The organism is Nonomuraea insulae, assembly GCF_042656245.1.
Genome location: NZ_JBHSPA010000094.1, coordinates 57,672 through 173,014 on the forward strand (window position 1 = coordinate 57,672; position 115,343 = coordinate 173,014).

The 115,343-nt window shown below is 66.8% G+C and carries 100 protein-coding genes and 6 pseudogenes (2 of these 106 cut by a window edge); 50 read left to right on the top strand and 56 right to left on the bottom strand.

The features are described 5' to 3' along the window. The 4 genes in view from ACFPZ3_RS57385 to ACFPZ3_RS57400 are tightly spaced (each overlapping or abutting the next) and all read left to right on the top strand, a layout consistent with a single transcriptional unit that may run on beyond the window. A protein-coding gene (locus ACFPZ3_RS57385; RefSeq protein ID WP_379522909.1) for a sugar phosphate isomerase/epimerase family protein crosses the window boundary here: on the top strand, nt 1-786 show its 3' portion. It extends 141 nt beyond the left edge of the window; only the last 786 of its 927 coding nucleotides appear in the window; its start codon lies beyond the left edge, outside the window; the stop codon is at nt 784-786. Beyond that, nucleotides 783-1,838 (top strand): Gfo/Idh/MocA family protein, encoded by a 1,056-nt coding sequence (locus tag ACFPZ3_RS57390; protein WP_379522910.1) that lies wholly within the window; start codon nt 783-785, stop codon nt 1,836-1,838. The genes ACFPZ3_RS57385 and ACFPZ3_RS57390 overlap by 4 nt, the downstream gene beginning before the upstream one ends. Next, nucleotides 1,838-2,293: a cupin domain-containing protein gene (locus ACFPZ3_RS57395; RefSeq protein ID WP_379522911.1), complete on the top strand. Its 456-nt coding sequence runs from the start codon at nt 1,838-1,840 to the stop codon at nt 2,291-2,293. The genes ACFPZ3_RS57390 and ACFPZ3_RS57395 overlap by 1 nt, the downstream gene beginning before the upstream one ends. Continuing rightward, nucleotides 2,274-3,608, top strand: coding sequence for an MFS transporter (locus tag ACFPZ3_RS57400; RefSeq protein WP_379522912.1), 1,335 nt, complete (start codon nt 2,274-2,276; stop codon nt 3,606-3,608). Before ACFPZ3_RS57395 ends, ACFPZ3_RS57400 begins: the two co-directional genes overlap by 20 nt. A 292-nt stretch (nt 3,609-3,900) precedes the next feature. Here ACFPZ3_RS57400 and ACFPZ3_RS57405 read toward each other — a convergent pair whose 3' ends face one another. The 3 genes and pseudogenes from ACFPZ3_RS57405 to ACFPZ3_RS57410 form a co-directional block, all read right to left on the bottom strand. Then, nucleotides 3,901-4,878 (bottom strand): hypothetical protein, encoded by a 978-nt coding sequence (locus ACFPZ3_RS57405; RefSeq protein ID WP_379522913.1) that lies wholly within the window; start codon nt 4,876-4,878, stop codon nt 3,901-3,903. A gap of 281 nt (nt 4,879-5,159) precedes the next feature. Next, nucleotides 5,160-5,374: pseudogene (locus ACFPZ3_RS70370) on the bottom strand (IS1634 family transposase); the annotation flags it as partial. Between the two features lie 9 nt (nt 5,375-5,383). Continuing rightward, the gene (locus ACFPZ3_RS57410; protein WP_379522914.1) at nt 5,384-5,686 is read right to left on the bottom strand and encodes a hypothetical protein; all 303 of its coding nucleotides are present in this window, start codon (nt 5,684-5,686) and stop codon (nt 5,384-5,386) included. Between ACFPZ3_RS57410 and ACFPZ3_RS57415 the strand changes: the two are divergent. The 4 genes and pseudogenes from ACFPZ3_RS57415 to ACFPZ3_RS57430 all read left to right on the top strand — a co-directional run. After that, nucleotides 5,673-5,825 (top strand): annotated as a pseudogene (locus ACFPZ3_RS57415) (hypothetical protein); the annotation flags it as partial. The gene ACFPZ3_RS57410 and the pseudogene ACFPZ3_RS57415 sit on opposite strands and share 14 nt — an antisense overlap. Nucleotides 5,826-6,141: 316 nt before the next feature. Next, nucleotides 6,142-6,345, top strand: a pseudogene (locus ACFPZ3_RS57420) (transposase); the annotation flags it as partial. A 184-nt stretch (nt 6,346-6,529) separates the two neighbouring features. Continuing rightward, nucleotides 6,530-6,979 (top strand): profilin, encoded by a 450-nt coding sequence (locus ACFPZ3_RS57425; RefSeq protein ID WP_379522915.1) that lies wholly within the window; start codon nt 6,530-6,532, stop codon nt 6,977-6,979. An 889-nt stretch (nt 6,980-7,868) separates the two neighbouring features. Beyond that, on the top strand, nt 7,869-8,249 hold the full coding sequence (locus ACFPZ3_RS57430) for a hypothetical protein (protein WP_379522916.1): 381 nt from the start codon (nt 7,869-7,871) through the stop codon (nt 8,247-8,249). A 239-nt stretch (nt 8,250-8,488) separates the two neighbouring features. Here the strand turns inward: ACFPZ3_RS57430 and ACFPZ3_RS57435 are convergent, their stop codons facing one another. The 3 genes from ACFPZ3_RS57435 to ACFPZ3_RS57445 form a co-directional block, all read right to left on the bottom strand. Continuing rightward, nucleotides 8,489-9,052 (bottom strand): dihydrofolate reductase family protein, encoded by a 564-nt coding sequence (locus ACFPZ3_RS57435; RefSeq protein ID WP_379522917.1) that lies wholly within the window; start codon nt 9,050-9,052, stop codon nt 8,489-8,491. A gap of 130 nt (nt 9,053-9,182) precedes the next feature. Then, a complete protein-coding gene (locus ACFPZ3_RS57440) occupies nt 9,183-9,707 on the bottom strand; it encodes a hypothetical protein (protein WP_379522918.1) in 525 nt (174 codons plus the stop codon). Between the two features lie 253 nt (nt 9,708-9,960). Then, a complete protein-coding gene (locus tag ACFPZ3_RS57445; RefSeq protein ID WP_379522919.1) occupies nt 9,961-10,431 on the bottom strand; it encodes a MarR family winged helix-turn-helix transcriptional regulator in 471 nt (156 codons plus the stop codon). Nucleotides 10,432-10,581: 150 nt separating this feature from the next. Between ACFPZ3_RS57445 and ACFPZ3_RS57450 the strand changes: the two genes are divergently transcribed. The 3 genes from ACFPZ3_RS57450 (at nt 10,582) to ACFPZ3_RS57460 (ending at nt 12,817) form a co-directional block, all read left to right on the top strand. After that, on the top strand, nt 10,582-11,205 hold the full coding sequence (locus tag ACFPZ3_RS57450) for an NADPH-dependent F420 reductase (RefSeq protein ID WP_379522920.1): 624 nt from the start codon (nt 10,582-10,584) through the stop codon (nt 11,203-11,205). 59 nt (nt 11,206-11,264) lie between these two features. Continuing rightward, nucleotides 11,265-12,098: a CPBP family intramembrane glutamic endopeptidase gene (locus ACFPZ3_RS57455; protein WP_379522921.1), complete on the top strand. Its 834-nt coding sequence runs from the start codon at nt 11,265-11,267 to the stop codon at nt 12,096-12,098. A 230-nt stretch (nt 12,099-12,328) separates the two neighbouring features. Beyond that, nucleotides 12,329-12,817, top strand: coding sequence for a cupin domain-containing protein (locus ACFPZ3_RS57460; RefSeq protein WP_379522922.1), 489 nt, complete (start codon nt 12,329-12,331; stop codon nt 12,815-12,817). Nucleotides 12,818-13,036: 219 nt separating this feature from the next. On the opposite strand, the gene ACFPZ3_RS57465 is transcribed toward ACFPZ3_RS57460, so the two are convergent. The 3 genes from ACFPZ3_RS57465 to ACFPZ3_RS57475 form a co-directional block, all read right to left on the bottom strand. After that, nucleotides 13,037-13,504, bottom strand: coding sequence for a transposase (locus tag ACFPZ3_RS57465; RefSeq protein ID WP_379522923.1), 468 nt, complete (start codon nt 13,502-13,504; stop codon nt 13,037-13,039). 122 nt (nt 13,505-13,626) lie between these two features. After that, entirely contained in the window at nt 13,627-14,133 is a 507-nt protein-coding gene (locus ACFPZ3_RS57470; protein ID WP_379522924.1) for an integrase core domain-containing protein, read from the bottom strand. Then, entirely contained in the window at nt 14,130-14,348 is a 219-nt protein-coding gene (locus ACFPZ3_RS57475; protein ID WP_379522925.1) for a hypothetical protein, read from the bottom strand. Before ACFPZ3_RS57475 ends, ACFPZ3_RS57470 begins: the two co-directional genes overlap by 4 nt. Before the next feature lie 170 nt (nt 14,349-14,518). Between ACFPZ3_RS57475 and ACFPZ3_RS57480 the strand changes: the two genes are divergently transcribed. The 4 genes from ACFPZ3_RS57480 to ACFPZ3_RS57495 all read left to right on the top strand — a co-directional run bounded on the left by ACFPZ3_RS57480 (nt 14,519) and on the right by ACFPZ3_RS57495 (nt 18,933). Beyond that, the gene (locus ACFPZ3_RS57480) at nt 14,519-14,821 is read left to right on the top strand and encodes a hypothetical protein (RefSeq protein ID WP_379522926.1); all 303 of its coding nucleotides are present in this window, start codon (nt 14,519-14,521) and stop codon (nt 14,819-14,821) included. Nucleotides 14,822-15,248: 427 nt separating this feature from the next. After that, nucleotides 15,249-15,500 carry a hypothetical protein gene (locus tag ACFPZ3_RS57485; protein ID WP_379522927.1) on the top strand — a complete coding sequence of 84 codons (252 nt, stop codon included), beginning with the start codon at nt 15,249-15,251 and terminating at the stop codon, nt 15,498-15,500. 422 nt (nt 15,501-15,922) lie between these two features. Beyond that, nucleotides 15,923-17,581, top strand: coding sequence for a Zn-dependent hydrolase (locus ACFPZ3_RS57490; protein ID WP_379522928.1), 1,659 nt, complete (start codon nt 15,923-15,925; stop codon nt 17,579-17,581). Between the two features lie 59 nt (nt 17,582-17,640). Then, nucleotides 17,641-18,933 (top strand): AAA family ATPase, encoded by a 1,293-nt coding sequence (locus ACFPZ3_RS57495; RefSeq protein WP_379522929.1) that lies wholly within the window; start codon nt 17,641-17,643, stop codon nt 18,931-18,933. Between the two features lie 157 nt (nt 18,934-19,090). Here ACFPZ3_RS57495 and ACFPZ3_RS57500 read toward each other — a convergent pair whose 3' ends face one another. Continuing rightward, the gene (locus ACFPZ3_RS57500; RefSeq protein WP_379522930.1) at nt 19,091-20,353 is read right to left on the bottom strand and encodes an MFS transporter; all 1,263 of its coding nucleotides are present in this window, start codon (nt 20,351-20,353) and stop codon (nt 19,091-19,093) included. Nucleotides 20,354-20,616: 263 nt separating this feature from the next. Between ACFPZ3_RS57500 and ACFPZ3_RS57505 the strand changes: the two genes are divergently transcribed. From ACFPZ3_RS57505 to ACFPZ3_RS57560, 12 genes are all read left to right on the top strand, one after another. Further along, the gene (locus ACFPZ3_RS57505) at nt 20,617-24,585 is read left to right on the top strand and encodes a non-ribosomal peptide synthetase (protein ID WP_379522931.1); all 3,969 of its coding nucleotides are present in this window, start codon (nt 20,617-20,619) and stop codon (nt 24,583-24,585) included. Continuing rightward, nucleotides 24,582-25,562: a GHMP family kinase ATP-binding protein gene (locus ACFPZ3_RS57510; protein ID WP_379522932.1), complete on the top strand. Its 981-nt coding sequence runs from the start codon at nt 24,582-24,584 to the stop codon at nt 25,560-25,562. Before ACFPZ3_RS57505 ends, ACFPZ3_RS57510 begins: the two co-directional genes overlap by 4 nt. A 23-nt stretch (nt 25,563-25,585) precedes the next feature. Then, a complete protein-coding gene (locus ACFPZ3_RS57515; RefSeq protein ID WP_379522933.1) occupies nt 25,586-26,503 on the top strand; it encodes an ornithine carbamoyltransferase in 918 nt (305 codons plus the stop codon). Then, on the top strand, nt 26,500-29,688 hold the full coding sequence (locus tag ACFPZ3_RS57520) for a non-ribosomal peptide synthetase (RefSeq protein ID WP_379522934.1): 3,189 nt from the start codon (nt 26,500-26,502) through the stop codon (nt 29,686-29,688). Before ACFPZ3_RS57515 ends, ACFPZ3_RS57520 begins: the two co-directional genes overlap by 4 nt. Further along, on the top strand, nt 29,685-30,269 hold the full coding sequence (locus tag ACFPZ3_RS57525; protein WP_379522935.1) for an LOG family protein: 585 nt from the start codon (nt 29,685-29,687) through the stop codon (nt 30,267-30,269). The genes ACFPZ3_RS57520 and ACFPZ3_RS57525 overlap by 4 nt, the downstream gene beginning before the upstream one ends. A gap of 310 nt (nt 30,270-30,579) precedes the next feature. Beyond that, on the top strand, nt 30,580-34,968 hold the full coding sequence (locus tag ACFPZ3_RS57530) for an amino acid adenylation domain-containing protein (protein ID WP_379522936.1): 4,389 nt from the start codon (nt 30,580-30,582) through the stop codon (nt 34,966-34,968). Nucleotides 34,969-34,973: 5 nt separating this feature from the next. Then, on the top strand, nt 34,974-44,405 hold the full coding sequence (locus ACFPZ3_RS57535) for an amino acid adenylation domain-containing protein (protein ID WP_379522937.1): 9,432 nt from the start codon (nt 34,974-34,976) through the stop codon (nt 44,403-44,405). Nucleotides 44,406-44,428: 23 nt separating this feature from the next. Next, nucleotides 44,429-44,665: an MbtH family protein gene (locus tag ACFPZ3_RS57540; protein ID WP_379522938.1), complete on the top strand. Its 237-nt coding sequence runs from the start codon at nt 44,429-44,431 to the stop codon at nt 44,663-44,665. Further along, complete coding sequence (locus ACFPZ3_RS57545; protein WP_379522939.1) at nt 44,662-45,459, top strand: thioesterase II family protein; 798 nt, start codon at nt 44,662-44,664, stop codon at nt 45,457-45,459. The genes ACFPZ3_RS57540 and ACFPZ3_RS57545 overlap by 4 nt, the downstream gene beginning before the upstream one ends. After that, nucleotides 45,459-46,979 (top strand): argininosuccinate lyase, encoded by a 1,521-nt coding sequence (locus ACFPZ3_RS57550; protein ID WP_379522940.1) that lies wholly within the window; start codon nt 45,459-45,461, stop codon nt 46,977-46,979. The genes ACFPZ3_RS57545 and ACFPZ3_RS57550 overlap by 1 nt, the downstream gene beginning before the upstream one ends. Then, the gene (locus ACFPZ3_RS57555) at nt 46,976-49,210 is read left to right on the top strand and encodes a pyridoxal-phosphate dependent enzyme (protein WP_379522941.1); all 2,235 of its coding nucleotides are present in this window, start codon (nt 46,976-46,978) and stop codon (nt 49,208-49,210) included. Before ACFPZ3_RS57550 ends, ACFPZ3_RS57555 begins: the two co-directional genes overlap by 4 nt. Beyond that, complete coding sequence (locus tag ACFPZ3_RS57560) at nt 49,197-49,361, top strand: hypothetical protein (protein ID WP_379522942.1); 165 nt, start codon at nt 49,197-49,199, stop codon at nt 49,359-49,361. The genes ACFPZ3_RS57555 and ACFPZ3_RS57560 overlap by 14 nt, the downstream gene beginning before the upstream one ends. Before the next feature lie 66 nt (nt 49,362-49,427). Here the strand turns inward: ACFPZ3_RS57560 and ACFPZ3_RS57565 are convergent, their stop codons facing one another. From ACFPZ3_RS57565 to ACFPZ3_RS57590, 6 genes are read right to left on the bottom strand one after another with little or no spacing between them, the layout of a single operon-like run. Next, nucleotides 49,428-50,648, bottom strand: a complete 1,221-nt coding sequence (locus tag ACFPZ3_RS57565) for a cytochrome P450 family protein (RefSeq protein ID WP_379522943.1) — start codon at nt 50,646-50,648, stop codon at nt 49,428-49,430. After that, nucleotides 50,552-51,877 carry a cytochrome P450 family protein gene (locus ACFPZ3_RS57570; RefSeq protein ID WP_379522944.1) on the bottom strand — a complete coding sequence of 442 codons (1,326 nt, stop codon included), beginning with the start codon at nt 51,875-51,877 and terminating at the stop codon, nt 50,552-50,554. Before ACFPZ3_RS57570 ends, ACFPZ3_RS57565 begins: the two co-directional genes overlap by 97 nt. Further along, nucleotides 51,874-52,452, bottom strand: a complete 579-nt coding sequence (locus tag ACFPZ3_RS57575; RefSeq protein ID WP_379522945.1) for a GTP-binding protein — start codon at nt 52,450-52,452, stop codon at nt 51,874-51,876. The genes ACFPZ3_RS57570 and ACFPZ3_RS57575 overlap by 4 nt, the downstream gene beginning before the upstream one ends. Further along, nucleotides 52,433-52,783, bottom strand: coding sequence for a DUF742 domain-containing protein (locus ACFPZ3_RS57580; RefSeq protein WP_379522946.1), 351 nt, complete (start codon nt 52,781-52,783; stop codon nt 52,433-52,435). Before ACFPZ3_RS57580 ends, ACFPZ3_RS57575 begins: the two co-directional genes overlap by 20 nt. Further along, nucleotides 52,780-53,235, bottom strand: a complete 456-nt coding sequence (locus tag ACFPZ3_RS57585; RefSeq protein ID WP_379522947.1) for a roadblock/LC7 domain-containing protein — start codon at nt 53,233-53,235, stop codon at nt 52,780-52,782. Before ACFPZ3_RS57585 ends, ACFPZ3_RS57580 begins: the two co-directional genes overlap by 4 nt. A 7-nt stretch (nt 53,236-53,242) precedes the next feature. Further along, nucleotides 53,243-54,823, bottom strand: coding sequence for an ATP-binding protein (locus ACFPZ3_RS57590; protein WP_379522948.1), 1,581 nt, complete (start codon nt 54,821-54,823; stop codon nt 53,243-53,245). A 468-nt stretch (nt 54,824-55,291) separates the two neighbouring features. Between ACFPZ3_RS57590 and ACFPZ3_RS57595 the strand changes: the two are divergent. The 5 genes and pseudogenes from ACFPZ3_RS57595 to ACFPZ3_RS57615 form a co-directional block, all read left to right on the top strand. After that, nucleotides 55,292-55,477, top strand: a pseudogene (locus ACFPZ3_RS57595) (IS256 family transposase); the annotation flags it as partial. Between the two features lie 34 nt (nt 55,478-55,511). After that, nucleotides 55,512-55,760, top strand: coding sequence for an NUDIX hydrolase (locus ACFPZ3_RS57600; protein WP_379522949.1), 249 nt, complete (start codon nt 55,512-55,514; stop codon nt 55,758-55,760). A gap of 301 nt (nt 55,761-56,061) precedes the next feature. Beyond that, entirely contained in the window at nt 56,062-56,502 is a 441-nt protein-coding gene (locus ACFPZ3_RS57605; RefSeq protein WP_379522950.1) for a hypothetical protein, read from the top strand. Nucleotides 56,503-56,510: 8 nt separating this feature from the next. Then, nucleotides 56,511-56,996 (top strand): hypothetical protein, encoded by a 486-nt coding sequence (locus ACFPZ3_RS57610; RefSeq protein ID WP_379522951.1) that lies wholly within the window; start codon nt 56,511-56,513, stop codon nt 56,994-56,996. Then, on the top strand, nt 56,950-60,012 hold the full coding sequence (locus ACFPZ3_RS57615; RefSeq protein ID WP_379522952.1) for an AfsR/SARP family transcriptional regulator: 3,063 nt from the start codon (nt 56,950-56,952) through the stop codon (nt 60,010-60,012). The genes ACFPZ3_RS57610 and ACFPZ3_RS57615 overlap by 47 nt, the downstream gene beginning before the upstream one ends. 23 nt (nt 60,013-60,035) lie before the next feature. Here ACFPZ3_RS57615 and ACFPZ3_RS57620 read toward each other — a convergent pair whose 3' ends face one another. From ACFPZ3_RS57620 to ACFPZ3_RS57635, 4 genes are read right to left on the bottom strand one after another with little or no spacing between them, the layout of a single operon-like run. Continuing rightward, nucleotides 60,036-60,167 carry a hypothetical protein gene (locus ACFPZ3_RS57620; RefSeq protein WP_379522953.1) on the bottom strand — a complete coding sequence of 44 codons (132 nt, stop codon included), beginning with the start codon at nt 60,165-60,167 and terminating at the stop codon, nt 60,036-60,038. Next, nucleotides 60,164-60,385 (bottom strand): hypothetical protein, encoded by a 222-nt coding sequence (locus tag ACFPZ3_RS57625; protein ID WP_379522954.1) that lies wholly within the window; start codon nt 60,383-60,385, stop codon nt 60,164-60,166. Before ACFPZ3_RS57625 ends, ACFPZ3_RS57620 begins: the two co-directional genes overlap by 4 nt. Before the next feature lie 4 nt (nt 60,386-60,389). Continuing rightward, nucleotides 60,390-60,575, bottom strand: a complete 186-nt coding sequence (locus ACFPZ3_RS57630) for a hypothetical protein (RefSeq protein WP_379522955.1) — start codon at nt 60,573-60,575, stop codon at nt 60,390-60,392. 29 nt (nt 60,576-60,604) lie between these two features. Continuing rightward, nucleotides 60,605-60,856 (bottom strand): enolase C-terminal domain-like protein, encoded by a 252-nt coding sequence (locus ACFPZ3_RS57635; protein ID WP_379522956.1) that lies wholly within the window; start codon nt 60,854-60,856, stop codon nt 60,605-60,607. 412 nt (nt 60,857-61,268) lie between these two features. On the opposite strand from ACFPZ3_RS57635, the gene ACFPZ3_RS57640 reads away from it, so the two are divergent. Next, on the top strand, nt 61,269-62,237 hold the full coding sequence (locus ACFPZ3_RS57640) for an AraC-like ligand-binding domain-containing protein (protein WP_379522957.1): 969 nt from the start codon (nt 61,269-61,271) through the stop codon (nt 62,235-62,237). Nucleotides 62,238-62,570: 333 nt separating this feature from the next. Here ACFPZ3_RS57640 and ACFPZ3_RS57645 read toward each other — a convergent pair. The 3 genes and pseudogenes from ACFPZ3_RS57645 to ACFPZ3_RS57655 form a co-directional block, all read right to left on the bottom strand. Next, a pseudogene (locus ACFPZ3_RS57645) lies at nt 62,571-63,020 on the bottom strand (AraC-like ligand-binding domain-containing protein); the annotation flags it as partial. A gap of 322 nt (nt 63,021-63,342) precedes the next feature. After that, a pseudogene (locus tag ACFPZ3_RS57650) lies at nt 63,343-63,811 on the bottom strand (ISAs1 family transposase); the annotation flags it as partial. Nucleotides 63,812-63,819: 8 nt separating this feature from the next. Further along, nucleotides 63,820-63,963, bottom strand: coding sequence for a hypothetical protein (locus tag ACFPZ3_RS57655; RefSeq protein ID WP_379522958.1), 144 nt, complete (start codon nt 63,961-63,963; stop codon nt 63,820-63,822). A gap of 251 nt (nt 63,964-64,214) precedes the next feature. Here ACFPZ3_RS57655 and ACFPZ3_RS57660 point away from each other — a divergent pair, with 251 nt between their 5' ends. Beyond that, a complete protein-coding gene (locus tag ACFPZ3_RS57660; protein WP_379522959.1) occupies nt 64,215-64,736 on the top strand; it encodes a DUF4333 domain-containing protein in 522 nt (173 codons plus the stop codon). 284 nt (nt 64,737-65,020) lie between these two features. Here ACFPZ3_RS57660 and ACFPZ3_RS57665 read toward each other — a convergent pair whose 3' ends face one another. The 4 genes from ACFPZ3_RS57665 to ACFPZ3_RS57680 form a co-directional block, all read right to left on the bottom strand. Next, entirely contained in the window at nt 65,021-65,152 is a 132-nt protein-coding gene (locus tag ACFPZ3_RS57665; protein ID WP_379522960.1) for a hypothetical protein, read from the bottom strand. Beyond that, entirely contained in the window at nt 65,149-66,213 is a 1,065-nt protein-coding gene (locus tag ACFPZ3_RS57670) for a glycosyltransferase family 2 protein (protein WP_379522961.1), read from the bottom strand. The genes ACFPZ3_RS57665 and ACFPZ3_RS57670 overlap by 4 nt, the downstream gene beginning before the upstream one ends. Nucleotides 66,214-66,258: 45 nt before the next feature. Next, complete coding sequence (locus ACFPZ3_RS57675) at nt 66,259-67,308, bottom strand: glycosyltransferase family 9 protein (protein WP_379522962.1); 1,050 nt, start codon at nt 67,306-67,308, stop codon at nt 66,259-66,261. Nucleotides 67,309-67,408: 100 nt separating this feature from the next. After that, a complete protein-coding gene (locus ACFPZ3_RS57680; RefSeq protein WP_379522963.1) occupies nt 67,409-69,058 on the bottom strand; it encodes a carbamoyltransferase family protein in 1,650 nt (549 codons plus the stop codon). Nucleotides 69,059-70,004: 946 nt separating this feature from the next. On the opposite strand from ACFPZ3_RS57680, the gene ACFPZ3_RS57685 reads away from it, so the two are divergent. The 3 genes from ACFPZ3_RS57685 to ACFPZ3_RS57695 all read left to right on the top strand — a co-directional run bounded on the left by ACFPZ3_RS57685 (nt 70,005) and on the right by ACFPZ3_RS57695 (nt 73,084). After that, nucleotides 70,005-70,886, top strand: a complete 882-nt coding sequence (locus ACFPZ3_RS57685; protein WP_379522964.1) for a glycosyltransferase — start codon at nt 70,005-70,007, stop codon at nt 70,884-70,886. Nucleotides 70,887-71,029: 143 nt separating this feature from the next. Then, complete coding sequence (locus tag ACFPZ3_RS57690; RefSeq protein WP_379522965.1) at nt 71,030-72,043, top strand: SPASM domain-containing protein; 1,014 nt, start codon at nt 71,030-71,032, stop codon at nt 72,041-72,043. A 21-nt stretch (nt 72,044-72,064) separates the two neighbouring features. After that, nucleotides 72,065-73,084, top strand: a complete 1,020-nt coding sequence (locus ACFPZ3_RS57695) for an NAD-dependent epimerase/dehydratase family protein (protein WP_379522966.1) — start codon at nt 72,065-72,067, stop codon at nt 73,082-73,084. 158 nt (nt 73,085-73,242) lie between these two features. Here the strand turns inward: ACFPZ3_RS57695 and ACFPZ3_RS57700 are convergent, their stop codons facing one another. The 4 genes from ACFPZ3_RS57700 to ACFPZ3_RS57715 form a co-directional block, all read right to left on the bottom strand. Then, a complete protein-coding gene (locus ACFPZ3_RS57700) occupies nt 73,243-74,445 on the bottom strand; it encodes a glycosyltransferase (protein WP_379522967.1) in 1,203 nt (400 codons plus the stop codon). 55 nt (nt 74,446-74,500) lie between these two features. After that, a complete protein-coding gene (locus ACFPZ3_RS57705) occupies nt 74,501-75,487 on the bottom strand; it encodes a glycosyltransferase family 9 protein (protein WP_379522968.1) in 987 nt (328 codons plus the stop codon). Nucleotides 75,488-75,547: 60 nt separating this feature from the next. Next, complete coding sequence (locus ACFPZ3_RS57710; protein WP_379522969.1) at nt 75,548-76,153, bottom strand: D-glycero-alpha-D-manno-heptose-1,7-bisphosphate 7-phosphatase; 606 nt, start codon at nt 76,151-76,153, stop codon at nt 75,548-75,550. A 230-nt stretch (nt 76,154-76,383) separates the two neighbouring features. Beyond that, nucleotides 76,384-77,448 (bottom strand): glycosyltransferase family 9 protein, encoded by a 1,065-nt coding sequence (locus ACFPZ3_RS57715; protein ID WP_379522970.1) that lies wholly within the window; start codon nt 77,446-77,448, stop codon nt 76,384-76,386. 469 nt (nt 77,449-77,917) lie between these two features. Here ACFPZ3_RS57715 and ACFPZ3_RS57720 point away from each other — a divergent pair, with 469 nt between their 5' ends. The 4 genes from ACFPZ3_RS57720 to ACFPZ3_RS57735 all read left to right on the top strand — a co-directional run bounded on the left by ACFPZ3_RS57720 (nt 77,918) and on the right by ACFPZ3_RS57735 (nt 82,418). Further along, nucleotides 77,918-78,469: a D-sedoheptulose-7-phosphate isomerase gene (locus ACFPZ3_RS57720; protein ID WP_379522971.1), complete on the top strand. Its 552-nt coding sequence runs from the start codon at nt 77,918-77,920 to the stop codon at nt 78,467-78,469. A gap of 14 nt (nt 78,470-78,483) precedes the next feature. Then, entirely contained in the window at nt 78,484-79,797 is a 1,314-nt protein-coding gene (locus tag ACFPZ3_RS57725) for a PfkB family carbohydrate kinase (RefSeq protein WP_379522972.1), read from the top strand. Beyond that, a complete protein-coding gene (locus ACFPZ3_RS57730) occupies nt 79,794-81,008 on the top strand; it encodes an MFS transporter (RefSeq protein ID WP_379522973.1) in 1,215 nt (404 codons plus the stop codon). The genes ACFPZ3_RS57725 and ACFPZ3_RS57730 overlap by 4 nt, the downstream gene beginning before the upstream one ends. Nucleotides 81,009-81,614: 606 nt before the next feature. Continuing rightward, complete coding sequence (locus ACFPZ3_RS57735; protein ID WP_379522974.1) at nt 81,615-82,418, top strand: substrate-binding domain-containing protein; 804 nt, start codon at nt 81,615-81,617, stop codon at nt 82,416-82,418. Nucleotides 82,419-82,540: 122 nt separating this feature from the next. Here ACFPZ3_RS57735 and ACFPZ3_RS57740 read toward each other — a convergent pair whose 3' ends face one another. From ACFPZ3_RS57740 to ACFPZ3_RS57795, 12 genes are all read right to left on the bottom strand, one after another. Next, a complete protein-coding gene (locus ACFPZ3_RS57740) occupies nt 82,541-83,842 on the bottom strand; it encodes an ATP-binding protein (RefSeq protein WP_379522975.1) in 1,302 nt (433 codons plus the stop codon). Between the two features lie 17 nt (nt 83,843-83,859). Further along, nucleotides 83,860-84,663, bottom strand: coding sequence for an ABC transporter permease (locus tag ACFPZ3_RS57745; protein WP_379522976.1), 804 nt, complete (start codon nt 84,661-84,663; stop codon nt 83,860-83,862). Between the two features lie 12 nt (nt 84,664-84,675). After that, the gene (locus ACFPZ3_RS57750) at nt 84,676-85,434 is read right to left on the bottom strand and encodes an ABC transporter permease (protein WP_379522977.1); all 759 of its coding nucleotides are present in this window, start codon (nt 85,432-85,434) and stop codon (nt 84,676-84,678) included. Then, a complete protein-coding gene (locus ACFPZ3_RS57755; RefSeq protein ID WP_379522978.1) occupies nt 85,434-86,363 on the bottom strand; it encodes an ABC transporter ATP-binding protein in 930 nt (309 codons plus the stop codon). Before ACFPZ3_RS57755 ends, ACFPZ3_RS57750 begins: the two co-directional genes overlap by 1 nt. A gap of 79 nt (nt 86,364-86,442) precedes the next feature. Then, nucleotides 86,443-87,534 carry an alcohol dehydrogenase catalytic domain-containing protein gene (locus ACFPZ3_RS57760; RefSeq protein WP_379522979.1) on the bottom strand — a complete coding sequence of 364 codons (1,092 nt, stop codon included), beginning with the start codon at nt 87,532-87,534 and terminating at the stop codon, nt 86,443-86,445. A gap of 13 nt (nt 87,535-87,547) precedes the next feature. Beyond that, entirely contained in the window at nt 87,548-89,341 is a 1,794-nt protein-coding gene (locus ACFPZ3_RS57765; protein WP_379522980.1) for a hypothetical protein, read from the bottom strand. 16 nt (nt 89,342-89,357) lie between these two features. After that, nucleotides 89,358-90,467: a DegT/DnrJ/EryC1/StrS family aminotransferase gene (locus ACFPZ3_RS57770; protein ID WP_379522981.1), complete on the bottom strand. Its 1,110-nt coding sequence runs from the start codon at nt 90,465-90,467 to the stop codon at nt 89,358-89,360. Beyond that, entirely contained in the window at nt 90,464-91,525 is a 1,062-nt protein-coding gene (locus ACFPZ3_RS57775; RefSeq protein ID WP_379522982.1) for a glycosyltransferase family 4 protein, read from the bottom strand. Before ACFPZ3_RS57775 ends, ACFPZ3_RS57770 begins: the two co-directional genes overlap by 4 nt. Next, on the bottom strand, nt 91,522-92,484 hold the full coding sequence (locus ACFPZ3_RS57780; RefSeq protein WP_379522983.1) for an NAD-dependent epimerase/dehydratase family protein: 963 nt from the start codon (nt 92,482-92,484) through the stop codon (nt 91,522-91,524). Before ACFPZ3_RS57780 ends, ACFPZ3_RS57775 begins: the two co-directional genes overlap by 4 nt. Beyond that, a complete protein-coding gene (locus ACFPZ3_RS57785) occupies nt 92,477-93,760 on the bottom strand; it encodes a nucleotide sugar dehydrogenase (RefSeq protein ID WP_379522984.1) in 1,284 nt (427 codons plus the stop codon). Before ACFPZ3_RS57785 ends, ACFPZ3_RS57780 begins: the two co-directional genes overlap by 8 nt. A gap of 1 nt (nt 93,761) precedes the next feature. Then, nucleotides 93,762-95,102 carry a class I adenylate-forming enzyme family protein gene (locus ACFPZ3_RS57790; RefSeq protein WP_379522985.1) on the bottom strand — a complete coding sequence of 447 codons (1,341 nt, stop codon included), beginning with the start codon at nt 95,100-95,102 and terminating at the stop codon, nt 93,762-93,764. Then, entirely contained in the window at nt 95,095-95,817 is a 723-nt protein-coding gene (locus tag ACFPZ3_RS57795) for a sugar phosphate nucleotidyltransferase (protein WP_379522986.1), read from the bottom strand. The genes ACFPZ3_RS57790 and ACFPZ3_RS57795 overlap by 8 nt, the downstream gene beginning before the upstream one ends. A 5-nt stretch (nt 95,818-95,822) precedes the next feature. Between ACFPZ3_RS57795 and ACFPZ3_RS57800 the strand changes: the two genes are divergently transcribed. Then, a complete protein-coding gene (locus tag ACFPZ3_RS57800) occupies nt 95,823-96,716 on the top strand; it encodes a TylF/MycF/NovP-related O-methyltransferase (RefSeq protein ID WP_379522987.1) in 894 nt (297 codons plus the stop codon). Between the two features lie 133 nt (nt 96,717-96,849). Here ACFPZ3_RS57800 and ACFPZ3_RS57805 read toward each other — a convergent pair whose 3' ends face one another. Genes ACFPZ3_RS57805 through ACFPZ3_RS57815 form a run of 3 tightly spaced genes read right to left on the bottom strand, consistent with a single transcriptional unit; the run spans nt 96,850 to nt 98,519 of the window. Next, nucleotides 96,850-97,305 (bottom strand): MaoC family dehydratase, encoded by a 456-nt coding sequence (locus tag ACFPZ3_RS57805; protein WP_379522988.1) that lies wholly within the window; start codon nt 97,303-97,305, stop codon nt 96,850-96,852. Beyond that, nucleotides 97,295-97,561 carry a phosphopantetheine-binding protein gene (locus tag ACFPZ3_RS57810; protein ID WP_379522989.1) on the bottom strand — a complete coding sequence of 89 codons (267 nt, stop codon included), beginning with the start codon at nt 97,559-97,561 and terminating at the stop codon, nt 97,295-97,297. Before ACFPZ3_RS57810 ends, ACFPZ3_RS57805 begins: the two co-directional genes overlap by 11 nt. A gap of 55 nt (nt 97,562-97,616) precedes the next feature. Continuing rightward, nucleotides 97,617-98,519, bottom strand: coding sequence for a transglutaminase domain-containing protein (locus ACFPZ3_RS57815; protein ID WP_379522990.1), 903 nt, complete (start codon nt 98,517-98,519; stop codon nt 97,617-97,619). 686 nt (nt 98,520-99,205) lie between these two features. Here ACFPZ3_RS57815 and ACFPZ3_RS57820 point away from each other — a divergent pair. Continuing rightward, nucleotides 99,206-99,883 carry a helix-turn-helix transcriptional regulator gene (locus tag ACFPZ3_RS57820; RefSeq protein WP_379522991.1) on the top strand — a complete coding sequence of 226 codons (678 nt, stop codon included), beginning with the start codon at nt 99,206-99,208 and terminating at the stop codon, nt 99,881-99,883. Here ACFPZ3_RS57820 and ACFPZ3_RS57825 read toward each other — a convergent pair. Both ACFPZ3_RS57825 and ACFPZ3_RS57830 read right to left on the bottom strand, forming a co-directional pair. Beyond that, on the bottom strand, nt 99,830-101,119 hold the full coding sequence (locus ACFPZ3_RS57825; protein ID WP_379522992.1) for a type III PLP-dependent enzyme: 1,290 nt from the start codon (nt 101,117-101,119) through the stop codon (nt 99,830-99,832). The two genes, ACFPZ3_RS57820 and ACFPZ3_RS57825, sit on opposite strands and share 54 nt — an antisense overlap. A gap of 14 nt (nt 101,120-101,133) precedes the next feature. Further along, nucleotides 101,134-101,400 (bottom strand): acyl carrier protein, encoded by a 267-nt coding sequence (locus ACFPZ3_RS57830; RefSeq protein ID WP_379522993.1) that lies wholly within the window; start codon nt 101,398-101,400, stop codon nt 101,134-101,136. 67 nt (nt 101,401-101,467) lie between these two features. On the opposite strand from ACFPZ3_RS57830, the gene ACFPZ3_RS57835 reads away from it, so the two are divergent. The 3 genes from ACFPZ3_RS57835 to ACFPZ3_RS57845 all read left to right on the top strand — a co-directional run bounded on the left by ACFPZ3_RS57835 (nt 101,468) and on the right by ACFPZ3_RS57845 (nt 105,047). Further along, complete coding sequence (locus tag ACFPZ3_RS57835; RefSeq protein WP_379522994.1) at nt 101,468-102,385, top strand: SAM-dependent methyltransferase; 918 nt, start codon at nt 101,468-101,470, stop codon at nt 102,383-102,385. 266 nt (nt 102,386-102,651) lie between these two features. Continuing rightward, nucleotides 102,652-103,626 carry a methyltransferase gene (locus ACFPZ3_RS57840; protein WP_379522995.1) on the top strand — a complete coding sequence of 325 codons (975 nt, stop codon included), beginning with the start codon at nt 102,652-102,654 and terminating at the stop codon, nt 103,624-103,626. After that, a complete protein-coding gene (locus ACFPZ3_RS57845) occupies nt 103,623-105,047 on the top strand; it encodes an amidase family protein (protein WP_379522996.1) in 1,425 nt (474 codons plus the stop codon). Before ACFPZ3_RS57840 ends, ACFPZ3_RS57845 begins: the two co-directional genes overlap by 4 nt. Here ACFPZ3_RS57845 and ACFPZ3_RS57850 read toward each other — a convergent pair. From ACFPZ3_RS57850 to ACFPZ3_RS57880, 7 genes are read right to left on the bottom strand one after another with little or no spacing between them, the layout of a single operon-like run. Continuing rightward, entirely contained in the window at nt 104,998-105,663 is a 666-nt protein-coding gene (locus tag ACFPZ3_RS57850; RefSeq protein ID WP_379522997.1) for a 4'-phosphopantetheinyl transferase family protein, read from the bottom strand. The genes ACFPZ3_RS57845 and ACFPZ3_RS57850 overlap by 50 nt on opposite strands. Further along, nucleotides 105,660-106,826, bottom strand: a complete 1,167-nt coding sequence (locus tag ACFPZ3_RS57855) for an acyl-CoA dehydrogenase family protein (RefSeq protein WP_379522998.1) — start codon at nt 106,824-106,826, stop codon at nt 105,660-105,662. Before ACFPZ3_RS57855 ends, ACFPZ3_RS57850 begins: the two co-directional genes overlap by 4 nt. Next, nucleotides 106,823-107,404 carry a hypothetical protein gene (locus ACFPZ3_RS57860; RefSeq protein WP_379522999.1) on the bottom strand — a complete coding sequence of 194 codons (582 nt, stop codon included), beginning with the start codon at nt 107,402-107,404 and terminating at the stop codon, nt 106,823-106,825. The genes ACFPZ3_RS57855 and ACFPZ3_RS57860 overlap by 4 nt, the downstream gene beginning before the upstream one ends. Before the next feature lie 31 nt (nt 107,405-107,435). Further along, on the bottom strand, nt 107,436-108,272 hold the full coding sequence (locus ACFPZ3_RS57865) for a hypothetical protein (RefSeq protein ID WP_379523000.1): 837 nt from the start codon (nt 108,270-108,272) through the stop codon (nt 107,436-107,438). A 44-nt stretch (nt 108,273-108,316) separates the two neighbouring features. Next, nucleotides 108,317-108,583 (bottom strand): acyl carrier protein, encoded by a 267-nt coding sequence (locus tag ACFPZ3_RS57870; protein ID WP_379523001.1) that lies wholly within the window; start codon nt 108,581-108,583, stop codon nt 108,317-108,319. Between the two features lie 26 nt (nt 108,584-108,609). Beyond that, nucleotides 108,610-109,947, bottom strand: coding sequence for a preATP grasp domain-containing protein (locus ACFPZ3_RS57875; RefSeq protein WP_379523002.1), 1,338 nt, complete (start codon nt 109,945-109,947; stop codon nt 108,610-108,612). Continuing rightward, a complete protein-coding gene (locus ACFPZ3_RS57880; RefSeq protein WP_379523003.1) occupies nt 109,944-110,873 on the bottom strand; it encodes a 3-oxoacyl-[acyl-carrier-protein] synthase III C-terminal domain-containing protein in 930 nt (309 codons plus the stop codon). The genes ACFPZ3_RS57875 and ACFPZ3_RS57880 overlap by 4 nt, the downstream gene beginning before the upstream one ends. A gap of 187 nt (nt 110,874-111,060) precedes the next feature. Here ACFPZ3_RS57880 and ACFPZ3_RS57885 point away from each other — a divergent pair, with 187 nt between their 5' ends. Together ACFPZ3_RS57885 and ACFPZ3_RS57890 are read left to right on the top strand one after the other, a co-directional pair. Continuing rightward, nucleotides 111,061-112,446: an aldehyde dehydrogenase family protein gene (locus ACFPZ3_RS57885; protein WP_379523004.1), complete on the top strand. Its 1,386-nt coding sequence runs from the start codon at nt 111,061-111,063 to the stop codon at nt 112,444-112,446. Nucleotides 112,447-112,458: 12 nt separating this feature from the next. Further along, a complete protein-coding gene (locus ACFPZ3_RS57890; RefSeq protein WP_379523005.1) occupies nt 112,459-113,577 on the top strand; it encodes a hypothetical protein in 1,119 nt (372 codons plus the stop codon). Here the strand turns inward: ACFPZ3_RS57890 and ACFPZ3_RS57895 are convergent. Continuing rightward, the gene (locus ACFPZ3_RS57895; protein ID WP_379523006.1) at nt 113,574-114,401 is read right to left on the bottom strand and encodes a phytanoyl-CoA dioxygenase family protein; all 828 of its coding nucleotides are present in this window, start codon (nt 114,399-114,401) and stop codon (nt 113,574-113,576) included. The two genes, ACFPZ3_RS57890 and ACFPZ3_RS57895, sit on opposite strands and share 4 nt — an antisense overlap. Before the next feature lie 195 nt (nt 114,402-114,596). On the opposite strand from ACFPZ3_RS57895, the gene ACFPZ3_RS57900 reads away from it, so the two are divergent. Both ACFPZ3_RS57900 and ACFPZ3_RS57905 read left to right on the top strand, forming a co-directional pair. Further along, nucleotides 114,597-114,971 carry an ectoine synthase gene (locus tag ACFPZ3_RS57900; protein ID WP_379523007.1) on the top strand — a complete coding sequence of 125 codons (375 nt, stop codon included), beginning with the start codon at nt 114,597-114,599 and terminating at the stop codon, nt 114,969-114,971. A 134-nt stretch (nt 114,972-115,105) separates the two neighbouring features. Then, nucleotides 115,106-115,343, top strand: the beginning of a protein-coding gene (locus ACFPZ3_RS57905) for a condensation domain-containing protein (RefSeq protein WP_379523008.1). It continues 1,610 nt past the right edge of the window; 238 of the gene's 1,848 nt are visible here — the first part of the coding sequence; the start codon lies at nt 115,106-115,108; the stop codon falls past the right edge of the window.

The following is a 115,343-nucleotide window of genomic DNA, read 5'->3' on the forward strand; positions in this document are numbered from 1 at the left end:
AGCCCGGGTACGGCGGCGCGGATCGCCACGGCGCTGGCGGACAGGGGCCTTGGCGCGTACTGTCTGTCGTCCCGAATCTTCGACGACACCGTGGAACAGGACCCGCAGGCGTTTCGCGAGAAGCACCTGCGGACCCTGCGCACGACGCTCGCCGCCGCCGCGACGGTGCGGCCGAAGTACGTCCGCCTCATAGCCGGATCGATGGCCGGCGCGGCCGCTATGGAGAACTGCGTCGCCGTCCTGAAGGAGCGCAGCCCCTGGGTCAGGGACGTCTATCGCGAGGCGGTCGACCTGATCCTCGAGGCCGGGTTCACCCCAACCCTTGAGAACGAACACAGCGACTGTTTCCTGTCCACCCCGGAGGAGTTCCGCGACTTCTTCGACTGGCTCGACGCGCCCCCGGAGTTCCGGCTCACGTGGGATATCGGGAACTCCTGGCAGATGGGCTCCTACCCGACGGTCGAGATGTACGAGGCGCTCCGCCCGCTGCTGGGCTACGTCCATGTGAAGGGCGGCCAGGCCGCACCCGAAGAGCCCGCGCGGGCGCACTGGAACGTCGGTCTCGACGCGACCAGCTGGCCGGTGCGCGAGATCATCAGCGCCGTCGTCGCCGGCGGAAAGTCGCCGGTCATCTGCCTTAACCCGGCGCACGGCGAGTGGAAGCCGGATTACGACTACGGAGACGGTCGAGTCGCGGACACCCCGTTCAGTCAGCGCGACCTCGCCCCGGTCACGGCGCGCGACATCGCGTTCCTGCGGGCGAACGTAGAAGGGATCGAGCAGTGAGTTATCAGCGAGCTTTCGAAGATCGGGTCAGGGTCGGCATCGTCGGTGTCGGGGATCACGCGTACCGCAATTTGCTGCCGTTGCTCACGTTCCTGCCGGTCGACCTCGTCGCCATCGCCGACACCGACGCCGAGTTGGGTGCGCGGACGGCACAGCAGTACGGGCGGGTCCCGCATTACGAGACCGCGACGACGATGTACGAGAACGAGGAACTCGACGCCGTCCTGATCTGCGTCTCGCCCAGGTTGCACCCCCAGCTGACCCTGGAGGCGCTCGACGCCGGCCTGCACGTGTGGATGGAGAAGCCGGCATCGATCACCGTGCGCGGGGTCGACGACATGATCCGCGCTCGCGCCGGCCGGGTAGTGGTCGTTGGCTACAAGAAAGCGTTCATGCCGGCCACGGCCAAGGTGGTGGAGCTTGCCGAGAGCAGTGCCCTGGGCGATGTCCGGTCGATCTCCGCAACCTACCCGCTGGTCATCCCGCACGGCGATCGGGCGCTGATCGAACGCGGCGAGCCGAGCATGTGGCTGGCCAACGGGTGCCATCCGACGGCGTTCGCGCTCGCCGTAGCCGGTGCCGCGCAGAGCGTGGTCGTCCACCGGGGCCGGGAGGGCGCCAACGTCGTGGTCATCCGGCACACGAGTGGTGCGCTCACCAGCATCCACTCGGCACTGGGGATCTCGCCTGCCCACCCATTCGAGCGCTACACGGTGTACGGCATGCACGGCGCCGTTGAGGTCGAGAACGGCAGGCGAGTCGTATTCTGGCGGGCTACCGCGTTCAACTACTCCACGACCAGCAACTTCGCCCCGCCCGGCTTGGATTCGGCCGCGCTGGTCTGGGAGCCGCAGGACAGCCTGGGGACGCTCGAGACGAAAGCCGAGTTCACCCAGGGAATGCACGGCGAGCTGGCCTATTTCCTGGACTGCGTCCGCACCGGCACGGAGCCCACGATGGGGAACCTCGAATTCGCCCGTCAGCTTGCCGGCATATACGAGGCCGGAATCCTCTCCGACGGCGACGAGGTCGCACTGGAGGACCTGAACTGATGGCAGACAACCCGATGGCAGTCAACATTGACAGCCGGCTTGGCCGCAGCGCGGACCACGTCATCGTACCCATGCCGTGGGGACGCCTAGAGTGGCGTGTCTCGGCTGAGATCGGCAACTCGGCCACAATGACGGTCGGCACGTGCTTCATCGATGTCGGCATGGCGAACGGGCGGCATTTCCACCCGAACTGCGACGAGGTGCTCACCGTCGTACGCGGACAGATCGTCCACAGTTGGAACGGTGAGGAACGAGTCATGAACGTCGGTGACGTCATCTCGATTCCCCAGGGTGTGGTGCACAACGCCCGGAACACGGGGGACACCGTCGCCGAACTGGCCATCTGTTTCTCCAGCGCCTACCGCACGACATGCGACGAACCGGCCCAGGGCAGCCTCGCGACGTCCGCCAACTCCCCGAACGGGGAGGACCACGATGGCCAAGCTGACCTCTGAGCAGCAGCTCAAGCAGACGAGGCGATCAGCACTCGGCGGCTTTCTCGGTACGGCCCTGGAATACCTCGACTTCACGATGTACGGCATCGTCGCCTCCGTGGTGCTCGGCCGGGTGTTCTTTCCAGGAGCTGACACCTTCGCCGCGCAGGCGGGCGCGATGGCGACCTTCGGGGCCGCCTACATCGCCCGGCCGATCGGCGCGCTTATCCTCGGGCACCTCGGCGACCGGGTGGGGCGGCAGAAGATACTGCTCTTTACGATCGTCCTGATGGGTACGGCGACGTTCCTGATCGGCTGCCTGCCCAGCTATCAGTCGATTGGCACCTTCGCCCCGATCGCGCTGGTGGTTCTCCGCCTGGCTCAGGGCTTCTCCGCGGCCGGCGAGCAGGCAGGCTCGAGCACCCTGACGATGGAGCACGCCCCGCCCAGGAAGCGGACGTTCTATGTCAGCTTCACCAACGCCGGCACCATTCTCGGAAACCTTCTCGGACAGGTGGCCTTCATACCGGTGCTGGCGCTTCCTGAGCAGGACCTGCTCGCGTGGGGCTGGCGCCTGCCCTTCCTGATCAGCGCGGTCGGCATGGCCATTGTCATCTACATCCGCAGAGGGCTGCACGACGCCGAGGTGTTCGAAGCGGTCAAGGGAGAGAAACGGCGGTCCATGCCGCTTCCCGAGCTGTTCCGCGGCAACTGGAAGAACCTGATCCGGGTCGTGCTCTGCTGCCTTATGGCCGCCCCGGCGTCGATCGCCGGCGTGTTCGGTCTCTCGTACTCCACGCAAGTCATCGGTCTCGACGCGGGAGTCCTGGTGGCTCTCGGGACGATCAGCCAGGCGATCGGTCTGGTGTCGATTCCCCTCTGGGGCCTGCTGGCCGACCGGATCGGCCGCAGGCCGGTGTTCATCGGTGGCGTGCTCATCGCGGGCGTGATGTTGTTCGTCAAGTTCCACTTCGCGGTGGAGAAGAACCTCTTCATGCTCACGGTCGCGCAATGCCTCTTCACGATCTTCCTCATGGCCGGTCAAGCCATGCAGCTGTCGATCTACACGGAGATGTTCGAGACGAAGGTGCGCTTCTCCGGGGTCGCCGTGGGCACACAGTTCGGGTACCTGCTGGCCGGATTCGCACCCACGCTGTCCTACGCCATCCTCCAGCCCGGGCCGACCGGATGGCTGCCCGTGGCGATCTTTGGAGCGCTGTGCTGCCTGGTGGCCTCGGCAGCGGCATTCAGCGCGCGGGAGACGCGCGGCGCGAGCCTCGAGCGCCTGGAAAGGGAGGTGATGGAACAAACGTCTGCAAGCGATGCCAAAACGTGAGCGCAGGCGGTTGTGCTGACCCTCAGTGAGCAGCAGTATCAGCAGCGCGACGGCGCGCGCGATCAGCCGGGACCGGAGTCTCCCCGCAGAACTGATCGTCCGCTGTCGCGCGGCTCGGGACGCAGAACGCGATAATCCGCGCTGGCCAGGGCGGCGGTGAACACGTCGAAGTCCGCACCGCTTTCGGCGGGATGGCAGGATCACCGCGACGGATCCGGTGCCGTCGACGGGGATGCGATCGACACCCCACCGATGGTGACGATTCCGCTGTGCCGGGTCACGATTCCTCTCTTCACACGGTGCGCGGGTGCAGTTCGACGCGCAGCAGCGCGGCGTTGCGGACGATCTCATCGGGTGGGGCTGTGGTACCGCCGTCTGTGGTCACGTAGATCACCCGGCCGTGGTCGCCGGGGCAGCGACTCCAAGCGGCGCTGGACGGTCCGACCAGGACCTCGTCGAACGGGTCGCCCGCGAGGTGGCGGACCTCGCTGCCGTGCCGTGGCAGCAGTGGCACCCGGTCAAGCGTGTTGGCGCGATGCCGGGTGACATAAGCGAATCCGGCGTCCTCATCGACGCAGAAATCGTCGGCGTTGTCGATCGCGGCGACGAACTCGGCGCCGCCGACCGGGGCGAGCGTGACCAGGTCGATCGGGACACGCATGAACACCTTCTGCGCGGTCGAGGTGTAGTAGAGGTGTCCGGTCCGCGCGCCGTAGTGGACGCCGTTGACGCCCGGCTGCGGCGGCGGCGCGACCTCACTGTCCGGGTCGTCGGCCATGGTGTCGTGGGCCAGCCAGACCTGGGCCGTCGCGCTCCGCGCGTCCGTGCCCAGGTCAACCCGCCAGATCAACCCGGCGAAGCAGTCGGCGATGGCTATCACTCCCGGGCCGAGCAGGCAACTTCCGTTGAGGGCCCGGACCCGGTCGTCGAAGGTGAAGATGACCTCCGGGGACACTGGCTCACCAGGTGTCCAGCCGTTGAGGTCGATCCGCACCAGATGCGATTCGTGGGTGGTGTAACCCTCGGTCAGGTTGACGACGAAGACATCGGGCTCGGCTTCGACGATGCCGGTGATCGGGTGGTCGAAACGGTGCACCAGAATCGGGCTGACCATCGAATCCGATGGTGCGTCCGGCACAATCCAGAGTTCCTTCTGGAGTACCGCCGTGATCAGCACTGAACCGTCGGCACGGACGGCAAGGTTCTCCAGGAAGTACTTTTCCGGGAAATACGCGACCGGGATCATGGTGACTTCCGGGATCGGGGTCATCGGCATGACAATCGTCCGTTTCTTGAATGTGGTTACTGCTTCAGGCCGACTGCGTTCGAGGGCACATCGAGGGCGGCAAGTGTCAGCGAGACACTGGTGAACCAGCCCATCAGCACGGTGACCTCGATGATGCCCTCCACTCCGATCGTCTCCTTGGCTTGGTGGTACCCGCGTTCCGCAGATGTGTAGCGAGGAAAGCACCCAGATATGCGGTCTGAGCTGTGGAAACGCTTGCGGGCACGCTGATGCGGCGTGTCACTGGGCATGAGCGTTGTGCCTGGTCAGGCGTCTGCGGCGGGAACGGCTCCGACGATCTTCTTCGGGGTCTCGGGATGTCGAGTTCGGCCAGGATGTCGCAATGGGGCTTGGTCGGCTCGGCGCGCTGACGGAAAGTGCCTGTCGGGCCGGTGAAGGTGGCGACCGTCAGGAGGTCGAACTCGGTGCGGATGCGGTTCCAGGTGGCGCCGGTGCTGGTCTCGATGATGCGGATCAACAGCGTTGACCTTCAGGATCTCGGCGACGTCCTGGTAGCGGCCTTGGCGGGACAGGGCGGCCTCGGCCGAGCCCGAGCGCAGGCGTTCACGGATGATGTAGTGGTGGTCGCCTTGGCGCAGGTGGTGTCGAAGAACAGCAGGTCGACTTCGAGGTTGAGCAGGGTGGCGACCTGGTCGAACATCTTGCGTTCGACGGAGTCTTGGACCTGGTGCAGCCAGTCCATCGCCCGGTAGCAGGCACCGTCGCTGCAGGCGGGCAGGCCGTCGACCCGCCTGGACGCCCACCTGGAGCGGTGCGCACTGGCCGCCAACACCGTCAAGGCCTACCGCCGCCAGGCCCGCGCCTACCTCGCCTGGCTCGCCGAACCCGCCCGCGCGGCCGAGCAGGCCGACGCCTTCCTCGACCACATCGGCGCCGAGACGGCCGTCGCCGCCTGGCGCCGCGCCCTCCTGCAGGGCGGCGCCGCCCCCGCCACCGTTAACCAGGCCCTGGCCGCCGTCGCCCTGCTGTACGGGCTCGGTGCCAGCATGCGCATCATCACATACAAGACCGCCCGCGTCCCCAGCCCGGGCGCGCCCAAGGCGCTGACCCGCCCACAGGAGAACGCGCTACGCCGAACCGCCGATCGCCGCGGTGCACGAGACTCCGCCATCATCTTTACCCTGCTCGGCACCGGCGCCCGCGCAGAGGAATGCGCCCGGTTGCGTGTCGACGACATCGCCATCACCCCGCGCAACGGCGTCGCCCGCCTGTTCGGCAAGGGCGACAAGCCCTTGGCAGCGTGGCTCCAACGAGAACACCAACGGCCTGCTGCGCCAGTACTTCCCCAATGGCACCGATCTGTCAGTCCACACACGCGAGTACCTCGACGCCGTCGCCGCCGAGCTGAACGCCCGGCCACGAAAGACGCTCGACTGGGACACCCCGGCTGAACGCCTCGCGCAGCTTCTTGGCGACCTACGCCTGACCTAGAAGTGGTGAGGCTGGAGCGTCTGTTCCTGGCGGCCGGGATACGGCCAGAAAGAGGCCACCCCTTGATCACGCGTTCGTGTTGCACGACGATGCCAAGGACGCCCCTCACGGGCAGCGACCACGAGACCACGGATACGGCTTGTCCCTCATCTAAGCGGGACATGGCGCAGGACGGAGCGGGAGCATGCCCAACATGCAGGACATTCTGGACTACGAACTGATGATCGGTCCCACCTTCCACGGAGCGGCGATCTTCAACACTGACGGCGAGCTCTATGCCATCAGCCAGCCGACTCGTTTCCGTATCGCCCCCGAGGAGATCAGCACAGTCATCAGCGCCTACAGCGACCCGTCCGACGTGCAGGCCAACGGCTTCCAAGTCGCTGGCCACAAGTACGATTACTCCCCTCATTCCGACCGCACGCTGAAGGGCAGGAGTCGCGACCACAGGCCCGGTCCCGACCAGGAGCGTGCCGGAGTCATTTGTGTGAAGAGCAAGCAGGTCCAAGACGACCAGGTCATCGCCATCGGGAGGTACCGGGTGGGTATCAACCCACACGCGGCCCTCATGGAGGTCGAGGACATGGTCGATGGCATCAACCAACTCGCTTGGTTCATGCCAGGCCCCCTCTAATCTGGTCCCCTCGCGCCCGTCGAGCGGGTGATGCACCACCCAGCCACCCATAGAGCCGCCCCCGCTAGACCCGGCCCGCGTCTCCGGCCCACACACGCAACCAGGCTCCCCGCCCGACACATCGTGCTCGACCAGGTCCCCCGACCGGGTGTACGTGCGCCTCGCTCACGGCAGCACAAAAGATGCTCGACTGGGATACCCCAGCCGAGTATCTCGCTATGCTGCTCGAAACTAGTAATTGATCATTGTGTTGTGACGACCCCTTGAATTCGCCGAGGGCGAGTGGGGCGGTTTCGCACGGGGGTGTGCTGACCGTCGCGGATAAGACCTGGGACGTAGCGGTCGCCGGGCCAACTCGATCGACCAGTTGGCCGTTCAGCCGTGCGGAGCCGCTTGGTCCAACCCCTGAGGCGACTGCCAAGTGTTGATCAAGCCATGTCGGGGAAGCTCTAGCCTGCATGATTTGAGTGAGCGAACGGTTCACAGTGACACCATGCTGACCTGCCCGCCCGAACCGATGGCGCATGTTCCCTCGTCTCGTCCTGACGGCGGCTGCCCTCGCCTTCGTGCCGACGTCTGCCACGATCGGCGCGTAGTCCTCCTGGGGCAGGCATGACGACGCCTGACAGAGTCTGGTTACCGTCTCAGCCGGCCGCCGCCGCGTCACCGTGCGAGATCCCCAACAATGACGAACGAGTTGTTCTCGTCGCATACGCCACCAATGGCGATGTACAGGTTGGGCCTCCCAGCAGCCGAGCGCACAGACGGAAAGCCCCTTGGCCAGCGCGGCAGGACAGGGAAGGACGCGAACGCCGCATGCTCGCACACCTCGCCGCATCGTCTAAGGCGGTGCACTCAACCACTTTCCATGCCGATCGGAGGTATCGCGATGCGTCATCTGTTGACCATGTGCCTGGTTGCCGCGCTGCTCAACATGTCCGCCGTTCCTGCACACGCTCTGGCAGTGCGCTGGACGGACGGCGTCTCCGTGGGCAGAGCCACCGTCTTTGACGATCTTAAAAGCGTCAAGGTCTGCGACTGGAAACGCGGCGACCACTGGATCGTAGCCCTCGCTTTCGACACTCTGGTCCTCGGCAGATGGAACGAGGACTACCGACTGGTCCCGCGGGCCGGCCAGTGCGTCAGCCGGACAATGCACTTCAGCAAGCTGAGCAGCCACATCCGGCATGCGCGCCTGTGCCTGTCCTACGACGAGTGGAAGACCTCACAATGCCGACCCGCGGCATCCTTCCCTGAATCCGATCGGTAGGGCCCGGTGCAGGCAGCCTTGGTGCGATCCCCGCCCCACCACTACTTGAAGTTCTTTAGGGCGTCCGGACCCTGCTGACACGACACTCCCGCGCGGCGTCCGTAGAGGATCCCTATCCGGACGGATCGTCTGCGGTGAGGAACAGGATCGATCCGGCAGGGACGTCACGATCGCCTCGGAACACAGCGCCACGAGATCCTTGGGTGGCCCGAAGCCCGCGCTGATCCGCCGTCGGGCACTCAGCGCCTGGTCTCGTACCTGGTCAGCATCACGCTGTCGGGGAACGTCCGGGTCTCCATCAGGGTCAGGTTCACCCAGTTGTCCAGGGCCGTAAAGAACGGCGTGCCGCCGCCCACCAGGACCGGATGGGTGACGATCGCGTACTCGTCGATCAGCCCGGCCCGCATGGCCGATGCGGCAAGTGTGGCGCCGCAGATGTCCATGGGGCCACCGTCCTCGGCCTTGAGCCTGGTGATCTCGGTGACCGCGTCGCCGGTGACCAGACGGGTGTTCCAGTCGACCGTGCTGGTCGTCGAGGAGAACACCACCTTCGGCATGTCCCGCCAGCGGCCGGCGTACTCGATCGCCGCCGGTGTGGCACCCGACTGCTTGTCGGCGGTCGGCCAGTGGGAGCTCATCGTCTCCCACAGCTTGCGCCCGTACAGCGCCAGGCCCGTCGCGCCCACCCGGTCGGACCACCACTGGAACAGCTCGTCGCTCGGCACGCTCCAGCCGAGGTCGCCGCCGGGCGCGGCGATGTAGCCGTCCAGGCTCATGTTCATGCCGAAGGTCAGTTTCCGCATGGCGTCAGCCCCCTGTGAGTCGGTACTCGGCGTACAGACCAGCACGGCGCGCAAAGCTCATCGGTCAGGCCACACCGAGGGCCAGTTGACCACCACACCAAGCAGATGCTCCGTACGGAAGGACCGCCGGTCAGACCTCGATGGCCAGCAGCGAGCGCACATCGCGCACTGCTGAGCGGTCTCGCTGATCCATCGGCACGGCCCTCAGCACCAGCCTCGCCGTGTGTTTGATCATGTTCGTGCGGTGCTCCTCGGGAAGAGAACCGAGTACCTCCGCAGCGCCCTTCATCCCCTGGTCGACACCCCCGCGCACGACGGTGCACATCGCGAGCATCAGACGCGCGTTCGTCGGGTACTGGTAATCGTCTTGCGACAACCGTTCCCGTGCCTCGTTGGCCTTCTTCTCTTCGCCGACTGCAGCGTACACGCAGGTCTCCGCGTACGGCAGACGCTGGGTACCCCAGTAGGCGGGCATGATGCTTACCGGAAGCCGACCGGTTCCCAAGGTGTCTCGCGCTTCGTCTAGAAGCCTCGTCGCCTCAGCGTGACGCTCCACCAGACTCAGGGCTTTGGCTCGCGTGATCTTCATCAGGGCAGCACCGTATGAGTGCGATGCCTGCTCCACGATTCCTTGAGCGGCATCCAGCAGGCGCACGACAGTTTCGGTGTCCCGCTGCCCGCTGCCGCCCGCGATGAGCGGCGGATAGCAACCGAGTCAACCCGGATAACAGATAGACCAAACGTAAGGCCACGAACACTTACCGTGCCAGAGGGACATACGTCTCGCAGCCCAATCACGAACGAAAGTCAGACAAAGCTGCAGATCAGACCCGCTGACAGAGTATTCGGCACCGGCAGGCGGTCTGACACGCACGCAGTTCGTGAGCGATGAGGTCCGGGATCGGGTATCAGTGCTTGTGTTCGAGCGCCGCCAGCCGTTCAGCTACTTTGTCGCCGATGGTGACGAGCATCGCCATCTCTGTCGCAGTGAGATGATCGATGAGCACGTCGCGGACGTCGGCCACGTGCTGCGGAGCGGCGACCTTGATCAGGTCGCTGCCCCGGGGAGTGATGGCGACCACCGCCCCCCGTTGGTCGGTGAGGCACCGCTCGCGGGACACCAGGCCGCGATTTTGCATCCGGCCCAGGTGCTGCGACAGGCGGCTCTTCTCCCAGCGCAACAGCTGGCCGAGTTCGAACGACCTCAGCCGCCCTTCGGGCGCCTCGGAGAGATGGGCCAGGACCTGGTAGTCGGCGCCGGACAGCCCGCACCGGTTGCGCAGTTGCCGCTCGATGAACTCCGACAGCCCGTCCTGCATCTTCATCAGGCTGCGCCAGGCCTGCTGTTCTCGTTCGTCCAACCAGCGCGGCTCGGTCATGCACGTCACTTTACCGTCTGGTTGACATGGTAACCAAGTGCGACATACATTCTGGTTCACACGTTAACCAAATGGGGCGTCGATGACACAGCCGTTGACAACGACGGGTGGGCATGGCGTCCCATCCAGCTTCAGAAAGCAGGCACACCCATGAGCAGCGTCAGCATCATCGGCACCGGGAACATGGCCGGCGCCCTGGCCGCACGCGCGCTCGCCGGCGGCAACTCCGTCGAGATCGTCGGCCGCGACCCGGCCAAGGCCAAGGAAATGGCCGCGACGCTCGGCGGCGGGGCCACGATCGGGGCGTTCGGCGCCGTCCCGGCCGGCGGCATCGTCGTCCTGGCCGTGCCATACGCCGGCGCCGTGCCGGTCGTCGCCCGGTACGGGGATGCACTGGCCGGCAAGGTCATCATCGACATCTCCAACACCTTCAACGCCGACGCCACCGGGCTCCTCATCCCCGAAGGCACGTCCGGTGCGCAGGAGATCGCCAAGGCAGTCCCGGCGAGCGCGCACGTCGTGAAGGCGTTCAACACGGTCTTCGGCCACGTGCTGGCCCAGGGGCGTCCGTTGGACGTGTTCTTCGCCGGAGACGACGCGCGGGCCAAGGCGAACGTGTCGGCGTTCATCGAGAGCCTCGGGCTGCGCCCGCTCGACGTCGGCGGCCTGGAGATGGCCCGCTGGCTGGAAGGGGTCGGGCCGCTGCTGATGGGCCTGGCCCGCAACGGCGCGGGGACCTTCGACCTCGCCCTCGGCGTCGACCTGCCCGGCTGAGCGTACCCCTGCTAGTAGCCCGCGGCGCTCCCGCCGCGGATGGTCACGAAGGAGTCATCGTGCGTCTGATATGGCAGCTCCTGGCGGTTGTGGCGGTCTGGATCCTCGGCAATCTGGGCACCGCGGCGGTGAAGGACAACCCCTGGCCGGCGCTCGTCGCCGGCCTGCTGACGGCCGTCGCCGCGGTCCTGGTCTACGGCTGGGTGGTGCGGCGCACCGAGCACCGGGCCCCCGTCGAGGTGTCGCTGAAGGGAGCAGGCGCGGGGATCAGCTGGGGCACGCTGCTCGGCATCGCGCTGTTCGGGGCGGTCATCGCGAACATCGCCTTCTTAGGCGACTACACGATCAACGGCCTGGGCACGCCGGCGAGCGCCGTCGGCCTGCTCGGCGTCATGGCGGGTGCCGCCGTGACCGAGGAGTTGGTCTTCCGCGGTGTCCTGTTCCGCAACGTCGAGCACTGGACCGGAACCTGGATCGCGCTCGTGCTGACCGGCTCGCTGTTCGGCCTGATCCACCTGCTCAACGCGAACGCCACCCTGTGGGGCGCCATCGCCATCGCCATCGAGGCAGGCGGGATGCTGACCGCCGCGTACATCGCCACCCGCAAGCTGTGGGCGCCGATCGGGCTGCACTTCGGCTGGAACATCGCCGCGAGCGCCATCTTCAGCACCAAGGTATCCGGCAGCAACACCCCGCAGGGCCTGCTGGACGCGACGATGTCGGGCCCCGCGCCGGTCACGGGCGGCGACTTCGGACCGGAGGGCAGTGTGTACGCCGTGCTGTTCGGCGTGGTGGCCACCGCCGTGTTCATGTGGCTGGCACACCGGCGTGGTCGCGTGGTCCCCGTCCGTCGCTCGGCCCGGGCGGACGTGGCCGCCAGGCCCGCCAGGTGATCGGCGGGTCCTGGACCGGTGCCAGCAGATCGACGTCACGGTCCCGGAGTGCCGCTCGCGTTGGAGCCGGCGGTCGCATCGTTCGTGCCGGCGTTCCACAGGCTGGGGACGGAGGTCGGCACGCTTCCGACCCGTCCCTTCGACTGGGTGCCTGTGACAACACGATCTGTTATCACTCGATCGAGAATTATGTTGCACGCAAAGTCCGCTTCCGTTCAGAAGGGAACCTCGTGAGCTACCTGCCAAATGGGGCGATCGTCCTACCGGCCGGCGAGGGCCGGCCGATCCCCGGCGACGGCCTGCTAATCCCCAACTTGGTTGGCAAGGTCACCGCCGACCAGGGCTCAGGCTCCATCGCCGCGATGGAGGGGACGGCGGAGCCCGGCTTCGGGCCCCCTATTCATATCCATCACAGCAGCGAGGAGCTTTTCTATGTCCTCCAGGGCCAGATGGACTTCCAGATCGGCGACCAGCGGGTAAGCGCCACGCCTGGCACGCTCGTCATGGTGCCGCGCGGAACGGCCCACGCGCCCCGGGTGGTCGGACGCGAGCGGGCCAGGTTCCTGGTCATGTTCGCGCCCGCCGGCCCGGACGGGCTGTTCTACGAGATCGCCGCACTCGCTCAGGAAAATGGCGGGGCCATCAATGACAATGACTCGCGCATCGAGGCGCTTACGGCCAAGTACGATACCGAGCATGTCGGGCCCCCGCTGCAGTAAATGAACGAGAGCACCCCACCCAAAATCAACGAGCCTTGACCTCGATGACTCACGGGGTGGCCGTCCCTCCTGATCGGTTTCAGCTGGTGGGGTTTTGTGCCCGATCGTCCCGTTCGCTGTGAGCGGGTGGCACGGCGACCTGCCCGAGACGCTCGGGCGGACGGCGTTCCACGGCCGCGATGAAACCGGGTTACTCCTCTCGGGATCGGCGGGATACGTTCACGCTGGCCAGGTGGGCGCCGGCAAGGCGCTCAGGCGCTGCCAGCAGGTCAGGAAGGCGTTCTTCCAGGGCCAGGTGGAGCTGATCTTCAGGGTCCGTCGGCGGGCATGGGAGATCAGCCGTGCAGGCAGGTGCCAGAGGCAGTAACGCAGGGTCTGCGGCTCTGCCCGGGCGAGCTCGCGGTCATCGTGCAGCCCCAGGAGCCGGGTCCAGGCATCGAGATCGGCGGCAAGGTTGCAGGCGAGCACCCAGCCGACGTTGACGTTCCACGTCTTGGACGGCAGGTTGCGCAGGCCCATCGACTTGTTGGTGCGTACCCGGTCTTCGACCTCGGCGTGATCACGGTGGGCGGCGTCGATGCTCCCCGCGCACGCGGAGATGGTCCTGGGAAGGTGACAGTCGTCGTGGACGGGGCGTCGTGCTCTCCGCGCACGCGGGGATGGCCCCTGGCCGCAGGGAACGGACATCGCGCCTGCGGCTAATTCAGGCCCGGACCAGCGCCGGACGACCGCCGTGTTTGTCCCTCCCGCGGGCCTGTACCGCTTCAAAACTCGTACATGTGGTCTGAACTGGCGTTTCTTCGGGTCGGCTAGGCAGCTCGGTGATACTCGTTGATCGCTCCGCTGAGCACCTTTCGGCGCTGAATCCGGCCTTCCAGCGGCACCACAACGTGCTCGTCTTGATCGGGTGGGCGTTGTTGGCGGGACTGGTGCGGGCGGTGCGCGTTGTCATGCTCGGCGTACTCCTCCAGGACCGATCGAAGGTGGCGTTCGTCGTAGATCAGCATCCGATCAGTGCATTCGGCCCGGACGGTGCGCACCCAGCGCTCGGCGTAGCAGTTGGCTCGGGGCGTCCGCGGCGGCGTCTTCATCACCGTGACACTCTCCCCGGCGAAGACCTCATCGAAGACGGCGGTGAACTTGGCGTCCCGATCACGGATGAGGAACCGAAACGAGCCGGCCCTCCACCCGAGGCGCATGAGCAGATTGCGGGCCTGCTGGGCCGTCCACGCGCCAGTGAGGTTGGCGGTCACGCCCAGGACGTGCACGCGCCGCGTCGCCACCTCCATCACGAACAACACGTACAGGCGTTTCAAGAAAATTGTGTCGACGTGGAGGAAGGCGCCAGCCGATGCGCCCGCAGCACCGCAGGCAGGAAGCGTGCCAAGGCCGCCAGGAGCGCCCGATCGGCCCAGTCCGGCTTCGGGCGGGCGAGTTGACGCTTCAACACGGCTACCTCATGGCGGAGCACCATGATCTCGACGTCCTTGGACGCCTGACCACGTCCCAGCAACACCAGCCGGCCGAACACCCGAACCATGATCAGCTACAGCAGACGAGCCGACACAAGCCGCGATCTTGCCCGTAGCGCTACTGAAGGTCAACACCGCAGATCAAGCACCCTGCGATGCGTTATGAAGCAGTACAGGCACCCAGTATGACTGGGATTCGCCACAGATCCTCGGCCTGGCAACGCTGGCGGTGGCAGGGTTCGTCGCCTTCGTCATCGTCCAGCGCCGCACGGTCGAGCCGATCATGCCGCTGCGGGTCTTCAAGAGCCTCAACTTCTCCTTGTCCGGCGCGATCGCCTTCATCTCGGGCTTCGCCATGTTCGGCGCGATAGGTTTCCTGCCGCAGTTTCAGCAGTTCGTCCAGGGCGCCTCGGCCACCAACAGCGGCCTGCTGCTCATGCCGATGATGATCGCCGCAATGGTCGTCAGCCTGGGCGGCGGCGCGCTGATCAGCAAAACGCGCAGAGCGTGGCCGCCTCCGCCACCTCGATGACCCCCAAGCACTGCGAGCCCTGCCCGAAGCAGCCCAGCACCTCTTCCACCGACGGCATCACCGCCCTGTTCACCTGGGGCGCGGCTGTAACCGCCGTGGCATCGTCCTGGCCCTCTTCATCCGCCAGGTCCCGCTGCGCAGCGCCGCCACACCAGCCGCCAGCCCCGATGCCAAGCCAGTCGCCGTCAGCAGGTGAGGGCATCGCATTCGGAGCAGATCGCCATGACAACACTGACCTCCCGTGGCAGAACTCCTCGACGCCACGGGACGACGTCTCACGCCGAAAGCAGCGTCGCAGCTATCGGGGCGGGAGCCACCCGAAACGGCGACGACGTGCCGTCCTCCACGAGTCCCGCAGTAGCAAAGCGCGCAACCTGGACAGTGACCCCTTAACGTCGACTCCGCACTTCTACGACGCACAGGCAAGATGACCTACGAGCTGCGGCGCCTGCGCCTCAACGGGCTGATCCGCCGCCTTCCCCGCTCCAACCGCTACGTGCTCACCGACGACGGGGTGCGCATCGCCGTCTTCTACACCAAGACCTACAACCGGTTACTCGTCCCGCTCGCCGCAGCCGATCAACCCCAAGCGCCACCCGAACTCCGAGCGGCGCTCAAGACCATCACCCGGCACGTCGACGACTACGCCGCCCAAGCTCGACTTCTCCGGGCGTCGTGAAACTTGACACAAACCTACAGAAACCCGCGACCAAAGATCACTAGGCGCGTATAGGGAGCATGTGCTGGAAGTATTCCGGCGCTCGCTACGCTCCTTGCCAGTCCAGCCATTCGTGGTGACCGGTTGGTCTGCCGGTCGCAGTGGAAGGGACGAGTCAGAGAGTGGGTGCTGTGCGGGTGGCCGACACGCGGTTGTTGATCAGCGCCCGCGCGGACTACAACCTCTACACGCCCTTGATGCCGGCACTGGAGCAGATGCCGTCGTACGAGCGCCAGCCTCGACCTGGACAGCAGCCCCTTCTACATGCCCAGATCTCCACGCTATAGGGGCAGCTCACTTGTGATGCCTCGGTGATATCCAACCGATAGGCACGTTTCCAGAACTGGCGCCCCACGTGTTCGTACCAATTCGATGGGATCCAGATGAGGCCAACCGATGCATCAACTGGGGCTCCCGCCTCGGGCCAGATCACCTCCGATTCCTCAGCGCGACGCACGGTCTACGGGAAGGAACCAAGAGGCATTGGCGTCTCCGAAGACGCCCACGCCGCCACGCTGGACATCACGACCACGCCGCTCCGCGTCAATGCCGCCCGCCTCCTCACCGCGTTGCGCGATCTTGCCCGGTTCGGTGCCGATCCGAACGGTGGCATCACTCGGCTGGGGCTGAGCACCCAGGAGGCTCAAGCCCGGGAGTTCCTCAAGAGCCTGGGCGCCAGGGCCGGACTGACCACCGAGATCGACCCGGCCGGCAACCTGCTGATTCGACGCCCGAACGCCGATCCTGACCTGCCCGTTCTGATGTTCGGTTCACATGTCGACACCGTCCGGCAGGGCGGCTGGCTCGACGGCGCATACGGTGTAGTCGCTGCTGTGGAAGCGTTAACCGTTCTGGTCGAGGCCGGGATCGCAATCAACCGCTTCGAGCCGGTAGCCGTTGGCTTTGCCAACGAGGAAGGCGCCCTTGTTCAATATCCCTTCTGGGGATCGCGCGCGATTGCCGGCTTGCTCGATGCGGACTCCGAGAAGGCCACCGACCGCGAGGGCCGTCCCGCGCGGGACTATCTCCTGTCCATAGGGGGCGATCCTGCGCGCCTGGCCGAGGCGGCCTGGCCGGCCGGCCGCATCGCGGCCTTCCTCGAGTTGCACATCGAGCAGGGGCCGGTACTGGAGCAGCTCGGCTTGGACATCGGCGTGGTCGATGGCATCGTCGGCCGCACCATCTTCGCCTGCGAGGTCAGCGGTGAACAGCAGCACGCGGGCACCACTCCCATGCCACAGCGCCGTGACGCACTGGTCAGCGCAGCGCAACTGGTGACGAAGGTAGAGAGCCTCGCCACCGAACTTGGTGCTTGCTCGACGGCGACTGTCGGGTTCATGGACGTGCTTCCCAACACCGTCAACACGATTCCAGGCGTTGTCCACATCAACGCCGAGATTCGTGACACGGACCCAGCCCGTATCTGGCTCGGAGAGCGGCTGTTAGCCTCGATGACCGAGCATGTGGCTCAGGCGTCCGGAGTTGAGATCAATCTGCGAGTTGGCGACCGTTCGACGCCTGTGCTCACGGACACCGGGCTCCAGACCGTCATAGTGAACGCGACGGAGGCCCTCGACCTTTCCTGGCAGGCCATGCCCAGTGGAGCCGGCCACGACGCACAGATCATCGCCGCCCTCGCTCCTATTGGCATGATCTTCGTACCCAGCAAGGGGGGTGTCAGCCACTCGCCCGGTGAGGACACCGACGCACAGGCCCTGGTGTCCGGGGCTGACGTGCTCGTCACGACGCTGGCCGCGCTGCTCGGCGGCCGCTCAGTGGAGCGGTTCAACACCCTTGCTTCTGGTGCGGCCCGCAGCGTGCTGATCAGCTGTCACGGCCACGACGGACAGTGGATAGATCGTGTGCTCTCACACCGCCCCTACTGGACCGTCCAGTCGCTGATGGCAGCTGTCCATGAGGGGATCGTGGGGCAAGCCAGACGCCAGCCCTCGGCGTCGGCCCCTGAATCGGAGCACGAACCGACCCGGGAGGAACTGGCCCGGATCGCCTGCCGCCAGTTGGAAGGGTGGCTGGTCAGGTGAAGCGCTGCGGCCACGTGGTTGGTCACGACTAGTCAATCTCCTGATGCACGGGGTGAGTTATGGTACGAGCACCGGCGAACGGCGGCTTTCCGCAGGTCCTTCGCCTGCAAAGGCTCCGCTGCGGCCTTACCCAACTCCAGTTGGCAGCTCTGTCCACGGTCAGCGTACGGGCGATTCGCGATGTGGAGAGCGGTAGGGTCGCATCCCCACGCCGGACCACCGTGGATCTCCTCGCAGGGGCGCTGCAACTGACCGGACAAGTCCGGGTTGCTTTCTGCCGGGCCGCCCAAGCCGAAAGCTCCTATCTCGACAGAATGGTCACCGACAGCATGAGGTCCGATACGTTCACACGGGCGACGGACGATCTCGTGGGACGAGACCACGAGTTGGACACCATTGCGGGGTTGCTGGTGAGAGCGCCGCGCCAGCGGCTGCTGACGGTCACCGGCATCAGCGGCGTCGGCAAGTCACGGCTGGCTTTGGAAGCCGGTCGGCGCGTGCTCGCCGAATTCGACATCCCCATGTTGTGGGTTCCTGTCTCCGATACCCGAAACGATCGCACGGCGAAAGGCCCCATGCCCGCTCTGTTGAGGGCCATGGCCACACTCATCACCGGCCGAGCGGACACGAGCGACGAACTGGCTGCGATCATCGGCACCGCACCTATGATCGTCTTCTTGGACGGCCTCGACGACGTCCCAGTTCCCGCACCGCCGCTGCTGCGGCTGCTCATGGAATGCCCGCAGCTGACAGTGGTGGCGACGGCCCGCATGCCCTTGGACATCCCAGGAGAGTGTGTCCTCCCCCTTGCTCCACTGGCGGTACCCGAACCGTGCCAGGAACGAGACCTCGACTCACTGGTCCGAGTTCCGTCTGTCGGGCTGCTGCTGCGGCAGGTGGCTCCGATGCAGCCGGACTTCCGGCTGAATCTGGCCAACGCCTCCATGGTCGCCGGGCTTTGCCGGATACTGGACGGGTTACCGGCAGCTCTTGGTCTGGCGGCCTCTCAGTGCCTCACGGAACCGCTGCCCAACCTGTACGAGCAGTTGATCAACGACCCGCGCAATCTGCACGCCCTCATCTCCGGCCACTCCGAGCCGATGCTCTATTCCGCGGTCATACGCAGCATCGAGACCCTGCCGAAGGGGCATCGGACGCTGCTCAACAGGCTCATGGAGATCGACGGTCGCTGGACGGTCAACGACGCGATCGGAGCGACCGGCCTGCCAAGGCCCGAACTTACGCGGTCGCTGCATGTCCTGCTCACGCGCGGCCTGCTACGCCGCGTCGAGCAGCAGGGCAACTACTTCATCTCGATGCTCAATATCGTGCGCCACGCGTGCGCAGAATGAGTGGGCCCCGCAACAGTGAACGATCATTCCACCACCTGCTCGCCGCCCCCGCTCCTCGGACTTTGGAGCTGAGTCAAGATATGTCTTGACCGGCCACCAAACGCGGAGAGGGCGCGACAGGAGGCATGACGGCATACACACAACAAAGCCAGAGAAGTCAGGTGCTGGGTGTCGTCGTCTTCGCGCCGTCGGGTGACGTTCCGCCTGCCCCAATGCGAGCCACCCGCGGCAGACCGAAATAGGCGAGCACCGCAGCGAGGATGTAGAAGCCCGCCTGGATGTTCAACACGACGACGGTGTCAATGTACCCGCTGATCAGACCGGCGAGCAGCATGCCGAGCGCCTGGCAGCCACCGAATACCGTGAGAAAGGCCGCCATGACACGCCCCAGGTATTCGTTGGGAAGGGCTTGCTGGAGAAATGCGAGCAGGCCCACGGAATTGGCGATCCCCGGAATTCCGATCGCGATGAACAAGAGGACATATAACGTCGTGGCATGAGTGAGGTATGAAGCATTCCAGGTCAGGAGGGAGAGCAGACCGATCGACAACGCTCCGCCGGCGATGAGACCGCGCTGGCTGACTCGCGCGCCCACCCAAGCGATGGCGAAACCGCCGATGACGCCGCCGATGGCCTGCACGCCACGCAGCACCCCGATCTCAGTACTGTCACCGTCCAGGACCCCGTCGACGAAGATGATGAACAGCACCAGGAACATCCCCTGGGCGATCGAAGCGGCCGCCGCGCTCAGCAGGGTGTTGCGGATGTCGCGTCTGCCAACGATGAGCACCATGCCTTCCCACCAGGCACGTAGCACTGTCAGCTGCTCGGCTGCGGACCCGTCCCCGGTCTTGGCGGGGAACCGGGCAAGGGCGACAGCCAAGGCCGAAAGCAGATAGGTCGTCGAATCAGCCATCACCACCGTCGTCAGGCTGCCCGAGACAACGGCCAGGCCACCGAGGGAACTGCCGATAAGGCGAGCGACATTGGTGCTCAGCCCGATGAGACTGTTGGCTGTTACCAGCTTCTCCGCCGGGACCAGGGTCGGCAGCGCCGCGCTCTTGGCCGGTTCGAAGATCTGGGCCAGCAACGACTGAAGCGGTGCGATCAGGTACACGACCCACATCTGGTCGATGTGATGTACGGCCAGCAGCGGCAGCAGCAGCACACCCTGTGCGGCCGCGACCACCACCATGGTGAGCTTCCGGTTCCACCGGTCCACCAAAACGCCGGCCAGTGAGCCGAAGACGACAGCCGGAACCAGTTCCAGGATGAAGACGGTCGCCATGATGAGCTCGGAGTTCGTCAGCATATAGACGTATACCGGCAGCCCGACAAGAAGCAGCCAGTCGCCGATTTCCGAGATAAGCCCAGCAAACCACACGAGGGTGAAATCGCGTCGGCGAAGCACGTCTAACACAGGTCACGCTCCTCAGTCGGGGTCGGCCACGGCGAAAGTCAGGCTACCTAGACGGCGCGCCTGCTGCGTAATCGCATCGCCCGCTGACAGAGCGAAGGAAGAGGAATTCATGGCTATCAGCCTGGTGGCCTCCCGTCAAGCAGGACGAGGGCCACGAATTCTGCCATTAATCGGAATTGCCGTCGGCAGATCCAGCGGCAGCTCGGCTGCGGATTGCCCGCGCCTCATTGATCGACATCTCACCGCGCTTCACATTGGGTCATGTGTCACTTGCCACGCCGATGACCGCCGAATTGCTGTCCTCCGCTCAGACTCGTCTGTGGCTGATGAACGAGCTGAGCTCATCTGGCGCCGCCTACAATATTCCGATCGCCGTCCGCTTGCGCGGATCCCTGAACCGAGCAGCACTGGCTGCGGCAATCGCCGACGTCGTCGACCGGCATTCCACGCTGCGGACCACTTTCATCGCACCGGACGGCGTCCCGCGTCCGGTGGTCCAAACGGGCATCGCGGCCCGGTTGGTCCTTGACGTGGCCGAGTGCGTTGAGAGCGAACTTCCCGGCCTGCTGACCGACCGGGCACATACGAGCTTCGACCTATCCAATGGCCTGCCGGTCCGGGCGACGCTGTTCTCTCTGCAGCCGGACGAGCACGTCTTGCTGGTGACCCTGCATCACATCGCGGCCGACGGTATGTCCATCGCACCGCTGATGCGCGACCTGGCCGTCGCCTACACTGCTCGTCTCGGTGGAACGGCCCCCGGCTGGCCCGAGGTGGCAGTCGACTACGGGGACTACGTGGCCTGGCAGCGCGAGGTGCTTGGCGACGAGAGCGACCCCGACAGCATGATCAGCCGGCAACTCGAGCACTGGAGCTCGGTGCTGGCCGGGATGCCCGAGGAGCTCACACTGCCCACCGACCGGCCACGGCCTCCTGTGCCCAGCCAACGCGGCGGCATCGTCGAGTTCGATCTCCAACCCGACCTGCACGAAGCTCTCGCGAGCCTGGCTCGCCGATCTCGGGCCAGCCTCTTCATGGTCGCCCACGCCGCATTGGCCGTCCTGCTGTCGGCGCTGGGATCAGAGGACGACATCGGGATCGGCACCACCGTCGCCGGTCGATCCGACGAGGCCCTCGACGGTCTCGTCGGGCTGTTCATGAACTCACTGGTCCTGCGCACCGATCTCTCAGGCGACCCGACGTTCGCTGAGTTGGTGGGGCGCGTCCGAGCTGCGGATCTGGCGGCATTCGCTCACCAGGAGATTCCATTCGAGCGCTTGCTGGAAGCATTCCGGCCCACCCGTTCGCTCAGCCGCAACCCGCTGTTTCAGGTGCTCCTGGAGCTCCATCGGCACGACGAGCTGGATCTACGGCTGCCCGGCCTTCAGGCGTGTCCGGAACCGCTCCCGCACCAGGTCGCGAAGTTGGACCTTTCGTTCATGCTGTTCGACAAGACCGCCACCACCGGAGACCCGGCCGGAATCCTCGGCCGCCTGGAGTACGCCGCAGACGTCTTTGACCGCGTTACCGCCGAGGCGCTCGCCCAGCGCTACGTACGCGTCCTGGAGACCGCCGCAGCCGATCCCGATCGGCCCATCAGCCGCTTCGACATTCTCTCCCGCAACGAGCGAGAACACATCGTTGACACCTGGAACGCCACGGATCTGGAGATTCCGGACGCAACACTGCCGGAGCTATGGGAAGCCCAGGTGCGGCGCAACCCGCAAGCGCCCGCGATCCGGACCACAGACGGCCATGTTGTGACGTACGCGGAGTTGAACGCCGCAGCCAATCGACTGGCCAGGTATCTGCACTCACTCGGGGCAGGCCGCGAGTCCTTCGTCGCGGTCTGCGTACGGCCGAGCGTGGAGATGTTCGTCGCCCTGCTCGGCGTGGTGAAGGCCGGCGCGGCCTACGTGCCGCTGGACCCGTCGCACCCGGCCGATCGCCTGGCATATTGCCTGGCCGACACCGGAGCCGTTGTTGTGATCACGCAGCAAGCCCTGCTCGACCACCTGCCAGAGGCGCCAGGTGTGACGAAGGTCTGCCTGGACAGGGAGCACGAGAAGATCAGCCGGCACGACGCGTCCGATCTCACGTCGAGTGCGCACAGCGATGGGCTGGTATATGCGATGTACACCTCCGGCTCGACCGGCCGGCCCAAGGGTGTGCTGATCACTCACCGCGGTCTCGTCAACTATCTGTGGTGGGCGATCGAGGGGTATGCCGCGACAGCGGGTGCCACCGGGGCGCCGATGCTCGGCTCCATCGCCTTCGACCTGTCCATCCCCAACTTTTTCCTCCCCTTTGTCGCCGGCAAGGCCGTCGTGTTGCTGCCGCCAGGCCGGGAAGTCGACGCGCTGGTCGACGTGCTGCGCCGACCCGGGGACTTCAGCCTGCTGAAAATCACTCCCGGGCACCTCGACGTGCTGCGGTCACTGCTGCCGGAGCTGACGACACTGACGTCCGTGCGTACCTATGTGGTCGGTGCCGACGAGGTGCGGCCGGAGACGGTCGCGAGCTGGCGCCGGATCGCGCCGCACGCTCGAATCATCAATGAGTACGGCCCGACGGAGACCGTCGTGGGCTGCTCCGTTCACTCGGTCGCGGCCGACGCGGAGTTCGATGAGTCCTCGCCGGTTCCCATCGGTAAGCCCATCGCGAACACCCGCATGTACATCCTGGACCGATTCCTCCGTCCGGTGCTTCCCGGAGTCGTAGGAGAGCTCTACATCGCCGGCGCAGGCGTCGCGCGCGGCTACCTGAACCAGCCCGGGCTCAGCGCCGGCCGCTTCGTCGCCGATCCCTTCGGCCCCTCAGGCACCCGCATGTACCGCACGGGAGATCTGGCCCGGTTCCAGGCTGACGGCAGCATCCACTTCCTGGGGCGCGCGGACCATCAGGTAAAGCTCCGCGGCTACCGGATCGAGCTAGGCGAGATCGAGGCCGGGATCCTACGTCACCCTGGCGTTAAAGAGGCAGTAGTGGCGATACCCCGCGACACCGGCGCCGATCACCTCATTGTCGGTTATGTCGTTCCGGCCGCTGATACGCGTCCGAGTCCAGCCGATCTGCGTGCCCATCTCGCGCGGTTCCTGCCCGACTACATGATCCCTGCGGCATGGGTCCTGCTGGACCGCCTCCCGCTGACCGCGGCAGGCAAGATCGACCGGTCCGCACTGCCGAGGCCGAACTCGGCCTCGGGGGCAGGCCGAGCGGCGGGCACCGAGCTGGAACGGTATCTGTGCGAGTTGTTCGCGAAGACGTTGAGTGTTCCCACGCCTGGTGCCGACGCGAATTTCTTCGACCTCGGTGGGCATTCGATCCTGCTGGCGCGCGTCGCGGCCGAGATCCGCGACGCCCTCCAGGTCGAGCTGAGCTTGACGGACGTCTTCGGCGCCCCGACTCCGGCCACGCTCGCCATGAAGATCAGACAGGGCCGCGGTCGTTCACCTGACGTCCTGGTCCCCATCAGCCCCAACGGCTCGGCCACACCCTTGTTCTGCGTCCATCCGGCCAACGGGGCCAGTTGGGGCTACCTCAATCTGGCCCGGCACCTATCACCGGCCCGGCCGGTCTACGGCATCCAGGCGCGCGGCCTCGACGAGCCCGCCCCTCTGCCCTCCAGCATCGAGGCCATGGCCGGAGACTACGCCAGGCAGCTTCGCCGGATCCAACCGGAAGGGCCGTACCAGCTGCTCGGCTGGTGTTTCGGGGCCGTGGTGGCCTTCGAGATGGCCCGGCAGTTGCAGCGCGACGGCGCGGAGGTCGGCCTTCTGGCTCTGGTCGGACCGCATCCGCTGGGCTGGCAAACCCACACCGTACGCCCGCACGACACTGAGGTGCTCTCGGCGCTGCTGGCAGACCACGGCGTCGTCGACGACAGTGTCGACCTGACTCTCGACGCCGTCTGCCTGGCACTCGACGACAGCACATCGCTCCGGCAGCAGGGTTTCACCACAGGGCAGATCCGCCGCCTGGTGGACCTCCATCTGAACAACCCGCGGATCGAGTGGGATTACCGGCCCTCAGAGAAATCACTCCGTGGAAGGGTGCATCTCTTCGCGGCCGATGCCGACGATGCCGCCCGGCCGGTCCCGGTCGTGGAGACGTGGAGGCCATACATCGACGGCGACATCATCGTCCACCGCTACCCCGGCACCACCGACGATCTGCTGACCGGTGACCTGGTCGGCCGGGTCGGTCCAGATCTCGACGAGGTCCTACGGTGATCGGCTCCGACGAGGCCCGGCATCAGGGCCGGACAGGCGGCCCCGGCTATGGGTCCGGCTCGGCCGGCGTCCACCACGGCGAAATCGCTCAGGGCGTGTTCGACCACGGCGGGCACCCACGTCCTGGCTTGGTCTCCCTGATGTGCGACCTCTACCACTCCCAGGCACGGTTCTGGGCGACGCCCAACGGCGTGATCACTGTCGAACCGGCGACGAAGACGAAGGCCCTGCGCGCGGCCGAGGCGACACTCGCCCTGCTTGCCGGCGTACCGCGTGGCGGCCTGTTACGCATCCGCAGCAACGTTCCACCGGCCCGTGGCTTTGGCTCCTCGACCAGCGACGTCCTGGCGGCGGTCCGCGCCGTGCTGTCGGCCCACGGGCGCGCGCTCCCGGCCGCGACCATCGCCTGCCTGGTCGTCGAGGCGGAGATCGCGTCGGACCCCCTGATGTTCGATGACGAATCCGTTCTGCTGTTCGCCCACCGCGACGGCGACATCATCGAAGACTTCGGCGCGCCGCTCCCGCCCATGGACGTCCTGGGATTCGGAACCAGTTCCGACGGCCGCGGCGTCGACACGCTGGCGCTTCCGCATGCCGTGTACACCCGCTCCGAGCATCAGGCGTTTGATGAGATCCGCACGATGCTCCGGCTCTCGATCTCGACGTCCGACCCTCACCTGCTCGGCCGCACCGCGACCATCAGCACCCGGATCAACCAGCGGCGTCTGCCGATCCCCGGCCTCGACACGATCGAGCCGCTCGTACGGCGCGTCGGCGCAGTCGGGTTGCAAACCGCCCACAGTGGCGACATCGCTGGGCTGCTGTTCGACGGCCGGGACCCGGAGACCCCCGCGCGTCGACGACTGGCCCAATCCCTCCTGTCCGACATCGGCATTTCCGCGACCTGGCACTTCACCGTTGGCAAACGCGAGAAGGCGCACGTTGCCACGCGCGGCAGGCACCTGAGCACGCAGTAGTTCTGAGCCCCGAGGAGGCCACCATGGCGCGAACCCTGCTCTCCCTGTCGAATATGGAGCCAAAGGAGGTCGCCGCACTCGTCGACCGGGCTGTCGAACTGGCCCGCACACCGCGAACACCGCAAGTGCTGGCCGGTCGTGCCATCGGCATCTACTTCGCCACATCCTCCACGCGGACCCGCACCGCCTTCTGGCGTGCCGCCACGGCGCTGGGCGCCGATGTGATCAGCTACGGTCCCGAGGACCTGCAACTCGTCACCGGCGAGTCGCTCGCCGACACCGCCCGCGTGCTGGCCGCTTATCTCGACGCCATCGTGGTGCGCACGAACGGCGAGATACGAGAGATGGCCGAGCTCGCCGATGCTGCCGACCTACCGGTGGTGAACGCGCTCAGCTCTCACGAGCACCCCACCCAGGCACTGGCCGACCTGACAATGCTCCGTGCGGAGTTCGGAACCGTGGCCGGTCGTCATGTGCTTTACGTGGGTGAAGGAAACAGCACGGCGATGTCACTGGCGCACGCTGTCGCACTCTCACCCGGCCTCCGGCTGACACTGATCACCCCGGAGGGGTATGGCATCCCAGACGGCCTGCCGGCCTGGCTGCGGGAGCACGGCGCTCAGGACCGCGTTCAGCACGGCCACGACCTGGACGCGGTGATCGGTCCCGTCGACGCAATCTACACCAGCCGGTGGAACCAGATGGGCGTGCCCAAGGCGGATCCGCAGTGGCGGAGCCATTTCCTGCCTTATCAAGTGACCGACGCGCTATTTGCCCGAATTGGCGGCGAACGTAGCATCTTCCTGCATGATTTGCCGGCTGTACGTGGTGATGAGACGACCGCCGAGGTGATCGATGGTCCCCGCAGCCGGGTCTTCCGCCAGGCGTTCTACAAGTACGCGGCCGCCATGGCGATCCTCGAATGGTGCGTGTGCCGATGAAGACCCCGCTGATCGAAGAGGTCCTGCCGCTCACGCCATTACAGGAAGGGCTGTGGTTCCACGCCAACTACGATCCCTCAAAAGCCGACGTCTACGTCGGCCAATGGGTGCTGGGACTGAGCGGGCCCCTGGATCTCGAAGCCCTCCGGCGTTCCATCCACGAGCTGGTCCGGCGACACGGAAACCTCCGCGCGGCGTTCGTGCAGCGCCGGGGCGGCGAGCTGGCTCAGGTCGTCGTGCGGGATGTGGAGGTCCCGTGGCGTCTCGTCGACCTGTCCGGTGACCCGGCCTCCGCCGAAACGCACCTCCCCCGGCTCAGGACCGAAGAGCGGGAGCGTCCGTTCTCCATGACCGCTGCGCCGCTGCTGCGGTTCGCGTTGATCAAACTGACTCCGAAGATCCACCGCCTCGTGCTGACCGTGCACCACATCCTGATCGACGGGTGGTCGGCTCCGTTGCTCATGCAGGAGTTGTTCGACCTCTATCAGGACGATCGACGCGGCCGGGTCCGGCCCTTTGATGGGCCGCGATACCGCGATTACCTCGGCTGGCTCAGCCGGCAGAACCATGCGGCGACCGAGCGGGCCTGGCTGGACGAGCTCCGCGGCGTCGACGGGCCCACCTTGATCGCCCCGGGTTTCGATGCGGACGACGGCGGGAGGGAGTCGCTCGATCTGACCTTGCCGGCGGATACCACCGCCCGCCTCGTCGGTTTCGCGCGTACAAGCGGGCTGACCCTCAACACCGTCATACAGGGTGCCTGGGGCGTGATGCTGGCCAGTCGGACGAACCACGACGACGTGCTGTTCGGGGCGACGGTCTCCGGGCGCCCGGCGGAGATCCCGAACGTCGACCGGATGATCGGACTGCTCGTCAACACGATCCCGGTCCGCGTGCGGTGTCATCCGCAACAAACCTGGGGCGAGACGCTACAGGCGCTGTGGGCCACGCAGTCGCGGCTGGTCTCCCACCATCATGTCCGGCTCAGCCGGATCCAACATCAGATGGACATGGGACCGCTGTTCGACACCATGTATTCGTTCCAGAGCCATCCCGACAGCTTCGGCGATGCCGCAGCCGTCATCGACGAACTGGTCGTGGAGGTACTGTCCGCCGATGACGGCACCCACTATCCGCTCGCCTTCCAGGCCGCGCCCGGTCCGCAACTGCGGATGCGCCTGGCCTACACACCGCAAGCCATGGACCGCTCGGTGGTGGACTCCATGGGTGACCAGATGGCTGCCCTGCTCACTGAGCTTCCCCGCTCCGCCGAGCGGTCCGTCGGGACCACCCGGTTGCTCTCCGAATCCGATCTCGACCGGCTTCGACAGGAATGGGCCCACGCCGACGCCGAATTACCCGCCGTCTCGCTGACGCGGCTCGTCGAGGCGCAGGCGGCCGGCGCACCCGCGCACCTCGCGATCGCCACCGATACCGAGACGCTGACGTACCAGGAGCTGAACGAACGTGCCAATCGTCTGGCCCGTCTGCTGACGGCTCGCGGTGCCAGGCCCGAACGCATCGTGGCTCTGGCCCTCGAACGGTCCGCCGACATGGTGGTCGCGATGCTGGCGGTCATCAAAACCGGCGCCTGCTACCTGCCGCTCAACGCCGACGAGCTCGGTCCGCGCGTCGCACGGATGCTGGCCGACGCCAAGCCCATGTGCGTTGTCACGCACGAGGCACTGGCTGGAGGGCTGGCGGACCTTGGGGCTCCCCTCCTGGTCCTCGATTCGTCGTCAACCGCTGAGGCGTGGGCCATCCAGTCCGACACCAACCTGTCCGACGACGAGCTCGCCACACCGGTGCTGCCGCACACCAGCGTCTACGTCACCTATACGTCCGGTTCCACCGGCCGTCCCAAAGCCATCGTGAACACCCACGAGAACCTCGTGGCCCTGGTCCTGGACCGCGGCTGGCGCAACGGCAGCCAGACCAGGGTGCTGGGACACTCACCGCCCGCCTTCGACGCCACCGCCTACGAGACGTGGGTTCCGCTGGCTCACGGCGGCACGATCATCCTCACCCCACCGGGACGATTCGACCCGGCCGACGCCCGTCGGCTGATCCGTCAGCATGGCGTCACGGGGATGTATCTGACGGCGAAGCTACTCACGGCGATGGTCGAGGACGACCCTTCCTGCCTGACCGGATTGCAGGAGGTCTGGAGCGGGGCGGAGGCCGCACCAGTCGCCACGTTCCGCCGTGCGCTGCGCGAAGTGCAGGGACTGGCCTTGGTCAACGTCTACGGCCCGACCGAGACCACCGTGTTCGCCACACGCAGGACCGTCGAAGACCCCAGCAGCTTCGGGACGACGGTCCCGATCGGAACGGCGATGGACAACACACGCGTTTACCTGCTGGACACCGGGCTCCGTCCAGTGCCTGCGGACGTGGTGGGCGAGATCTACATCGCGGGCGCCGGCGTCGCCCGCGGGTATCACGGTCAGCCGGGCCAGACCGCCGAGCGGTTCGTCGCCGACCCGCTCGGGCCACCGGGTAGCCGGATGTACCGGACAGGTGACCTCGGCTGGCGGCGCGCGGATGGTGAGCTGGAATTCGCCGGCCGCGCCGACGACCAGGTGAAAATCCGCGGCCACCGGGTCGAGCCGGCCGAAGTCGAGGCCGCGTTTCTTCGCCTGGCCGAGATCGCTCGGGTCGCCGTGGTAATCCGTGAGGATCGTCCCGGCGACAAGCGCCTGGTCGCCTATGTGGTTCCGCATGATCGGGAGGATGCCGACCCCGTCACCCTGCGCCGTCGGGCCGCCCGATCATTGCCTCACTATCTGGTGCCCGCAGCCGTCGTCTTGGTGCAGGACCTGCCGTTGACGACCAACGGGAAACTCGATCGGGACGCGCTTCCGGCGCCCGACTATGGGGCGGCGCGTCGTGGCGGCTCGCCGGGCACCGACGATGAGCGAGCGGTGTGCGCGCTGTTCACCAAGATTCTCGGCATCGACGCGGTCGGCGTCGACGACGACTTCTTCGACCTCGGCGGAGACTCGCTGTCGGCCATCCGGTTGGCCAACGGCATCCGGCGAGACCTCGGTGCAGAGGTCGGCATCCACCAGATCTTCGAAACCCCCAGGGTGGCGGACCTGGCCATGTGCCTTGGCACCGCACCCGCGGCCAAGCCACCGCTGCGGCCCAGGCAAAAGCAGGTCACTTCATTGGAGTCGCCATGACTGCGTCAGATCTTCGAAGGTTCCGGGTATGCGTGTTCTGCGGATCCCGGCCCGGTAGTTCCTCCCAGTACATGGAGTTCGCCACTCAACTGGGCAAGAGCCTGGCGAAGAACGATATCGACGTGGTCTACGGGGGCGGCCGGACCGGCATCATGGGTGCCCTCGCCGAGGGGGCCGCTTCTCTCGGCGGCCACGTCACCGGCATCATCCCCCACCACCTGCTGGAACGCGAGCAAGCCGCCGGCTTCGCTACGCAGCTGCACGTAGTGGGCTCCATGCACGATCGCAAGAGGTTGATGTACCAGCTGGCCGACGGTTTCGTCGCCCTGCCCGGAGGCATGGGAACCATGGAGGAGCTGATGGAGGTCCTTACGTGGGCCCAGCTCGACCTGCATGACAAGCCGGTCACCGTGGCCAATGTCGGCGGGTTCTTCGATCCCATGCTCACCTGGCTGGATCAGGCGCTGGACTGCGGCTTCATCTCCTCGGCCGACCGCGCGCTGGTCACCGAGGTCACCACGGTGGACAGTGTCCTGGCCCGCCTGTATCCGACCGCGTCTGTCTCGCCGTCGGACGTATAGGCGAACCGCTACCGGATTCGTGTACGGGCTCCGGGCCGGTGGATGTGCACAGCACGTCCCACCGGCATAGGGATCATGCCTGCACCGAGTCGGACTCTGGATCAACCCGCACTTGAGTTCATGGGAGCATCTCATGCCGCACGACAGGAAACAGGCAGGACGTCGGCAGATAGGCGACGGGGTCGTCGATGGACCTTCAGGCGATACGGCCAGATTCGCCGGTCTCCCCGATAGGCAGCAGCCCAGCGACGGCCGTGCCCAGTTCGCTTCACCGGCCCTGGTCTTGTGCGTTCCCCCGGAGCCGTTCCCCGTGCTGTTCGAACGCCAGGTGGCGCGGACGCCCGAGGCACCCGCCCTCGTCTCAGGGACCGAGACGCTCACCTACTCCGAACTCAACATCCGAGCCAACCGGCTCGCACGCGTGCTGGTCGGGCTGGGCATCGGACCCGAGCGGGTGGTGGCCCTCGCGCTGCCGCGCTCCACGGAGCATGTCGTGGCGGTCATCGCCGTGCTGAAAACCGGCGCCGCCTACCTGTCCGTCGACCCGGACTACCCCGCCGACCGCATCGCTTTCATGCTCCAGGACGCCCAGTCCGCCGGCGTGCTCACCAACGGTTTGACCGCGCCACGGCTGCCCGATACTACCTGCCCGGTCTGGGAAGTCGACGCACTCCCCTTCCTCGCCGACGCGGAAGCACCGGAGGAAGATCTCACTGACGCCGAACGAACGATCCCGCTGGCCGTCGATCATCCGGCCTACGTCATCTACACCTCAGGGTCTACGGGACGTCCCAAGGCTGTCCTCGTTCCGCACGTCGGCATCGCGAACTTCAGTCGCGAACAGGTCCAGCTGCTTGACATCGGCCGTGGTTGCCGGGTCTTGCACTGTGCCTCGCCAAGCTTCGACGCAGCGTTCTGGGAGTTGTGCCTGGCGCTTCTGAGCGGCGCGACCCTGGTTGTGGCGGGCACTCGGGGCCTGATCTCCTCCGCCGAGCTCGCAGGTCTGGACCTCACCCACATCTCGCTCCCGCCCACCCTCTTGGGCGCGATGTCACCCTCGGACCTGCCCACCGTAAGAGCCGTGATCGTCGGCGGTGAGCCATGCTCAGCCGAACTCACCGCGCTCTGGGCCCCGGGGCGCCGGATGTTCAACAGCTATGGCCCAGCCGAGACCACGGTCATGGCCACGATGTCCGGCTCACTCACCGCCGGGGTCAAGCCATCGATCGGACGCCCCATCTCCGACGTCGCCGTCCATGTGCTTGACGAGAACTTGAACCCGGTCGGTCCTGGCCGGACCGGTGAGATCTACATCGCCGGCATCGGGCTGGCACGAGGCTATCTCCGCCGGCCTGGGCTGACCGCGCAGCGCTTCGTCGCCGATCCGTTCGGCATCCCCGGGGCGCGGATGTACCGCACTGGGGACCTGGCCGCCCGGCGACCCGATGGCCGACTGGACTTTCTCGGCCGGGTCGATGAGCAGGTGAAGATCCGCGGCTTTCGCATCGAGCCGGGCGAGGTCGAGGCGGCGATCGCCGCGTGCCCTGCGGTGCGGAACGTCGCGGTCGTGGTCCGAGAGGACCGTCCGGGTGTCAAGCGATTGATCGCGTACGTCGTGCCCATCACGGTCACCCACGGCGACCGCCCTGACAAGGACGTCGTCGACGCATGGCGACAGGTGAACGAGTCCCTTTACGGCCGGCGCTCACAGCGCCCCCTCGGCGACGACTTCGAGGGTTGGAACAGCAGCTACACCGGTCAGCGGCTCCCCGTCGACGAGATGCGTCTGTGGCGGCAAGTGACGGTAGAGCAGATCACCGCCTTGAAACCGCGCCGTATCTTGGATATCGGCGTAGGCAATGGATTGATTCTTTCCCAGCTCGCAGATGTATGCGAGAGCTACTGGGGCACCGATCTGTCGGACCAGGCGATCGAATACCTGCGACGCTCGATCAACGCCCGGCCCGAATGGATCAACAAGGTGCGGGTCATGGCGCAGCCGGCCGATGACTTCACCGGCCTGCCGGACGGCTTCTTCGACACGTTGATCCTCAACTCTGTGGTCCAGTACTTCCCGAATATCGATTACGTCATCAAAGTCCTGGCAGGAGCCTGGAATCTTCTGCCCGACGGCGGTCGTCTGTTCCTGGGCGACCTGCGGAACCTGCGCCTGTCACGGGCCCTGCACGCCGGCATCCAGGTGCGGCGAGCCCTGCCGGACGCCCGGCCAGCCGCTGTGGCGGCCCTGGTGGAACACGGGATGGCGAATGAGCGAGAGCTGCTCCTCGACCCCGGGTTCTTCGCCACGATCAGGAACCACCTGGCCGAGGTCGCCAGTGTCCAAGTCTTGCTGAAGCCGGACGGCGGCCACAACGAGCTGACCGGATACCGTTACGACGTCATCATACGGAAGGGGCCCGAACACCCGTCCCCAGCGCCGGCGGCCCTGCGCTGGGGGGACGACGTGGTGAGTTTGACCGCCCTGGACCACCGGCTGGGCCTGCGGCGACCGAGAGCAGTGCGGCTGTACGGCATTCCTAACGCACGACTCACAGCAGACGTCGCCGCGGCCCGATTGCTCGACGCCGGTGACCTCGCGGGGGCCCGGCAAGCGATCGTCGGCCCCCAGAGCGGCACGGATCCGCGGGCGCTACGGGATCTGGGGATCGGCCACGGCTACGAGACCCACCTGACGTGGTCGGACGAGGCTTCCGACGCTTTCGACGCGGTACTGGTCGACAGCCTTGCCTCCGTCGGCCCGGTCGAGGTGGTCCCGCTCGCGCGCTCCGTGCCGGCCAACGAACCGGCGGCGCCCGCTCGCCGTACCCGGCTGATCCGCGAGATCCGCGCGCAAGCGGTACGCACGCTGCCGAAGCACATGGTGCCGGCTGACATCGTGCTCCTCGATCGCCTTCCGACCACGCCCAACGGCAAGCTCGACCGGTCTGCCCTGCCTGAGCCCGAAGCGGAGGAACGCGAAGCGGGCCAGTCCCCGGGCTCGGCACAGGAGCAGATCCTGGTAGAGGCGTTCGCTGAGGTGCTGGGGTTGGAATCGGTGAGCACCAGCGACCCATTCATCTCCCTCGGCGGCGACAGCATCACGGCGATCCGGCTGTGTGGCGTGGCACGCCACAAAGGCCTGTTGATCGAGCCCGACGAGGTACTGCGACTGCAGACGGTGGCGAAGCTGACATCCGTGGCGCGAGCGGCTCAGACCGATCAGCTGGCCGATGACGACATCGAGGTCGGTTTCCTGCCCGCCACCCCAATCGTGCGATGGTCGGTCGAGTGGGATGCACCGATCGACGACTTCAGCCAGTCGGTGGTGATGCGAACCCCATCCGAGTTGCACATTGACGCGCTGGAGCGCGTCTTGCAGGCTCTGCTGGACACCCACGACGGGCTACGCCTGTCGATGGTCGCCACGAACGGAGAACAGAGCCACGCACTCGAGGTGCTCCCGGCCGGCAGCGTGCCTGCGGCCGAGTGTCTCACCCGAGTCGACGCCTGTACGTTGACCGATACCGAGCTGGCAAGGACGATCAACGATGAACTGGTCATGGCGAGGAACCGCCTTTCCCCGCGTCAGGGCCGTCTGCTGCAGGCGGTATGGTTCGACCGCGGCCGGTCAGCGACCGGCCGGCTCGCTCTGGTCGTCCAGCATCTGGCCGCCGACGCGTTGTCCTGGCACATCCTGACCGACGATCTGGCCACGGCCTGGCAGGCGATCCGGCAGGGCCGGGAACCGAAGCTGATCGGCCCCTACACCTCGTTCCGCCGCTGGGCGCACCTGCTTCACGCGACGGCCTGTCACGCGGATCGCCAAGCCGAGCTGCCCTTCTGGCTCGACATGCTGGACCAGCCCACTATCGGCTTCGTACGCGAGGTGGCAGATCCGGCGGAGCCCCGGATGGGGGCGATGGTGTCGGCCACCTTTGACCTGTCCCCCGAGCTGACGAAGAAGTTGTACGCGGTGCCGGAGGTACTGGGGTGTGAACTCAATGACGTACTGCTGACCGGTCTGGCCATGGCTCTGGCGGGCCGCGCACCCGACCCGGGGCACGTCTTGGCCAAGGCAGTGCTGTTGGAGCTGGAAAGCCACGGGCGTGAAGCCATCGCCGACGGCGTCGACCTGTCCCGCAGCGTGGGCTGGTTCACCAGCGCCTACCCGGTTCGCCTGGTGCCCGGCACAGCCGATCCCGGCCGCGCGCTCAAGCGGATCAAGGAGCAGCTGCGACAGGTCCCAGGGAAAGGCCTCGGTTTCGGCCTGCTGCGTTACCTCAACCCGCGGACCGCGCCGATCCTCGCGGCACGCCCCAGACCACCGATCCGCTTCAACTACATGGGCCGTTTCCCTGCGGGCCACGACCGCGACTGGGCGCTGATTCCCGAGCGCGACGCGCTCAACGACCACGTCGATCCGACCGCTCCGGTCGTGCACCCGGTGGAGATCAATGCCGTCACCCAAGACCTGCCTGACGGCCCCCGGTTCAGCGCCACCTGGCGATGGCTGCCCGCCGCCGTTCGGCCCGGCCTGATACCCGAGGTGGGCGAGGCATGGTTCGCCGCGCTCCGGGCGATCATCGAGCACGCCGCACATCCCGGTATTACGGCCTTGACGCCCTCGGACCTGTCTCTGAGCTCACTCAGCCAACGCGAAATCGAAGATCTGGAATCCGACCTGCTCGGAGAGGTGTGATCGTCATGGACAACGCGCGACGTTCTGCGATCGAGGACGTCCTCCCTCTGTCGCCACTTCAGGAAGGACTCCTGTTCCACTCCCTGTACGAGCGCGAAGCCACGCGTCTGTATGTGGTGCAGATATCAATGGACCTTCATGGAGACGTGAACTCCGCAGAGCTGCGGTCGGCCGCCACCACAGCCCTCAGCCGGCGTCCGAATCTCCGAGCCGGATTCCGTCACCGCGGCTCGGGAGAACCCATCCAGGTGGTCCCGAGCGACTTCACCACCGAGTGGCAGGGCCTCGACCTGTCGGAGCTCACTGACGCCGGCCGCGACGCCCGGATCACCCGGTTCCTGGACAACGACTGGTCTCGTGGATTCGATCTGGAGAAGCCGCCGCTCCTCCGTTTTGCCCTGATTCGGCTTGGGGAGGGGCGGCACCGGTTCGTCCTGACGGCGCATCACGCCATTTTGGACGCGTGGTCCGGAAGGCTGCTGCTGGATGAGATCTTCACTGCTTACTCGGCCGCACCGGCCGAACCGGCCGCTCCCTACCGCGAGTACCTGGCCTGGCTGAGCCGGACCGATCGAGTTCGAGCCGAAGCGTCCTGGCGCCGCACCCTTGACGGTCTAGAGCAGGCGACCTTGGTCGCTGACGTCCTCGACGAGCAGGCTGTCACAGCCGGGGCCGACGAACTGTGCTGGGACCTGACCGAAACGCTCAGCCAGGCACTCGTCAACCGCGCGCGCGACGTGGGCGTGACGCTGAACACCGTCTTCCAGGGAGCGTGGGCGCTCGCGCTCGGCCGGTCGCTCGGCAGCGACGACGTAGTGTTCGGCACGCCGGTCTCCTGCCGTCCCCCCGACCTTGCCGGCGCCGACCGGATGATCGGCCTGCTGATCAACACGGTTCCGGTCCGAGTGAGCCTGGCTCCGGGCCTCTCTCTGCGACAGATGCTCCGCGAGCTGGGGGACAGCTGGTCTGAGGCCGCGCGGTACGGACACCTGGGCCTGTCCCCGATCCAGCGGCTCACCGATATCACCGGGCCGTTGTTCGACACCGTCTTGTCATTCGAGAACCAGCCCGGAAGCACCGATGACCTGTCCACCGTGGACTTCACGACCACGGATCTACGTGTGCGCGAGAGCACCCACTATCCCCTGGCCCTGGACGTGCGCCCTGGCCCGCGTATCGCGATCTCACTGTTGTACCGGGCCGGCATGGTCGACCGCGTCGCGGCCTCGGCCCTGGCCGACCGCTTCACGCGTGCGCTGACGGCCATCGCCGAGACCCCCGATCTGAACGTCGGCGGCGTCGAAGTTCTGTCCGGGCAGGAGCAGGACTCCATTCTCCGGACATTCACCGGCACCGCGACCGATCGGATACCCGGCGTCGTCCACGAGCTCTTTCAGGCGCAGGCCCGGCTCACCCCCGACGCCGTGGCGGTGACGGCGGACGACGGTTCGGCGACATATGCGCAGCTCGACGACCGAACCGATCGGCTGGCCGCGCTGCTCGCCCGGCACGGGGCAGGCCCCGGGCGAGTGATCGGACTGATGCTGCCGCGCTCGCTGGCCATGGTCGAGTCCCTGTTGGCGGTGCTGAAGACGGGAGCCGCCTACGCGCCGCTCGACCCGGGGCACCCGGCCGACCGGTTGAGGTTCCTGATCGACGACGTGGCTCCCGAGGTCATCGTCACGGTGCGGGATCAGACGGCGGCCCTGCCACCGCACATCGAGCGTATCGTCCTGGACCAATCCGACGTTGCCGCAGACCTGGCCGACATCACCGCCGGTGTGCCCGTACCGGTCCGGGCCGCCGTCCAGCCCGACGACGCGGCCTACGTCATGTACACCTCCGGGTCCACCGGCCGTCCCAAGGGCGTGGTCGTCACCCATCGGAACATCGTCGACCTGGCGTCGGACCAGTGCTTCCGAGGTGACGCTCAGGCCAGGGTCCTCGTCCATTCCCCCCAGGAGTTCGACGCATCCACCTACGAAGTCTGGGTGCCTTTGCTGGGTGGCGGTCAGCTCATGGTCGCCCCGCCTGGCCACCTGGACGTGCTCGACTACCAGAAACTGATCACCGACTCCGGCATTACGTGCCTGTGGCTCACCGCGGGGTTGTTCACCGTGCTCGCCGAAGAGGCGGCGCCGTGCTTCCGCACTGTGCGTCAGGTCTGGACCGGCGGCGACGTCGTGCCGGCAGCAGCGGTGCACCGCGTCCTGGACGCCTGCCCGGACGTCGCCATCGTCAACGGCTACGGCCCCACGGAAACCACCACCTTCGCCACGAACGGGCCAGTCGACCGAGATCGGCTGTCCGGCACCGTTCCCATCGGCCGTCCACTCGACGACACGCGGGTCTATGTCCTCGACTCAGGCCTGCGACCCGTCCCCGCGGGCGTGACCGGCGAGCTGTACATCGCCGGCGCCGGCCTGGCCCGCGGCTACTTGCGGCGCCCCGCTCTGACATCCGAGAAGTTCGTGGCCGATCCCTTCGCCGCCGACGGCACCCGTATGTACCGGACCGGCGATCTCGTACGTCTCCGCGCGGACGAGCGACTGGAGTTCATCGGCCGGGCCGACGCGCAGGTGAAACTGCGCGGCTTCCGCATCGAGCTGGCCGAGGTCGAGGCGGTGCTGGCCATCCAGCAAGGCGTAGCCGCGGCGGTCGCCGTGGTGCGGGAGGACCGCCCGGGCGATCGGCGGCTCACCGGTTACGTGGTCGCCCAGCGCGGCACGGCTGTGGACCCGTCGGAGACCCGCGCCGCTACGGCCAGGTCACTACCCGGCTACATGGTGCCCGCGGCGGTCTTGGTGCTGGACGAGTTGCCGCTGACGGCGAGCGGGAAACTCGACCGCAATCGCTTGCCGGCCCCCGTCCACGCCCCGGCCACCCAGCATCGCGAACTTCGCAGCATGCAGGAGGAGATTCTCTGCGGGCTGTTCGCCGATGTGCTTGGGCTTCCGGTGGTCGGCCCCGATGACGGGTTCTTCGACCTGGGCGGCCACTCACTGCTCGCCACCAGGGTGATCAACCGCATCCATTCGGCGTTCCATCGTGATCTGTCGATCCGCACGCTGTTCGAGGCCGCCACGCCGGCCGCGCTCGCCAAGCGGCTCGACGATGCCCCGGACGCGCCACCGGAGCTGCGCCCCGAGACCCGCCCGGCCCACCTCCCCCTGTCTTATGCGCAGCAGCGGCTCTGGTTCCTCCACTGCATGGAAGGTCCGAACGCCACGTACAACGTGCCGTTCGTGTTGCGGATAACCGGTGAGCTCGACCGGGCCGCCCTCCAGGCGGCCCTCGGCGACCTTCTACGGCGGCACGAGCCACTGCGAACCACCTTCTCCGACGTGGACGGCGAGCCTTGCCAGCTCATTCACCCCGCGGAGCAGGCACACTTCGCGCTGGACGTGATCGACATCGAGCCGGGACAACTCGACACGATGCTGGCCGAGGCAGTGGCTCACCGCTTCGACCTTTCGAGTGATCTGCCCCTCATCGCACGGCTGCTCGTCGAAAGCCCGGAGGAAGCCGTCCTGGTCCTGATCGTGCACCACATCGCCTGCGACGGATGGTCGGTCGCACCGCTGGCCCGCGACCTGTCCACGGCCTACGCGGCCCATCGGCGGGACCGGGCCGAGACGGCGGCCCCGTCCGTGCAGTACGCCGATTACGTGCTTTGGCAACACCGTCTGCTCGGCCGCGAGGACGACCCGCGTTCCCGGGTAGCCCGGCAATCCGAGTTCTGGCGGCGTACTCTGGCCGATCTACCGGCGGAGCTGGCGCTGCCGACTCGGATCGATCGGCCAGCCGTACCCGGTGCCGCGGCGGATGCCGTGCATTTCCGGATGCCGCCGGACCAGCACGCGGCGCTGGTCCGGCTGGCCCGTAACGAGCAGGCGACACTGTTCATGGCCATCCAGGCGGCGTTGGCCGCCGCGCTGACCGGCGTTGGGGCCGGGACCGATATCCCCCTGGGAACCGTGGTGGCCGGCCGTGCCGACGAAGGCTTGGACGACCTGATCGGGTTCTTCGTCAATACTCTGGTGCTGCGCACCGATACCGCCGGTGACCCGACGTTCCGGGACATGTTGCGCCGAGTCCGCCAGTACGACATTGCCGCGTTCGCCAACCAGGACATCCCCTTTGACCGGGTGGTCGAGGTCATGAACCCGGTGCGGTCACTAGCCCGGCACCCGCTGTTCCAGGTCATGTTGGTTCTGCAGAACAACGCCGACCCTGTGTTCGCCCTGGAGGGCGTCGAGGTCGCCGTGGAGCACCTGGGTATGGCGGGCGCGGCCAAGTTCGATCTGACCGTCACCTTCCGGGAGTTGCCGGAAGGGGGCATGGACGGGAGCGTCGAGTTCCGGACCGACCTGTTCGAACGCGAAACGGTGACGGATATCTGCGACAGGGTGACCGGTCTCCTCAGCGCCGGGATGTCCGCACCGGACGTGCCGATCAGCCGGCTCGGCATGAATCCGCGTCCACCTGTCGCCGAGCCCGTCGGCTTGGTGGACACACCGGTGAGCGAGGGCTCCGGCGAGCGTCCCAGCACAGCGGCGGTCACCCGCATCGCCCCGCCGAGCGCCCAGGAAGAGATCCTGACCGGCCTGTTCGCCGAAACACTGGGAGTGGAGACGGTACGGCCCGACGACGACTTCTTCGATCGGGGCGGTCACTCATTGCTCGCACTGAAGCTGGCCGCACGGATCCGCAGCACCCTCGGGGTCGAGCTCACCGTCGCCGACGTCTTCAACGCGCCCACCGTGACCGGTCTGCTTCCCGTCTTGTCCGAGGCGGCCCACGCTCCGCTCACCGTGACCGCGGGCGACCGTCCTGAGGTGCTTCCTCTGTCGTTCGCGCAGCAGGGTCTGTGGTTCCTCAACCGCGTCACGGATCAGCGCGACGCCTACAATGTCCCCCTCGTCTTCCGGTTGGACGGGCTCCTCGACGCCGATGCCCTGGCAGCGGCGTTCATCGATCTGGCCGGCCGGCATGAAAGCCTGCGCACGGTGTTTCCCGAAGTCGACGGTATGCCCCGGCAGGTTGTCCACGACGTTCCCGCCGGGTTCCCGGAGGTGGTGATCGTCCCGGTGACCGAGGCGCGGCTCGCCGACCACGTGGCCGAGCATACGCGCCGGGAGTTCGACCTGACCGTGGAGCTGCCGATGCGGGTGGCGCTGTTCAGGCTCGCACCGACGGAGTCGGTCCTCTCAGTCGTCATCCACCACATCGCCGTGGACGGGCTGTCGGCCGGACCGCTCCTGCGCGATCTCACCACCGCCTACGCGGCCCGTGTCGCCGGACGCGAGCCTCGGTGGGCGCCGCTACCCGTCCAGTACTGCGACTACGCCCTGTGGCAACGCGAGGTGCTCGGCCGGGACGACGAGCCGGACAGCCTGCTGTCCGCCCGGCTCGCGTTCTGGCAACAGGCGCTGGACGGACTTCCGGAGCGGCAGGATCTCCCGATGGCCCGCCCACGTCCGGCAGCGGCCAGCCATCGCGGCGACGTGGTCAGCTTCCAGTTGCCCCCGACGCTGCACGCGGAGCTGACCAGCCTCGCCCGGGCTCACCGAGTCAGCCTGTTCATGGTGCTACAGGCCGCCCTGGCCACGGTCCTGTCCCGCGTCGGGGCGGGGAACGACCTGTCCATCGGCACCTCGGTCGGAGGACGGCCGCACCCTCTGCTGGACGACCTGGTCGGTGTGTTCCTCAACACCTTGGTCTTGCGTACCGACACCTCCGGCAACCCCACCTTCAGCGAGTTGCTGGGCCGGATCCGCACCACGGACCTGGCCGCCTACGCGCATCAGGACACACCGTTCGAACGGCTGGTGGAGTGGCTCAATCCGCAGCGCTCGACGAGCCACAATCCCCTGTTCCAGATCCTGCTCGAACTACATCACGGGCCAGAGGACACCCCCACCCTGCCCGGCATCCAGGCCACGCCGTACCCGTTGACCCACGCGACGGCGAAGGTCGACCTGTCGTTCTTGCTGCGCGAGAAGCTCTCGGAGACCAGCGCACCGGCAGGGCTGGAGTGCGGTCTCGAGTACGCCACCGACCTGTTCGATCGCACGACGGCCGAGCGCCTGTGCGGGTGGTTCCGGCGCGTGCTACTCGAGGCCGCGGCCGACCCCTCGCGACCGATCGGGGATATCGCGATGTTGTCCGAGGAGGAACGCCACCAGATCCTGCAGAGGTGGAACGCCACGGACGCTCCAACGCCCGATACGACCCTGTCGCGGCTGTTCGAGGAGCAGGTGGACCGGCGGCCGGACGCGGTGGCCCTCGTGGACGCCGACGGCAGCGAGATCAGCTACGGTGCACTGAACCAGAGGGCCAACCGGCTGGCCTGGCACCTGCGCTCGATGGGCGTGGGCCGCGAGACCTTCGTGGCAGTGTGCGCCGAGCACAGCCCGGACATGCTCATCGCCGTGCTCGGCGTCATCAAGGCCGGAGGCGCGTATGTACCTCTCGACCCCCAGCATCCGGTGGACCGGCTGGCTTACGTCCTGGCGGACACCGGTGCTCGGATCGTGGTGACGCAAAGACCGCTGGCCGACCGCCTACCCCCGGATTACCGGGGCACAGTCGTCATGCTCGAGGACGAGTGGGCGGCCGCGGTCCACGGCGATCCCAGCCCGCCGGCCGTCTGCGACCCCGACAACCTCGTATACGCCATGTACACCTCTGGCTCCACCGGCCGGCCGAAGGGTGTCCTCGTCTCCCATCGCGCTCTGATCAACTATCTGTGGTGGGCAATCGACGGCTACCGCATGGAAGGCCGTTCCGGAGCGCCGTTGCTCGGGTCGATCGCCGTCGACCTGTCAGTGCCGAACTTCTTCCTGCCGCTGATCACCGGCAAGGACGTCACGCTGCTGCCCCCTGATCCGCACCTGGAACATCTGGCCGGCCTGCTGCTCCGTCCCGGTGACTTCAGCCTGCTGAAGATCACGCCTGGACATGTGGACGTGCTGCGCGAGGTACTCGCGACCGACGAGCCGCTGACCTCCGTACGCACTTACGTCGTCGGGGCGGACGAACTGCGGGCGGAGACCGCCATTGCGTGGCGGCAGATCGCGCCCCACGCCCGCATCATCAACGAGTACGGCCCCACCGAAACCGTCGTCGGCTGTTCGGTGTACCCGATCGGGGCGGACCTCGACCCGTCGGCACCGGTCTCCATCGGCCGACCGATTGCCAACACCCGCATGTACGTACTCGACGAGCGACTGCACCCGGTGCCGCCCGGCGTCGTCGGCGAACTCTACATCGCCGGTCGCGGGGTCGCCCGCGGCTATCTGCGACGGTTCGCGCTGACTGCCGAGCGGTTCGTCGCCGATCCGTTCGGCAAGCCCGGCAGCCGGATGTACCGCTCCGGTGACCTGGCCCGGTTCCGGCCGGGCGGCGACATCGAATTCCTCGGACGGATCGACCATCAGGTGAAGATCCGGGGCTACCGGGTCGAGCTCGGTGAGGTTGAGGCCCGGCTACTGCTCCACGGCGGTGTCAGCGAAGCGGTGGTCATCGCGCACGAGGACACGCCAGGCCGCACACACCTGGCCGCGTACGTGGTGGGGGCCGATGGCGCGCAGCCGACCGCGGAGAGCCTGGGCACCCACATGAGGGAACAGCTGCCGGAATACATGGTGCCGAGCTTCTGGATGGCCCTGGACCGGATGCCGCTGACATCGGACGGCAAGGTGGACCGAAAGGCCCTACCGGCGATCAAGGTGCACGGCCGGGCTCCAAGCCGGAGACCGAGCACCAAGGCGGAAACCGTGCTCTGCGACCTCGTCGCCGAGGTTCTGGACATCTCCGTGGCGGGGATCCACGACAACTTCTTCACCCTTGGGGGTGACAGCATCGCCTCCATCCAGTTCGTGAGCCGGGCCAGGAAGGCCGGTCTGCACCTCTCCCCGCAGCAGGTGTACCAGGCCCGCGACATCGCGGAGCTGGCGGCACTGACCGTCCCCGCGGGGGCATCGCCCACTGCCGAGCACGACCCCGGCACCGGCCGGGTGCTGCCGACACCGCCGGCCCGCTGGCTCGATGAGCGGCAAGGTCCGGCCGACGGCTACAACCAGGCGGTGTTGCTGCACGTTCCAGCCGGCCTCAGTGAGGGTGGGCTGCTGCGGGCGGTGCAGGCCGTGCTCGACCACCACGACCTCCTGCGCGCCCGTACGGTCCGCTCCGCGGACGGCCGCATCGACCATATGTGGGTCGGCGCGCCGGGCACGGCCGACGCGGCGTCGGTCCTGACGCGCTGCGACGTGACAGGACTCACCGCCGGCGAACTCAACGCGCGCATCGACGCGCAGGCCCACGCGGCCAAGGCGAGGCTCGCGCCGAATGCCGGGCGCATGGCCCAGATCGTATGGTTCGACGCCGAGGCCGGCCATCCCGGCCGGCTGTTGCTGATGCTCCATCACCTGGTGGTGGACGCGGTGTCCCTGCGGATCCTCAGCGAAGATCTCAGGTCCGCCTGGCAGGCCGCTGAGGAGGGCCGGCCGCCCGTCCTCGATCCTGTCCCGACCTCGTTCCGTACCTGGGCCGACCGCCTGGCCGAGGAGAGCGTCCGGCCAGAGCGGGCCGCGGAGCTGGCGCTCTGGGAACGCATGTCCCTCCCCACGTCGCCGCTCAGCGCCGGGCCGGTGGACCAGACCCGCGACACGGTGGCGAGCCAGCGTTCGCTGGCAGTGCCTCTCTCCCCGGAGGAGACGGCGGACCTGACCGCCGCGGCGTCCGCCACATTCGGCGCAGGTCTCCACGAGCTCCTCCTGGCCGCCCTCGCCCTGGCCATCGCCAACCGCCGCGGCCCGGGAGCCGAACCGGCGGTCACGATCGAAGTCGAAGGGCACGGTCGCAACGATCGCATCGCCGCCGGGGATCTGTCCCGCACGGTCGGCTGGTTCACGGCATCCTTCCCGCTGCGGATCGACCTCGGGACACCGGGCGGGACTGTGGAAGCCGACCTGGATACGGCCGTCGCCCGCGTCACGAGCCAACTGCGTGCCCTGCCGGATGACGGGATCGGGTACGGGCTGCTGCGCTACCTCAATCGCGCGACCTCGCCCATCCTTGCCGAGCGACCGCCCGCGCAGGTGCGGTTCAACTATCTCGGCCGGCTTCCCCTCGGGGGACGAGAGCCCTGGTCCGCATCCTGGGACGAGCCGGTGCCGGGCAGCGGGCCGGACGACGGGATGACGGTGCCACATGTCCTGGACGTGCTCGCCTTCATACGTGACAACCCCGGCGGTGCTGCGCTGGAGGTCTCACTGTCCTGGCCGCAGGCTCTGCTGGACGGAACCGAGGCGGCCGCGATCGCCGCGGGCCTGTCGCGGACCCTGGCCGCGCTGGCCGGCCGCGCCCGTTCGCTTGTCCCTCTCGAGCCGGAGGAGTTGCACGAACTCGAACGACTCCTCGGTAACCACTGATCTCACCACGCAAGGAGAAGATGATGACGAATCCGTTCGAGAACGAGGACGGCCGTTACCACGTGCTCGTCAACGCCGAAGAGCAGTACTCCCTCTGGCCGGCCTTCGCCGACATTCCCGCCGGGTGGTCGACCGTGGTCGAGAACGGCAGCCGCCAGGAATGCCTCGACCACATCGAGGAGACCTGGACCGACATGCGTCCCAAGAGCCTGGTGATGAAGATGGCCACTGACGCCGGCCCTGCACAGGCATCAGCGTGATCCATCACACCGGGGGAATGTCGCCGGCGACGACAAGGCCATCATCGGAACACATCGCCGCGGCCGTACCGCTCTCCCGGCCGGCGACGGCCACCATGCACCTGTTCTGCCTGCCGTATGCCGGTGGCGGAGCGGCGGTCTTCCGCCACTGGCCCGCCCTGCTGCCGCCGACCACCGCGGTGAGTGCGATCCGGCTGCCAGGGCGGGAGTCACGGATCGGCGAGCCACCGCTGGCCGACATGGGGCAGATGGTCACAGCGGCTGTCGCCGCTGTGGCCCGCACCGCGGCGACCGGCCGGCCGTATGCTCTCCTCGGCCACAGTCTCGGCGCACTGGTCGCCTTCGAACTGGTCCGAGCGCTACGCGCCCGAGACCTACCCGGCCCTGACCGCCTGATCGTGTCCGGGCGGCGGTCACCCGACATGGACTCCTCCACATCACCTATCGGGCATCTTCCCGAGCAGGAGTTCCTCGCCCAGGTCACCCGGTACGGAGGCATGCCTCCGGATATCCTCGATCACCCCGGCCTGCTCGACCTCGTGTTGCCCGCGCTGCGCGCCGACATCACCGCCGCGGAAGGCTACCGCTTCGTCCCCGGTCCTCCCCTGGACTGCCCGATCTCGGTGTTCGGAGGGCGGGCTGACCCTCTCACCCCACAAGCCCAGCTGTCCGGCTGGCGATCTCACAGCAACGCGGAGGTGAACGTGCGCTTGTTCGACGGCGGCCATTTCTTCCTGAACGACAACCGCCCCGCGGTCGTCGACGCGGTCGGCACCACCCTGGCGGCCACCTGATGACGGCGCCGGCCGGCAACCCGCTGCCGGGACTCAGCGGGCGTATCCGCGCGATCCCGGCAACAACGTGGTACGAGGAGATCCTGGCACCGCAGTTCGACGGCGATCGCGGGCGGCTGTTGCCGTGGCACGTGGCCATCGAGAAGGCTCTGCTGCTCGAATACGTCGCACTGGGCGTCCTCGACAGGACCGAGGCCGAGGCTGTCGCCCGTCGACTGCACCAGGCACACGCCGACGCACTCGTCGCCGACCGCGAAGAGAACATGTCAGACCTCGCCTTCGCGCTCGAACGCTTCGTCCTGTCCGGGCTGGCCGTCCCGGTCCCCGCCTGGCACGTGGACCGCAGCCGCAACGACATTCAGGCATGCGCCCAGTTGATGGACGGCCGGGTTCGCCTGATCGACGCGGCTGAGGCGGTGCTCACCCTGGCCGCGGTCGCGATCGACGCCGCGGAAGGCGGCACCGACACGGTGATGCCCGGCTACACGCACCTTCAGGCGGCACAAGTCGTCACGCCGGGGTTCTACCTGTCCGCCATCGCCGGTGAATGCCTGCAGGCAGCCGAACTGCTCGCCTCGACCTACCGGGTGATCGACCGCTGCCCGCTGGGGGCCGGCGCGATGGCGGGACAGGAGCTGCCCGTCGACCGCGGCCGGATGGCGCTCACCCTCGGTTTCGCCCGCGCGGAACCTCATGCGCTGACCTCCGTCGCCTCGCGCGGCTGGGCCGTTGCGGTGGCCGGCGACCTGGCGGTGCTCGGCGTCGCCTTGAGCCGGTTCGCCACCGACCTGATGGCGTGGGGAAGCAGCGAGTACGGCTTCATCGATCTGCCGGACGATCTCTGCGGCATCTCCTCGGCGATGCCGCAGAAGAAGAACTTCCCCATCCTGGAACGCATCCGCGGCCGCACCGCGCGGCTCGTCGCCGGGGTCACCGAGGTCGCCGGGCCGCAGCGCAGCACGCCGTACGCCAACATGGTCGAGGTATCCAAGGAAGCGCTCGCGCCGCTGGCCGGCCTGTTCGACGACACGATGTCGGTCCTGCGCTTGATGGTAGCCGTCATGGAGAATCTCCGATTCCGGCCAGAGCGAATGCGTGCGGCGTGCCAGCGAGAGCATCTTGGCGGCTTCACCCTGGCGAACCTGATGACGCTCCGGTGCTCGGTCCCCTGGCGTTCCGCACAGCTTGTCGCTGGGCGCTACATCAGCGCGCAGATCGAGGCCGGCCATCCACCCGACCGGCTGGATCCGGCCTGCCTGGCCCGGCTCGCGGCCGAATCCGGCCACCGGATCGAGGCCGGGCCGCTCCTGGCTGAGGCATTCGACGTCGACCGTGCGCTGACCGCCAAGCAGTCGTCTGGATCCACCAACCCGGAATCCGTGCGGGAGCTGCTGCTCGTGCAGCGGGAGGAACTGCATCGCTTGAAGGGTCTGTGGCGCGCTCATCGCCTGAACGGCAGCACTGCCCTCACCGCGAACGACCGCGCCCTTGGCCTGGAGCCGGCGGAGGTGCCGACGTGATCTACGACAGTGTCGTCGATGCCATCGGCCATACGCCGCTGGTCCGCCTGCGCGTCCCGGCGCCCAAGGGCGTGGCCGTCTACGCCAAGCTGGAGCTGCAGAACCTGTTCGCCATGAAGGACAGGGTGGCCAAACAAGCCATACTGGACGCCAAGGTCAGCGGTGAACTCGCTGACGGGGCACCCATCGTCGAAAGCTCGTCCGGGACGATGGCCCTCGGCCTCGCCTTCGTCGGCGCCCATCTGGGCCACTCCGTACACATCGTCACCGACCCGCGCATCGATCCCGGCACGCTGGCCAAGCTGCACGCGCTGGGCTGCGTGGTGCACATCGTCGAGGCGATGACCGGCAATGGCTGGCAGAGCGCGCGCCTGGAGCGGCTGGCCGAACTGCGCGCCGAACTGGACGGCGCGTTCTGGCCGCGCCAGTACAGCAATCCTGCCAATCCGCTGGCCTATCGGGCGCTGGCCGACGAGCTACGCCAGGATCTCGGCGCGTTCGACATCCTGGTGGGGGCGGTCGGCAGCGGGGGATCGTTGTGCGGCACGTCCCGGGCGCTGTTGCCGCACCTGCCTGACGTGCGCGTCGTCGCGGTCGACGCCGTCGGCAGCATGTTGTTCGCACAGCCCGACCGGCCGGAGCGCCGGCAGAGCGGTTTGGGCAACAGCTTGCAGCCCGCGAACCTCGATCACGAATTGATCGACGAGGTGCACTGGCTCAGCGACGCCGAGGCGTTCGCCGCGACCCGTCGCCTGGCGCGTGAGCAGAGCCTCTTCGCCGGGAACACCAGCGGCTCCGTGTACCAGGTGATGTGCCACCTGGCCGCCGAGGCGGCGCCGGGGACCCAACTGGTCGGTATTTTCCCCGACCGCGGCGACCGCTACGTCGACACGGTGTACGAGGAGACGGGCGGGCCGGTGTCACCCGTTCCGCGGCGCGTTCGCTACGGCACACCGGTGGCCTCGTGGTCGTCGGCCGTAATCAACCGCCGCCATCGGCCGGTATTGGTGTTCGTGGAATCGAACACGACTGGCACCGGCATGCTGGCGCTGCGGGTGGCGCGGCGCCTGGGCGTACGCCCTGTCCTGCTCGTCCAGGATCCTCACCGGTATCGCGGCCTCCACGACGAAGCAGTGCAAGTCCGGATATGTGACACGAACGACGACAGCGCTCTGGCGGCCGCCGTCGCCGAAGAGGGCTCAGACGCCCCGCTCGCCGGCATCACCACCACTAGCGAGTACTACCTTGCAGCGGTCGCTCGGTTGGCAGAGCGCTTCAGGGTGCCCGGTAATCATGAGGCAGCAGTCCGGACGTGCCGGGACAAGGCGGCGACCCGTGCCGTGCTGGACGCGGCCGGCGTACGGCAACCGCGCTGGGCCGTTGTACAGACTGCTGCAGATGTGCCCGAAGCAGTCTCAGCGGTGGGCCTGCCCTGCGTGGTGAAGCCCGCCGACGACTCCGGCTCCAACGACGTGCTGCTGTGCGCGAACGTGGAAAAGACCCGCAGCCACGCTGCAGCGATCCTGGCGAGCCGGTACAACGTGCGTGGGCAGGCCGCTGCAGGCATAGCACTCGTGGAGGCGGAACTGACGGGGCCAGAAGTATCCGTCGAAGTGTTCAGCGGCGCCGGCCGGTGGGAATGCGTGGCGATCACTCGCAAACTGCTGACCGGACGTCCTTACTTCACCGAATACCAGCACATCTTCCCTGCCGATCTACCCTCGGGCATCACCGCCGAGGTTGAGGCCACGGCCATGGCCGCAGTGCGAGCCGCCGGACTCACCCTGGGTGCGGCCCATGTGGAGATGCGCCTCAATGAGGCGGGACCGGCCATTGTCGAGATCAATGCCCGCCTGGCAGGCGGGATGATCCCCGAGATCATCCGTCTGGCAGGGGGCCCAGACCTGCTGGAATATCAACTACGAGCAGCCATCGGGCTTTCGCCCGCCCCACAGGACACGCCTGCGCGTTACGCCGGGATCCGGTTTCTTCTCGCTGACCGACCCGGACAGCTGGAAAAGGTCCACGGGGTCGAGCGCGCGGCCAAGGTGCTCGGTGTCCGTGAGGTCAAGGTAACGGCCGAACCGGGAATCATGGTGCGCCCGCCGCGCTGCGCGGCCGATCGCCTCGGGTATGTGATCGCCGTTGGTGGATCCGGGGAGGCAGTTGAGACGGCCCTCAGCGACGCTGCCACCGAGATCGAGGTGGCGATCGTCGATGCTGCCTCGTAGAGCCGCAGTCTCAGCGAAGATCTTCTCCGCAACCCAGGGCGGCTCGCTGGTCGTCGCCCACCTCGGCGGCTGTCCGGCCCTGTTCGTGATCGGCGGCCTGCTCTCGCTCGTCGGAGCGCTCATGATCCTGCGGGTGCGGAGCGTCCGGTAGGACCCCGTTCGCGCCACCTCCTCCGCCCCGAAGTCGCGCGGAGGAGACGCGCGTCGCGGATGAAGGTCAGCGGTGCAGCGTGAGCGGCAGGCTGCTCCACCCGTGCGCAATGAACGACGGCACGTGTCCCACCTCGCTCGCGTCCACGGCCAGCTGAAGGTCAGGGAACCGGGCGAACAGGGCGGGCAGGGCGGTGAGCGCCTCCTGGCGGGCGAGCGGAGCCCCGATGCAGCGGTGCACGCCGATGCCGAAGCCCAGGTGCTCGGCGCTCTGCCTGGTCGGGTCGAACCGGTCGGCGTCCTCACCGTGCTGGTCGGGGTCGTGCCCGGCCGCCAGGTAGCTGGTGATGATCGCGTCGCCCGCCTCGATCCGGACGCCGCCGATCTCGATCGGCTCGATGGCGAAGCGCAGCGGCAGGTTGGCGATCGACGGCGCCCAGCGCAGCGTCTCCTCGATCACCGCGTCCCAGGAGATCTCCCCGGCCAGCACCCGGCGGAGGTGGTCCGGATGGGTGAGCAGGGCGTGCACGGCGTTGCCGATCAGGTTGACCGTGGTCTCGTGCCCGGCCGCGATCAGCAGCAGCAGGGTGTCGCACAGCTCGGTCTCGCTGAGCGAGTCACCGCTGTCACGGACGTTGATCAGCTCGGTGGTCAGGTCGTCACCCTGGTGCTCGCGCTTGTAGGCGACCAGGGCGGGCAGCACCGTGGCGATCTTGGCGGCCGTGGCCGCCGCCTGCTCCGGGGTGGCGGTGGTGTCCATGATGGCCTCCATGACCTGGGCCATCTCCTCCCGCATGTGCGCGGGAACGCCGAACAGCTCGCAGATCACCCGCATCGGCAGCGGGTGGGCGTAGGCGGCGCGCAGGTCGACGGGCCGACCGGGCGGCTGCGCGGCCATCGCGTCCAGCAGCTCCGTGACGATCTGCTCGACGATCGGCTGCATGGCCTTGCTGCGGCGCGCGGTGAAGCTGGGGGCGATCAGCTTGCGCAGCCGGCGGTGTTCGTCGCCGTACGCGCTCAGCATGTTGGACACGCCGATCCAGGTGATGATCCAGGACCAGCCCGGCGTGGCGAACGCCCGCTCCAGCTGCCCCCAGTGCCGCTTGTCCTTGCTCACCCGTGGATCGAGGATGAGCTGCTTGAGTAGGTCGTGCCGGGTGACCGCCCAGGCCGGGATGCCTCCGGCGAGCTCTACGAGGACCAGGGGGCCGAGGTCGCGTAGTCGCCGGACCTCCCCTGGAAGGTCGGTGCCGAAGGGGTCGAGGACGACGGGGGCTGAACTGCCCAAGGCGATTCTCCTGGCTGATCAGGTCGAATGGGAGTGAAACGCACCGGCAGATGTGCCAGCGCGCGGTGGAACGGGCCCGGCCGCCACGAGAGCTCCTCGCGCGGCACGGTCAGTTCCAGGTCACACAGGTGAGAGGTCAGGCGCTCGATCGCGGTCATCGCGATGATCATGGCCGGGTCGCTGGCCGGGCAGCGGTGCGACCCGGCGCCGAAGCCCAGGTACGCGCCGCCGTCGGAACGCAGCTCCTCGGGCACGTTGGTGGACTCGGTGTTGGCCGCGGCGTAGGAGACGAGGACCAGTTCGGCCGGCTGGATCCAGGTGCCGTGGAAGTGCACGGGCTGACGGACGAAATAGGGCCCGTAGTTCGCCATGGCGGGCTCGGCGCGCAGGGCTTCCATCAGGGCGTCGTACGTGCCGAGCGCGCCGTTGGTCAGCGAGCTGTAGTAGCGGTCGTCGCTGACCATCCGGGAGATCGTGTTGGAGATCAGGTTGGCCGTGGGCTCGTACGCGGCGGCCATCACGAGCACGAGGGTCTCGGCCAGCTCGTTGGGCTGGAGCGCGGCCGGATGGTCGATGAACCAGGACGTCAGGTCGTCGCCCCGCTGGGCGTGCTTGGACTGGACCAGCTCGCCGATGTAGCGGCTGAACGCGTCGCTGCCCCGCTTGCCCCTCTCGCCGTCGGCCTCCATCAGGTCCGCCATGGCCTTGATCAGGCCGGCGCTGTCGGAGTCGGGCCGGCCGAAGAGCGAGTTGAAGATGCGGGCCGGGATGGGCTGGGCGAACTCGGAGACCAGGTCCGCCTCGCCCTTCGCGGCGAACTGGCTGATCAACGAGTCCGACACCTCGATCACCATCTGGCGCAGCTTGTGCGGCTGGACCAGGTCGAAGCAATCGGAGATCACCTTACGGAACCGGGCGTGCTCGGCCCCGTCCGACATCAGCGCGTTCGGCCGGTAGCCGAGCATGGCGACGGGTCCCGCGGCCTCGGGGGTGTCGGGGACCCGAGCCTGCCAGGCACTGCCGTTCTTGATCCAGACGCCGCCGACGTTGGTGAGCACGTCGAGTGCGGCCTGGTAGCCGATCACCAGGTGGGCCTCGATGCCGGGGGCGATCTCCACGGGCGCGACCGCGCCGTGCCGCCGGCGCAGCTCCGCGTAGACGGCCTGCGGGTCCCTGGCGTACTCCGGCCCGTAGAGGCGGCCCGCGTCGGGCATGTAGCGCAGAGTCATGACAGCACCAGCTCTCTGATGTGCTCCACCAGCGCGATCAGCGAGGCACGGGCGGAGACGGGGTCACGTGCGTCGCACACCACCAGCGGCGTGCTCGGCTGGAGGTCCAGCGCCTGGCGCAGGGCGTCCGGCGGGTAGTCCGGCGAGTCAGGGAAGTGGTTGACGGCCACCGCGTAACGCAGGCCGGCACTCTCCACCAGGTCGAGGACGGCGAAGCTGTCGTCGATCCTGCGGGTGTCGGCCAGCACCAGGACCCCCAGCGCGCCACGGACCAGCTCGTTCCACAAGACCTGGAACCGGGTCTGCCCCGGCGCGCCGAACAGGTACAGCACCACCCCGGGCATGGTGAGGCGGCCGAAGTCGATCGCGGTGGTCGTGGTCGTCTTCTCATTCACCCCGGTGAGGTCGTCCACCAGCGTGCCCGCCTGGGTGAGCACCTCCTCGGTGTTGAGGGGCTTGATCTCCGAGAGAGCGTCCACCAGGGTCGTCTTGCCCACGCCGAACGGCCCGGCGATGACCAGCTTGACCGGTACGTGTTCGATACTGATACGGCTTTCAGAGAGCGCGGAGGCCACTGAGCACCAACTCCAAGATCTCAATGTCGGGCAGGTCGGTGGCTGGCGGATCGCTGGTCAGCAGCGTTCCGCTTCCGACCAGCCCGGCGACCAGCAACCGCACCACGCAGTACGGCAGGCCCAGGTGCGCGGCGCACTCGTACACCGACAGCGGCCCGTCCCGCAGCAGAGTCAGCAGATGAGACCCCGGGGGGTCGAGCCCGTTGGTGGCGGCGTCGGGCGCGATGTAGACCAGAGTCGTGCGCTCGACGTGGATGTGCTCGGGTACGGTCAGTCGCGCGGCGGCCATGTAGTCAGGGACGACCCGCCGCCGTTGTCGTCCGGAGGTCATGCCCGGACGCCTGGCATCCTGGCCGCGCTGGCCTCGTCGAGAGCCTTGATCAGTTTCTGCACCTGGAGCTGCACCTCGTAGGCCAGCGTGCCGATGTTGACGCCGCCGGTGGCGGCGACCACGATGGCGGCGCGGTCGCCGGCCGGGGCGACGTAGTAGTAGCCGTTGCCGGCGGAGATGACGATGTCCACCACCTCGTCGTCGGCGCCGTTGCTGAGGCCCGCGCACAGGGCTCGCGCGGCCCCGAGCACGGAGCTGGTCATGGCGGCGGCCCGCTCGCCGGTCTCGGTGGTCACGTTGGCCGAGCCGCCGAGGATCAGCCCGTCACGGCTCAGCACCACGCCGCTGGCGACACCGGGCAGCGCGAGCAGGGGTGAAAGGACCCAGGACACGTCGAGGGACAACGGGCGACCCTTGGCCTGGACCCGGCCGGAAGCGCTGTGAGCGTCCATGGAACGGTCATTTCCCTTCGGTTGCGTCGTGCTGCTCGGTGGGGAGCGCTTCGCGGCGGCCCGCTTCGGCTCCGACCTGGAAGTCGCCCCATCGTTTCTGGGCCTCTTCCGGGGTGGTGAGCAACCTGCCGCCCGTACCGCCGGAACCGCTGCCCGTGGTGGCCGGCGGAGGGCTGGTGTCACGCGGCTGCTGGCGGCGGCGCTGTGGCAGCGGCGCCAGTTCCTCCGCCGACCGCTGAAGGGGCGCCGTAACGGGCTGGGGCCGTGCCGAAGAGGTGGCTGGCTCGGGCCGGGGGGCCGCCGTCGGCTCCCGACGGGCGGTGGGAACGGACGCGGGCTCCGGCCGGGCGGCCATGGCGGCGGGAATGGGATCCCGGCGGATGGCCGTGGCGGCGGTCGGGGCGGCCGCGCGCACCGGCTCGGGCGCGAGCACCGACGGCCGGCTGTCCTCCGGCATCTCCACCAGCAGCGCGGTGGGGATGTTCAGTACGGCCTGCACCCCGCCGAAGGCGCTCTTCTTGACCGTGACCTGCATGCCGTAGTGCGCGACCTGGCGGCCGATCGCCGCCCAGCCGGTGCGGGGCGGGTTGCCCAGGTCGACCAGGCGGACCGGATGGTTGCCGCTGAGCAGGCGGCTCGCGCGGGCGTACTGGTCCTCGTTGAGGCCGACGCCGGCGTCGTCGATGACGATGGCGGCGCCGTTGTTGGTCTCGTGCACGGCGATGGTCACCTGGAGCGTGCCGTGGGAGTGGTGCACCGCGTTGGCCAGCAGCTCGGCGGTGATGAACAGGATCGACTCCCCGGCGCGGGCGGCGACCCCGATCCGGCGGCGCAGGTGGTTGGCCGGGCCCTCGATGCGCAGCTCGAAGTTCTCCACCCGCGAGACGGCGCCCACCACAAGGTCCACCAGGTAGGTGTCGTCACGCGACAGGCCGGGGGTGGCGCCGCATGCGATGCCGGTGACCTGCATCCGGCGGATGATCAGCTCGTTGAACATGTCGAGTCCCAGCACCTCGCGCAGCAGCGCCGTGTGCTCGTCACCGCTGTAACGCTGCTGCACGCCGGCGAGCAGGTCCTGGGCGCGCAGGGCCTGGCTCTGCACGCGGGACATGGCGCCTCTGATGACGGCCTGGGCGCTCTCGTCGATGCGTTCGGCCTCCTCGCGGATGCCGCGGGTGAGGGCGTCGAGGACGGCGCGGTGCTGCCGGTCGATGTCCGTGCCGGCGAGCGCCTGGTTCTGCATGCCGGGCACGATCACGTGCGGGGCGCGCAGGTGGGACAGCAGGGCGGGGATCCGCTTGTTGATCAGATGGTCGGTCTCGGCGCGTACGAGGTCGTGCCGGGAGCGGGCGTCGCGCACCTGGTCCGCGTTCTCCTGGACCTTGCGCTCCGCCTGAAGCAGGCGCTGGCTCCAGGCACTGGACTCTCGGGTCAGGTGGTCCTGTACCTGACGGTTCTGCGCGAGTTGCCCGCGGGCCTGGGCGAGCTGGCCGCGTACGCGCAGGTAGAGGATCAGGACGCCCGCGAGGGCGAGCACGAGGACGGCGATGCCGATCACCGTCGGGACGCTGAAGGAGTCTGGCGGCATGAAAGTCCTGGGATCGGGGGGAGTCATCGGGATCTGTCGACCGCCGCGAAAGGCATGCGCTAGCGGTGAGTGCCGGTCCCGTCCGGTGGCCGGTCGGGGCCGCGCCGATCTGTCGCGCGCCTTTCCGCGTCGTCGGCGTCGCTGGAAGCCCGGTGCGGCTCCGCCTGGCGTGGCTCTGCCTGATACGGCTGTGCCTGATACGGCTCTGCCTGAGGCATCGCGAGGCCGAACGACAACATGGGAATCCTCGTCTCACTAGAACGACGGCCCAATCGGGTGACCAGTATTCCGCTTAAGTCGCGTTAGTCAACTGTGTGTAGTTCCGTCACTCCGCTCACAGCACCTCAGCGGACGGGTGCGGCGCTCCGCCCCGCATGCGCCTGTGCGTGCCGAAAACCTCGTCCACGTCAGGCAACATGGGAGTATTCGTGGATGATGCCGCCCAGGCGGTCGCGCCGCTGGACACCGGTCCGGCATCGGACCAAGGTCACCAAAGGCCAGGGTTCCCGCGCTGCCGGACTGGCCATGGCCTTCAAGCTGATCGAATCCGCCCAAGCCCGCCGGCGCGCGGTCAACGCACCCCACCTGGTCGCCCTCGTCCGCGCCGGAGCGGTCTTCACCAACGGGAAACGGCCCGGCGACCTGGCCGCCTGATCCCTCCCACTACCCCCGGCAACAGGAGCACACCGTGAACAGCACCATCGACAAGATCGCCTGGATCCACCTGGACGACGGCAAGATCCTCAGCACCCGCTCACGAGGCAAGAACGCGTACTACATCCCCGGCGGCAAACGCGAACCCGGCGAAACCGACCTCGACACCCTCATCCGCGAGATCGAAGAGATCACCCGGCTGACCTACGCCGACCGCGACCGCGTATCCCCAGTCGACCAGATCATCTTCGATCATCTACACCAGACCGGACAACTTCACTGACCAGCAACATCCAAACCGATCCACAGGTATTGACTATTGCTCTGGCGCCGTCCGCGCCGGTCACGAGGATCGGGAACCTGTGCCCAGACCTGACGTAGATCGGAGAGATCTATCGCCCCGCTCTGCGGTGAGAGGGATTCGCGCCGACCGGCGGGTTCAACGGGCACACGCAGAGCCCTCACCTGATGCGGAGCCAGCTTGTGGCGGTGCACTACTGACACATTTTCCTGCATGAATGACAAAGTCCGAAGCTCACGATGACCTTAAGGTCCATGGGCGAGGCCAGAGAAAGAGGAGTTACATGTTCCGCACCACCGGCGCGTTGGTCGCCGCGGCGCTTGGCGCGTCGATCCTCATCACCCCGTCGTCCGCATCCGCAGCAAGCGATTGGAAGTGCTACGGCACCCAGGTCAAGCGCTGCGCCACCGTCTGGTGGGACCAGAGCGCCGACACCTACCGAGCGCGGGCGAAAATCACCGACGTCGCCGGTGGCGGTAGCTACCAGGTCAAGGTCACCGACGTGAAGCTTCTGCGCATCAACAAGAGTGACTATGTGACGGTGCGCTCCGCGAAGGATCACGACGGCTGGCATGACACCGAGGACTCGGCCGCCACCGCCACCGTCGACCCGTGCTCTCCCGAACAGAGTTACGCAGTGGTGGCGACTTTCAGTTGGAAGGGCGCGTCCTCCGGCGAGAAGACCTGGCGTCCCAACCAAGCGTGGGGCAATGTCTGCGACTGACCCGCCGGGTGGGCGACGGCAGGCAGGCGCGGCAGTTCTCGCCGTCCGCGAACACCGGTGCTCCCGCCGGCGCGCGGCGGATCCGCAACGTGCGGTTCGCCCGGTGGTTGAACGCCGACAACCGGGGCGGGCGCCTCACCGGCGTCATCCACGTGTACCAGCGCAACACCAGCCCCAACCAGGCGTGGGAGTTCAAGGGGGCCTGCGCACGTCAGGAACCGGATGTGTGGGTGGCCTATCTGTGCGACGTGCGGATGGTCGCGGTTCCGGCCATTCCGTACTACGACGACATGCCCGTGCGGCTGATCAAGCCGAGCCTGGACGACGTCAACGCCCACGAGGATCCGTTCATCGTCCAGAACCAGCGAGTTCGCAGTCCTTTCGTCACCCAGTGGATCACCGAAACAGGCCGTCCAGGATTACGGTGCCTCCAGCCAAGGGAGCACGATGGAATTTGGGATACTAGGTCCGCTGACGGTGTGGCGAGAGGGTGAGCAGCTCGATCTCGGCACGCCCAAGACGCGGGTGCTGTTAGCGGTCCTGCTGTGCCACGCGGGTAACCCTGTTTCGGAAGATCAACTGGCCGTGGCCCTGTGGGGGAACACCCCGCCGAAGAGCGCCACCAAGAACATGCAGACCTACGTCCACCGGCTCCGGCGGCACCTGGGCGACCCGGCTCGCGTCGTGCGGCACGGCTCCGGCTATCTGGTGCCGGTGGTCCGAGACGAGCTGGACGCGGCGAGGTTCGAGAACCTGGCCCGCTCAGGGCAGGCGGTGGAGGCCGCCGGTGAGCCGGAGGAGGCGACCCACCGCCTGCGCGAGGCGCTGAGTCTCTGGCGCGGGCCCGCGTTCGCCGGCATGACCGATGTCCCGATGCTGGCCGCGGAGGCCGCGCGGCTGGATGAGGTCCGCCTGTCGGTCGTGCAGTCGCGGATCGCCGTGGACCTGAGGCTGGGACGCCACGCCGGGCTGGTGGGCGAGCTGACCGCGCTCACCAGAGAGTACCCACTGCGGGAGCGGCTGCGCGCGCAGCTGATGCTGGCGCTGTACCGCTGTGGCCGGCGGGCGGACGCGCTCGCCGAATACACACGTGCCCGCAGGACCCTGATCGAGGAGACCGGTCTGGACCCGGCCGAAGAACTGCACGACATGCATCAGCGAATCCTCACTCAGGACCCCTCACTCGACCTCGTCGTTCCCCGCGTCATGGCGACGACCACTGGCTCGTACAGGGGGGCGGAGTTCTCTGGGGCGGCCCCCACCGCCGCCGAGTTACCGCCGGACATCGCGGATTTCACCGGCAGGGACGGCGAAGTGGCAGACCTCACCGAGGTCCTCATCAACCCACGGCCGGGCACCGTCGCCATGGCCGGCGTCACGGGCTTGGGCGGCCTGGGTAAGACCACGCTCGCCGTGCACGTCGCGCACCGGATCGCCGATCGTTTTCCCGACGGCCAGCTCTATGCGGACCTGCGCGGCGCCTCCGCCGACCCCGCCCGCCCGGAGGACGTGCTCAGCCGGTTCCTGTTCGCACTGGGCATCAGCGCCACCGGCATACCCGAATCCCTGGAAGAACGCGTGGCGTTCTACCGGAGCTGCCTGGCCGGACGCAGAGTTCTCATCCTGCTCGACAATGTCGCCGGGGAGGAGCAGGTGCGGCCGCTCCTGCCCGGGGCCCCCGGCACGGCCGTGCTCCTCACCGGACGTGTCCGGCTGGTCGGTCTCGAGGGCGCGAGCCTGCTGGAACTCGACGTCCTGCCGTCGGCCCAGGCCATGGGCCTGCTGAGAAGGATCGTCGGCGACGAACGCGTCCAGGACGACCCGGACGCGGCTCTGGAGATCACCCGGCTGTGCGGCCGGGTCCCGCTGGCGGTCCGCATCTCGGCGGCCAGGCTCCTCGGCAGAAGGCAGTGGAGTCTGTCCTACCTCGCCGGCGTCCTCGGGGAGGAACGGCACCGGCTGGACGAACTTGTGGCGGGCGACCTCGACATCCGCGCGGGCTTCGAGATGAGCTACCGGACGCTTCCCGCGGGCGCGCAGCGGGCCTTCCGGCTGGCCGGACTGCTCGACGCGCCCGATTTCGCCTCCTGGGCGGTGGCGGCCCTCCTGGACGTGCCGGTACGGCAGGCGGAACACGAGATCGAAACCCTGGTCGACGCTCATCTGCTGAACCTCACCGGGACGGACGAGACGGGCAGGCTCAGGTATCGGTTCCACGACCTGATCCGGTTGTACGCGCGTGAGCGGGCGCGGCGCGAGGATTCCGAACCCGAGCGCCAGGCCGCGCTCGGGCGGGCCCTGGGTGCGTGGCTGGCACTGGCGGAGGTCGCGGCGGAGCACGTCCCTGGCCCTTGCTACGCACTCATGCACAGCCGTGTGCCGCGCTGGCGGCTGCCTGCGGAGCTCTCCGGCGCGCTGCTGGCCGACCCGATGGCCTGGTTCGGCGCGGAGCATGCCGCCCTGATGGCGGGGGTCTCCCAAGCGTGCGAGGCGCGCCTGACCCAACTCGCATGGGACCTCGCCGGATCCACCGAGACGTACGTCAACGTGCGCGGCTTGTATGACGGCTGGCAGCGCATGCACGAGCAGGCGCTCGCGCTCTGCCGTGAGACCGGCGACAAGCGCGGCGAGGCCGTGCTGATGCGCGGCCTTCTGGAGGTCACCACCTGGAGTTCACCGGCGGGCCCCGGGCCGGCGATGACACGGATGCGGGCCGACGCTACGCAGCTCCTCGACCTCTTCACCAAGCTGAACGATCCGGTCGGGATGGCCGACGCCCTGGCAACCCTGGCCTGGAGCATGACGGCCGACGGGAACGGTGCGCAACCGCTCGCCCTGGCGCAACGCGCTCTGCGGACGGCAACCGACGCGGGCTACCTCGGCGGCCAGGCGCGGGCCTATCACGTGATGGCGATCATCCACGGCGAGGACGACCCGCAAGGGGCGCTCACGGTCCTGGAGCAGGCGACGAAGGTCGCCGAGGCACTCGGCAACGCTCACTACACCACGACGATCACCCAGTTCCTCGGCGCGGCCAAATCATTCTCCGGCGACATCACCGGCGGCCGGGAACTACTGGAGCGCTCACTGGAGATGGCACGACGGTTGAACTACCGCTACCTGGAGACGTTCTCACTGCTCTACCTCTCCAAACTGTTCGTCGCGACCACAGACAAACGAGCCAGAGAAACCATCGAACTCACCCTGGCCAACAGCGAACACGGCAACTTCGGCCACTACCTCGCCGACGCGCTCAGCGTTCTCGGCCAGTTGAACCTGGCCGAAGGAGACCTGCCCGCCGCCATCACCACCCTCGAACGCTCCGTCCAGGTGTGGCGAACCCGCGGCTCGATCCCCTACCTGGCGCGGACGCTACGCACCCTCGGCGACGCCCACAACGCCGCCGGCGACCACCACACAGCCACAACCGTCTGGAAAGAAGCCCGCGAACTGTTCCACACGATCTCACACAAAGACGGCATGAGAACGCTGGACGCCCGGCTCGTGTGAAGGCGTGACACCCGCCGGGGCCGTCATCCTTCGCCGCTCGGCAGGGCGGAAAGCCAGGGCTTCGAACCGGCGGTGACGTCGAGAACCAGCTCGGCGACATGGTGATCGTCATCCGGCGAGACGAGCGGGTCGGGCAGGGCCTCCTCAAAGATCACCAGCGCGGTGCCGGGCCGGCGCAGGGCCGCGACAACCCCTGCACCAGCAGCCAGCTGTCGAAGTCGAGATACATCGGCTTGTGCCACTTCTCGCGGGTCTGCGTCCACGGCGCCGCGGCCCTGGCGAGGCGCTCGTCCACGCTCTCGGGGTCAGGACGGGTGCGGAAGAAGCAGCGGCGAGGGATCCCCTCGGCGTGCCGCCATTCCGCGAGCCGCAACAGGTCATGCGGCCCCCAGCTCCGGCAGGGCGGCCAGGACCTCGTCCAGCGCGGCCCGGCTGCCGGGGTCGAGCGGCTGGGCCGGCGAGCGGACGGCCGCCGACTCGATCAGGCCGCGGCGCACCAGCACCTCCTTGTGCACCGCCCAGGCGATGCCCGGCTGCATGCCGAAGCGGATCAGCGGGAGCAACCTGGCGAAGGCGTCCTGCCCGTGTGCCTTCAGAATCGGGGCGAGCAGGTCGGTGAACTCGCGCCGGCTACCTCGCAGGTGGTGGGCTGGTACTCGAAGAACGCCAGGTTCCCCATGGCCGCGCTGACGTGCGGTCCCGCCGCGAGGGCGACGCCCAGCCCGGTCGAGTGGCGTGGCGCCACCGGCACGTGGTGGGCCGCAGCCAGCTCGGCGATGCACATCAGCTCGGTGATCCCGGTACGCCCGACGTCCGGCTGGGCCAGGAACAGCGCTCCCCGCACGGCCGGTCCGCGCCGAGGCCGGCGGCTCAGCGCCCAGCAGAGAAGGCCCGGCCACCATGCCATCCGCCGCCACCGCACCGCCGGCGGCGGGGACTCTGGCCGGTCCTGAGCGCCGGCCGCGGCCCAGGCCCGGCCTTCTCCACCGGCGACACGCCGTACTCCTCGTCCACGCCGTAGCGTGGTTTCGGACTTTGTCATTCATGCAGGAAAATGTGTCAGTAGTGCACCGCCACAGGTTGACTCCGCATCAGGCGAGGGGCCTGGCGTGTGCCCGTCGAAGCCGTAGCGCAGCGAGAGAGAATCCCGCCAAACTGATGTCGAGAACCGTCCGTGTCGAGGAGTGGCTAGTGAGGGAACGGGCCAAGGTATCGTCAAGCTGGCTTTATGACCGATGCAGACGAAGGTCTGCATCATGAGCTCGGTCCTGGACACCGCGTTGATGCCGCCGCAGGACCGGGAGGAAGTGGTCCGGCACGCGGTGTGGGAATCCCTGGTGGCAGTCGACATCGAGCACCGTCCGCCGGCTGAGGACATCTCCGCTCGCATAGGACTCGGCATCGTCGGGCCCCTCAGGATCTTCTCGGCGCGGGCGACCGCGGCCACTGTCCGTCGGACGGAGCAGCTGGCCCGGGAGGACAAGGAGCCGGCCGTCTTCCTCGAACTACAGATGACGGGCACCAGCCTGGTGGCGCAGAACGGTCGCCAGTGCCTGCTGAGGCCGGGAACCTTCGCCGTCTACGAATCGATCGCTCCCTACACACTTCTCTTCGACGAGGGAGTCGACAACCACTTCTTCCGTTTCCCCCGCGCCGCACTCGCGCTCCCCGAGCGGTTGCTACGCGACATCACCGCGCTCCCCCTGGGATCCGACAACCCCATCGCGCGCCTCGCCTTCACCTACTTCGCCCAACTGGCCGTCAGCGACGACATGCACCAGAGCGTGCACGCCGACGCCGTCATAGAACCCAGCATCGAACTGCTCCGTGCCGTCCTGACATCCCAGCACGGCAACTCCAGCCTGGCCAAAGCACCGTTGGAGGCGACACTCAGCCTGCGGATCACTCACTACATCCGGGCACACCTGGCTGATCCCGACCTGTCAGCGGCACGAATCGCCGCTGCACACGACATCTCCGTACGTCACCTCTACGCTGTACTTTCCCAGTCGGGCATCAGCCTCGGAGACTGGATCCGTACACGCCGCTTGGCCGAATGCAGGCGAGAGCTGGCCGGTCCGAACGGCCGACTGCGGACAATCGCAGCAATAGGACGGAGTTGGGGCTTCGTGGACGCGACCCACTTCAGCAAGGTATTCAAACAGGCGTACGGAATCTCGCCACGGGCCTGGCGCGAGGCGAACCACCCGCGCTCCTCCACGTGATGGTCTCCGCCGGCCCGCGTTCCGCGTGACCGACCTTGGACGCTCGGTCTGGGCTGGGGTCAAGAGGGCGGTTCGCGAGTTGACGTCCTTTCGTCGTGGGGCTGGGTAAGGCGCGCTGGTCGGAGACTCGCCACCGGGCTATGAGCTTCCCCCCGTTCTCCGGGCACTTGACCTGAGGTCACCCTTGATCATCAGGATGGATGTCCTTCATGCCAGCACCCCACCCGCCAGAGTTCCAGCGTCGCGCGGTCGAGTTCGCGCGCCAAGGTGACAAACCGCTCCTCCAACTCGCTAAAGACCTGGGCATCAGCCGGTCATGCCTGTAGAACTGGCTCAATTGGGCCGACGCCAATGAACACGCCGGCACCGGCGACCGGGTGACCAGCTCGGAAAAGAAAGGAACTCGCCGAGCCCTGGTGCATTTCGTCGCTGACGGCCAGTTGGGAGAAGTAGGTGAAGGCAAGGCTCGCGATGGGGTTGTCGGACCCCAGGGAGACCGCGGTGATGTGTCGCAGCAACCGCTCGGGGAGCGCGCGTGCCGCGCGGGGGAAACGGAAGAAGCTGGTCGACTCCCTCGTCGAAGAGAAGTGTGTAAGGAGCGACCGATTCGTAGACGGCGAAGGTTCCCGGCCCCAGCAGCCACTTGCGACCGTTCTGCACCACCAGGCTGCTGCCCGTCATCTGAACACCCAGAGTGACGGCCGGCTCCTCATCCTCCCGGGTGAGCCGCTCCGTCCGACGGACCGTGGTCGATGTCGACCGCCACCTGGAAGTCCCACACCGCGTTCCGGACCACTTCCTCCCGGTCTCGCGGCGGTATGAACGCGGTGTCCAGGACCGGGCTCATGGGGCGGACCTTCGTCCGCGTCGGTCACAGAGCCGGCCTGGCAGCACCTCGGCCCGTTTCCCCCACACGGCCGGCTCCCAACATCGGTTTGTCGGGATCGCCTCTCGCTGTACAACTGCTTCGACGGGCACACGCAGGGCCCTCGCCTGATACGGCGCCTGAAGCTGTGCACCATTGACAAAGTTCCCAGCATGAATGACAAAGTCCGAAGCCCGCGATAACCCTAAGGTCTATGGGCGAGGCCAGAGAAGGGAGAGTTACGTGGCGCTGCTCGTGACGGCCGTGGCCGAGCGTCATCACGGTGGATCACGAGGACCTCGTTCCAGGGCAGCTTATGGAGTCGGCGGGCCTGACCGCGCTGGCTGTTCCTGAGCGTGAGGAGGTAGTGGGCGCCGCGTTCGTGCAGGTGGGCGACGTGAGAGCGCTGGACGTGGACAGCATCGGCGGTGATGAAGACTCAGGTGAGGTCCGCGTTGTCGATCTGGTCGAGCAGGGGCTGGAACTCAGAATTCGTTTGCTCTAGCGCCGATCTCGTAGGAAGCCAAGGTGATGCCGTGATCGTGGCGGACCGCGGAGAGCACGACGACCCGACTGTCGTTGGGACGTCGAGCGCCACGCAGGTACTTGCCGTCCACCGACGCGATCGCCTGGCGTCTACGGCGTCAAACGGAGCTTTCGTCGTCGCCTGGTGTGCCGCCGCTTCCTCCTGACCGTCCTCGTCACCACCGCCAGCGTTCACGACTCCGCGCCGGCGCCCACCTCCTCGACCACCTCGCAGCCCACCACCCCACCCTCACCAAAGCCTGGGCCGACAACGGCTACAAGAACAAAGCCATCGAGCACGCAGCCAGCCGCGGCATCGATCTCGAAATCGTCCAACGCAACCCCAACACCCCAGCCCCAGCAGCCTCGTTGGTCCCGGTATCGTAAATGCTCAAGCCCGTGGGTCTTCATGATCGGTTGCGTAGACACGGCAGCTGTAGTTCCTGATCGTTGAGCCTTGATCCACAGACGGCCCGTCATCCCTGGATGTTCACGTGGGGCCGACAGGGTGTCGCTCAGCGGAGCAGAAGGCGTCGATCATGTAAAAGTCCAACTCAAACCGCTTATGCGCGGAACGATTCAGTCGATTGTGCATCCTGATCTTTTTCTCATCACCCACAAAACAGGGAGACATAATGTGGAATACGGGGCGTAACAAGAGGATTGCGGCCGCGGCGGCGCTGGGCGCACTGACGGTGCTTCTCGCCACCGGATGCTCCTTCAGTCTTGGCGACGCGGAGAAGAAGAATGAGGCGACGGCCAGCGAGGAAGCAGCCGCTGTCGAGGAGAACCCGGCCGAGAAGCAGCCGACGGCCGAGGAGAGGCCAGTCGGTGACGACCCCGCAGAGCCCGGGAACACGGGTGCCAGCGAGGACGGAGCCGTCCACAAGGCCCGAGTCGCGCAGACGATCTCCGACAAGCTCGCCGCGAACGCCGGTAAGCGTCCCGACAGGGTCACCTGTCCTGAGCACCTCCCGGCCCGGGTCGGCGCCACGATCCGCTGCAAACTCACTGCCGGCAGCGACACCCTCGGTGTCACCGTCACTGCCGCCTCGGTCAACGGCAACCAGGTCAATTACAACTTCAAGGTCGACGACAACGTCGAGTAAACACAGAGCCCGCGCGACCCGTTCGGGAAACGAAAGGCCCAGGTCGGAGATCCGGTCCTTTCGGGGACCGAGAATGGGGATGGCTGAACCAGAAGGCCGGCCTACCCGTACCGGAGGCGCTGGCCGACGTCCTGCAGAAGGGCCCCGGCATGGGCACGGTGACACCCGCTGCGCGGAGCAAAAGGGGTCGTATGACCGCATGGCGGTTCGAAAGTCGCACCTCTCTGCTGTCCCGGCACATGCCCGCCCTCAACGACCTACGATCCGTCCGCCGAAACCCGTCGTCACAGGCTGACCTTGACGTCCCCGATCAAGGGGGGCAGACTCCGGAACGATCCTCCGATGATCGCTGGAAGCAAGGTCAGCGCGTGGACCAGCGAGGTGACGACCAGTGACTCCGTCCGCTCGCCGGTCATCTCAGCAATCTCCTAGGTGAGAGATTCGCCCGTTTGCCGCCTGGCCGGCCCGCCCGCGCGATACGCCGGGCGCGGAACTCCCCGTAGACCCTGTATGAGACGGCCGCCAACGGTATGAGCGGCGCAGTTTTCAGGACGCGGATCAGTTCTCGGCGTCCCTCGGCGTCCCTCAGTCCCGGGCCGGCGGCGAGCTTCCGGACGATCAAGCGCCCCGTCAACAGACACCAGAAGGCCACACCGAACATCGCCGAAGGCGACTTTGTCACGAGCCCACCCAGCGCCATGGCAGCGCTTGCGGCTGTTACCACGTGCAACCAGAAACCACCACGTGGCGCCTCGACTGCGTTCCGCCAACGACTGCCGTAGAGGTAGTCCATTAAGGCATCATCGGCGTTGCCGATCTCCACCCGAAGCAGAGCCCAGTCGTCCGCAGGACGAACGGGATGGATGACGGTCCTCTCACCCGGGATCAGCTTCCACCCCCTCCGCAGTACCCGCAACGCCAGTTCCGAGTCCTCTCGATAGGCGCGTGGAAACCGTTCGTCGAACCCCCCGGTCTGAGCAAGGACCACTCGGCGGTAAGCCATGTCAGCAGTGATCCATTTCGCTCCGACGAGTCCGGCGGTGTTGCGCTCCCAGCCGGTGGGTCGCCGGTGGGCCGGAAGCGGTACCTGCACCTGGCCCTGGCAGCCCCCCACGTCGTCGTCACATGCCGCAATGTCGGCGTCGAGTCGCTCGCCCCAGCCGACGGGGAGCACCACGTCGTCGTCCAGGAAAACTATCCAGTCAGCAGTCGCCGCGCGCCATCCCGCATTCCGGGCTGCCGCCGGGCCGCGTCCACCAGTACGGATAACCGTGATCTGGAGGCTGTGCGTGCTGTCCAGATCGGCGGGCAAAGGGCTCGCGGGCTTCGCCCTGTCGTCGACCAGGATCACTTCGGCGGCAAGCCGATCGAGTTCCGCGGTCATCGTCAGCAGGAGCCGCCGCAGGCTGGGACGGCCGATGGTGGGGACAACAATGGCGAAGGTCCGTGGCGGTTGCAATTCGATCCTCCATGGCAATCTGAATGGGCGGAAAGCAGCACCGAACTCACGGCATCGAACACCTCATGGCCGGCCAGAATCGGGTCGTGACCACCACGCCCGGCAAAAGTCCTCCGCCGGCCCTTGCGCTCCCAACGGTTCGGCGCCTTCTGCGTCGCCGAATTGGTCCCACGCGCTCAGCTGCGTCATCACCGCCGCCAAGACCTCACGCACGGTTATGCGTAACAAGGTAGGGTCCGGAACCGCTCCATTGGGATCGCCTGGAGCGCCGGCGTGCCAGAGAACGAGATGTCGGGGCAGCCGCGGGGGACCCCATACATGGGGACATATCGGACCAAACAGCACCACCGAGGGTACTGCTAGGGCACTTGCAAGGTGGGCGATGCCTGTATCGCCGCAGAGCACCAGGCGCGCGCCGGCGACGAGCGCGGCGAGTCCGGTGAAGGGCAAGCCGCCGTTGTGTTCAGAGGTTCCGATATGCAACGCTCCGGATGGCAGACCAGCTTCTCGCGCCACCCGCCAGGCGAGCCCTGCCTCGCCGGCACTCGCCGTGATGACGATCTGGTGGCCCATCTCGGTCAGCGTGCTGGCAACCGACGCGAAGCGTTCGGCGGGCCATCGACGAGCAGGGGCGTGAGCTCCTGGGTGTATCAGGATGGCTCCGGGTGCTGGAGACGGCTCGGCCGGGACAGGTAGCCACAGATCGTCCGGGTCGGACGCGATGCCATAGGCCGCGAGCAAGCGGCACCAGCGGTACCGCTCGTGCTCGTGGGAGCGCCATTCGGGGCCGTCGATCCACGGAGTTTCGGGGTGCGCGAAGGCCATCAAGAGGCGTGGCCGGAGCTCTTCCAGGAATCTGTGGCTTGGCGGCCCGTTGCCATGCATGTCGATCGCGATCTCCGGGACCTCACCGTGCCACGGTATCGCGGCGGGAACCTCCCGATCAGAGGCAGTGGTGACCAGCAACCTGTCGACTGCATCGATCGATTGCGCGACCGCCGCGAGTTCGGCGGGTGCGGCCAGCACGATTTCGTGGTCGGGGTATGCGGTTCGAAGCCCGCGCAAGGCAGGTACGGAGGTCAGCAGATCTCCGAGGCCGAGCGCGCGCAGCACAACGATTCGCGGTCGGCCTGGAGAACGATCCTGGTCCACGAGGAGGCCTCAGCTTTCGCCTAGACACGAAGCCCAGCGGACAGAGCGAAAGCAGAGGCCCTCACGTCGGGCCTCCACCGAACGCCGCTCCCCGGCGCACGACGAACGGACCGAGCACAAGTACGTCAACCGGTGCGGAACCGAAGCATTCGAGGGCGTCGCGGGGGTCGTCGACCATGGGCCGCCCGGCAGTGTTCAGACTGGTGTTGATGAGCACCGGCAATCCCGTTCGTTCTTCGAATCGAGCCAGCAATCGGGCCAAGAGAGGTTCGTCCGCATGGTCTACGGTTTGGATCCGCGCGGTGCCGTCGACGTGGACCGCTGCCGGGATCCGCTCCCGCCACGCCTCGTCGATCCGATGCACGAACACCATGTAAGGGCTGGGTAACTGCCCATGGAATATCTCTGCCGCCCGCTCCGCCAGGACCATCGGAGCGACCGGCCGAAACTGCTCGCGTCCCTTGATCTCGTTCAGACGCTCAAGATTGCCTGGATGAGCGGGGTTGGCGAGAAGGGAACGATGGCCGAGGGCACGTGGACCATATTCAGAACGTCCCTGGAACCAGGCGACCACACGGTCGGCCGCCAGTTCGTCCGCGACCACGGAAGCCAGGTCAGCGGGACGTTCATACGGCATGGCCGCACGTACCAGCCACGATTCCAGTTCCGCGTCGGTCCACCCCCGCCCCAGATCAGCTCCGGACATGGGACGTGCTGTCCTACCGCGCTCGGCGGTCAGGTGGAGTGCCGCACCGAGTGCGGTCCCGGCGTCTCCCGCAGCAGGCTGCACCCAGACGTGATCGTACGGCCCTTCAGCGGCCAGTCGCGCGTTCGCGACGCAATTGAGCGCGACGCCACCTGCCAGGCAGAGCAATCGCCCCCCGGATCGCCCGTGCAACCAACGGACGAGGTCGAGCAGCACCTCTTCCAGGCAAGCCTGCACGCTGGCAGCCAGGTCGGCGTGTTCGTCCGTGACGGACTGATCCGGCAAACGCCGCTGCACCCACTCCTCCCAGGGAGGATTGAGCGCGTGGAAGCCGCCGTCTCCGGTCGAGTACAAGTATTGGCGTACTTTCGGCAGGTAACGCGGTGAGCCGTACGCCGCCAGAGCCATGACCTTGTACTCGTCGCTCGATCTCAAGAAGCCCACATGCTCGGTGAGCCCCTCGTAGAACAGCCCAACCGAGTGTGGCAAGCGCTGAGCGGCAAACGTCTCAAGGTGCCCCCTTGTGTACTTCCCGGCTAGATGTGATGTGCTCTCGCCTCGGCCATCGAGCACGAGGACCGCCCCGCCTCCCTCCGGCCCAGCCAGGGCAGCCGAGCCGGCGTGCGCGACATGATGTGGAACGAACTGGACAACACCTGGGTCCAACCCGGGCAAAATGTCCGACAGGAAGCTGGGGGCTTGCCTCACATAGGTCTGTCGAAGGTGATCCCAGGGGTCGTCCAGACCGAGCCTCGCGGCCTCGGACGCCATGGCAGGGTCGAAGGAATATGCGACGGCGTCCAGGTCATCCGGGCGCAGGCCCGCTTGGCACAAGCACCAGCGAGCCGCCTGCTCGGGCATTTCCCAAGCAGAGAACGGCACAGGGCGTTTACCGTGCTTCCGACGCGAAAACCGTTCCTCTTCTGCTGCGGCGACTATCTCACCATCTACGACCAGCGCCGCGGCAGGGTCGTGGAAGACAGCATTGATACCCAGAACTCGCACTGTTCACCATCCCAAGGAGACAGCATTGCCAGCACGGCCGGCCGACGACACGCTCCGAATTTTCAGCTCCCGCGGCAGACGGCCGGCCTGACTTCGTTGACGGGCTGCAGTTGTTGTCCGCGGACCACGCCCGTCGAGCCCAGAATGGCGCGCGGCCGATGCATCCATGGCCGGCACGACCCGGCCCGCGCCACCGTTATCACCATTGGTGGATTATCTCTTACCGTGCGTGAGGCAATTGGGCGACACCTCCAGGGCCGACTCCTACGCCCACCATCTTCCCGCGCATTTTCAACCTCGGCGACAGAGCCGCATTTTGAATTTGCGGATCGGTTTCGACCTGCAGTCAGCAGCGGTGTTGGACACGCTCTGCCGACGGCAGTATGTCATCGACATTGAGGTGTCACAAGGCCTTGACAGTCCATCCTTATGCGTGCTAAAAAAATTATTACCACTAATACGGTACGAGCCTGGTGTATCGAATACAGCAGCGGGCGGAGCAGAGATATTTTTCTCGCCCCCGCATCCCGGAAAGCCAAGGATGCTTTCGTGCCCGCGTGCGACACCAGGGGTCGAAATATTTCATCGCCGGGGAGGTCGAATATCCACCGGGTGGCCGCCTCGCAGGCGCTTGTCCACCCAAAGACCCGCGCACAGCCGTGAGGTCAGGTCCTTCGTGGAATCAATTATTCTGGGTCGACGCGTCGTGACGTCTCAACTCGAAACTCATGAGTGCGAACTCCGCCGCAACGGAAGCCGACCTCCCCGAGAACAAGTCCATCACGAGCTGCGGTCGTCGAACCGGTGGGTTGCGATTTGGCCCCAACCCACATGGTCGGCAAGCAGCGTTACGTGTACCGCCTGAGGTCTGACGATGCGCATACTCCTTTGGCACGTTCATGGGTCCTACACAACCGCTCTGGTGCATAGTCGGCACCAGTTCCTCATGCCTGTCACGCCGACTCGTGACAGGTTCGGCGTCGGCGCCTACCCGGAATGGCTGCCGAGCGTGACCGAAGTGCCGGCGGCAGAACTTCGACGAACCGATTTCGATATCGCCCTGCTGCAGCGGCCCGAAGAGATCGATTTGCTGTACCGATGGACCGGACGACGGCCGGGCATGGACGTCCCCACCATCTACCTCGAGCACGACGCACCATCCGGCGCCGTACCCAACACGCCGCACATGGTCGCAGAACGGGCTGACATTCCGTTGGTCCATGTCACTCACTTCAATGCGCTCATGTGGGACAACGGCATGGCGCCGACAAGAGTGATCGAGCTGGGCGTCCCCGATCCGGGGTATCGCTACAGCGGAGTGCTGGAACGGTCGGCGGTCGTGGTCAACGAAGCGGCGCGGCGCGGTCGTTTCACCGGTACTGATCTGATTCCACGTTTTGCGCAGCACGTCCCCATCGACCTGTTCGGAATTGACAGCGCAAAGGTGCCCGAGCAACTCGGCCTCGAACTGGGCACGTACGACCTCAAGCTACCGGCGCTGTTCGACGCCATTCCGACGCGCCGGCTGTATCTCCACCTGAACCGCTGGACGTCGGCCGGCATGTCGTTGATCGAAGCGATGCACCTGGGTATGCCGGTCGTCGCGCTCGCCACCACCGCCGTCGCCGACGCAGTGGGAACCGGAACGGGCTTTTGTTCCAACGATCTGGACGTGCTGACGGCCGGCATCCGAGAACTCCTTGCCGATCCCGGCCTGGCAGCGGATATGGGCCGCAGAGCCCGTCAGCGGGCACTTGACCGCTTTTCCCTGCACCGGCTCATCGCCGACTGGGAGCGAGCCTTCGACGAAGTCGCGAGGCCGGGATGACGGCCTCGTTCACGCACCGCGACTTCCGCGATCTCTGGCCGTGTTGACGTGGGTCTCCGGTTGAAAAACGGAGCCGCCGACTGCTGCGTGGCCGCAGATCTCCTTGGACGGCTCTGGAGGCAGGCAATGGATGGAGTGACCATATGAAGGCGACACCGGCCGTTTCTCCCGCGCTACCGCGACATTTACAGATAGAAATAACGTCGGCGTGCAACCTCCGCTGCCGAATGTGCCTCGTGCGGTATCGCCCGCCGGTCAACAAGATCCAGGGGGCGATGTCCCTGGAGTTGTTCTACCGCCTGCTTGACGCGGTGCCGGGCCTCAACCGTCTAACCCTGCAAGGCCTCGGCGAGCCTTTGCTTTCACCACACCTGTTCGAGATGCTTCGGGAGGCCAAGCGGCGAGGCATCGCCGCGGGCTTCAACACCAACGCCACTGTGCTCACTCCACGACGCGCGGCCGAGTTGGTCGCTCTGGGCGTGGACTGGGTGCACGTCTCTTTGGACGCGGCCACTGCGGCGACGTTCGAGGCCATCAGAGACGGCGCGACGTTCGCGACTGTGTCAGCCAACCTCAGGGGGCTGTGGCAGGCCAAAAAGGAGGCGGGGGCACAACTTCCATGGACGAGAGTGGTGTTCGTGGCAATGCGTCGCAACCTGGCCGAACTGCCGGAGCTGGTGCGGCTGCTTTCGGAATGGGGTGTGGACGAGCTACGCGTGCAGAACCTGTCGCATACCTTCGAGGACACCGTCGACGACGGCTATGCGGAGATCCGGGCGTACACCGAAGCCGAGTCCCTCTGGCGGGGCGCGGATCGAAGCAGAGCCGACGAAGTCTTCGCCGAGGCCACACAGATCGCGGCGGAGTGCGGCTTACACCTTCGCCTGCCGGAACTCGACGAGCGTCCGCCATCCCGCCTCCCCGGTGAACCTGGCTGCTCCTGGCCTTGGGATGCCGCCTACGTCACCAGCGACGGCGTCGTACAGCCGTGCTGCATGGTGATGGGCGACGATCGAGTGGCACTCGGCGACTTGCGCAGCCAGTCCTTCGAGGAAATTTGGGCGGGCGCTCGTTATCAGGAGTTCCGCCGCCGCCTGGCCGGCGATGACCCTCCCGACGTGTGTCGCGGCTGCGCGCTCTACCGCGGAACGTTCTAGCCCGGATATGGAACGAGAACTATGACGGACGAAGCCATCAGATCGCCATCCAGCCTGCGGTTCCCTCGTGCTGTCGTCACTGGCGGTTGCGGGTTTCTTGGATCTCACATTTGCGACGCTTTGATCGGCGCAGGGGTGGAAGTGCTGGCTCTGGACAATTTCTCCACGGGGACGCTCGACAACGTGTCCCACTTGCTTGATGATCCACGGTTCTCACTGAGGGAAACAGATGTCACCTGTGGAATCGATGTACCCGAACACGTGGACCTGGTCCTCCACCTCGCCTCTCCCGCGTCGCCCCGAGACTATACACGGCTCCCCTTGGAGACACTGGCGGCAGGAGCGGCGGGCACACACGCGGCCCTACGATTGGCTCTCCGCGATCGTGCCCGTTTTGTCCTGGCATCTACGTCAGAGGTTTACGGCGACCCCCTCCAGCATCCACAATCCGAAACGTATTGGGGCCACGTGAATCCGGTTGGCCCACGTGCCGCGTACGACGAGGCCAAACGGTACGCCGAAGCGTTGACGATCTGCTTCGCCCGAACATACGGGTTGAACACCAGTATCGTCAGAATCTTCAACACATATGGGCCCAGGCTACAATGGAACGATGGACGCGTCGTGCCGAATCTGATAGGTCAAGCCCTGCTCGATGAGCCTCTGACCCTTTACGGGGACGGCACGCAGACACGTTCTCTGTGTTATGTCTCGGACACTGTCCGAGGAATCCTGGCGCTTGCCGCGAGTAGATTCGGCGGACCGGTCAACATCGGTTCGACTGAAGAAGTGACGGTTCACTCGTTAGCCCTGCGAATCCGAGAACTGGTGGGCAGTCATTCAGCTCTACGGTTCCTTCCGCCCTTACCGGACGATCCCTGTCGTCGTCGCCCGGACATCTCGCTGGCTCGACGTGAGTTGCGGTGGCGACCGCGTGTCTCCCTTGGCTCCGGTCTTCGAGCAACGATTGCGGCCTTCCGTGCAGCGGGTACCGGCTCCAGTGAATCCCAGCCCCGCTCTCAGGCTGCGAATCCGTCCTGAAGCCGCAAGGCGTCGAATTCGGCCCGTACTCGCGCCGGCATCGAATTCGCTCGTACAGACGTCGCCCGGTCACTTTCGTCCAGCAGTCGCCACGCTCGGCTGGATCCCACACCGTGAGCGGTCATCACCTGGGCAGTGGAGGATCTGCTGAGGATGACTCATCCTGCTATTCGCATCGTTGCGGACATGGCGTGCCGGTAAACCCGCAGCATCTCCTTCGCAACGCGCCCCCAGGAGTAGAGAGCTCTCGTGCGCTCCGCCGCCTGGGAGGCCAGCTCGTGATATCGCGCCGGCTCATCGAGGAGGTCGGTGATCCGGCGTGCAAGCTCCTCCGGCTGGTCACCGGACACGTAGATACCGGTTTTCCCATCGACCACGGTGTCAAGGTGTCCGCCTATCGGCGATACCACAACTGGTACCCCGCACGCCATGGCTTCGACCGGGACCATCCCAAAAGGCTCGTACGGCGGCACATTTACCACCAGATCTGCCGATCGAATGAGCTTCGGCACGTCGACGTGGGCGACATTTCCAAGAAACAACACCTGATCTTGCACGCCGCATTTCTCGGCAATCAGCCGGAGCCGTCTCACGTTGGCATCGTCAGTGAGTTGGGCAGCGGGCGGGCCGCCGGCAATGATCAGCTCCGCGTCGGCGATACCCGGCAACGCTCGCACGATCGTGTCAATCCTCTTGCGCTCGACCAGCCGCCCGAGGTACAGCAGCCGTACGGCCTTTCCTCGCGGAAGGGCCGGGCCGTCGGGCGTGAAAGTGGCGATGTCCACACCGCATGGGACAACACGGATTCTGTCTCGGGGAATGCCCAAGCCGATCAACTCGTTGACTTCATCCGTGCACGTCGCGGCCACGAGTTCAACGGATCGGCCGATGTTACGCTCTAAACGGATCCGCTCTTTCGGACTACGATCGTTCTCACCCTGGTGTCTTCGCTTCACTATTCCCAGGGCATGGAAGGTGTGCACAATCGGTATATTGATTCCAGCGGTGGCGGCCAGGGCGGCGATACCACTCATCCAGAAATGCGAGTGAACGACATGAGGTGGATCGATCCGCCATCGCTGCCGGAGCTCAGCACCGAACTCCGGCATGTGAGGAAGCAGAAGGTCCTTCGTGATCATTCGTTCCGGACCTGCGCGCAGGTGTTCCACGGCAACAGCCTCTGTCAAATACATCCGGTCCGGCAGGCCGGCGGAGTCACGTCGCGTGTACACCGTTATCTCGTGCCCTTGCCGACCGAGTTCCACGGCAAGGGCGCTGACGTACACGTTCTGCCCGCCCGCGTCCTCGCCGCCAAGCGTGGCAAGAGGGCTGGCATGCTCGGAGACCAGCGCGATCTTCATGTGCCGTGACCGCGGTGGGCGGACAGAATGCCACCACGCATATGCTGTTCTAGGATCATCGCGAAGCGGCCTTCCTCATGAGTTCCTGCGCCGCGGTGACGACCTGGCCCGCTGGCACCGAGCCAAGACATGGGTGGCCCGGAATGGGGCACTCGCGGGCACGGGTATCCCGGCACGGCGCATCCTGATCTCCGAGCACCTTCGTAAGGACTCCGTACGGCGCCCAGTTCGTCGCCGGCACTACCGGAGCGAACAGCGACACGACAGGGGTCCCGACCGCAGCGGCGAGGTGCGCTGGTCCGGTGTTTCCCGAGATGACGACGCCGGCCCCGGCAAGGACGCCGGCGAGCTGTCGCAGGCTCGTGCGGCCACCCAGATCAAGCCCGCCGAGCGACTCGGTTAGAGCAACCTCATTCCCAGCGCCGGTCACGACGACTCGGTGACCGTTTTCATGAAGTCGCCTGACGGCCTCCCGCCAATGGCCGGGCGGCCATGTCCGTGCCGGGACCGACGCACCCGGGTGCGCGACCACGTACCCGGGTGGTCCGGTCAGTTCCGAGGTATCAGGAAGCGGCTCCTTCACACGCAGCGTGGCGGCATCCCCGTCCTGAGACGGGAAGCCGGCCGCGACGACGAAGGCGAGCATCCGTGCGGCCTCAGGCGCATGCAGGACCGACTGATATCTGAAATCGAGAAGAGACCCCGGATAGTCGACGCAGTCGGCGCCGATCCACGGTACGCCGGCCAGCCTGAGAATGAGCGCCAGGGGAAGCGGCGACTGATGGAAGGACGTCAGGATGAGGGCTTTCTCGATGGACAGCTCACGGATGACCTCGATGAGGCGGCAGATCTGCTCGCCGTCCACCGGCGGTGGCTGCGGATCGATCCATGGCGCACACCACTCGATGACGATATCGACTTCGGGCAGCATGTCGGCTGCTTGCCGTCCACGCGGTCCACACAAGAACACAATCCGATCGGTGTGAGCCGCCACGGTCCGGACCGCCGGGCCGGCCAACAGCACGTCGCCGAGGCTGTCCATTCTTGCAATGAGAACGCCCATGAGCCGCCGCCTCCTATTGCTTCAAAGTGCAATGCGGAATTACCGCAGTACCAACTCGACCGCTTCGAGCAGACTGCCGGCGACCTCATCGGCGCCCAGGACTTCCTCAATGCGGGTGTGCGGCGTCGGCACGAGTATGCCGCGGGCACCTGCGCGAGAGGCGGCGAGCATGTCCGCGCCGATGTCGCCGATCACCACGCATTTCTTGGGCGTTGTCGCGAGCCTGGCGGCCGCCGCTTGCACCAATCCGGGCGCAGGCTTGCGGCAACGACACCGTTCCCACGGAGAGTGCGGGCATATCTCCCATACGTCGAAAGGACCCAGCAGTGTGTTCACTCGGCCGTTCACCGCCTCGACGTCGGCACCGGTCAGCAATCCGCGCCCTACGCCGGATTGATTGGTCACAACGCCCAGCCGGACACCAAGCCGACGCAATCGGTCGAGGGCTACCCGCACGCCCGGAAACGGTTCGACTTTCGCCGGGTCGCCGTTGTAGGGAACATCACGGATCAAGGTTCCGTCGCGATCGAACAGTACCGCATCGGGCAGTTCGTGGCTCGTGCCCCGCGGCGTTTCCGAAGACAAGTGCTCGGGCGGCTTCGCACCGCTCGAGATCAGTGCCGGTGAAGACGGAAATCCAGGCACGTGGTCGACTCTCTTGTCCTCACCAAGGTGAGTCACGATTGTGTGGCGTAGGCCGGTGGCAGGTTCAGGCGCTGTTCGGGGTAAGGCAACCTTCCCGCCGCCAGGTTCAACGCGGGACTGAGCGGTACGAGTAGTAGATGGTCCATCAAGGCCCGAGGGGCCACACCTCCGCTGGAGGCGAGACGCACTGTCAAGAAGAGCTCCGGCCTCGCAAGATGAGGACAGGATAATCACTTCCGATCTATTGATTCCGGCAGCATGGCAAGGTGCTGCAGAACATCCGGAACCTGGATGGCCGCTAAACTGGGATCGAGAGTTGGGCCATGCGGATCTCCCCGCAAACCTGCCCAGAGCGCCCGATGCCATGGTCTGTCGGGCGGCGGACCCCATTCAGTCGGTGGCACCGGACCGCACAGGACCACCGATGGCGTGCGGAGTGCGGTCGCGAGGTGGGCCACTCCGGTGTCGCCCACGACGACACGCGCTGCGACGGCCACCAACCGCGCGAGTTCCAAGAGATCGGTGCGGCCCGCCAGAATACTGCTACGGGGCAGTTCAGCCAGGTAGGCGAGCCTGCGGGCCAGTTCGACCTCATGGGGACCCCCGGTGACCAACACCGTCCTTCCTGCCTCGACCTCCGCGCGCGCCACTGCCGCGAAACGTTCCACCGGCCAATGCCGCCCGGCGCAACTTGCCCCAGGGTGGATGATCGTGGCACCGCGCATCCCCGGCTCCGCTTCCCAGGGGGACAGATAGAGGTCGAGGTCGGTTGGGTCAGCTGGTACGCCATGCTCGTTGAGCAATCTGCACCATCGATGGACTTCGTACTCCCCCGATCGCCACTGCGGCGCTCCACGCGTCTCCGGAACTTCATGGTGAGCGAAGGCGATCAAACGCCGGGGCCGGGTTGCGAGGAGCCACCTCTGAGAGGCGGGGCCCTCTCCATGCAGGTCAACGGCAATGTCCACGTCGCCACCTTCAAGAAGGTCGCAAGGTGGACCAAGCGGAATACCCCGGGAATTCGGCGTGTCCACCAGTTCGTGAACGGCACCGATGGCATCGATCAACGGGGCGAACACGGCCGGCGCGACCAGAATACGGTGATGGCCGGGGAAGGCGGCGGCCAGTGCTCTCAATGCCGGCACCACCGCGAGCACATCGCCGAGGCCTGGCGGTCGCAACACTACGAGCCGCGGTGCAAATGCCATCGTCACGTCTCCTCTTGAGCAGGCAGGCGGCTCCGGCAATGAGCGCCACTTCGAATGGAAGGTATTGAAATAGGCCGTGGCGCTCATCGCCTGAAGTGCAGGATTCCTGACTCTGCACAGCCCGGCGCGGTTTGGGTCGCCAATAATCACTGCAGGGAACTCCCCCGGGCTCCGGCTTCGTGGGAATGATATCGAGCCGGCCACTGCACACCTATGACCTCTCGGAGTGCCTATCCGGGCGGGCGCGCATGAACAGGCGGCTATGCCCAAACGGCGAGATGTCTTCCCATCGACGAAACTGATTCAAGCGATTAGGGTGAGACTGCAGACTGGCCTCGGGGCCATGAGGGCGATCGACCTCATCAGAATGGCGAACATACTGATGCTCGTTCCGTACTCTGCGGCGCTCGTCGTGGACGAATAGCCATCCACTCGTTGATCGAATTCGTGACGCGATGTTGTGGAATTTCCCGACATCTCGTTTCCCGACGTCCCCCGGCACTCACCGCGTCAATCGACCATGCCGACTGAACAGCACGAAAGAAATAGGGAAAGCATGAACGATCACGTACAGGGTTTGGTGACCGTGCTGACCGACCTCGACGAGCAGGTCAGAACGATTACGGACTGGGGCAACACCCTCGCGAAGGTTCTTGGCGCCGGGGGCAGGCTCCTGGTCTGTGGTAACGGCGGCTCTGCCGCTGAGGCTCAACATTTGACTGCCGAACTGGTCGGCAGGTACAAGACCGAACGACAGCCCTATGCGGCCATTCCCTTGCACTCGGACAGCTCGTCGTTCACTGCCATCGCGAACGACTTCGGCGCGGAGGAGGTCTTCTCGCGCCAGGTCCGAGCGCACGGCCGTACCGGCGACGTATTGCTGTGCCTATCCACCAGTGGTCGCAGCAAGAACATCCTGGCTGCCAATCAGGCCGCGCAAGCGTGTGGTCTGACCACATGGGCCCTTACCGGCGCCGCGCCGAATCCTTTGTCGGAACGGGCCGATGACGCAGTCGCAGTGCCGGTGTCCGACACCGCCATCGTTCAGGAGGTCCATCTCGTGCTGATTCATATGCTGTGCGATGTCGTGGAAGAGGGCCGAACATGACTAAGGGCCCTCTCGTGATCGTCGGCGACACACTCCTCGACATCGATATCAGTGGACAGGCCGAACGACTGTGCCCTGACGCTCCCGTACCTGTCGTCGACAGCATGGCCGAGCACGCGCGGCCGGGCGGTGCCGGCTTGGCGGCCATGCTCGCCGCCCTTGACGATGCCGACGTCGTGCTGGTTTCCGCGATTGGCAACGACTCGGGGGGACGGCGTTTGCACGGTCTGCTGGCCGACCAGGTCGAGGTGCTCGGACTACCATTGCGCGGCAGCACCAACCGGAAAACGCGGATCCGGGTCAAAGGTCAAACTCTCCTGCGGGTGGACACGGGCGATGGTTACGCCTGCCAACCGCTGGATGAGCGCGCAGGCAAGGTCATACGCGGGGCCGGTGCCATCCTCGTCTCGGACTACGGCCTCGGCACCGTACAAGGAGTGCGCGACATACTGAATGACGCCGAGGCTCCCATAGTGTGGGATCCGCACTATCGAGGGGCGGTGCCAGTACCTGGATGCGGTCTTCTCACTCCCAGTGAGGCGGAAGCAGAGGTGCTCAGTGGGGAGAACACACCAGCCCTCGCCGCTGAAGCCCTGCTCAAGAAGTACAAGGCTCACGCGGTAGCCGTCACGCTGGGAGAACGCGGAGCTCTCCTGGCTCGTCAGGTCAGCGCTTCGACCATTATTCCGGCTCAGCCGGTAGGGGGAGGCCGGGATGCCTGCGGGGCGGGGGACAGACTGGCCGGCGCGGTGGCTCTAGCCCTACGAGACGGGGTGCCGATCGAGGACGCCGTCAGCGTTGGTGTCGGCAAGGCTTCTGATTTCGTCGCCAAGGGCGGCGTCAACGCCATCATGGTGCGGGAGCAGGAGATCGACGATCGACCGCGTACGGCGCTGGAGGTCGCCGAGTTGACCAGGGCGCGCGGCGGCCGATTGATCGCCACAGGAGGATGCTTCGACCTGCTGCATGCCGGCCACGTCAGCCTGTTGCGTCGCGCCCGCGCTCTCGGAGACGCGCTCATCGTCTGCCTCAACTCCGACATATCGGTCAGCAGGATAAAAGGGAACAAAAGGCCCATCGTTGGCGACCACGATCGTGCTGAAGTGCTCAACGCACTGAGTTGCGTGGACGGCGTCTTCGTGTTCGACGAGGAAGACCCGTCCGCCGCCATCGAGATCCTGCGCCCGGACGTCTGGGTGAAGGGCGACGACTACGCTGCCGACGCCATCGCAGAACGTCCGATCCTGGATCGGATAGGGGCGGAGGCGATCATGCTCAGCACCTTGCCCGGCTACTCAACCACCGCGTTGATAGAGCGCAGCAAATGAAGGCGCAGTCAGAGCACGGGACACACGCGCGCCAGCGGCAGGCGCTCTTGGCGGACAAGACGAGCACCCGTCCACGTGTCCTTCGCCAGGTCATGCTGGCACAGGCTGTGCTCGGCTTCACGATCAACAGCCTTGGCGCTTGTCTCGTCCTTCTGGCTGCCGATCTGGGCAGCCCTCCCGAGGAGCTGGTGTGGTTGTCGTCGTCGTTCGGGATCGGGTTGTTGGTCATCGGACTGTTGGGACGATGGGCGCTCAGACCAGGTCCTCAGCGGGTCTTGCCGGCCTCAGCTCTGGTTGCCGCCGTGGGAGCCACACTGCTGGCAACCGGCATCGACCCGGTGACGACGGCGATCGGCGCACTACTGCTGGGCCTGGGCACCGCAGGGTTCGCCGTAGTCACGCCCGCCCTGCTGAGCGGCCCCAACGCGGAAGTCGGCCTGACAAAGGCCATCGCTGTCGCCAGCGTCGCCGCGTTGCTCGGTCTGCCCACCATCGGGGCTGTCACCGCCGCGGGGTTCAGCGGCCGTCTCGCACTGCTGCTCGCCGTTCCTCCACTACTTCTGCTGGCCTTCAACACCCGCCCGCGCGGCACCACAGGAGCGTACGCGGAAAGGAGCACCGGCATCGACGGTGGCGGTCCTGGCCGTGGGACATCCACCGGCCGCCGCCATCGGCTCCGACTCGCCGGTGTGTGGGCCGCCATCGTGATCGCGGTCGCGATCGAGTTCTGTTTCACCATCTGGTCCACTGCCCGTCTCCAGGACACGGGCCTGCCTACTGGCGCGGCAGCCGCGGTGGCAACCACATTTCTTGTGGGGATGGCGGCCGGACGACTGGTGACACCCCGCCTGGTCGGCCGTGGAATCGCCGTCGTCCCTGCGGGATGCGCGCTTGCAGCGGCGGGAACCGTAGTCGTCGCCCTGTCGAACACCCCCGTGTCCGTCACTTCAGGACTCGCGCTGGCTGGGCTCGGCATCGCGCCCTTCTACCCGGTCACCCTGGCCAGGTTTGTTCAGATGTCTGACCTACCGCCCATCCGCTCCTCGGCATATGGAGCTGTGGCCTCGGGTAGCGCAGTCCTGATGGCACCCGCCGGCCTGGCCGCACTCGGCACCACCCTCGGCCTGCAGACCGCGTACCTTGTCGCCGTACTGCCTATGACGCTTGCCCTGGCCGGCGCGACCCTCCTGAGAGACGAACGGCAGACCTGAACCGAGACGAACCCGGCCCAGGTGTGGACGCAGGTCAGATCGGCCATGAACCCGCCGGCTGAAATCGATCAGGAGGGACGGCCACCCCGTGAGTCATCGAGGCATCCGGTACCCGGATCCCACCCGCGACCGTTCTTTGCCGTAACGGCATTGCCGCCCGGCCCGATGGGCAATCGTCTTACCAGCGAAAACGCCCCGGCCCTCCCGCCGCATTTTCACTGGCATTAGCATCCAAGGTGGAGCCGGCAGCTTTGAGTTCCGCTCGCCGCCCGAGGTGATGGCTGATGACGGAGTGTGGCGGCGATCGACGTCGAAGGAATTAACCGAAAAAGGGCGGGATATGTATGGGCAGGTCATGGAGATGACCGTCACGCGACCGGCGACCGGTTGGCATGCAGAGGCGTTGACCATCAGTCGAGACAGGTGAAAATTGACGGCGACAGGCAACCAGCCGGCCCGGCGAGCCACGGTCAAGGATGTGGCACAGGCTGCTAAAGTATCGCGATCGACGGTATCACGCGCACCTCCGGCAGTGGGTATGTTGCTTCCGAGGTCCGCACCAGAATCGAGAAGGTAGCCGCAGAACTCGGCTATGTTCCCGACTCGATGGCTCGAACGCTCAAGCAGCAGGTAAGCACGCTGATCGGGGTTCTCGTCACTGATTTGCGCAACCCATTCTACGCGGAACTCGCCGCGGGGATCGAACGTGAGGCACGCCAGAACGGGTATGCCATGATGCTCGTGGATGCCTGCAACTCTGCCGAGGTCGAGAACAATGCGGCACTTGAATTCGTCGGGCGCCGGGTTTCCGGAGTCATTCTGACGCCGAGCTCGGCGGCGGTGTCGGTATACCTCAAGGAACGGGCGATCCCCGTCGTCGAGATCGATCGGCAGTTCGCCGCCGGGTCCGCCGACGGGGTCATCGTCGGCAACCGGATGTGCGCCAGGGAGGCGACCGACCACCTCATCATGCTGGGCCACAGACGGATCGCGCTGTTCATCGACGACTCTGCCTGGACGACCGGAAGCGAGCGCCGCCATGGGTATCGCGACGCCTTGGCGGTCAGGGGTATCGCGTTCGACCCGGACCTCGTGCTGCAGGCGGCGTGGGACGTGGGCACGTCATATTCCCGGGCATTGAATATGCTCCGCCGTGATAATCGCCCGTCTGCGGTGCTGGCCTGCAACAACGTATTGGCCGAGGGAGTCTGGCGCGCTGTCACAGAGCTCGGCTTACGGGTTCCCGGCGATCTCAGTCTCGTCGCGTTCGACGACGTGCCCTGGATGAGCCTGGTAACACCGGGGGTGAGCACGGTTGTGCAGGACGCTACGAGACTGGGAGCAGTTGCGGTAGGGCGGCTTCTCCACCGTTTGACCGGGGCAGACCCGGAGTCCGTCACCACTGTTTAAGCACTCGCCTCGTCATTCGCGGTTCAACCGGCTCCCCGCCGGCAGAGCATCGAGGTGGATAGGCTCTCAGTCAATCCGCCCAGGCCGATTCCCAGGTCGCCCGCGTGAATGGCTCAGGAACACTAACGACGTAAGACGTGCTCCGGCGCTTTGACTTGGATCTCCGCAGCGATGGCTCTGGCTTCGTCGCCCCCAGAGCCGAGGGTGACGATACCCATGTGCGGACGCGAGCCGGCCAGGCCGCGTACCGTCGTCGGGTATGCGCGGACACCGCCCGCCCACAGTCCGTGAAAGAATGACCGCAAATCCCCATAAGAGGTCGCGCCGGGGAGCTGCAGCGTCAATTTGTCGTCAGAGTGCGCGACGAGGTCGTCATCCGCGCCCAGCAGCTCCAAGAGCGCAATCGCTTGGGCTGCTCCGCTCCTGCGCGCGTTGATCTCGGTCAGGTAAAACTCACCATCCGCGCCCACCATGAAGTCGACGCAGAACCAGCCGCGAAAACCCAGCTCATATGCGACTGCCCCCACGGCCTGACCGAGTTCGCAGGTCTGCTCCGCGTAGCCCGCCGCAATCGACCGGGCGCCGACGACGACATTGCGGAAGCGATGGCCGTCGACTGTCATGCAACTGAGGACGACCTGCCCGATGCCCTTCCCGTCGATGAACAGGTCGGCCGCAGGACAGCCCATGTCCGGTGCCCGCTCCACATACTCCTGCACCACAAGCGGAAAGCTGTTGAAGAACGGTTCGCGATGGGCAGTGGTCCAGAAGCCCGCCAACCCCCGTCTGTCGGACCTGATCACGGCGGAGCCGGCACCTCCCACCCCAAGGGGACTCTTGACGATGGCCTGCCCACGCCTCGCGAGTAGTGTCTCCAGGGCGCCTCGCAGCTCCTCGTGGCAGGTGACGGTGACACCGTTCGGCACCCTCAGACCGGGCACGCGCTGAGCGAGGTCGACACAGCTCAGCTTCCCGTCGAGGTACAGGCTTGCCCAGTAGTGGTCCTGGGGCGTGCAGTCCAGCTCAGCCTCGTGCCCCCACCCGCTGACCATGGCCTGCAGGAGGTACAGCTCAGGGGTGGCGCCCCAGGCGAGCAACCTGACCTGGTCGTGCCCGGCAAGGCGGTGCCGGAGTTCGGCAAGGGCGTGGCCGTCGTGAAGCAGATCTCTGAGCGGCAGCCCGGTACGACGCCCGAGCGAGACGACGGGCGGCGGCGTGAGGCCGAGCACATCGTGGACGTCCTGGAACCACAAGGGGTCGAGGCCCTGGGGCAGGATCAGGATCCGGTGATCCGAGCTCCAGAAGGCGCACTGGTCGGCCAGCTCAAGGCCCAGATTGGTGAACACGGTCTCGGTGGCCGTGCCGAGACGTAGGGCAGGATGGCGGATGTTGAACTCGGCGTGGTTGGGAATCAGTACGTCCATCGGGCACACATCCCCTGTCAGCCACGTAGCCGCTTGTCGATCCGACGGTGTGTGAGTGCCAGGCAGCCTGCCAGCATGAGCAGGAGATATCCCACATGTACCGCGTGCGCCGGGCTCACCTGGCCCAGGGTGGACATTCGCAGCAGTTCGATCGCGTGGTAGAGCGGCGTCAACTGGACGATCGTCTCTATGACCTGCGGATAGGCGGTGACAGGGAAGAACGTGCCGGAGAACAGCATCATCGCGGTCTGGGCGATCGCGATGAGGTCGAAGTCCTGCCAGCCTCTGACGTACGTGGTGACCGCCATACCGGCCGCGGAGAAGGCCGCGCCGGTCAGCACCGCCGCGGGCAGCGCGACAAACGCCTCACCCGGAGTGACCTGACGCATGGCCACCAGCACGCAGAGGAACAGCGTGCTGAAAAGGGTACTGCGCACCACAGCCCAGAACAGCTCACCCACAACGATCTCGAAGGTCCGGACAGGGGTGAAGAGCATGACCTCGAAGGTGCGCGCGTACTGGAGCTTGGCGTAGAAACCGGCGATGGACACGCCCATCACGCTGGAAATCGCGGACGTGGCCAGCATCGCCGGAGCCACGAAGGCCGTGAAAGACACCGCGTGCCCGTCGTACACGATCGGCTTGTCCATCATCGCACCGAGTGCGGCACCGACGGCGATCAGGTAGAACAGCGGGTCGAAGAGGCCGGCGAGCACGAGAATCCAGTAGGAGGGGCCGAACCGGGTGGCGGTGAAATTGCGTTCGATGACGGCCAGGATGCGATCCCGCCCGATGGGCGCGGAGAATGCGGGTGTGGTCATGGGTTCCTCGGCTCAGTCGGCGAGCCGGCGGCGGAACGCCCGGTGAGCCCAGGCCAGCCCGAGGACGGTCCACGCCAGCAGGGCGGCGATGTGGAGAACAGGAGGCCAGGAGGGAGTGACGCCCAGAGCGACGGCGCGGTTGAGCTCCACACCGTGCCAGAGCGGTGACACGTAGGCCAGCGGTTCCAGCAGGTCGGGCAGCCGGTCGACGGGGAAGAACACTCCGGAGACCAGGGTCGCCGGAAGCACCCCGAACTGGGCCAGGAGATGGAAATGGTTCTCGTCGCGCGCGATGGCCGAGAAGGCGGTGGTGGGGGCTGCGATGCTCAGTGCGACCAGCGCGCAAACGGCTGGTCCGGCCAGCGCCAGCCTGAGGTCCAAGACTCCGAAGGCCCAGGTGACCAGCAGGAAGGCGATCACCGCGAGTTCCAGCACCACCAGGACGTACAGATGCCAGCCGGCGATCATGTCGCGGATCCGGACCCGGGTGTTCCGCATGACATGGAAGGCACCGATCCACTCGAAGTCCGTGTAGATGCCCATCGTCGATTCGTTGAATCCGATCTGGAAGGCCAGCGAGGCCAGCAGAGCCGGAGCGATCCAGCTCAGGTAGCTGACGTGATCCACGTCGGACACGTACGCCCCCACGCCGACACCGACGCTCAGCAGGAAGAGCACCGGCAAGACGAAGAAGGAGAAGACAGACGCCCTCCACAAGCGGCGGTACAGCAGAAGGTGCCGTTCCAGCACGGCAATCGAAGGATGCACCATCAGTCCACCAGTGTCCGGCCGGTGCGGTGCAGGAAGACGTCCTCCAGCGTGGCGCGGCGAACCAGGACGCTGGCCGGGGACAAACCCCGGCGATACACCTCGGCGACCACCGCATCACCGTCCTCGGCGAAGATGAGCAGCCTGTCGGGCAGCGACTCGATCCGCTTGCCGACCCCTTCCAGATCTTCCGCGAACCGCTGAGCCGGGAGGGCACCGAACCGCAGCTCGACCACTTCGGGGCTGACCAGGGTCTCGATCAGAGTCCGGGGTGAGCCCTCCCCCACGATCCTTCCCCGGTCCATGATCACGAGCTTGTCGCACAGCTGTTCGGCCTCGTCCATGTAATGCGTGGTGAGCACCAGGGTCGCACCGTTCTGTTTGAGCTTGTGCAGTCGCTCCCACAACAGGTGGCGGGCTTGCGGATCGAGGCCGGTCGTGGGTTCGTCGAGGAGGACCAGCTCAGGGTCGTTGACCAAGGCCCGCGCGATAGCCAACCGCCTTTTCATCCCACCGGACAAAGGCTGCACCTCGTCATCGGCGCGGCGGTCCAGCTGAACGAACTCCAGCAGTTCGGCAGCGCGCTTGCGGGCCTGCCCTCTCGGCATTCCGAAGTAGCGCGCATAGGTCGTCAAATTCTCTTTTACCGACAGATGCTGGTCGAGCAGGTTGTCCTGCGGAATTACTCCCAGCCGGGTCCTGATCCGCGGACCGTCAGCCGCCGGGTCCAGGCCGAGAACCTGAAGTTTTCCGCTGGTCGGCAGCGAGATGCAGCCTATCATTCGCATCAACGTGGATTTTCCCGCGCCATTTGGCCCGAGCACTCCGAATGTTTCCCCGGCGGCCACGTCAAAATCAATGCAATCGACGGCGGCCAGGTCATTGAAGTGCTTGACCAGCTTTCTGGCGCGGACTACTGATGGTGTCGTCATGTCAAACTTCCTGTCACATCGGCAGGCCACTATAGAGACTAGTAAATTCAGCCGCGCAAGGGAAGGCATTGAAAATGCGCTATCTCATGACGATGATCGGCTTCAGTACTTCACGCGCGTTGAAAAGTTGGTACGCCAGTGGAGCGTCGTCCAACGAGAACCGGTGCGTGACCACGACAGTCGGATCGATCCGGCCCGCGCGGACCAGCGCGAGCACCTGCTCACGTAGCCGGATGGGGTCACCGACCGCAAAGCGGAGCGTCAGCTCCCTGGCGAAGGCCAGGCCACTGGGAAACGGCATGGCCAAGGAGTGATGCGCACCCACCACTGCCACGGTCCCGCGCGGGGCGGCGGCCCGCAGCGCGCAGTCAAGCGCCTCATCGCTGCCGACTGCCTCGATGACTCTCTCGGCGCCGCCGATGATGACTCTCTCGGCGCCGCCGATGATGACTCTCTCGGCGCCGCCGATGACACCGTCAGGCAGGTCGGTGTCCGGGTTGAGAAGGACTTCGGGATCGACCACGGTGAGCCCGAGCTCCCGTCCCTGGCGCAGGCGGCGTGGATGGACGTCGGCTATGACGACGCGCGCCGCCCCCGCCGTCTCAGCACACATGGCGGCGAGCAACCCCACAGGACCCGCGCCTATCACCACGACCGTGTCCCCTGGTCTTACCCCCGCCTCCAGAACCGCCGTATGCGCGGTAGTCAGCACATCGCCGACGAACAGGGCCTGCTCGTCCGACACCTCGGCGGGCGTCGTCGCGAGCACCACGTCGGCGAACGGCACCCGGACGAACTCCGCCTGTCCCCCGGCAACCGACGCTCCCGCCACCTCGGCGTAACCGAACAGCGTGCCCTCGGTGCATTGGTAATGCCATCCCCGGGCGCACTCCCCGCATCGGCCACATGCGATGAGGTCGGAGGCGAACACTCGTTGTCCGGGCTCGAACGGAGCCTCGTGTCCCACCGCGAACACCTCGCCGGCGAACTCGTGCCCCAGCACCGTCCCTGCCGGGAAATCGAGTAGTTCGCCCCGGTAAGGGTGCAGGTCGGTGCCACAGATCCCGGATCTGGTGACACGGACCACCACGTCGCGGGGGTGTTCGAGCGACGGCATAGGCAACTCGGACACCTCGACGTGCCCCTGACCGCGGTAGACGACGCCTCGCATGCAGGCACGCTCCTCAGCTTGAGAAATCCACGGTCGCCCACCCCTTCGAGGCCAGCGATACCGTACGCCGTGCGGAGTTGCGGTAGAGCTCGACATCGGCAGCGCGGTCAAGATGGTTGATGACGAGCGCGCTGCCACCCGGACGCGGGATGACCTCCACATCGGGATCGGAGCAGCCGACTTCGGGAGTCAAGCCGGCAAGCGCGGCCAATCGCTCGTAGAACCGCTGCCAGCTTGTCGCTTCCAGGAGTCCGGGCTGGTCGAGCTGGGACTCGATCGGGGCATTGGTGAAGAGGATCTGGCCGCTGCCCAGTCGCCGCTGAACCAGTGCGGGTGATCCGTCGGGATAGACGGCCAGCGTGCGGGCTCGCACGGCACGCATCGTGGTAGGGACGGTCGGGACATTGTCCCAGTGGAGGGGCCAGGTATCGCAACCCCAGCTCAACTCGTCCTTGGTAGCGTCCTGAAGGTTGAAATCCACGATCTCCGCACCGACAAGCTCCTGTCCGGCGAACCCGTGCAGGTGGTCACCCAGGGACAGGTAGACGGTGGCGCCTGCGCGCGCCCATCGCTCGATCCGCTCGAGATCGGTCAGCGTGAGGTGAGCCGGCGAGGGGCAGAGCACCAGTCGCTGCCCGACCGGCTCTCCCGCGACGAGCTCAACGTTCAAGTGCGCCCGCTTGACCAGGAGATAGGCATAGAAGGCAGCGACTGTGGACGCCGGCGCGTCCAGGTAGCCGCCACCGCCTGCCCTCGTACGCTCCGGCAGGTAGATCGCGACCTCGGCGGGCGAGCGCGGTTGAGTGAGCCGGGGCGCGTCGGCCACCACTTCTTGGTAGGCGGACATGGCCGGCTTGGGCGTCCCGTCCAGCCGGTTGAGGCCGGTGTTCCGCTCCATGGGGCGCTGCAGGTAAGGCTCCCGCCGTGCGGCGATGTCCTGCCAGCACCAGACCAGAACACCGGCGGCACCGTTCGCGAGGACCGAGGCCGTAGCCGCTCGCAGGTAGCCCGCGGTCACCGCCTCCCCCGCGCCATAACTGCCCAGCTCGTCGACGAACGGCGTTCCGTAGGCGGCGGCCGCCTGCACGAGGAACGGCACCAAATTGGTCGCCTTGTAGCATCTGGTCGACTCGATCGAAGCCGGCGCCCAGGACGGGAAGCCGTGTGTGCCGATGAGATCGAGCCCTGCGCTGTTGTCGCCGCCGAACGGCACCTGTGAGAAAGTGCCCGCGGCGTCGTTGGCCTGCAAGATGAGAGCACCCGGCGCCTGCTCGCGGATCACCGCGGCCAACCGTCCCTGCCAGGCGACGACCTCCTGCCTGGACAGGGAGCCCGACGCTCTCGGGTCGATGTGCCACAGCTCGTCCCCTAGATCGTAGGCCAGCAAGTTGGCGCGGCCGCGCAGAGTCTTCGCCACGCTTCCCGCGAGCAGTTCCTCCTCGGCCAACATCGCCGGGTCGCGCCAGATGTCGCGCCCCTGCCGCCAGGGCAGGTCAAGCACCTGCCCGTTCATCCAGATCGTGAACATGGATATGACGCAGGCCAGCCCTGCCGCCTCGGCCGAGGCGACGGCCTGGTCCAGCCGATCGAGCACAGTGGAGCTGACCTGGCCAGGGGCCGGCTGGGCGTCCCGCCAGAACAGGAAGAGACGTACGGTATTGAGCCCCGCTGCGGCAATCCGCCCGAAGTCCTCGCGCAGTTCACCCGGCCTCCAGTCGGACCACACGTCGCAACCGGCAGTGGGGGGATGGTAGTTGACGCCGAGTGCTACGAAGTCCCGCTCGCCGCGCCGGATCCGGCCATCCATGACGGTGAAAATGGCATTATCCCTTCGTCCAGGGTGACAGGGCCTTGCGGAGTCGTTCGACGACGTACACCACGTCCGCCTCGTCCATGCGGCTGTGCAGCGGCAGGGTCAGCAGCCGCCCGGCGAGACCTTCGGTGACCGGCAGCCGGCGCTGACCCAGGCGACGGTAGCGGGAGAACAGGTGGGTCGGTGGATAGTGGACAGAGGTCTGGACGCCGGCCTCGCGCATCAGCCGCTGCACCTCCTCGCGCGGTGCCCGTTCAGGCAGCACGATCGCCATGAGGTGGTGGGCCGAGTCGGCGGTGTGATCGGCGAACGGTATACCGACACCGCTCAGCAGCGACCGGTAATGGCAGGTCAGCCGCCTGCGCAGAACGCGGTCGCCGGGAAGCTTGGCCAGCTGGACTCGCCCGATCGCACTGCCCAGCTCGCCCGGACGGTAGTTGAGGCCGATGTCGTTGACGTCATAGTGCGTTCCCCTGTTCACGACGCAATGTGAGCGCATCGCTCTGATTCGCGCCAGAAGATCGAGATCTCGGGCAACGACCAGGCCGCCTTCGCCGGTGGTGACGTTCTTGGCTGGGTGGAAGCTGAAACAGCCGATGTCACCGACAGTGCCCAGCATGTCATCTCGCGTACGGACGACGGGGGCGTGCGCGGCGTCCTCGATCAGCGGGACGCCTGCGGCGTCGGCGACGGCGCGCAGCTCAGCGATCCTGGCGGGATACCCGCCGTAGTGCATGGCGACGATCGCCTGGGTGCGGGGGGTGATGAGGTCGTACACGTCTCCGGGCGCCGCTGTCGGCTCCGCGGCCGAGATCACGTCGGCGAACACCGGAACGCCTCCGTGCAACGCGGTGACCGCCGCCGCGGCGACGAAGCTGAGCGAGGGCATGATCACCTCGTCGCCGGCGGACAGGTCAAGCGTGAGCATGGCCAGGTGCAGGGCGGCCGTACCACTGCTGACCGCCACCGCGTCCGGCACGCCGAGTGCGGCGGCGAACCCTCGCTCGAACTCTCGGGTGACCGGTCCCGCCGACAGCCAGCGGCCGGCGAGCACGTCGGTCACCGCTTCGATCTCTTCCGCGCCGACGGTGTTGTCGGCCAGGGTCACTCGGTAGGTCATACGCTCTCTCCCCCGCCGGACCGGTATCCCCGCTCGACCGCGGCCGCCACTCGCTCCCAGCCCATCTCGCGACGCACTCGATCCATGCCGGCGGCGCCCATCGCGGCCCTGCCCTGGTCGTCGGAGAGCAACCGGATCAGGGCCTCGGCCACGGCCGGCGGCCGGGGCTGGACGACAACGCCGTCGACCCCGTCGCGCACCACGTCCTCCACACCGTCGAACCGCCCGGAGAGCACCGGCTTGCCGCAGGCCCACGCTTCGGCGAACACCAGCGGGAACACATCCGTGCTCGTCGGCAGGGCCAGCACGGTGCAGGCGGCCAGAGCGTCGTGCTTGGTGCGGTCATCCACCATCCCGAGATCTCGCACACGCCGATCCCCCACCGCGCGGATCGATCGTGTCGCGCTGCCCTCGGCGTCGGGCCCACAGAACACGAAGGTGGTGCAAGGATGTGCTCGCCAGATCAACGGGGCCGCCGCCAGCAGGGACGAGTAACCCTTGCTGGCGAGTTTCCTGCCCAGGAACAACACGATCGTGCCGCTGAGGTCGTACGCGGCGCGGAATCCAACCGGGTCAGGCCGCCCCACCAGATCCGGCGCCTGCGGCAACCGCACCATCGTCACCCCGGCGCGGCACAAGGGCCGGATGGACACTTCCTCAGCAGCGGTCAGCGCGTAGACGACTGCGGCCTCCCCACACACACGGGCGCCCAGCCTTCGGTCGGGCCAGGTCGCGGGGGCCGAGGCGGGTGTGAGCGCCAGCCGCGCGCCGAAGCGGCGGGCCAGATCACGGCCGAGCACAGCGTGAACGGGGTGAGCCAAGTCGTAGACGTGCACGACGTCAGGACGCCAGCCCGGGCGAGACACAGCCAGTTCCTCGGGCGAGGAGCAGGCCGGCCAGGTGCGCCCGGGCGGGCGGGTCGCGTCGGTGAGCACCACGACGTCGGCCCCGCGAAGCGCGAGCTGAGCGGTGGTCCGCCAGGCCATTCGCTCGGCGCCCGAGGACTGGCCCCGCCCGAGTCCGCCGAACACGATCAGCACGCGGAGTGAAAACGTCATACTCGCCATGGCAGCTTGCCGCGGTCGCGGTACCAGCGCAGTGTGGCCGGCAGCCCGGTGTCCAGGCTGGTGGGCGTGCGCTCCGGCAGTAGTGCGCGTAAGACGGCGAGATCGGGCAGCCGCCGCTCGGGCGAGCCGGCGGGCGGGTCCAGGACGCTGATCCGTCGCTGTACGCCGGCCAAGGCCATCAGCCTGCGCGCGAGGTCGATGATCATGATCTCCTCCCGGTCGTTGCCGATGTTCATGACGATCGGTTCGGCGCCGGGCAGGTTCGTCAGCGCGAGCGTGGCCTCCACCGCGTCCTCGACGAAGCAGAAAGCTCGCCGTTGGTACGCCCCGTATATGGGGAAGGGGTCGGCGTGGATTCTGGCGATGAACTGCGGGATGACGTGGGCGCTGCCCATGCGCGGGCCGTAGATGTTGTAGTACCGGCCGATCCTGACGCGGAAGCGGCTCGTGCGGGCGTACACCATCGCTTCCGCGGCCGCCTTGCTCAGCGCGTACGAGGCGCGTGGGCTGTGCGGCCGGGCAATCGTGAAGGGGGTGTCCTCGCGGGTGGGCAGACCGGGGCGGGCAGACCCGTCACCGATCTCACTCGTGGAGCTGAGGAAGAGCGCCTGTGGCCGGATCCGATCACAGTAATCCAGCAGGTGGATCGTGGTCAGCAGGTTGGTGCGCAGCACCTTTGACGGGTCCGACATGGCGCGGGCAACACCGACGACGGCCGCCAGATGGTAGACGGTGTCGAAGTCGTCGGTGAGCAGACCGGGCGGAATCGGCTGGGTCAGGTCGTGGCGTACCAGATCGGAACCGTGCGCCAGCTCCCGCAAGTCCTCATCCATGACGCCACGGGAGAAGTCGTCCAGGAGGGTGACCCGTGCACCGTCACGGAGCAACCGTCGTGCGAGATGGGCACCGATGAAGCCGGCACCTCCGGTGACGAGGACGCGGTCAGCCACAACCCAGCCCTATGTAGCGCAGGCCGGCTTCGTCAGACAACCGTGGATGAAGGGATGCCCACATGTCGAACACCACCGGGGAGGGCCGCATCAGCGAAACCAGCCGCGCGGCGTCCAGCTCGGCGTAACCGGGATGGTCGGTCAGCAGGATCAACGCGTCCGCGTCGCGGAGTCCCTCCTCCAGGCCCACGGGTGTCAAGCCCATCTCGGCTATGGTCGTTCGCGGCACCATGAAGTCGTGCCCGTACAACGCGCTCACGCGGTGGCGCAGGGCCTGCGAGAGCGCGGTGGAGGCGGCGCCGCGCACGTCGTCGGTCTGCGGCCTGCCCTTGTACGCGATGCCGGCGACCAGCACCTTGGCGTCGGCAGGTGCCGTGCCGCGCTCCTCCAGGGCGGTCAGCACCCGCTCAGCGGCGTACGCGGGCAGCCGCTCGTTCACCTGCCTGGCCGCAGTGACCAGGGGCAGCGTGTGGCCCGCCGCCCGTGCTGAATGGAGCAGCAGGTACGGATCCTTGCTCAGGCAACTGCCGCCGACGTATCCAGGGCGGCACAGGTCCGGGCGCGGGTAACGGAGGTTGGCGCTGCTGATGAGCTCATAGGCGTCCAGCCCGAGCCGGTCGGCCAGGAGCGCGACCTCGTTGCCGAAGCCGTAGATCAGGTCCGTGTGCGCGTTGCAGATGAGCTTGATCGCCTCTGCCGCCTCCAGGGAGGAGACGGTCAACTGATCAGGCGCGACCGGTTCCAGCAGCCGCTTGGCTCGATCGGCTGAGCGCTCGTCCAAGCCGCCGATGATCTGGGGCAACGAGACGAGCTCGCGCAGGGCCATGCCTTGGATCGTGCGCTCGGGGCAGAACGCCAGAAGCGGTGACGCGGCCGCGCGAGCCAGAATCGGCAGCACGACGTGGCGGCACGTGCCGATGGGGACCGTGCTCCGCACGATGACGAGAGTGTCGCTGGACACGCGCGCCGCCTCGGTGACGGCGGCCTCCAACTGGGTCAGGTCGGGACCATGCGAGTCAGAGCGTACGGGCGTGCCGACGCAGATCAGCACAGCGTCCGGTCGCGTCCCCGCGAGCGAAGGCGCCACGGTCAAGGCGCCGGGCGGAAGCGACTCGAAAAGCCGGTCGAGGCCGGGCTCGTGGAAAGGCGGCTCCCCTCGCTCGACCGCCATGCGCAGGGCCTCGTTGGTGTCCACGCCGATGACGGTGTGATGTCGGGCCAGCATGAGGGCGAGCGGGAGTCCCACATAGCCCAGTCCGATAACCGCGACCTGCACGTCACGCTCCTTCCGAGATCAGCTTCAGCAGGTCTGGGAGGCTCACCTTGCCCAGTGAGGTCGTGGGCAGCCGGTCGACGAAATGCAGATGGCGCGGGATCTCATGCGGGGCAAGTCCTGCCCGGAGGAACCGGACAACGTCCGTCAGAGCGGGCCGGGGCCCGTCTCCGACGACGAGCGCCGCATGGATCTCCTCCTCATGTTCGTGGACGAGGCCGAACACGCGAGCCTGGCTGATCGAAGGGTGCTCCTCGGCCCGCCGCTCGACGGCACGGGGATTGACCTTGCGTCCTCCTATGTTGATGAAGGTCGCCTTCCTGGCGGTGAGGAGAAGGCGGCCCTGCTCGTCCACTTCGGCGAGGTCTCCCGTGTCGTAAAAGCCGTCCGCACCCGGCTCGGTGCCCGCGGGCCCGGCATACCCGATGAGCATGGTCGAAGTTCTGACCAGAAGCTTGCCTTGAGCCAACCGCCACTCGACTCCCGGCACGGCGCTTCCCACGGATTCGGGAGCGATATCCTGATCGGCGGGACGACGGCAAGCGATCAGACCGGTCTCCGTGGTGCCATACACCTGAAGGACTGGGCGGTGAAGGATGCGTTCCGCCGCTGCCGCTGTCTCCACGTCCAGCGGCCCGCCGGACGACAGCGCGACCCGCAGTGCCGGCGCGCGAATCGGTCCGGACGCGGCCAGCATCCGGTAGAGCAAAGGACTGCCAAGCACGATCGACGCGCCGTCGATGAGCCCCTCGCGTATCGCCTTGACGCTGAAGTCGGACAGGGTGAGCAGTTCGGCGCCCGACGTCAGCGCGGCGGCCAGGCCGCCGACCAGGCCGAACGAGTGGGCGCACGAGACGGGCAGCAGCACCTTGTCATCGGCGGTGTAACCGTACAGGTCGCGGTAAAGCCTCGCGCCCTTGATGATGTTGCCGGCAGGATGCCGGACAATGCGCGGTTCGCCCGTGGAGCCTGAGGTGAGCTGGAGCACCTCAGCAGTGCTCGCCTCCTCCGCCTCTGCCTTCCCTCCTCCGGAGGTGAACTCGTTGTACCGGCTGATGGTGACGGACGGCGTGAACGGCAGCTCCCCGTGAGCACGCTCGGTGCACAGCACCTTCACCGGGAGGGACAGCAGCGCCACGAGCGTGGCGATGCCGGCGGCGGAGTTGTCCATCACCAGCGCCATCGGATCGGGCTTGTGCAGGTATGGTGCGGCATTCTCCGCTGCCGCGCGGGCTGCCGCGTACAGTTCCGCCCACGTCGTGCTCCTCCACCCATCGGACGTGCGCTGCCGTACGGCGCTGCCGTCCGGACGGCTCATGGCGTGCAGCCGCAGCAGATCAAGCATGGTTCACCCGCGCCGGCAGGTAGCGGCTCGTTTCCCGGTTGAAGTCCTGTACGGCGGCGGCAAGGCTTTCCGGTGTGCCGATGTCATGCCAAGACTCGGCGAAGGGATAGGCCCATACCTCGTGCCCCTGGTCGAGCAGCGCGGTGAGCAGTTCCGGCATGTCCATTACCTGCTCGCGCGCCAGGTGCTCCTTGATGTCAGGATCCAGGACATGGATGCCCGCATCGATATCGACGGGGAGGCGTGGCTTCTCCCGGATGCCGAGCACGCGTAGGTCGTCGGCGAAATCAACCACGCCGAAGTCCACCGGCATCAACCTCCGGTGTGTGGCCACGGTCATCAACCCACCGTGGCGCAGGTGGGCGTCGATCAGCGCGCCGAAGTCGAGGCTGGTCAGGATGTCACCGTTCATCACCAGCGCGGGCGCCTCCCAGTCCGGGACGTGCCGCAGCGGCGCGGCCGTGCCCAGAGGCGCCCGGTCCCAGCTGTAGTCGATCGTGATGCCGAACCGCGCACCGTCTCCGAACTCGTCTCGGATCTGGTCGCCGAGGTGCGAAATGCACAGCGTCACGCGGGTGAATCCACACGCGCGCAGCCGGAGAATCATGACCTCTAGAATCGATTGGTAACCCAATCGCAGCAGGGATTTGGGGACCTTGGCCGTGTGTCGCCCCAGCCTGGAACCGCGTCCCCCCGCAAGGATGATGGCATGCAAGGCGATTGTCTCCCGACGATCTCAAAATTTCCTCGCTGAAAATATTCCTGACGATTCGCGGCCAAAGGGATCCCCGACGGGCCGCGCATGCGACCTGGCCCGATGGCTATGCCCGGAATCCCGCCACCGCTGAGCCGTTCAGAGCTGGCGGTCGCGTGGCGATCTACTTACAGTACAGACGACCATTACTTCAGCGAGGTGTCATGATCCGAAAGTGGGCCAACCGGCTACGCTATTCGACGCGCTATGTGAAGCTGCACGACATGCTGTTCTGGCAACCAAAAGAACAGACTCTGGACAAAGCCATGATGTACGCCAGGTGGGGCAGACTGACCGGGGACTACCTGGAGTTCGGCGTCTACAACGGCTGGTCGATGTCCACCGCCTATCATTTCGCTCAGCTGCACCGCATGCCCCGCATGAGATTCTTCGGCTTCGACTCGTTCGAAGGACTCCCGGATATCAACGGCGTGGACGTGGGCCCTTTTCAGCAGTTCCTCAAGGGGCAGCTACGGTGCGACCAGGCGACAACGGCGCGTAAAATGCGCCGCTGGGGCGCCGACATGTCGAAGGTTCACCTGATCTCCGGCTGGTACAACGACACCCTGAAACCAGCCCTTCGCGATGAGTTGGACCTCAAGAAAGCGGCCATGGTGCACATCGACTGTGACCTCTACGAGTCGACGGCGCCTGTGCTGGATTTTATTCTGCCCCTCCTCCAGGACGGCACCATCATCATATTGGACGACTGGTATCTCTACCGTGCGAACCCGAGGCAGGGCGAGCGGCGCGCTTTCACAGAATGGGTGGAACGCCACGACGACATCATCGAGGCGACCCCATTTCCGTGCGCCACATGGCATGAGGCCGCTTTCATCATGCACTTGAGAAACCAGTAACTCACTCGTCAGGCACCGGCGCCCGCGGCGGGTCACGTCGGCCGCATAGCCGCTCGTCGAGGCGCGTCCCGGCAAGCACCACGATGCTGCCGGAGCCGATCGGCGTCGCCGACCCGAGCTCTTTCTCGCGCATTCAGACGTAGTTGCGCAGCACCACCTGGGCCACGCAGACGGGCACCCTGCTGCCCCGGGCCTGGAAGACGACGGTCAGGGAAAGCTCGGCGCCACCACGCAGCTCCCGGACGGCGTTGAGCGTCGCGCCGGCCCGCACCTGCGTGCCGACCAGAACGGGCGCAAGAAAACGGACCCGGTCGCAGCCGTAGTTGACGCTCACCGAGAAGCCGCGCATCTCCAAGATCTGTTCCAGCAGCATCGGCGTGAGTGACAGGATCAGAAAACCGTGGACGATCGTGCTGCCGAACCTGCCGGCGGCGGCCCGCTCCCGGTCGAGGTGGATCCACTGCCGGTCGCCAGTGGCCTCGGCGAACAGAGCCACCTGGTCCGCCGTCACCTTCAGCCACTCGCTGTAGCCCAGCTTTCGCCCGACCAGGAGCCGTAGCCCCTCCACCCCGTCGGCTTCAGCTGACATCGGCGGGACCGCGCAGTGTGGTGATGACGGACCACAGGCCGGCGGCCGTCGAGAACAGCCCCTCCTTCAGGAGTGCGTCACTGATGTCGATGCCGTACTTGTCCTCGATGGCCAAGGCGAGCGACACCAGGTTGATCGAGTCGAGCCCCAGCTCGTACAGCGACTTGTCAGGAGGCACTGGGGTACCGGACGTCAGGAACGACAGTTGCTCCCGCAGCAGTTCCTCGAACTCCGGCGTCCAAAGCGGTTCCTTCATCGGTCACACCTCGGCGAACAGCTTTCCGATTGACGCATGATCCACCTTCGTTGGCCTAGCGCGTGAGGTAGGAGGCCGGTGCTCCGGCACGATGAGTGATCAGCGGCTTGTCCGGATCGGCGTCCAGTTTCCACAGGGCGTCGAGCGGCGAGCGGTGCTGCGGCCAGCGCGATCCGTCCAGCATTCCCAGGCGTTGCAGCACCGGCAGGAAGAAGGGATCGGCCGGCAGCCACTGCCCTTCGTGCTTGAATTCGACCCAGAAATGCCGGTTGGAAAAGGGCTTCGACAGGAACAGTCCGGCAGCCCGCCGGACGGGCACACCCAGCTCGCGCCCACGGGTGTACAGGAAGTGCGTCGCCAGGCGGCAGTCGGCCAGGCCGCTGTCCGCGAGGAAGGCGAGGTCGTCGTTCAGGTCGAACGGAATGTAGAGGAATTCCATCCGCCGAACCTCACGCGCCAACTGCTCCTGTTCGGGAGTGAAGCAGAAATAGGTGGGATCGCGGCCGGGCAGCAGCAGCTCGACGGCAAAATGCCGAGGGTCGACCCGGCGGATCTCGGTGACGTCGGGGTGGCGCTTCGCCTTCGCGCTGAGTTCAAAATCGCAGGGGCCCTCATGACCGGGATTGGGACAGCGCGCCTGTATGTTGACGGTCCGCCGGGCAGGAAGGCCCGTCGCGCTCCGCTCCAGCGCGTCGGACATGGCTCTGAACGCGATGAGCTGCGGCGAGGGCAGGCGCAGCAGGAACACGATGCTCTTGAGATCATGCTCGTCGAACGTCATGTCGTTGCCGCCCGCACCCCTTGGCAGACCGAGATCGAGCAGGCCCTCCAGAACGTCGGGGGGTATGCGGAAGAAGCTCCGGGCCTTGGCCGCGGGCACTGAGTACTGACGGTAGCTGTCGGGAATCCGGCGTACGCACTCGGTCACCCGCTCCAGCTCACCCAGAGGTACGGGCATACAACTCCTCGCCACAACTTCGAAGGTGCTCCTTATTGTCTGCAGGCGATCAGCCGCCTGGACAAGGGGGACTCTTGGGTATGACTATCGGTCGAGGTCAAAGGACCGTGTCCGGTCGATGCCCTCCTTATGTCCGGTCGATGCCCTCCCCATGGCCGCCGTCTTGACTATATAGTCAACCTCTCGGCAACAATCCCTTGCCTCGATCGCTCCCAGTCCTTACGATGACAAAGAGGAAATACAACATGATATAAGGTATCTGCATCTCGGGGGTGACGCGGTGAGAGCCGCGCGTCCAGAAACTCTCCGCAGAAGTCCAGTGCCATGTGCCATATGCAGAATGCTCCGCAATGGAAGCAGAATCGCAGTGGCACACCTTTTCTCCCGGTCTCCGAGCGTCATTGCTCCGCCTCCGTGCAGCCGAGCGGGAGGGTCCACGCGAGGCCGAGATCGAGACCCGGGCCATCGGCTTTCCCGTTTGCCGTGGGAGCACGAGCCGGCCATTGCCGCCAAGTGAGCCACGCCGATTCCGCCGTCCTGTCGTGATGCGCCGGGATGACCGCCTCGCTGTCGTCACCGCGATTTCCCCGCACTGCGATTCCCCGACACACTGCCAGGATTCTGTACGAGCCCTCCGACAGACAATCCAGTTCACCTCACAAAGGAAAACGGCAAGGAGTCACGCCATGCATCAGCCCACCATGACCGCGAAGTCGGCGCAGTCTGGGTCGCGGCCTTTGAAGGTAGCGCTGCTGGTTCCTAACGAGGCACTGGCCACCGGCCTGGAGACGCTGCTGGGGCGTCTGGACTACGTCGGCGGAATACACTGCTGGCAGTCCGCCCAACTGCTGGAGTCGCTGACACACGGTGAGTGCGACGTCCTGATCATCGCAGCCGACCAGTGGGACCTTCTTGGCGAGGCGAACGAGACGGTGGCCGGCGCCTTGCCCCGCGTCCTGGTCCTGGGTGACCAGTTGCTGGAGACCCATGGCAAGGATTTCTCGTCCCTGCCCTCCGACGGCTTTTTATCAATGGCCGAACTGTCGCTGCGTTCGCTGGACAACGCGTTGCAACGGGTGATCTCCGGCGAGATCCCGATGCCACCGCATCTGGCCCGGTACCTGCTCGCCGGCAACCGGAGCCATGTACCCCCCTCGGGCTCCGGCCGCAGCTTCCATCTGACAGGCCGAGAACGTGAAACCCTTGCGCTGCTGGCCGACGGGCTCAGTAACAAGCAGATCGCTCGATCCCTCGGGATCTCCACTCACGGCGCCAAACGGCTTGTGGGCGCCGTTCTGCTGAAACTCGGCTCACCGAACCGGACCGCCGCCGTCGTCACGGCGATGAAGACCGGACTGGTGTAGGCCGGCGGTCAGCGTACGCACCAGCCGCTGACGACGAAGCAGATCGGCAGGCCGGTCGGCCTCGCGCACCAAATGCGCCTGCCCGTCAAGAACCAGCACCTCGGCCGGATATCCATGACCGAGAAAGAGTCCAGGTGAAGCGGTCGGTCCATAGGCCCCGGACCGCAGCACGCCAATGAGATCCCCGACCTGGACCGGCGGCAGCAGGACGTTCTTGCCGAGCACGTCGTTTGGTGTGCACAGCGGCCCCGTCACCTGCCAGATCTGGCTCTCGTCGGCGGCTGGTGCGCTGAGGAAGCGCAAGGGGAAGTTCCGCTTGACGAACGAGCCCATCCCCACAGCGGCCATGTGGTGGTGGGTGCCGCCGTCGGTGACCGCGAAGCGCTGCCCCATGGACGTCTTGACGTCACGGACTCGGACCACGTAGACGCCCGCCGGAGCTACGAGGTAGCGTCCCAGCTCCATGATCAGGCGGGTGTCCGGGTGAGCGGCGCGGAACTTGTCCACCAGCGGGTTGAGCAGCCGCGTCAGCACCACAGGGTCAAGGTCCCGCTCGCCGTCGAAGTAGGCGACGCCGAGTCCCCCGCCGACGTCGACGGACTCCAGAGGCACGTCGTGGCGCTCGGCGAGCTCGAAGATACGCCTGACGTTCTCCGCGATGACGTCCTCGTCGAGGATGCGCGTCCCCAGATAGACGTGCATGCCCGTCAGCCGTACGGCGCCATACGAGCCGAGTGGACGCCTCAGCAGGTCTTCATCGATGCCGAACTGGCGAGGCCGCCCCCCCATGGTCAGCTTGGAACCCCTGACGGTGAACCCGGGATTCACCCGGAGCATGACGCGCGCCACCTGGTTCCGCGCGCGAGCCAGTTCGTCCACGACGGCCAGCTCGCCGACGGACTCACAGACGATGGCGTGAACGTTCTCCTCCAAAGCGGCCTGGAGCTCCCTACGACTCTTGCCCGGCCCGACGAAGACGATGTCGTCCCCGTCCACCCCGGCCTGCCGGGCGGTCAGCAGTTCGGTCAAGGACGAGACCTCGGCACACGCGCCCAAGGCGCGAAGCGCTGCGGTCACCGACACGTTGGGATTCGCCTTGAGGGAGTAGAAGATCTCCAGGTCCGGGTGGAGCAGCGCGCGCAGACTGCCGTATTGCCTGGCCAGGACGTCGGCGTCATAGACGTACAGGGGGGTCCCGAACTCCGCGGCCAGTTCCGCATACGCGATTCCCTGCACCGAACAATCGTCAGTCATCGCGCTCGCCTGCCCAGCTGATTCACGATGAGCCCCGCGATACTCTCCGGAGTCGCCTCGTCGAAGATGACCAGCAGCAGAGCCGGGCCGAGTACCGACTTCTCCGTCGAGCCGGGCTCGTAGCGGGCGACCAGCCGGGAGATGAGCTCGACCGCCCGCAGCGAATCACCCCCGCACAGGAAGAAGTCCTCGTCGGGCAGCAGCGGACGACAGGCGAGAATGTCTCCCATCTCCGTCGCGACGATCTCGGTCACCTCGTTCACGCCTCGATTCTCACCGACCCGGCTCCAGCCGATGAGCTGAAAAGGTGCGCGCCTGCAGGCTGCTCCCATGGTCATGACCAAACGCTCCGCTCGTCAGGCCGCGCTCCGCCCCATAGTCTCCGCGTACATGAACCTCGACGGTGTCGCTGGGACCGCGCTGTGGACCGCCGCCGCCCGCGCGCGGGAGAGCCTCCGCGCCGACCGGCTGTTCGATGATCCGTTCGCCGACGACCTCGCCGGCGCGGAGGGCACGGCGCTGTTGGCACGCTTCCACACCGCAAAGGCGGCGCCTGAGGGCAACCCCTTCCTGGCCATCCGTACCCGCTGGTTCGACGACTTCGTGCGCTCCGCCGTCACCGCGGGCGACCAGGTCGTAGGTCTGGGTGCGGGGCTGGACACTCGTGCTCACCGCTTGCCCTGGCCGGCGGACGTCGCCGTGTACGAACTGGACCATGAGGCCGTGCTGGTTCACAAACGGCGCACGTTGCGCCGCCTCGGCGCTCGGCCGCGGTGCGCATGGCGGCCGGTGGCCGTCGACCTGTCGGGCGAGTGGCCGAAGGAGCTTCACCGTGCCGGCTTCGACCCTGCCCGGCGGACCGTGTGGTTCGCCGAGGGGCTGCTGTTCTACCTGCCGGAGGAAACCGCCGGCACCGTCCTCCACCAGGCGGCGGGAGTGTCGGCGCCCGGCAGCGTGCTCGCGGCGGACTTGATCGGCACCGCCGTCTTCCATCTGCCTTACACGCGTTCGTTCCTGCGCAGCCTGGAGACGGCCGGGAGCCCCTGGCGGTTCGGCACGGACAACCCGGTGGAGTTCATCGAGCGGTTCGGGTGGCGCGTCACGCAGGCGACCGAGCCGGGACGCGCGGAGGCGAACTACGGGCGCTGGCCTGCGGACGCGGCCCCGACGAACATCTCCGGTCTACCGCGCAGCCATTTGCTGGCCGCGTCGGTCGACCGTGATGGCAGGAATCCATGCCGGATCTGATCCGGACGATTCAGCGGTCAAGCTACTGACCTATCGCGCCTCGGAGACGCCACCGTCGCCACGCATTTCGCGCCGGCGAAGAATTCCATGGAGCCATATTCACGATGCGCCGTACCTGACCGGAGGGCTATGCCACAAGGAGGGGCGATACACGTGACCGGCTCGGCCGGATAATCGAAGGGAAACCCTGGCTGTCCCCGGATGGAGTTGCCGTGCCCATTACCCCGAGCCACCGAGAAGGACAATCCGGCGCGACTGCGGCGTTCATGACTGATTTCTTGTCGGCGTGGGGATTCCGCGCCGTGGTGCTCGCATTCCGGCTCGGTGTCTTCCGGGTGCTGACCGAAAAACCGCGTTCACCCGAGGAGACAGCGAAACTTCTCGGTCTCGACCCCAAGGGCACCGCCTTCCTCCTCGACGTCCTCGACTGTCTGGGATACGTGTCGGCACACGCCGGCGTCTACTCCCCCACCGAGATCACCCGGCACCTGGTCCCGATGGTCTCGGACGGCGTCCCGTACTTCGAGAAGATCGTCTTCCGCGATTGGGGTGGTCTGGAGGACCGGCTACGAGGCGCGACCACGCTTCCGTTCGAGCCGGACGAGCCTCGAACTCCACGCTGGCTGGCGCAGGAGTGGAGGGTCTTCCAGGACGGCATGATCGCATTGGCCAACATGAACATCGAGGAGGTCGTGCGCGAGACGCCCGTACCGGCTTCGGCTGGGCACGTGCTGGACCTGGGCGGCGGGCACGGCTTCTACAGCATCGAACTCTGCAGAAGACACCAAGGCCTGACATCCACTGTTCTTGAGATCCCCGAGATGGAGCGCATCGTCAGACGAACGGTCGCGGCCCATGAGATGGAGGGGCGAGTCTCCTTCCGCGCCGGCGACTTCTTCACCGATGATCTGGGCACGGCCTCGGTGATCCTGCTTTTCAACGTCATACACTCCAAGAGTGAGCCGCAGAACCGCAAGCTGGTCGAGCGGGTCGCCACCGCAGTAGAACCGGGCGGTGTGGTGGTCCTCCTCGATCAGTTCGCCGCTCCCGAGTTCGGCCCACTGGGCCGGGCCTTCGGCTCGATGATGTCGCTGAGCATGTACAACAACATCGGCCAGCAGACCTATGGGCTGCCCCAAGTTCGCGAGTGGTTCACGCAGGCCGGACTGGAGCGCGTGACCACTCGCCCGCTCGACAGTGCTCCCGGAAATGCGCTGGTCATCGGCCATAGGCCCGCATGAGCGTGTCCTGGTGGCCCGCGCACCGGGTGGCCGCGGCCATCGCCGCCCGCGAACTGTCCGCCCGTGAATATCTGGACGCGCAGCTGGCCAGGATCGAGAGGCACGACACAGGTGTCAGCCTGGTCGCCACGCTCGACGAGCGGGCCTGGAAAATGGCGGAGAAGGCCGACGAGGCGGTGGTACGCGGCGCACCGCTCGGCCCACTGCACGGGGTCGCCATGACCGTGAAGGACTGCTGGGCCACACGAGGCCTGAGGACGACAGGCGGGCTCGAACTGCTGCGCGACTACCTGCCCCGGGAGGATGCCGTGGCCGTGGCGCGGTTGCGTGCGGCCGGCGCCATAGTGTTCGGGAAGTCCAACGTCCCGGCTGGAGCGGGCGACCTGCAGGCGTACAACGCCCTGTTCGGAGTATCGCGCAATCCCTGGAATCCCGACTTCAGCACGAGTGGTTCCTCCGGCGGCGCGGCCGGTGCGGTGGCGGCCGGGTTCACGCCGGTGGAGCTGGGTTCCGACATCGCGGGGTCGATCCGGCTGCCGGCCGCCGCCTGCGGGGTCTTCGGTCACAAGCCCAGTTACGGCGTGGTGTCGCTGCACGGGCATGTGCCTCCCTATCCGTGGAAGCACACGGTGGCGGACCTGGCCGTTGGAGGGCCCATCGCCCGTTGTGCGGAGGATCTCGAGGTGTTGCTGACGGCCATGGCCGGCCCACACCCGTGGGATGAGCGGGCATGGCGCGTGTCGCTGCCCGCCGCGCGACCGGTGACCCGAGTGGCGACCTGGTTCGACGACCCGTACTGCCAGGTGGACGATGAGATCCGGGACGCTCTGGAACAGGCGGCGGCCCTGCTCGGCGAGACGGGAGTGACGGTCGAGCACGCCCGGCCACTCGGCATCTCCCTGAGAAAGAGCGATGAGATCTTCCGCAGGCTGCTCGCAGCCGCCGCGGTCGCCAACTACACCGAGGACGCCGTCGAAGCCATCGCGGCCGGAGGCCTGACCACGGACGGCGAGCTCGGGGGCGAGTTCGCCGCCCAGCGTTTCTGGCACTGGTCCCGGGCCAACGAGGAGAGGGCCCGCTTGCGTACGCGGTGGCGCCAGTTCTTCACCCATTACGACGCCATCCTGCTTCCCGTTACCGCGAACCAGGTCATCAAGCACGACCACCGCCCTCTCGGCGAGCGGACGGTGGTCGTCAACGGCCGGCATCGGCCCTATTGGGACCAGTTGGTGTGGCCGGGGCTCACGAGTGTGAGCTACCTGCCGTCCACGGTGGTCCCGCTACGGCTGGACTCGCACGGTCTCCCTGTCGGCATCGCGATCGCGACGGACTACTTGGATGATCTGACAGCGCTGGCGCTCGCGCGTCGTCTCACCGAGATTGTTCCCCCTCTGGGAGTTCCGGCCTCTGTGGCCACCTGATCGTGCAGGGGGCCGCTCCCCGTACGGCGAGCGCAGCCGCGCAGCCGGCCGGTCCGTCAAGGTCGTAGACCCGCCAGGAGCCCGAGAAGCCGACCACCACGTCGGCGGAGACCGACATGCGCAACCCCCGCACGAGCCGCCCTCCAGCCGCCTTGACCACCGCTTCCCGCCTGGTCCACAGGCGCAGGAACGCCTCCTGCCTGGCGGCGGGTGGCAGTGCGGAGATCATGCTTCCTTCCTCGCCGGGCAGGAATCGGTCGGCGAACCGGGCCACATCCAGGCGGAGACGCCGGCCTTCGACGTCGATCCCCACGTCGCGGCAGCGGGTCACGGCGAGCAGCGCCGCCCCGGAACAGTGGGAGAGGTTGAACCGCAGTCCGTCGGTCTCCGGCTTGCCCCATGGCCCCCGCCTCAGCCGGATGGCCCGCGGCGGCATGGCCAGGTATGCACTGAGTATCCCTCGGACCGCTCCGTGCACCGCGGCGAACTCCAGCTGCCGCCGGCGATCGCGTAAGCGACTCATGCGTTCGCGCTCGTTGTCGTCCAGGAACGACTCCAACTGCCGCGTGTGCCGCGTCGGCAGCATCCAGACGTGCACCACTCTCTGGCCGATCATTCGAGCGCATCCCCGGGGTGGAAAGAGCGCCGGACCAGTGCGCCGCCCACGTTGAGGCGGTGGATGTCGCCGGCGCCCTCCATGAACTGCACACCCAGCGCGTCACGTGCCAGCTTGTCCAGCAGCGGATGCTCCAGCCGCGCGCTGTTGCCGAAGAAGCCCAGGGCCGCGCGGGTGACTTCGGCGGCCAAGCGCGCAGCGCGTTGCTTTGCCGCCGAGGCAAGGTACCCGGCATCGGGATCGCCGTCCATGCGCATGGCGACGCTGAGCGTCATGGCACGAGCACACTCGATCTCGCAGTCCATCCGGTCCAGGCGGGCGCGTTCGGTGGCACTGAGTGACCGGCGGTGCTCCGTGACGTACTCGCGGGCGGCTCGTGCCAGCCCGACCGCCATCGCGGCGACCGTCGGCCTCAGCAGGTTCAGGGCGCGCCGCCAGCCCCGCACGGCGCGCCTGAACCTGGGGACATCGACGCCCAGGACCTGATCGGCGCGGACCTCCACGCCGGACAGCGTGATCTCCCCGAGCTGCGCGCCTCGGACGCCGATGGTGGACAGAGGCCGGGCGCGGAAGCCGGGCGCGCCCGCCTCCACAAGGACGGCGTCGATGCCGAACGGTCCCGGCGCTGTGCGAGCGAACACCACACCGAGCCGCGCGCGGACGGCGTTGCTCACATATCGCTTGGCACCGCTGAGCAGCAGCCGGTCGTCGCCCACCGTCGTGAGCACGCTGCGCATGGACCCGGGATCCGACCCCGCATGCTCCTCGGTCAGCCCGAAGAAGGTCCAGGTCGGCTCCTCCTGCACACGTTCGTAGAACCATCGCTGCTGGGCTCGGCTGCCGAGCATGTCCACCAGCGCGCCCGCCATGGAGGCGCCCGGCGATGCGAGCCCGATCCCGAGGTCGCCCCAGGCGATCTCCTCGCACCACACCGCCCGCTCCAGCGCGCCCGTGACGTGAAAGCGCACGCCGTCGATACGCACCGGCCGGTCGCTGTACTCGGGCGGGACCTGCAAGGGGGCGGCCAGAGCGACAGCAGGCAGGGAGAGCAGCGGGGTGAGCGCCGCCGCGTCCCGGTCGACGGCGAGCGCATGTGGGCGAAGTTCGCGCGCCCACTCCCGCGCGTGCCGCTGGAGGAGCCGCAACCGGCCGTCCAGCATCATGCTCCAGCCTCCACGAGGTAGACGTCGTCGATCAGCTCCGACAGGTACGCGGCTTTTCCTGGCCCGTCAGCGACGAAGCCGCAGGCCCCCAGGAGCGTCAGCAGGATCTGGTCGGCCTGCGTCACGCGCTCGTTCAGAGCGGTCCTCATGGCGGCGGGCAGGCCGGGCGTGTGACTCAACACCGCTCCCACCTCCAGTTGCAGGCCGGCCACATCCGCCAGCGCCCCCTGGACCATCTGCCGGCCGAGCAGCGGCGCCCCTGCTGTCGCGCGTTCCTTGAGATGATTCAGAGTCGTGTCGAGGAGGCCCGCCGACACGCCGAGCCGGAGCCAGGTGAGCGCCTGCGCCCATGCGGCACCCGGCGCTGTCGTGTCGGTGCCGGCGCGCCGCCGTATCACGACCAGGTCGGCAGGGCTGAGCACGCTGAACTCGACTGTCTCCGCCGCGCCGTACGGGATCGACGCAGGAACGAGCGCGAAGCCGCGTGGGCCGAACACCGCTTCACACGCCCCGAGTTCGGCGTAGAGGAGGGTCATCGCCGGAACGAACCCGTCCTGCCGGGCCGTGTCGTGGATCACCCGACCTGCGGTAAAGAGTGCTTTTGCCATGTCAGGCGTACCCGTCGATGGCACACACGCTGAGCCGCCTCTGGTCTTCGTCGTAGTCGGCCAGGACGACTCGCTCGCCCGGCTCCTTCCGGTCGGACAGGCATCGCGCGGCCGTGGACCAGACACCGGTGCAGGGCAGGCCCGCCTCCGCCACCACTGTTCTGATCTCTGGCAGGGGCCCAAGACGCACAGCGGCCCCGTGCCCCAGCACTGCCACGCCAGGCTTGCGGGCGGGAAGTGCTCTGCGCAGCTCGGCCTCGAGGAGGGCGGGCACCTCCTCCGGCACCGCGAGCAGGGATCGGGGTCGTGAGATCACGTCGGTCCCACGGCTGTCGTCCAGGACGAGCACCACTGCGTGATCCCGCAGGGGCCGTTGCCATCCGGCCATCGGCAGATCGTGCAGCAACGTCGACTGGTCGGCCAGGAAGACCAGTGCCCGTCGCACCCGGCCGGTCCTGACACTGGCGTCCAGCAGGCGCAGCGCCGCGAACGGAGTGATCACCCCGTGGTCGAGCACCGCGTAGGTCAGGCCAGGCTCCGGCACCGCGTCGCACAGGAAGCCCAGCGGGAAGCCCGGCTGGGCATCGGGCGTGGCGCTGGCGAGCACCGCCAGATCGAACCGCTGCGCCAAGTCGTCCAGGCCGGAAAGCAGGCCCGCGATCATGTCCGTGAAGGACGTGCGACCGATGCCGAAAGCTTTGTCATGAAAGCTCACCCCGTAGGAGGTCATCAGGTCGGAGAAGTAGACGCGGTCGTCTCCGCCGAAGGCTCCTTCGGCGGAGAAGCACCGATGCGAGATCTGGATCAGACGTAGGGGAATCAGCGCGTCGTCCGGCATTCCCACCGTCCGGGCAGGTGGTGGCGCGGAGGTGTGGACCACTGTCAGGACTCGAGCTGCCTGGCCGTGTAGTGCACCAGGGCGCGCACAGTGGTGAAGTCGGCCGGCTCCAGGGTTTCAGGGTCGAATTCGATGTCCAGGTCGTTCTCCAGCTGCATGAGCAGTTCGAGCACTCCGGTGGAGTCCAGCGAGAGGTCCTCGAACAGCCGCGTATCCGCGGTGATCGTGTCGGCTGTCATGCTGAGAAGGTGTGCGAGCGAGCGTATGACGGATTCGGTGAGTTCAGCTGAGTCGATCCGAGTGCTGTCCATGTATGTCCTCTCCAAGGGTGGGTGTTTCAGGTCGAGTACGCAGCCAGGCGCCCGGACATCTCGCGGTCGAGGGCGTCGACTTGCGTCCGCGATTCACCGACAACGATCACGTAGAGGCGGCCCGCACCAACGGTCGCGAAATTGATGACCAGCACTCCGGCCCGCGCTCCCGGGGCCAGGACGAGATCGGCGAAGGGTCGGGCGAACTCGGCGAAGGACACCGAGGGCCGTGGGGCCAGGGAGTGGTGCGTGGCGATCGCGACCTGGCCGTCTCCTGACCATAGGCGGCTCAGCCGCTCCTGGTAGGTGGACAGATTGTTGCGAGCGTTGATCTCGATGACCGGCTGCAGCACGCCATCGGTGGTGACGATGGCATCCACCCCCACCACTCCCGAATAGCCATCGGCCGCGAGCCGCGTGCCCAGGAGTTCGCAGACCTCCACCAGCTCGGCGCGATGCGCCGAAGACAGCTCGGCCGGCATCAGATGGCCTTTGTGCACCCCCGCCTCGGTCCGTGCTCCCTTGACGAAGTCGAAGTGGACGGCGCCGTCGCGGCCGAGGGTGAACTGGTAGTTGAGGTCGGCCCGCTTGGGCAGCCATTCCTCCATGACCAAGGAGAGCCGGTCGGTACCGAGGCGGACGCTCTGCCGGTGGATCATCCGACGCAGCAGGCCAAGCCGTCCTTCTGCGGAGACGACCAGAAGTCCTTTGCCGGAGACGCCGTAAGCGTCCTTCAGCACCACGGTGCGGCCTGCGGCGAGCCAGTCCTGCACCGTCGCGCAAGCCGCCTCGAAGTCCGCCACGCTGGCGCACACCATCCCAGGGGGCTGGCGGATACCGAGATCTGCAGAAATGGTACGACTGTAGATCTTGCTGTTCACCGTCTTGCAGACCCGCGCGGACGGTCCGGCCAGCTCGACCCCGGTCCGCTCCGCCAGCAGTTCCTCCGCCGCTGACACCCCATGCGGCCACAGTCGCGCACCGCGCCGTGCCGCATGGGCCAGGTCGGCCAGCAGAGCCGGATCGGCCAAGGCGTCCTCGGTCACGGTCCGGTCCTGAGCCGGGTTCACGACAACCGATATCCGGGGAAGTTCCAGCCCGAGGCGCTTCAAGTGGGCGAGATACGTCTCGTCCGGCGAGGCCTTGAGCACGACATGATCGTCTGAGCCCGCCAGGAGAAGCGCGAACTCGCCCAGACAGTGGGTGAGCAACGCGCTCCGTGACAGCGCCGGTCTCGGCAGGCCGGGCTCATCGACGGACCACTGCTCCTCCACGTCGAAGTTGCCGACCAGGACCAGCGGCGTCCCGGGCGAGCCGGTCAGGGCCGTCTTGAACCGGCGGACCGGATCCACGGTGCCGATCAATGCTCGAAGACCATGGCGGAGAAAGTCGCGCCCAGGCCGACCGCGGTCATGAGATAGCGATCCCCTCGATTCAGGCGGCCCTGGGTACGAGCGGACCGCAGGTTGATGAAAGAGTCCGAGCCGAAGCAGTGGCCGAACTTCGGAAGGTTGTCCAGGAAGAGCCGGTCGGATCCGATGCCCAGCAGGCGCAGTACGCGCAACCACGACATGCGGTTGACGTTGTGCGGCAGGATCAGCCTGATGTCGTCCATGGCCATACCCGCACACTCGGTGGCGGCAAGGATGACCGACGCGAGAGCCTCGGCGTACTGCTCCTTGAACTCCGTACTGCGTTCCGCCGACATCCACGGTCCCTCGTAGTAGCGGCCGAGCGTATGGGTGGCGTAGCCCAGCACCCGGTCGTGCCCGCCACCGAGCCGAACCAGCACGGCCGCCGATGCCTCTCCCATCACGCCGGTGTCGGCGATGACGCGCGCCGAAGCGGTGAACGCCTTGTCACCGGTGAGCACCAGCGCCCTGGCCCGGGGGTCGTCCTCAGCTGCCAGCAGCTTTCCGGCCAGGTCGATGGCCAACAGCGCGGAGGCGCACGCGTGGTGGGTCAGGCTGAAGGTGAGGGCATGGCCCAGACCGACCGCATCGCACGCCTGCCGTAGCGGGTTGACCGGGTAGGGGGCCACGACAGGCATGGATCTCGCGTGCATGACGTAGCGCACGTGCGGCCCGACCGCGGCGAGCTCCAGTCGAGACATGGCCGCGACCAACAGGTCGGTCAACGTAGCCGAGGAATCGATCCTGACCTCGGAGAAACCGAAGAAGTGCTCGTACAGCCGCACCCGACTCTCGTCGATGTCATACCGCCGCAGGCATACGCCGACCGGCACGCGGTGCGCGGGGACATAGTCCGAGACGGCCTCGATAGCGGTCAAGGAAGCTCCTCGTAATTCCGGCGAGCTTGCCCTCTGAGAATTCGTCCCGTGCGGCCAGGCCGCAATCGCCGCATGGCCGCACCTCGGACCTGGTGGCCTGGGTATGCCGGAAGGCGGGCTGCGCCGAATCCCCTCCCGCGTGACACTTGACCGGAACGCGGGACTGGAGAAGATCATGATCGGTCGTATGACTATCGCGGGGCGGCCTGCGGTATGCGAGTCCTGGATCCCGGTGGAGAACCCCGCGACCGCGGCGGTCTTCGGCCGGGCGCCGCTCAGCAGCGCTGCCGACGTGAAGGCCGCTGTCGCCGCCGCGTCCGCCGCGGCGCGAATGTGGTCGCGGTCCTCGGTGACGGACCGATCCATCCTGCTGCGCGCTTGCGGCGAAATCCTTCACGACCACACCGAGGAACTGGCCCAGCTGCTGACCTGCGAGCAGGGCAAGCCGCTGCGTGAAGCACGCGACGAGGTAAGTCTGGCGGCCGACTGGTTCGGCCACACGGCCGACTTGAGCTCACACCTGGAACCAACCGGTGAACAAGCAGGTATCACCCTGGAGCGGATCCCCCACGGGGTGGTCGCGGCCATCGCGCCGTCGAATTACCCGATCATTCTCGCCGTCGTCAAGCTCGCTCCCGCGCTGCTGGCGGGCAACACGGTTGTCGTCAAGCCCTCACCGCTCACTCCTCTGTCCACCCTGCGCATGGCCGAACTGCTCACGCAGCGCCTCCCGCCCGGCGTGATCAACACGGTGTGCGGCGGAGCCGAGCTCGGCATGGCCCTCGTCACGCATCCTGGCGTCGACATGGTCTCCTTCACCGGCTCGGTCTCCGCGGGCAGGACCATCGCCGCCGCGGCTGGGCGCGGACTGCGACGGGTCGTACTCGAACTCGGCGGCAACGACGCCTGCGTCGTCCTGCCGGGCGCCGACGTGACGCGGATCGCGCCCGCCGTTTTCGCCGCCGCCACCCGCAACTGCGGCCAGTTCTGTGCGGCCATCAAACGGGTGTACGTTTCGCGCGCTCAGGCCACCGACCTGGCCGCGGCATTGGCGGAAGCATGCGCGGCCGTCACGCTCGGCGACGGCCTCGACCCTGCGACGGACCTGGGGCCTCTGGTGAGCAAACCGCAGCGGGAGAGGGTCACCACGCTGGTCGCGATGGCGGAGTCAGCCGGCGGGAAGGCCGTCAGCAATTGCAGACCGCCGGACCTCTCAGGCCATTTCTTCCCACCCACGGTCGTCAGTGATCTCCCGCCGGGTACCGCCCTGGAAACTGACGAGCAGTTTGGGCCGGCCATTCCCGTCATCGCCTACGACGAGGTCCAGGAGGCGGTGGACCTGGCCAATGCGAGCGGATATGGCCTCGGCGGTTCGGTGTGGGGGGACAGCGACACCGCCCGCCCCGTCGCGGCGGCGCTGCGCTGCGGCACGGTCTGGGTCAACACCCATGGCGAGCTCCGTCATGACGTGCCCTTCGGCGGCCTTCGCGATTCTGGCGTCGGCGTGGAGTACGGGTACTGGGGCCTGCTGGAGTACACGCGGATCAAGGTGCTGAACACCTCCCATCGTTAAGGAGCAGGAGCGATGCCGGAACTCGCTGAACGGCGCTTGCGCAGAACTCTGATCGCAGCCAACCGCGCTATCCGGCAGGACAGGGCGATGTTCCCTGAACACACCAACGTGTATGGCCGCACCTATGAGGCTGCCACCGGTCCCGCCCGTGAGACGGTCCAGATGCATCAGCTCTGGTTCCGCACTCGGGGGTGCACCTATGACAGAGCCGGTCAGTGCAGCATGTGCAACTACGGGATCGGTCCCGAGATCAATGTCCAGCGCGTAGCACGCTCGGTGAGGCTGCGGCTTGCCAAGATCCCTCCGCACGCGCACATCTATCTGTCGCCATCCGGGAGTTTCCTCGACGAGCGCGAGGTCCCGCCAGAACTACGCGCCCAGCTACTGGCCCACCTGGCTGAGCGCGAGCCCGCCCTGTTCGCCTTCGAGTCCAGGCCAGAGACGATCACGGCCGCGAAACTGCAGGAGATCAGGGCGGCACTCCCCGGCACCGTCCTGGTCGGTCAGGTGGGGGTGGAGTCCTGGGATCCGGCGATCCGGTCGCTCTGTCACCTCAAGCCCACACCGCAGCACGCGTACACGGAGGCAGCCAGGACATTGGCCGAGCTCGAGTTCGCATCCATCGCCAATGTGACGCTCGGTGGCATGGGCCTGTCCCACAGGGAGGCGTTCGGTGACACTCTCGCCAGCGTGCGAGGAGCGCGCGCGGCGGGGTTCACCACGCAGATGGTGTTTCCGCTCAGCGCGAAGACCGGCACGCTGCTCGGCTGGGCGCATGGGCATGGGTTGTGGGAGCCACCCAGCTTGTGGATGCTGCTGCGCCTTTTGGCCGAGGGTGCGGACGACGACGCGGACGGCGAGCGCCCGGGCGACCTGTCGATCTCGTGGTTCGCTCCCGATCTCGACGAGGTCGTCCGCTCTCGCCCGGACGGCTGTGAGGTGTGCCGCCCTGCGGTGGTGGATGCTCTCAACCGCTTCCGTGTCACGCCCAGAAGCCGCACACTGCGGGAGATCCTGGACTGGCGCGGCTGTGACTGCCATGCGCGGGCCATCGGCACCCTGTCACAGGATGATGGGGAGGGCTATCTGACCAGGCTCACGCGAATCGCCGAGCTGTGGGAGAGCCGTTAGCCGGCATCAGGCCGGACAGCGGTTGTGTCGCGGGCGGCCAGAAAGCCGGGGCGGGGGTTCACGGTGTTCGTCGGCGGGTTGCCGATGGCGTTGTAGACGAGAATCAGCACCCGCCGGTTGAAGGGGGACAAGTTCGGCAGCGAAGCATGCAGGATGTTCGGGTGGAACAGCAGCACCGAGCCGGCTGGGCCCTTCGCGCTGACCAGGTTGCCGGCACCCGCCAGCCGGGCGATGACCGAGCGGTCGATCTGGAACTTCTCCGTTGCCGTGAGCGTGGCCACCCAGGAGGGTGCGTCCTCGTAGCCGACGGGCATGCCCTGCGTGTCCGTCCCCGCCAGGACTCCTTCACGATGAGAGCCGGGGATGAAGGTCAGCGGGCCGTTGAACTCCGTCACCTCGTCGAGGAAGACGGCGACGTTGACCAGATTCGGGCTGTTGATGCCATCGTTCTGGATCCAGTAGACGTAGTCCTGGTGCCATTCCCACTGGTCGCCCGAGAAAGCCGCCTTTTGGTTCACCTTTGATTGATGGATGTAGACCTCGTCGTTCAGTAGCTTCGCGGCGGCATCGAGCAGTTGGGGAAGCTTGCTGAAGCCCTCGACCGCGGTGCTCGTCTGATGAGGACCGTAGACGGAGCGCACAGTGACGCCGTCGCGTTCAAGGACCGTACGGGGCCCGCGCTCGGCGAGAATATCCGGGCAGGCCGCGACCACCTTGTCCAGGGAACCGGCCGGGAGAAACTCCGGCGGGAGCAACAGGTAACCGTCGCGGTAGTAGGACGCGATCTGAGCGTTGCCGAGGTGTTTGTGCAGGGTGGCGCTCACGTCACTGTTCTCCTTGGTCGAATGGGGCAGTCGGCCTCCAGCCTTCCACGCGGGCCGCCAAATTTGGTTCCTCCATCGGATACAGACAATGGTCCGGCCCCGATGGAGCGCACCACTGGGGCTTCTTGTTCACGACGACCGATCGCGAATATGGCCGGGTGTGGTGTGCGATTCCCCCGCGGTGAGGAGCTGGGAATGATCATTCGTCGTGTCGGCGAGGTCGACGGCGTCAAGTGGGGTAACGGGATCAGCCGCCGGATGCTGGTCGCGGACGACGGCATGGGATACACACTGACTGATACCACGGTGTGGGCGGGCACCCGTTCACCTCTGCAATACCGCAACCACCTGGAGGCTTGCTACTGCGTGTCCGGCACCGGCATCGTCATTGACGCCGCGGGCAACGAGCACCGGATCGTGCCGGGCACCATGTATGCGCTGGACAAGCACGACGGCCACTACCTCGTGGCGTCTCCGTCGGAGGACCTGCGGCTCATCTGCGTCTTTTCTCCGGCCCTGAACGGATACGAGCGGCACGACTTCGGCACGATCGCGTTCTCCCAGTACTGAAAGCCGACGTCAGGGACCGCTGGTGTTCGGCATTGCGCGTGGGGACATGGGCGTCCATGAGCACGACTTCGCGGCAGGGGTAGCTGTTGAGTACAGGAGAAGAGCGTCGGGGTCCGTTGTGCCGTGGCCAGTACTTGTTCTGGGCGGCGCACAACAGTCTCCCGGCCGGGAGCAAGTGGCATGCGAACTTCTTCGGTCAGTGGGAGCTCGAAGAAGGCCGGCCGGCCGAACAGGTCAAGCGCGTCCTGGTCGCCCTGATGGCAAGGCACGAGGGCCTCCGAACGTACTATGCGTACGAGGGGTCGCCCATCCAAATCGTTGTTCCGGTGGCCGATGCGGCGGAAAGATGCATCGTAACCGCGGAAGAGGATG

What these genes read in the sequence shown, in the direction of transcription:
- ACFPZ3_RS57395 (WP_379522911.1), top strand. Translation starts at nt 1,838, where the DNA reads ATGGCAGACAACCCGATGGCAGTCAACATTGACAGCCGGCTTGGCCGC.
- ACFPZ3_RS57515 (WP_379522933.1), top strand. Translation starts at nt 25,586, where the DNA reads ATGGCGCGAACCCTGCTCTCCCTGTCGAATATGGAGCCAAAGGAGGTC.
- ACFPZ3_RS57560 (WP_379522942.1), top strand. Translation starts at nt 49,197, where the DNA reads ATGCTGCCTCGTAGAGCCGCAGTCTCAGCGAAGATCTTCTCCGCAACC.
- ACFPZ3_RS57585 (WP_379522947.1), bottom strand. Translation starts at nt 53,235, where the DNA reads ATGGACGCTCACAGCGCTTCCGGCCGGGTCCAGGCCAAGGGTCGCCCG.
- ACFPZ3_RS57605 (WP_379522950.1), top strand. Translation starts at nt 56,062, where the DNA reads ATGTTCCGCACCACCGGCGCGTTGGTCGCCGCGGCGCTTGGCGCGTCG.
- ACFPZ3_RS57405 (WP_379522913.1), bottom strand. Translation starts at nt 4,878, where the DNA reads ATGACCCCGATCCCGGAAGTCACCATGATCCCGGTCGCGTATTTCCCG.
- ACFPZ3_RS57840 (WP_379522995.1), top strand. Translation starts at nt 102,652, where the DNA reads ATGACTGATTTCTTGTCGGCGTGGGGATTCCGCGCCGTGGTGCTCGCA.
- ACFPZ3_RS57865 (WP_379523000.1), bottom strand. Translation starts at nt 108,272, where the DNA reads ATGCCGGACGACGCGCTGATTCCCCTACGTCTGATCCAGATCTCGCAT.
- ACFPZ3_RS57430 (WP_379522916.1), top strand. Translation starts at nt 7,869, where the DNA reads ATGCGTCATCTGTTGACCATGTGCCTGGTTGCCGCGCTGCTCAACATG.
- ACFPZ3_RS57425 (WP_379522915.1), top strand. Translation starts at nt 6,530, where the DNA reads ATGCCCAACATGCAGGACATTCTGGACTACGAACTGATGATCGGTCCC.
- ACFPZ3_RS57735 (WP_379522974.1), top strand. Translation starts at nt 81,615, where the DNA reads ATGGCTCGAACGCTCAAGCAGCAGGTAAGCACGCTGATCGGGGTTCTC.
- ACFPZ3_RS57685 (WP_379522964.1), top strand. Translation starts at nt 70,005, where the DNA reads ATGCCTGTCACGCCGACTCGTGACAGGTTCGGCGTCGGCGCCTACCCG.
- ACFPZ3_RS57580 (WP_379522946.1), bottom strand. Translation starts at nt 52,783, where the DNA reads ATGACCTCCGGACGACAACGGCGGCGGGTCGTCCCTGACTACATGGCC.
- ACFPZ3_RS57835 (WP_379522994.1), top strand. Translation starts at nt 101,468, where the DNA reads ATGGTCATGACCAAACGCTCCGCTCGTCAGGCCGCGCTCCGCCCCATA.
- ACFPZ3_RS57570 (WP_379522944.1), bottom strand. Translation starts at nt 51,877, where the DNA reads ATGACTCTGCGCTACATGCCCGACGCGGGCCGCCTCTACGGGCCGGAG.
- ACFPZ3_RS57450 (WP_379522920.1), top strand. Translation starts at nt 10,582, where the DNA reads ATGAGCAGCGTCAGCATCATCGGCACCGGGAACATGGCCGGCGCCCTG.
- ACFPZ3_RS57695 (WP_379522966.1), top strand. Translation starts at nt 72,065, where the DNA reads ATGACGGACGAAGCCATCAGATCGCCATCCAGCCTGCGGTTCCCTCGT.
- ACFPZ3_RS57740 (WP_379522975.1), bottom strand. Translation starts at nt 83,842, where the DNA reads ATGGACGTACTGATTCCCAACCACGCCGAGTTCAACATCCGCCATCCT.
- ACFPZ3_RS57495 (WP_379522929.1), top strand. Translation starts at nt 17,641, where the DNA reads ATGGTACGAGCACCGGCGAACGGCGGCTTTCCGCAGGTCCTTCGCCTG.
- ACFPZ3_RS57520 (WP_379522934.1), top strand. Translation starts at nt 26,500, where the DNA reads ATGAAGACCCCGCTGATCGAAGAGGTCCTGCCGCTCACGCCATTACAG.
- ACFPZ3_RS57665 (WP_379522960.1), bottom strand. Translation starts at nt 65,152, where the DNA reads ATGACCGGCGAGCGGACGGAGTCACTGGTCGTCACCTCGCTGGTCCAC.
- ACFPZ3_RS57590 (WP_379522948.1), bottom strand. Translation starts at nt 54,823, where the DNA reads ATGCCGCCAGACTCCTTCAGCGTCCCGACGGTGATCGGCATCGCCGTC.
- ACFPZ3_RS57640 (WP_379522957.1), top strand. Translation starts at nt 61,269, where the DNA reads ATGAGCTCGGTCCTGGACACCGCGTTGATGCCGCCGCAGGACCGGGAG.
- ACFPZ3_RS57550 (WP_379522940.1), top strand. Translation starts at nt 45,459, where the DNA reads ATGACGGCGCCGGCCGGCAACCCGCTGCCGGGACTCAGCGGGCGTATC.
- ACFPZ3_RS57485 (WP_379522927.1), top strand. Translation starts at nt 15,249, where the DNA reads ATGACCTACGAGCTGCGGCGCCTGCGCCTCAACGGGCTGATCCGCCGC.
- ACFPZ3_RS57535 (WP_379522937.1), top strand. Translation starts at nt 34,974, where the DNA reads ATGGACAACGCGCGACGTTCTGCGATCGAGGACGTCCTCCCTCTGTCG.
- ACFPZ3_RS57435 (WP_379522917.1), bottom strand. Translation starts at nt 9,052, where the DNA reads ATGCGGAAACTGACCTTCGGCATGAACATGAGCCTGGACGGCTACATC.
- ACFPZ3_RS57490 (WP_379522928.1), top strand. Translation starts at nt 15,923, where the DNA reads ATGAGGCCAACCGATGCATCAACTGGGGCTCCCGCCTCGGGCCAGATC.
- ACFPZ3_RS57805 (WP_379522988.1), bottom strand. Translation starts at nt 97,305, where the DNA reads ATGTCAGCTGAAGCCGACGGGGTGGAGGGGCTACGGCTCCTGGTCGGG.
- ACFPZ3_RS57400 (WP_379522912.1), top strand. Translation starts at nt 2,274, where the DNA reads ATGGCCAAGCTGACCTCTGAGCAGCAGCTCAAGCAGACGAGGCGATCA.
- ACFPZ3_RS57705 (WP_379522968.1), bottom strand. Translation starts at nt 75,487, where the DNA reads ATGGACAGCCTCGGCGACGTGCTGTTGGCCGGCCCGGCGGTCCGGACC.
- ACFPZ3_RS57890 (WP_379523005.1), top strand. Translation starts at nt 112,459, where the DNA reads ATGCCGGAACTCGCTGAACGGCGCTTGCGCAGAACTCTGATCGCAGCC.
- ACFPZ3_RS57900 (WP_379523007.1), top strand. Translation starts at nt 114,597, where the DNA reads ATGATCATTCGTCGTGTCGGCGAGGTCGACGGCGTCAAGTGGGGTAAC.
- ACFPZ3_RS57715 (WP_379522970.1), bottom strand. Translation starts at nt 77,448, where the DNA reads ATGAGCGCCACGGCCTATTTCAATACCTTCCATTCGAAGTGGCGCTCA.
- ACFPZ3_RS57870 (WP_379523001.1), bottom strand. Translation starts at nt 108,583, where the DNA reads ATGGACAGCACTCGGATCGACTCAGCTGAACTCACCGAATCCGTCATA.
- ACFPZ3_RS57445 (WP_379522919.1), bottom strand. Translation starts at nt 10,431, where the DNA reads ATGACCGAGCCGCGCTGGTTGGACGAACGAGAACAGCAGGCCTGGCGC.
- ACFPZ3_RS57540 (WP_379522938.1), top strand. Translation starts at nt 44,429, where the DNA reads ATGACGAATCCGTTCGAGAACGAGGACGGCCGTTACCACGTGCTCGTC.
- ACFPZ3_RS57690 (WP_379522965.1), top strand. Translation starts at nt 71,030, where the DNA reads ATGAAGGCGACACCGGCCGTTTCTCCCGCGCTACCGCGACATTTACAG.
- ACFPZ3_RS57760 (WP_379522979.1), bottom strand. Translation starts at nt 87,534, where the DNA reads ATGCGAGGCGTCGTCTACCGCGGTCAGGGGCACGTCGAGGTGTCCGAG.
- ACFPZ3_RS57850 (WP_379522997.1), bottom strand. Translation starts at nt 105,663, where the DNA reads ATGATCGGCCAGAGAGTGGTGCACGTCTGGATGCTGCCGACGCGGCAC.
- ACFPZ3_RS57755 (WP_379522978.1), bottom strand. Translation starts at nt 86,363, where the DNA reads ATGACGACACCATCAGTAGTCCGCGCCAGAAAGCTGGTCAAGCACTTC.
- ACFPZ3_RS57750 (WP_379522977.1), bottom strand. Translation starts at nt 85,434, where the DNA reads ATGGTGCATCCTTCGATTGCCGTGCTGGAACGGCACCTTCTGCTGTAC.
- ACFPZ3_RS57525 (WP_379522935.1), top strand. Translation starts at nt 29,685, where the DNA reads ATGACTGCGTCAGATCTTCGAAGGTTCCGGGTATGCGTGTTCTGCGGA.
- ACFPZ3_RS57845 (WP_379522996.1), top strand. Translation starts at nt 103,623, where the DNA reads ATGAGCGTGTCCTGGTGGCCCGCGCACCGGGTGGCCGCGGCCATCGCC.
- ACFPZ3_RS57770 (WP_379522981.1), bottom strand. Translation starts at nt 90,467, where the DNA reads ATGACCTACCGAGTGACCCTGGCCGACAACACCGTCGGCGCGGAAGAG.
- ACFPZ3_RS57700 (WP_379522967.1), bottom strand. Translation starts at nt 74,445, where the DNA reads ATGAAGATCGCGCTGGTCTCCGAGCATGCCAGCCCTCTTGCCACGCTT.
- ACFPZ3_RS57615 (WP_379522952.1), top strand. Translation starts at nt 56,950, where the DNA reads ATGGAATTTGGGATACTAGGTCCGCTGACGGTGTGGCGAGAGGGTGAG.
- ACFPZ3_RS57730 (WP_379522973.1), top strand. Translation starts at nt 79,794, where the DNA reads ATGAAGGCGCAGTCAGAGCACGGGACACACGCGCGCCAGCGGCAGGCG.
- ACFPZ3_RS57885 (WP_379523004.1), top strand. Translation starts at nt 111,061, where the DNA reads ATGACTATCGCGGGGCGGCCTGCGGTATGCGAGTCCTGGATCCCGGTG.
- ACFPZ3_RS57810 (WP_379522989.1), bottom strand. Translation starts at nt 97,561, where the DNA reads ATGAAGGAACCGCTTTGGACGCCGGAGTTCGAGGAACTGCTGCGGGAG.
- ACFPZ3_RS57855 (WP_379522998.1), bottom strand. Translation starts at nt 106,826, where the DNA reads ATGATGCTGGACGGCCGGTTGCGGCTCCTCCAGCGGCACGCGCGGGAG.
- ACFPZ3_RS57745 (WP_379522976.1), bottom strand. Translation starts at nt 84,663, where the DNA reads ATGACCACACCCGCATTCTCCGCGCCCATCGGGCGGGATCGCATCCTG.
- ACFPZ3_RS57815 (WP_379522990.1), bottom strand. Translation starts at nt 98,519, where the DNA reads ATGCCCGTACCTCTGGGTGAGCTGGAGCGGGTGACCGAGTGCGTACGC.
- ACFPZ3_RS57820 (WP_379522991.1), top strand. Translation starts at nt 99,206, where the DNA reads ATGCATCAGCCCACCATGACCGCGAAGTCGGCGCAGTCTGGGTCGCGG.
- ACFPZ3_RS57720 (WP_379522971.1), top strand. Translation starts at nt 77,918, where the DNA reads ATGAACGATCACGTACAGGGTTTGGTGACCGTGCTGACCGACCTCGAC.
- ACFPZ3_RS57775 (WP_379522982.1), bottom strand. Translation starts at nt 91,525, where the DNA reads ATGACGTTTTCACTCCGCGTGCTGATCGTGTTCGGCGGACTCGGGCGG.
- ACFPZ3_RS57765 (WP_379522980.1), bottom strand. Translation starts at nt 89,341, where the DNA reads ATGGATGGCCGGATCCGGCGCGGCGAGCGGGACTTCGTAGCACTCGGC.
- ACFPZ3_RS57790 (WP_379522985.1), bottom strand. Translation starts at nt 95,102, where the DNA reads ATGCTTGATCTGCTGCGGCTGCACGCCATGAGCCGTCCGGACGGCAGC.
- ACFPZ3_RS57465 (WP_379522923.1), bottom strand. Translation starts at nt 13,504, where the DNA reads ATGTCCGTTCCCTGCGGCCAGGGGCCATCCCCGCGTGCGCGGAGAGCA.